Below are 109,732 nucleotides of genomic sequence, written 5' to 3' on the forward strand. Positions count from 1 at the left end.
CGTGCCCCTTGCAGGCCGCGAGGATCAGCTCGCGCACGCGCTGCGCGTCGGTGGTCAGCGGCATCGGCAGGCGGATCAGCACGCGGCCCTCGGCGTTGGCCAGCGTCATGTTGCGCACGGTCTTGGTGATGAACTCCGAGTTCGGCACGATCAACGTCGAGCGGTCGCCCAGCTGGATCTCGGTGGCGCGCACGTTGATGCGCCGCACGTCGCCCTCGGCCGTGCCCAGCACGACCCAGTCGCCCACCTTCACCGGCTGCTCGGCCAGCAGGATCAGCCCGGAGATGAAGTTCTGCACGATGGCCTGCAGGCCGAAGCCGATACCCACCGACAGCGCGCTCGCCACCCACGCGATGCGCTCGATGCCGATACCCAGCGCCGACAGCGAGAAGGCGATCACCAGGATGCCGCCTACGTAGCCCAGCAGCGTGGTGATGGAGCTCTGCATGCCCGGCTCGAACTTCGTGTTGGGCAGGTAGCTGCGCGCGAGCCAGCGCTTGAAGATCCGCAGCCCCACGAAGCCGATCACCGCCACCGCGATCGCGCTGAAGATCGCACCCGGCACCAGCTGGAACTCGCCCACCTTCACGCCGGTGCCGAACTTGCCGCTGCGCTGGAAAACCTCGCCCGGCCCCGTGCCCAGCGGCGCGGCCAGCGCCACCAGCATGTAGAAGAAGAGCGCCACGCGGCTGATCGCCGAAAGCACCGTGGCCGCCTGGTCCAGCGTCTGCGGCGCGAGGTTGAAGCTCTTCTGCAGCCGCTGCCCGAAGCCGGCGCGCGACGACACCGTGGCCATGAACACGTCGTCCGCGAACTTGAAGAGCACGTAGAAGGCCGCCGCGACGATGCCGCTCCAGGCCAGCTGCGATGCGAGGAAGCTGGCGAGCGCCACGTAGCCCACCGCCACCAGCACCCAGATCGCGATCATCAGCGCGCCGATCAGCGCCACCAGCATGCCGACCCACATCGGCCGCTCGGGCAGGCCGGCCTCGGCCGCGTCGGCGCGCAGCGGCTTCACCAGGTAGAGCACCGAGGCGACCAGTGCCGTCAGCACCAGCGCGGTGAGCACGTGCGTGGCCACCACCGCGGCGAAACTGGCGTCGATCAGCGCGTTGACCTCGGCCGGCGTCCACGCCAGCACCGCCACCAGCGCCACCAGCCAGGGCAGCGGTGCGAGCCGGGTGGCCATGGCGTCGGGGATGGGCGGCAGCCGCCACGAGGGCCGGCGCGTGGCCAGCAGCCCCCGGCCCAGCCCGATCACGAAGGCCATGAACACCAGCAGCTGCGCCGCCGACTGCAGCACCTTGCGCGCCTGCGGCTCCCAGGTGGCGAACTCCTTCAGCACCTCGACGAAGCCGTGCGCCGCCACCGCCACCAGCAGCACATGGCTGGCGACGATGCCGATCACCAGCAGCGAGCGCCGCAGCCGCCCTGCAGGCAGGTAGCGCGCGGCCAGCCAGGTGAGCAGCACCTCGGCACCCCAGATGCCGAACACCGTGAGCAGCAGCGCTCCGACCAGCGCGGCGATCACCGGCAGGCGGGTCTCGGGCTGCGTGGCGGCCAGCAGGCCATCGTTCACCGACGAGGCCATCGCCTTCAGGCGCTCCAGGTCGTCGGGCCACGCCTCGCGCAGGCTGCTCCAGAACTCGCCCGTCAGCGGCGAGGCCGCGCGCTCGGTGAGCTGCGCCTCGAACAGCGCCCGGCGCTGCGTCACCAGCTCGGTGCCGCGCTGCCGCACGTCGACGGACAGCAGCCGCGCGAGGCGGATGTCGGCATCCAGCGCATTGCGCTCCTTCGTGAGGCGGGCGCGCTGGCGGGTGATGTCGGGATCTTCGGTGGCGCCGGCGGCGGGCGGATTGCCGAGTTCGCCGAGCTTGGCGTTCAGGTCGGCCAGGTCGCCGGTGCGCGCTGCAACGAACTTGTCGGCCTGCACGCCGATGTCGTTGATCTGGGCGAGCAGCTTGCGCGCGTCGTCGTCCGTCTCGGCGGCGTTGCTGAGCTTGGTGAACTGCGCGCGCAGCTCGGCGATCGTGGGGGCGGGGGCTGCGGCAGCCGCGGCGGCACTGTTCCCGTTGTTTCCGTTGCCGATGTCCGGCTGCGCCTGGGCGCCACCGCAGATGAACAGGGCCGCGAGGAAGAAGCTCGCGAAGCGTTGGGTCCAACTCATGGCTGCATCATAGAAGCCGCCATTTCGTAAGGGCTGGTAAGAATCTCCGCGTCAGGCGGCTGGCGGAAAGAGATCGACCCTGTCGGTGATGATGCCGTCGGTGCCCAGCTCGAGCAGCCGCTGCGCGGCCCGGTCGTCGTTCACCGTGTAGCTCAGCGCGCGCATGCCGGCATCGTGCACCATCGAGACCACCGTGGCGTCCCACAGCGCGTGGTTGCAGACGATGGCGACGCAGCCCAGCTGCCTGGCGGCATCGAGCCAGCCGTCCCAGAGCTTGTCGAGCAGCAGGCCGCGTGGCAGCTCGGGCTGCACCGCCTGGGCGCCCTCGAGCGACTCGACCTGGAAGGATGTGAGCAGCGGCGGCACCGCCGCGCCCTGCCACAGCCGGGCCGCTTCGCGCGCCACCGCCTCGCCGGTTTCACGCTCGGTGCCCGGCGTGGGCTTGATCTCGATGTTGAGCAGATGGCCGTTGGCCAGGCAGAAGCGCGCCAGGTTCTCCAGCGTGGGCAGCGGCTCGCCCGCATAGGCCCGCGAGTGCCAGCCGCCCGCATCGAGCTGCGCCAGCGCGCTCCAGGGCTGCGTGCCGCCGATGCCGCGGCCGCTGGTGGTGCGGTCGAGCGCGGCGTCGTGCATCAGGAACACCACGCCGTCGGCGCTGAGCTTGGCGTCGCACTCGAACATGCGGTAGCCATGCGAGGCGCCAAGCCGGAAGGCGGCCAGCGTGTTCTCGGGCGCGAGCTTGCCGGCGCCGCGGTGGGCGACCCAGCGGGGGTAAGGCCAGGAATTCATGATCATTCTTTGAGTGAAGCCCCAGTTTCTTCGAGGAGCACCGCGGAACCGGCTTTGCCGGGCCGCCGGTGCCGCCCCCGACAGGGGGTTGGCGACGCGACACGAAGTGCGCGCAGCCTGGGGGCGAGATTAATCAGCGCGCTTGCCGGAGCCGGCGTCGAACCAGTGCAGCTTGTCTTCGCGCGCTGCGATCTTCACCGTGTCGCCGGCCACCGGCGGATGGTCGGCCTCGTCGGTGCGCATGATGATCTGCTCGTCGCCGATGCGGCCGTACACCAGCCGTTCGGCACCCAGCAGTTCGACCTGCTCGACCTGCACCGACCAGCCGCTCTCGTCGAGCTTCAGGTGCTCGGGGCGGATGCCCAGGAACTGGCCCGGGCGCACGCCCGGCGCGTGCTTGAGCAGGTTCATCGGCGGCGAGCCGATGAAGCTCGCGACGAAGGTGGTGGCGGGGCGCGAGTACACCTCCTCGGGCGTGGCGAACTGGTCCATCACGCCGCCGTTCATCACGATGATGCGCTGCGCCAGCGTCATGGCCTCGACCTGGTCGTGCGTGACGAACAGCGAGGTGATGCCGAGCTCGCGGTGCAGCTTCTGGATCTCGAGGCGGGTCTGGGCGCGCAGCTTGGCGTCGAGGTTCGACAGCGGTTCGTCGAACAGGAACACCTGCGGCTGGCGCACGATGGCGCGGCCCATGGCCACGCGCTGGCGCTGGCCGCCCGAGAGCTCGCGCGGCTTGCGCTCCAGCAGGTGGCCCAGCTCGAGGATCTTCGCGGCCTTGTCGACGCGCACCTTGATCTCGGCAGGCGGCACCTTCGCGATCTTCAGGCCGTAGGCCATGTTCGCGTACACGCTCATGTGCGGATAGAGCGCGTAGTTCTGGAACACCATGGCGATGTCGCGCTCGGAGGGCTCCAGGTTGTTCACCACCCTGTTGCCGATGGCGATCTCGCCGGCGGAGACTTCCTCCAGGCCGGCCACCATGCGCAGCAGCGTCGACTTGCCGCAGCCCGAGGGCCCGACGATGACGATGAACTCGTGGTCGGCGATCTCGGCGCTCACGCCGTGGATGACCTGGTTGGCCTTGGGCCCGTGGCCGTAGCGCTTGATGACGTTGCGTAGGGAGAGGGAAGCCATGTCTATTCGAGTTCTCCGATGTTTTTCAGGAACACCGCGCAGCCGGCTCTGCCGGGCCGCAGGTGTTGCCCCCGGAAGGGGGTTGGCGCAGCGGCACGAAGTGCGTGCAGCCTGGGAGCGAGCGTCATTTCTCAGTGTCCACGAGGCCCTTGACGAACCACTTCTGCATCAGAACCACCACCAGCGCCGGCGGCAGCATCGCGAGGATCGCGGTGGCCATCACCACGTTCCATTCGTTCTGGCCGTCGCCGCCGGCGATCAGCCGCTTGATGCCGACCACGATCGGGTACATGTCCTCGTTGGTCACCGCCAGCAGCGGCCAGAGGTACTGGTTCCAGCCGTAGATGAACTGGATCACGAAGAGCGCGGCGATGCTGGTCTTCGACAGCGGCAGCAGCACGTCGAAGAAGAAGCGCATCGGGCTCGCGCCGTCCATGCGCGAGGCCTCGGTGAGCTCCTCGGGCACCGTCAGGAAGAACTGCCGGAACAGGAAGGTGGCGGTGGCCGAGGCGATCAGCGGCACCGTGAGGCCCGCGTAGCTGTTGAGCATGCTCAGGTCCGACAGCACCTTGTAGGTGGGCAGGATGCGGACCTCCACCGGAAGCATCAGCGTGACGAAGATCGCCCAGAAGCAGATCTTCTTGAACGGAAAGCGGAAGTAGACGATGGCGAACGCCGACAGCAGCGAGATCGCGATCTTGCCGACGGCGATGACCAGCGCCGTCACCAGGCTCACCCACATCATGTGGGCGACCGGGGCGTTGGAGCCCGCACTGCTCGCGCGGCCGAAGAGCGCGCCCTTGTAGCTCTCGAGCATGTGCGAGCCGGGCAGCAGCGGCATCGGCCGCTGCACGATCTCCTGTGCGGTGTGGGTGGACGCCACGAACGCGAGGTAGATGGGGAAGGCGACGATCAGGACGCCCAGGATCATCACCACGTGGGCCAGGATGCCCTGGGTGCTTCTTCTTTCAACCATGTCAGTACTGCACCTTCTTCTCGACGTAGCGGAATTGCACGATGGTCAGCGCGATCACGATCACCATCAGCACCACCGACTGCGCGGCCGAGCCGCCCAGGTCCAGGGCCTTGAAGCCGTCGTGGTAGACCTTGTAGACGAGGATCTCCGTGTCCTTGCCCGGGCCGCCCTCGGTGGCGGCGTGCACGATGGCGAAGGTGTCGAAGAACGCGTAGACCACGTTCATCACCAGCAGGAAGAAGGTGGTGGGCGACAGCAGCGGGAACTGCACCGTCCAGAAGCGCCGCCACGGGCGCGCGCCGTCGATGGCGGCGGCCTCGATCAGCGACTTCGGGATGGACTGCAGCCCGGCCAGGAAGAACAGGAAGTTGTAGGAGATCTGCTTCCACACGGCGGCCATCACGATCAGCGTCATGGCGTGCTTCGAGTTGAGCAGGTGGTTCCAGTCGATGCCGATCTTGCCCAGCGCATAGGCGACCACGCCCAGCGACGGGGAGAACATGAAGACCCACAGCACGGCGGCTACCGCGGGCGCCACGGCGTACGGCAGGATCAGCATGGTCTTGTAGAACATGCCGCCGCGCACGATGCGGTCGGCGAACACCGCCAGCGTCAGCGACAGCGTCAGTCCGATGCTGGCCACCAGCACCGAGAAGATGGCGGTGGTCTTGAACGACTCGGCATAGGCCGGGTCCTCGAAGAGGTCCTTGAAGTTCTGCAGGCCGACGAAATCGACCGAGGTGCCGAAGGCGTCCTGCTGCTGGAGCGACTGCAGCAGGGCCTGCCCCGCCGGCCAGAAGAAAAACACGAATATCACCGCCATCTGCGGTGCGAGCAGCAGCCACGGCAGCCAGCCCGAACGAAAGAAAACGCGTTTTTCCATGAACCCTCTACGTAAAAAATCCCGCCGCGCCCGCTCTTTCGCAAGAGCCGACGGGGGCGGGCGATATTAGCCGGACACGGACGCCGTCCGGCGGCCGGGCGTCAGCTCTTGTTGGCCTTCTGGAAGCGTTCGAGCTGCTCGTTGCCTCGGGTCACGATGGCGTCGAGGGCTTCCTTGGCGGTCTTCTTGCCGTTCCAGACCTGTTCGAGCTCTTCGTCCTCGATGGCGCGGATCTGCACGTAGTTGCCCAGGCGGATGCCGCGGCTCTTGTCGGTGACCTTGCGGATCATCTGCGTCACGGCCACGTCGGTGCCGGGGTTCTGCTTGTAGAAGCCGGAATCCTCGGTGAGTTTGTACGAGGCCGTGGTCACGGGCAGGTAGCCCGTGCGCTTGTGGCTGGCGGACTGCACTTCAGGCGTGGAGATGAAGCTGAAGAACTTGGCCACGCCCTTGTATTCGGCCGGCTTCTTGCCCGACATGACCCACAGGCTGGCGCCGCCGATCACGGTGTTCTGCGGTGCGCCCGGCACGTCCGGGTAGTAGGGCAGGGGAGCCAGGCCGTAGGCGAACTTGGCGTTCTTGGCCACGTTGCCGTAGAAGCCCGAGGAGGTGTTGATCATGGCGCACTCGCCCGACACGAACGAAGCCTCGGGCACGTTGCCGCGGCCCTTGTAGACGAAGAGGCCCTGCTTGGCCATGCTCGCCAGGTTCTCGATGTGGCGCAGGTGCAGCGGCGAATTGACCTTCAGGCGCGCGTCCAGGCCCGACAGGCCGTTGTTCTTGGACGCGAACTCGACGTTGTGCCAGGCCGAGAAGCTCTCGACCTGCGTCCAGTTCTGCCATGCCGTGGTGAACGGGCACTTGTGGCCGCTGGCCTTGAGCTTGGCGGCGGCGGCGACCACTTCGGGCCAGGTGGCGGGCGCCTTGTCGGTGGGCAGGCCGGCGGCCTTGAAGGCGTCCTTGTTGAAATAGAAGATGGTGGTCGAGCTGTTGAACGGGAAGCTCAGCATCTGGCCGTTGGGGGCGGTGTAGTAGCCGGCCACGGCAGGGATGTAGGCGGCCGGGTCGAATTTCTCGCCCGCGTCCTTCATGACCTGGCCCACCGGGACGATCGCGCCCTTGCTGGCCATCATGGTGGCGGTGCCCACCTCGAACACCTGCAGGATGTGCGGGGCGTTGCCGGCGCGGAAGGCCGCGATGGAGGCCGTCATCGATTCGTCGTAGGTGCCCTTGAACGTCGGGACGACCTTGTATTCCTTCTGGCTCTCGTTGAACTGCTTCGCCAGGTCGTTGACCCACTCGTTGTTGACGGCAGTCATGGAATGCCACCACTGGATCTCGATCTGGGCGTGCGCCACGTTGAAAAGCGTGGTGGCGGCCAGCGCCGATGCCAGCGCGAGCGTCTTGAATCGCATGAAGACTCCTGAAGGGAAAAATGGAAAGCGCGGATGCTAGGGCATGTGCATGACACAGCCGCGTCACATTGGCGCACGGGGGGAGGGTTTCTTCCAATCGGGGAAACCCCTTTGGGGCCTTCGGCCGCTCCTTGCCTTCCCTCGCGGATTTGGCCCTGTTCGCATCAGGCCCGGCACGGGTCGCTGCCCTTCTTGCTGCGCCGCACCATGCTAGCATCGCCCTCCCTTTTTTCGGCCTAGCCTGTCGCCGTGGCCGGGGCTTCGAAGAGAACCTCCATGAGCAGCAAAACCTCCCTCGACAAAAGCAGGATCAAGTTCCTCTTGCTCGAAGGCATCCATCCCTCGGCCGTGGAGGTGCTGCGCGCCGCCGGCTACACCAACGTGGAGTCGCTGCCCGGTGCGCTGCCCGATGCCGAGCTGAAGGAAAAGATCGCCGACGTGCATTTCCTGGGCATCCGCTCGCGCACCCAGCTCACCGCCGAGGTGTTCGCTGCGGCGCACAAGCTGGTGGCGGCAGGCTGCTTCTGCATCGGCACCAACCAGGTCGACCTCGAAGCCGCCCGCGAGCATGGCGTGGCGGTGTTCAACGCACCGTACTCCAACACCCGGTCGGTGGCCGAACTGGTGCTTGCCGAAGCCATCCTGCTGCTGCGCGGCGTGCCCGAGAAGAGCGCGGTGGCTCACCGCGGCGGCTGGCTCAAGTCGGCCGACAACGCCTACGAGATCCGCGGCAAGACGCTGGGCATCGTGGGCTACGGCTCGATCGGCGCGCAGCTGTCGGTGCTGGCCGAGGCGCTGGGCATGCACGTGGCCTTCTACGACGTGGTCACCAAGCTGCCGCTGGGCAATGCGCGCCAGGTGCGCGACCTGCACCAGCTGCTGGCCCAGAGCGACATCGTCACGCTGCACGTGCCCGAGACCCAGGCCACCCAGTGGATGATCGGCGCGGCCGAGATCGCGGCGATGAAGCCCGGCGCCATCCTCATCAATGCCTCGCGCGGCACGGTGGTCGAGATCGAGCCGCTGGCCGAGGCCCTGAAGGCCCGCAAGCTGCTGGGCGCCGCCATCGACGTGTTCCCGGTGGAGCCGCGCAGCAACAAGGACGAGTTCCAGTCGCCCCTGCGCGGCCTGGACAACGTGATCCTCACGCCCCACATCGGCGGCTCGACCATGGAGGCGCAGGCCAACATCGGCCTGGAAGTGGCGGAAAAGCTGGTCAAGTACAGCGACAACGGCACCTCGACCTCGTCGGTCAACTTCCCCGAGGTGGCGCTGCCGGCGCACCCGGGCAAGCACCGCCTGCTGCACGTGCACCGCAACGTGCCGGGCGTGCTGTCGGAGATCAACAAGATCTTCTCGGACAACCACATCAACATCTCCTCGCAGTTCCTGCAGACCAACGAGAAGATCGGCTACGTGGTGATGGACATCGACGCCGCCTCGTCCGACCTGGCGCTGGAGAAGCTGGCGAAGGTCGGCGGCACGATCCGCAGCCGCGTGCTGTTCTGAGTTTTTCCGGAGATCCCCGGGGAGGGGCTCCCCGGAACCGGCGCCTACCACAAGGCCGAAGCAACCGCCACGCGGCAAGACCCCAGGCGCTGCAATAAAATCCACAGCCCGGCTATGGGCGCGCAGCGCCCGGCCGAGGCGCCCCACCCGATGAATGCTCCGACCGCGTTGAACGCGCTATTGGCACAGGCCGCAGAGCCGGTACGACTGCGCGAGATCCCCTACAACTACACCAGCTTCTCCGACCGAGAAATCGTGATTCGCCTGCTGGGCGAACGCGGCTGGGACCTGCTTCAGACCCTGCGCGCAGAGCGCCGCACCGGCCGATCGGCGCGCATGCTCTACGAGGTGCTGGGCGACATCTGGGTGGTCCAGCGCAACCCCTACCTCGTCGACGACCTGCTGGACAACCCGCGCCGCCGCGGCCAGCTGGTCGATGCCCTCAGGCACCGCCTGGCCGAGGTGCAGAAGCGCCGCACCCCCGACAGCGACCTGCCGCGCGACCAGCTCGTGGGCGAGCTCACCGCGCTCGTGGGCGAGGCCGTGGCCGCCTTCGACACCAAGTTCCGCGACGTCGCCGCCCTGCGCCGCAAGGCCACCCGCGTGCTGGGCCGCCTCACCGCCAAGGACAACATCAAGTTCGACGGCCTCTCGCGCGTGGCCCACGTCACCGACGCCACCGACTGGCGCGTGGAGTACCCCTTCGTCGTGCTGTGCCCCGACACCGAGGCCGAGATGGCGCTGCTGGTGAAGGGCTGCATCGAGCTGGGCCTGACCATCATCCCGCGCGGAGGCGGCACCGGCTACACCGGCGGCGCCATTCCGCTGACCTGGAACAGCGTCGTCATCAACACCGAGAAGCTCGAGGCGATGACCGAGGTCGAGCACGTCTCGCTGCCCGGCCTGGCCGATCCAGTGCCCACCATCTGGACCGAAGCCGGCGTGGTCACCCAGCGCGTGGCCGATGCGGCCGAGCGCGCGGGCTTCGTCTTCGCGGTCGACCCGACCTCCGCCGAGGCCTCGTGCGTGGGCGGCAACGTCGCCATGAACGCGGGCGGCAAGAAGGCCGTGCTGTGGGGCACGGCGCTCGACAACCTCGCCTCGTGGCGCATGGTCACGCCGCAGGCCGAATGGCTCGAGGTCACGCGCATCGGCCACAACCTCGGCAAGATCCACGACGTCGACAGCGCCGTGTTCGAGCTGCAGTACTACGCCGCCGACGGCAGGACGAAGCTGCGCAGCGAGCGCCTCGAAATCCCGGGCCGCACCTTCCGCAAGGAAGGCCTGGGCAAGGACGTGACCGACAAGTTCCTCTCGGGCCTGCCGGGCATCCAGAAGGAAGGCTGCGACGGTCTCATCACCAGCTGCCGCTGGGTGGTGCACCGCATGCCGGCGCACACGCGCACCGTGTGCCTGGAGTTCTTCGGCAACGCCAAGGACGCGGTGCCCAGCATCGTCGAGATCAAGGACTTCATGTTCGCCGAGCAGAAGCGCTCGGGCGTTCTGCTCGCCGGCCTGGAACACCTGGACGACCGCTACCTCAAGGCCGTGGGCTACGCCACCAAGTCGAAGACGCACGGCGGCCTGCCCAAGATGGTGCTGTTCGGCGACATCGCGGGCGACGACGCGAACGAAGTGGCGCGCGTCACCTCGGAAGTGGTGCGCATCGCCAACTCGCGCAGCGGCGAAGGCTTCATCGCCATCAGCCCGGAGGCTCGCAAGAAGTTCTGGCTCGACCGCAAGCGCACGGCCGCCATCAGCCGCCACACCAACGCCTTCAAGATCAATGAAGACGTGGTGATCCCGCTGCCGCGCATGGCCGAGTACAGCGACGGCATCGAGCGAATCAACATCGAGCTGTCGCTGCAGAACAAGCTCGCCCTCACCGACGAGCTCGAGGCCTTCCTCACGCGCGGCAACCTGCCGCTGGGCAAGACCGACGATGCGCACGAGATCCCCGCGGCCGAGCTGCTGGAAGACCGCGTCGCGCAGGCCGTGGCGCTGGTGCAGGAAACGCGCGCGCTGTGGGCCGGCTGGCTGAAGGACGTCGACACGCTGTTCCCGCAGCTGCAGGACCACTCGCTGCGCGCCAGCTGGAAGACCCAGCTGCGCCAGCCGCTGCAGGCCATCTTCACGGGTGCCGAGTTCGCGCCCATCCTGGCCGAGTGCGCCGCCATCCACAAGCGCGTGCTCAAGGGCCGCGTGTGGGTCGCGCTGCACATGCACGCGGGCGACGGCAACGTGCACACCAACATCCCCGTCAACAGCGACAACTACGACATGCTGCAGACCGCGCATGCCGCGGTGGTGCGCATCATGGCGCTGGCGCGCAGCCTCGACGGCGTGATCTCGGGCGAGCACGGCATCGGCATCACCAAGCTCGAGTTCCTGAGCGACGACGAGCTGCGTCCCTTCACCGAGTACAAGGCCAAGGTCGACCCCGAAGGCCGGTTCAACAAGGGCAAGCTGCTGCGCGCACCTGCCGGCACGCCGCAGACGCTGCATGCCGACCTGACCAACGCCTACACGCCGAGCTTCGGCCTCATGGGGCACGAGTCGCTCATCATGCAGCAGAGCGACATCGGCGCCATCGCCGACAGCGTGAAGGACTGCCTGCGCTGCGGCAAGTGCAAGCCGGTGTGCGCCACGCACGTGCCGCGCGCCAACCTGCTGTACAGCCCGCGCAACAAGATCCTCGCGACCTCGCTGCTGGTGGAGGCCTTCCTCTACGAAGAGCAGACCCGGCGCGGCGTGAGCATCAAGCACTGGGAGGAGTTCGAGGACGTGGCCGACCACTGCACCGTGTGCCACAAGTGCCTCACGCCCTGCCCGGTGAAGATCGACTTCGGCGACGTGTCGATGAACATGCGCAACCTGCTGCGCAAGATGGGCCAGAAGAGCTTCCGCCCGGGCAACGCGGCTGCGATGTTCTTCCTCAATGCGACCAATCCGCAGACCATCAAGGCGGTGCGCGCGGGCATGGTCGGCGTGGGCTTCAAGGCGCAGCGCCTGGCCAACGACCTGCTGCGCGGCCTCGCGAAGAAGCAGACCTCGGCGCCGCCGGCCTCGCTGGGGCCCGCGCCCGTCAAGGAGCAGGTGATCCACTTCATCAACAAGAAGATGCCGGGCAACCTGCCGAAGAAGACGGCGCGCGCGCTGCTCGACATCGAGGATGCGGACTACGTGCCGATCATCCGCAATCCGAAGGCGACCACCTCCGAAACCGAGGCGGTCTTCTACTTCCCGGGCTGCGGATCGGAGCGGCTGTTCTCGCAGGTGGGCCTGGCCACGCAGGCGATGCTCTGGCATGCGGGCGTGCAGACCGTGCTGCCGCCGGGCTACCTGTGCTGCGGCTATCCGCAGCGCGGCAGCGGGCAGTTCGACAAGGCCGAGAAGATGATCACGGACAACCGCGTGCTCTTCCACCGCGTGGCCAACACGCTCAACTACCTCGACATCAAGACGGTGGTGGTGAGCTGCGGCACCTGCTACGACCAGCTGCAGGGCTACCAGTTCGACAAGATCTTCCCGGGCTGCCGGATCGTCGACATCCACGAGTACCTGCTCGAGAAGGGCATCACGCTCGCCGATGCGGCCGGCGGCGGCTACCTCTACCACGACCCCTGCCACTCGCCGATGAAGCAGCAGGATCCGATGAAGACGGTGAAGGCGCTGGTGGGCGACAACGTGCTCAAGAACGACCGCTGCTGCGGCGAATCGGGCACGCTGGGCGTGTCGCGGCCCGACATCTCCACGCAGATCCGATTCCGCAAGGAACAGGAGCTGAAGAAGGGCGAAGCCGCACTGCGCGAAGCCGGCAAGGTCGGCGAGAAGGAGAACGTGAAGATCCTCACCAGCTGCCCGAGCTGCCTGCAGGGCCTCTCGCGCTACGGCAACGACCTGAACAACGGCCTGCTCGAAGCCGACTACATCGTGGTCGAGATGGCCAACAAGATCCTCGGCGAAGACTGGATGCCCGACTACGTCGAAGCCGCCAACCGCGGCGGCATCGAGCGGGTGCTGGTGTGACGGCGAAGGTGCAGGGCTGCGTGCTGTGCGAGGGTCCGGGCGGGCGCCTCGTGTTCGAGGGCGCGAAGCTTCGCGTGATCCATGCCGAGGAGGCTGGCTTCCCGGCCTTCTATCGCGTGGTGTGGCGCGAGCACGCGCCGGAGTTCTCCGACCTCGACGCGGCCGATCGCACGTTGTGCATGGAAGCCGTGACGGTGGTGGAGCAGTGCCTGCGCGAGCACCTCAAGCCGGCGAAGGTCAACCTCGCCGCGCTTGGCAACATGGTCGCGCACCTGCACTGGCACGTGATCGCGCGCTTTCCGAACGACAGCCACTTTCCGGGCTCGGTGTGGGCGCCCGTGCAGCGCGAGCGCGATGCGGCGCTGGAGGCGGACATCGTCGCGCGCCTGCCGGCCATCGAGGCTGCGATGATCGAGCGATTGGGCAACAGGAGCTTCTGATGGCAGGCTTGAAACCCGGCGCGCCGACGCCGCAGTCGATCACCGTGCATGGGCAGTCGCGCGTGCTCGAGGTCGGCTTCTCCGATGGCGCGACCTTCCGCATTCCCTTCGAGCTGATGCGCATCTATTCGCCGTCGGCAGAAGTGCAGGGCCACGGCCCCGGGCAGGAAGTGCTTCAGACGGGCAAGCGCGATGTCGAACTCGTCGAGCTCGAGGCAGTGGGCAACTACGCGGTACAGCCGACCTTCAGCGACGGCCACAACACGGGCATCTACTCGTGGGACCTGCTCTACGAACTGGGCGAGAAGCAGGCCGAGCTGTGGGCTGCCTATGAGCGCAGATTGGTCGAGGCGGGTGTCGATCGCGACGCGCCGATGATCGAGAAGGGCGGCCACGCCTGCGGCAGCCATTGAGGCCTTCGGGACGGCGCAAAAGTCCGCCGCTGCTATTGAAAAGATAGCCCTACGCCCAGAAAGGGCGGGGCTGAAAAAGCAACAAATGTCCGCCGTGGTCGCGGGGTCGTCGACTTGATGTGAAGGCTTCCGGCCTAACATCGGTCGCATGAGTACCACACACTTCGGCTTCGAAACAGTCGACGAAAGCGAGAAGGCCCGCCGCGTTCGCGGTGTCTTCGATTCGGTCGCATCGCGCTACGACATCATGAACGACCTGATGTCGGCAGGCCTGCACCGCGCCTGGAAGGCGTACACCGTCATGGTCGCGAACGTGGGCGAAGGCTCGCGCGTCCTCGACATCGCAGGCGGCACCGGCGACCTGGCACTGGCCTTCGCCAAGAAGGTCGGCGCCAGCGGCCAGGTGGTCCACACCGACATCAACGAGGCCATGCTGCGCACCGGCCGCGACCGCCTGCTCGACGCCGGCGTGGTGCTGCCCACCATGGTCTGCGACGCGGAGAAGCTGCCTTTCCCCGACAACCACTTCGACGTGGTCACCGTGGCCTTCGGCCTGCGCAACATGACGCACAAGGACGTCGCGCTCAAGGAGATGAACCGCGTGCTCAAGCCGCGCGGCAAGCTGCTGGTGCTCGAGTTCTCGAAGGTCGCGAAGCCGCTCGCGAAGGCCTACGACTGGTACTCCTTCAACGTGCTGCCGAGGCTCGGCAAGCTCGTGGCTGGCGACGATGCGAGCTATCGCTATCTCGCCGAATCCATCCGGATGCACCCCTCGCAGGAGGAGCTCAAGACCCTCATGAAAGAGGGCGGTTTCGGACATGTGGACTATCACAACATGACTGGGGGCATCGCTGCCCTCCATGTTGGAATCAAGTGTTGATAAAGCGGATCTTTCGCTCGAGAGGAGACGACGATATGAAGAGTTTGGGTTCTTTGTTCCTGGCAGCCGCACTGGTCCTGGGCAGCGTGCAGGCAGAGGCTGCACGCATGGGTGGCGGCAAGTCGATGGGGCGCCAGTCGTCCAACGTGACGCAGCGCGAGTCCGCATCGCCATCGGCACCTTCGCAGCAGAGCGCGACCAATGCTGCAGCTGCGAAACCCGCGACGCCTGCACCCGCTGCGGCCGCCGCGCCGAAGCGTCCCTGGGGTGCGATGCTGGGCGGTCTGGCCGCCGGCCTCGGCCTCGCATGGCTCGCGAGTTCGCTGGGCCTGGGCGCAGGCTTCGCCAACATCCTGCTGATCGGCCTGCTGGTGCTCGCCGGTGTGGTGGTGTGGCGCATGATCAAGTCGCGCTCGCAGCCCGCAGGCAACCGCCAGGGCGGCTTCGCCTTCCAGGGCGCGGGTGCCAGCCCGAGCAACGCGAGCTCTCCCGTGCAGTACAGCCCCGCCAACGTCGGCAACGATGCCTCGGCGCGTCCCTGGGAGCGCAACAACGCGGCCTTCGACGCCACGCCGCACGGCAGCAGCCTCTCGGCGGCCGGTGCAGCGGCAGGCAGCAGCATGATCGGCTCTGCGCTTGGCGGTTCGCAGTCGTGGGGCATCCCTGCCGGCTTCGACGTCGACGGCTTCCTCGCTGCGGCGAAGCGCAACTTCGTGACGCTGCAGGACGCATGGGACCGCGCCGACGTGTCGACGCTGCGTTCGATGATGACCGACGGCATGGTCGACGAGATCCGCGCGCAGCTGGCCGACCGCGCCAGCCACACGGGCGGCGCCTCCAACAAGACCGAAGTGGTGATGCTCGACGCCAAGCTGCTCGGCATCGAGGAGCTGCCCGACGCCTACATGGCCAGCGTGGAGTTCTCCGGCATGATCCGTGAAGACGCCTCGGCCGGCCCGGGCCCGTTCCGCGAAGTGTGGAACATGACCAAGCCCGTCAGCGGCCACAGCGGCTGGCTGGTGGCAGGCGTGCAGGCTCTTCAATAGTTCACCCCAGGCTCCGCGCACTTCGTGCCGCTTTTCCCGCCCCCTGATGGGGGCGGCACCAGCAGATGGGCAAAGCCGGTTCTGCGGTGTTTCTGGAAAAGGGCATGCAGTCCATGAGCCGCGGGGCGCTACAGTGACGGGATAATGGGGACATGGCCACACCATCGTCCCCATTCTCTTTTCTAGGCGACCTCTTCAACAGCATCGGAGAGCGCCTGCAGCCCCCGGACTGGGCGGTGCACGAGATACAGAACCGCGCGGTCCTGTTCCTCAACCACGTGCTGCAGCAGGAGCCCGAGGCCCAGCAGCGGCTGCTGCGCCAGCAGGGGCGGGTGGTGCGCTTCCAGTGGCGCTTCGTGACCATGGAATTGGTGGCCACCCCGGCCGGCCTGCTCGGCCTGGCCCCGGCCGGCTCGGTGCCCGAGCTGACGCTCACCGTCACCGACGAATCCCCCTTCGACATCGCACGCGCAGCGCTGCGCGGCGACAAGCCCGCCGTGCAGATCATCGGCGACGTGCAGCTGGCGGCCGAGGTCAACTGGCTGGTCGACCACGTGCGCTGGGACGTCGAGGACGACCTCGCCCGCGTGATCGGCGACGTGCCCGCGCACACGCTGGGCAATGCCGTGCGGCGAGTGGCGGACGCGCTGCGCAAGTTCGCCGGCAGCCGTAGCGGCGCCGGCAAGGCCGGCGGTTCGGCGGTCGGCCCGGCGGGCAACGCCGAATGAGGCGCTTCTACCGCGGCCTTTTCATCGTCTGGGTCGCGCTGCGCTACGGCCTCGACGAGCTGGTGCTCTCCAGCTTCCAGAAGCCCTGGGTGCGTGGGGTCACGCGCATTCTTTCCTTCGGGCGCAACCTCAATGCGCCGCGCGGCCAGCGGCTGCGCGAGGCACTCGAAAGCCTCGGTCCCATCTTCGTGAAGTTCGGCCAGGTGCTGTCGACGCGGCGCGACCTGCTGCCGCCCGACATCGCCGACGAGCTGGCCTTCCTGCAGGACCGCGTGCCGCCGTTCCCCTCGGCCGTGGCCATCGCGACCATCGAGCGCGCATTCCGCCGGCCGGTGAGCGACGTGTTCGTGCAGTTCGACGAGACGCCGATCGCCAGCGCCTCGATCGCGCAGGTGCACTTCGCGACCATCCGCACCAACGACGGCGAGGAGCGCGAGGTCGCGGTGAAGGTGCTGCGCCCCAGCATGCGCGGCGTCATCGAGAAAGACCTGGCGCTGATGGCCATGATGGCCGGCTGGCTCGAGAACCTCTCGGCCGACGGCAAGCGGCTGAAGCCGCGCGAGGTGGTGGCCGAGTTCGACAAGTACCTGCACGACGAACTCGACCTGGTGCGCGAGGCCGCCAACGCGGCCCAGCTGCGCCGCAACATGGCCGAGCTCGACCTCGTGCTGATCCCCGAGATGTTCTGGGACTTCTGCCACCCCGAGGTCATCGTGATGGAGCGCATGAAGGGCGTGCCCATCGCACAGATGGACCGCCTGCGCGCTGCCGGCGTCGACATTCCCAAGCTGGCGCGCGACGGCGTGACCATCTTCTTCACGCAGGTGTTCCGCGACGGCTTCTTCCACGCCGACATGCACCCCGGCAACATCCAGGTGAGCCTGGAGCCCGAGACCTTCGGGCGCTACATCTCGCTGGACTTCGGGATCATCGGCACGCTGACCGAGTCGGACAAGGAATACCTCGCGCAGAACTTCGTGGCCTTCTTCCGGCGCGACTACAAGCGCGTGGCCGAGCTGCACCTCGAGAGCGGCTGGGTGCCGGTCGGCACCCGCATCGACGAGCTGGAGGCGGCGATCCGCACCGTGTGCGAGCCGTACTTCGACCGGCCGCTGAAGGAGATCTCGCTGGGCATGGTGCTCATGCGCCTCTTCCAGACCTCGCGGCGCTTCCACGTCGAGATCCAGCCGCAGCTGGTGCTGCTGCAGAAGACGCTGCTCAACATCGAGGGCCTGGGCCGCAACATCGACCCTGAACTCGACCTCTGGGCCACGGCCAAGCCCTTCCTCGAGAAGTGGATGGTCGACCAGATCGGCCCCAAGAAGCTGCTGCAGCAGCTCAAGGCGGAGGCGCCCAGGTACGCCAAATTGCTGCCCCAGTTGCCTCGATTGCTGCACGATTTCCTGGAAAATCGCCCGGTCGACAACCGCCGCGAGCTGCTCGAACTGCTGGCCGAACAGAAGCGCACCAACCGGTTGCTGCAGACCATCGTCTACGGTGGCATAGGTTTTGTATTGGGGTTGCTCGCCATGCAATTGCTGGTGCGCGTGCGTCTGTTCTAGAGGAGTTTGTGCCGTGTTGTTGACGCTGGTCATCGTCTATCTGCTTGTCACCATCGCGATCGGCCTCTACGCGGCCAAGCGAGTGAAGAACACCACCGACTTCGCCATCGCCGGGCGGCACCTGCCGCTCTACATGATCGTCACGACCACCTTCGCGACCTGGTTCGGCTCCGAAACGGTGCTCGGCATCCCGGCCAAGTTCATCGAGGGCGGGCTCAACGGCGTGGTGGAAGACCCCTTCGGCGCCGGCACCTGCCTGATCCTGGTGGGCCTGTTCTTCGCCGGCAAGCTCTACCGCATGACGCTGCTGACCATCAGCGACTACTACCGCGAGCGCTACGGCCGCGGCGTCGAGGTGGCCTGCTCGCTCATCATCATGCTGAGCTACCTGGGCTGGGTGTCGGCGCAGGTCACGGCGCTGGGTCTGGTGTTCAACCTGCTGTCGGGCGGCGTGGTCAGCATCCCGGTGGGCATGGTGATCGGGGTGGTCTCGATCCTGGCGTACACGCTCTTCGGCGGCATGTGGTCGGTGGCCGTCACCGACTTCATCCAGATGATCATCCTGGTGGCCGGCCTGGCCGTGATCGCGATGTTCGCGGGCAACATGGCCGGCGGCGCCGACAAGGTGGTGGCCTTCGCGGTCAGCAAGGACCTCTTCAAGTTCTGGCCCGAGCCGAGCCTGCACGACATGGTGTTCTTCTTCGCCGCGGCCATCACGATGATGCTGGGCTCCATCCCGCAGCAGGACGTGTTCCAGCGGGTGATGTCGGCCAACAGCATCAAGGCGGCCCGGCGCGGCCCGGTGATCGGCGGGCTGGCGTACATCCTCTTCGCCTTCGTGCCGATGTTCCTGGTGGCCAGCGCGCTCCTCATCATGCCGGAGCAGACCTCCACGCTGCTGAAGGAAGACCCCCAGAAGGTGCTGCCCACGCTGGTGCTCGAGAAGATGCCCTTCGTGATGCAGGTGCTGTTCTTCGGCGCGCTGCTGTCGGCCATCAAGTCGACCGCCTCGGCCACGCTGCTGGCCCCCAGCGTCACCTTCACCGAGAACATCTGGCGCCAGTTCCGCCCGGCAGGCACCGACCGCCAGAACCTGATGACCATGCGCATCACGGTGCTGCTCTTCAGCGCCGCGGTGCTCGCCTACGCGATCCGCATGCAGGGCACGTCCATCTACGAGCAGGTGTCGGGCGCCTACCAGGTGCCGCTGGTGGGGGCCTTCGTGCCGCTGGTCTGCGGCCTCTACTGGCGCCGGGCCACCACGCAGGGGGCGGTGGCCTCGATCGTCCTGGGCATCGGCGTCTGGCTGCTCTTCCTGGGGGTTTCGTCCTGGGGTGCCGTGTTCCCGGCCCAATTGGCCGGCGTGCTGTGCTCCTTCGCGGGCATGGTGGCCGGCTCGCTGCTGCCGCAATGGTTGGCGAACACTCACACGCCGCACCGCCCACTGGCCACGGAACCGGCCTGAAGCCGGGGCTTGCCGCTCGGGCAGGGCGTCCCCTGGCGGGGGCGCCCCTATAATCGAGGGCTTTGCGAGCGGCCGCTGCGCCGCTTTTTTGACCTCATTTCCCCATGCCCATCTACGCCTACAAGTGCAGCGCCTGCGGCTTCGCCAAGGACGCTTTGCAGAAGATGTCCGACGCCCCCCTCACGGTGTGCCCGGCGTGCGGCGCGAGTGCGTTCGAAAAGCAGGTCACGGCCGCCGGCTTCCAGCTCAAGGGTTCCGGCTGGTACGTGACCGATTTCCGCGATGGCGGCGGCAAGAAGTCCGAGCCGGCCACGTCGTCCGCCTCCGGCGAATCTTCGTCCTCCTCCTCCTCCTCTTCTTCCACCACGACCGCCGCGCCGAGCCCCGCTCCGGCGCCCGCCGCACCGGCTCCCGCGCCGGCCGCGTCGAGCGGCGACTGAAGCCTTCCGACCGCCATGCTCGCCCTGCGCAAATGGTTGCTGTCCGGCCTGCTGGTCATCGTGCCGCTGGTCATCACGCTGGGCGTGCTGAACTGGATCATCGGCACGCTCGACCAGACGCTGTGGCTGCTGCCCGAGCAGTGGCAGACCTGGCTGAGCGACCACAAGGTACGGGGCCTGGGCGTGCTGCTCACGCTGGCGATCCTGCTGGTGGTGGGCGCCACGGCCAGCAACTTCGTCGGCAAGCGCCTGCTCGGCTGGGGCGATGCCGTGGTCCGTCGCATCCCGGTGGTGCGCTCGATCTACTCCAGCGTCAAGCAGGTGTCGGACACGCTGTTCTCCGAGAACGGCAATGCCTTCCGCACCGCGGTGCTGGTGCAATGGCCGCGCGAAGGCGTGTGGACCATCGCCTTCGTGACCGGCGCGCCCGGCAATGAGGTCGCCGCGCACCTTGGCGAGGGCGAGTTCCTCAGCGTCTACGTGCCGACAACGCCCAATCCCACGGGCGGCTACTTCGTGATGCTCAAGCGCAGCGACTGCATCGAACTGAAGATGAGCGTGGACGAAGCGCTCAAGTACATCGTCTCGATGGGGGTGGTCGTTCCAGGCGGCCCCGCTTCGGTGGCGGTGAAGTCTTCCAACTCATAAAAGAACGAACGCGCCCTCGAGGCGCCGGAATGGATTCCTATGGCCATGCGTACTCACTATTGCGGTCTCGTGACCGAAGCCCAGCTGGGCCAGACCGTCACCCTTTGCGGCTGGGTCAACCGTCGCCGCGACCACGGCGGCGTGATCTTCATCGACGTGCGTGACCGCGAAGGCTACGTGCAGGTGGTGTGCGACCCCGACCGCGCCTCCACCTTCGCCGTGGCCGAGAGCCTGCGCAACGAATACTGCGTGCAGATCACCGGCCTGGTGCGCGCTCGCCCCGAAGGCACGACCAACGATCAGCTCAAGAGCGGCAAGATCGAGGTGCTGTGCCACGAGCTGAAGGTGCTGAACCCCTCGGTCACGCCCCCCTTCCTGCTGGACGACGACAACCTGTCGGAAACCACGCGTCTCACGCACCGCGTGCTCGACCTGCGCCGCCCGGTCATGCAGCGCAACATGATGCTGCGCTACAAGGTGACGATGGAAACGCGCAAGTTCCTCGACGCCAACGGCTTCATCGACATCGAGACGCCGATGCTGGGCAAGTCCACGCCCGAGGGTGCGCGCGACTACCTCGTGCCCAGCCGCGTGCACGACGGCAGCTTCTTCGCGCTGCCGCAATCGCCCCAGCTCTTCAAGCAGCTGCTGATGGTGGCCGGCTACGACCGCTACTACCAGATCGTGAAGTGCTTCCGCGACGAGGACCTGCGCGCCGACCGCCAGCCCGAATTCACGCAGATCGACATCGAGACCTCCTTCCTCGCCGAGGAAGAGATCCGCGAGATGTTCGAAGGCATGATCCGCAACGTGTTCCGCAACGCCGCGGGCATCGAGCTGCCGGTGTTCCCGACCATGAGCTATGCGGACGCGATGTTCAAGTACGGCTCGGACAAGCCCGACCTGCGCGTGAAGCTCGAATTCACCGAACTCACCGAGCTGATGAAGCGCGTGGAATTCAAGGTGTTCTCCAACGCTGCCACCATGCCCGGCGGCCGTGTCGTGGCGCTGCGCGTGCCCGGCGGCGGTGCCGAGGGCGGCCTGTCGCGCGGCGAGATCGATGCCTACCAGGAGTTCGTCAAGATCTACGGCGCCAAGGGCCTGGCCTACATCAAGGTCAACGATGCCGCGGCCGGCCGCGAAGGCCTTCAGAGCCCGATCGTGAAGAACCTCGACGACAACGCCCTGGCCGAGATCATCGCCCGCACCGGCGCGCGCAACGGCGACATCCTGTTCTTCGGCGCCGACAAGGCGAAGGTCGTCAACGACGCCATCGGCGCGCTGCGCATCAAGATCGGCCACAGCGCCTTCGGCAAGAAGACGGGCCTGTTCGACGACCGCTGGGCGCCGCTGTGGGTGGTGGACTTCCCGATGTTCGAGTTCGACGAGGAAGGCCAGCGCTGGAGCGCCGTGCACCATCCGTTCACCGCGCCGAAGGACGGCCATGAGGACCTCATGGACACCGCGCCCGAGAAGTGCATCGCCAAGGCCTACGACATGGTGCTCAACGGCATCGAGATGGGCGGCGGCTCGGTGCGTATCCACCGCGAGGAAGTGCAGAGCAAGGTGTTCCGCGCGCTGAAGATCAGCGCCGAGGACGCGCAGCTGAAGTTCGGCTTCCTGCTGGACGCGCTCCAGTACGGCGCGCCGCCGCACGGCGGCATCGCCATCGGCCTGGACCGCCTGGTCATGCTGATGACCGGCGCCGAGTCGATCCGCGACGTGATCGCCTTCCCCAAGACCCAGCGCGCACAAGACCTGCTGACGCAGGCACCCAGCCCGGTCGACGAGAAGCAGCTGCGCGAGCTCCACATCAAGCTGCGCAACAATCCCCAGGCAGCAGCATGATGCTCGCCCCCAGGCTGCGCGCACTTCGTGTCCCTTCGCCAACCCCCTACCGGGGGCAACACCAGAGGCCCGGCAAAGCCGGTTCCTCGGTGTTTCGCGAAGAAGCCTGAGCACCTCCCATGGCGACCGACTCCCGGCCCTGGAAGATCCCGGAGTCGGTGCTGGTCGTGATCCACACGCCGGCGCTCGATGTGCTGCTGATCCGGCGTGCGGATGCCGAGACCGACTTCTGGCAGTCGGTCACCGGCAGCAAGGACGCGGCCGACGAGCCGCTCGCGCTCACCGCGGCGCGTGAGGTGGCCGAGGAAACCGGCATCCTGTGCGGCGAAGGCACGCTGATGGCCTCGCAGCTCGTCGACTGGCAGCTGCGCAACGTCTACGAGATCTACCCGCGCTGGCGCGCCCGCTATGCGCCGGGCGTGACCCACAACACCGAGCATCTGTTCGGCCTGCGCGTGCCGGAACGCGTCGTGCCCACGCTCGACCCGCGCGAGCACACCGACTGGCGCTGGCTGCCCTACCGCGAAGCGGCGCACGCCTGCTTTTCCCCGTCGAATGCCGAAGCCATTCTGTTGCTGCCAGAATTTGTGCGATGACGAACCAGCCGGCAGCTACAGCCACAGCGATAGCGGTTCAGCAGAACCTGCGGGTCGCGACCTACAACATCCACAAGGGTGTGCAGGGCATCGGGCCCGCGAGGCGGCTCGAGATCCACAACCTCGGCCACGCCATCGAGCAGCTCGACGCCGACATCGTCTGCCTGCAGGAAGTGCGCAAGATGAACCGGCAGGCAGCGGCCCGATTCGCCCGCTGGCCCGAACTGCCGCAGGCCGACTTCCTCGCGCCCGAGGGCTACACCGCCGTCTACGAGACCAACGCCGTCACGCGCCACGGCGAGCACGGCAATGCCTTGCTCACGCGCTGGCCGGTGCTGGGCACCAACCACCAGGACATTTCCGACCACCGCTTCGAGCAGCGCGGCCTGCTGCACGTGATGATCGAAGTGGAAGGGCGGCGGGTGCACGCCATCGTGGTGCACCTGGGCCTCATCAAGGGCAGCCGGGTGCGGCAGATCGCGCGGCTGCGCGAGTTCATCGACCGCGAGGTGCCGCCCGGCGAGGCGGTGGTGGTGGCCGGCGACTTCAACGACTGGGGCGCGCGCATGCGCTACGCCATGAACGCCATGGGCCTGCGCGACACCAGCGACCTGCGCGGTCCGCGCACGCTCACTTACCCTTCGCGCCTGCCGGTGACGCAGCTCGACTTCGTCTATGGGCGCGGCCTGGAGCCGGTGTCCTGCGTGGTGCCGCGCGGTCCCATCTGGGCCAGAATGTCCGACCACCTGCCGCTGGTGGCCGATTTTTCGCTCCTTGTTTGATAGCATCGCTCCAAGAAGGGATGGGCCTTGCGGCCCTGAATGTCTGGAGCCATTCACTGGTACGATCCCCGCCATGCTGAGGAAAACCGACGTCGAACCGCTGCCCGATCGAAAAGACGACGACGAGGGTACGCCCGTCTCCGTCAAGATCCGCGAGCGCATCACAGCGGCGCGCAAGCGCTTCAATGCCAACGACAACATCTCGGAGTTCATCGAGCCCGGCGAGCTCGAGAAGCTGCTCGACGAGGTCGAGGTCAAGATGAAGGACGTGCTCCAGAGCCTGGTGATCGACGTCGAGAACGACCACAACACCGACAACACCGCGCGCCGCGTCGCCAAGATGTATGTCAACGAGGTGTTCCGCGGCCGCTACGTGGCGGCGCCCTCGCTCACCGAATTCCCCAACGCCGAGCACCTGAACGAGCTGATGATCGTCGGCCCGATCACCGTGCGCAGCGCCTGCTCGCACCACTTCTGCCCGATCATCGGCAAGCTGTGGATCGGCGTGATGCCCAACGAGCACACCAACGTGATCGGCCTGTCGAAGTACGCGCGCCTGGCCGAGTGGGTCATGGGCCGTCCCCAGATCCAGGAAGAGGCCGTGGTGCAGCTGGCCGACCTGATCCAGGAGAAGACCCAGCCCGACGGCCTCGCGCTGGTCATGGAAGCCGAGCACTTCTGCATGGCCTGGCGCGGCGTCAAGGAAATGGACAGCAAGATGATCAATTCCGTGATGCGCGGCGTGTTCCTGAAAGATCCGAGCCTGCGCCGCGAATTCCTGTCCCTCCTGCCCCGAAAGGACTGAGCCATGCTGGTCCGACTCCTCTACGCCAGCCGCGCCGTCGACACCAGCCCCGAGGCCATCGAGTCGATCCTGACGCAATCGCGCTCCCACAACACCGCCTGCGGCATCACCGGCATCCTCTGCTACGGTGCGGGCACCTTCCTGCAGGCCATCGAAGGCGGCCGCATGGCCATCTCCGAGCTCTACGGCCACATCCAGCGCGATCCGCGCCACAAGGACGTGGTGCTGCTGCACTACGAAGAGATCTCCGAGCGCCGCTTCGGCGGCTGGACGATGGGGCAGGTCAACCTGTCGAAGCTCAACGCATCGACGCTGCTGAAGTACTCCGAGAAGCCCGAGCTCAACCCCTATGCGGTGTCGGGCAAGGTCTCGCTGGCGCTGCTGGAAGAGCTGATGGCCACCGCAGCCATCGTCGGCCGCCACTGAAAGTGGTGGCCCCCACGCTCGGCACTTCGTGTCCTCGCTGCCCCCCGAGGGGGCCGCTCGCGCCTTGGGGCGGCCCGGCGGCGCCCGGTCTTGCATAGCTCGAGGTGCCACTCTCCGCATTCGCCCTGATCCTGCTCGCCGGGATCATCCACGCCAGCTGGAACATCGCCGCCAAGAAGGCGAACGGCGACGCGCGCTTCAGCTTCCAGGCGAGCGTGTTCAACATGGTCATCTGGGCGCCGGTGGGCATCGTGCTGGGCTGGAACGTGGTGCCTGGGTGGGGGCGGGCGGAGTGGGGCTTCGTCGTGCTCAGCGGTGTGCTGCACGTCTTCTATTTCATCGTGCTGCTGCGCGGCTACCGCAAGTCGGACCTCACGGTGGTCTACCCGCTGGCGCGCGGCTCGGGGCCGCTGCTTTCGTCGCTGGTGGCGGTGCTATTCCTGGGCGAGAAGATCAGCCTCGTCGGCGTGGCCGGCATCCTGGGCGTGGTGGCTGGCGTGTTCCTCATCGCCGGCGGCCCGCGCCTGTGGCAGAAGGCGCACGACCCGGCGCAGCGCGCGCGGGTGCACAAGGGCATGCGCTACGGCGTGCTGACCGGCGCCTTCATCGCGGCCTACACGGTGGCCGACAGCTACGCGGTCAAGTTCCTTGCGATGTCGCCGATCCTGCTCGACTACATGGGCAACCTCGTGCGCATCGTCCTGCTGATGCCCGCCGCGCTGCAGGACCGCGCGACCACCGTGCGCATGTGGCGCGAGCAGTGGAAATACGCGCTGCTGGTGGCGGCGATCAGCCCCGTGTCGTACGTGCTCGTGCTCTACGCGGTGCAGCAGGCGCCGATCTCGCACGTGGCGCCAGCGCGCGAGGTGTCGATGCTCTTCGCTGCACTGATCGGCGGCCACCTGCTGCGCGAGGGCGACCGGCTGCTTCGATTGATGGGCGCGACGCTCATCGCCGCCGGCGTGGTGGCGCTCGCGATGGGCTGAGGCCGTGCTGCTGTTCGGCTGCGACTTCTCCAGCGCGCCGACGGCACGCAAGCCCATCGTCGTCGCCACCGGCGAGCTGGGCGGCGCCGACTGCGTCGTGCTCCACGGTCTGCAGCGCTTCTCGACGCTCGACGCATGGGGCGATTGGCTGCGCGCCACGCCGGCGTGGACCGGCGGCTTCGACTTTCCGTTCAGCCTGCCGCGCGAGCTCGTGGAGCACCTGCGGTGGCCGCTGCAGTGGGAGCCGCTGATGGCCCACTACGCCGGCCTGAGCCGCGCCGAGATCCGCGAGACCTTCGCCGCCTTCTGCGCAGGGCGGCCGGTGGGCGGCAAGTTCGCGCACCGTGCGGCCGACGGGCCCGCAGGGTCCAGCCCCTCGATGAAATGGGTCAATCCGCCGGTGGCCTACATGCTCCATGCGGGCGTGCCGCGCCTGCTGGCCGCCGGTGCGCGCATTCCCGGCCTGCATGCCGGCAACGGTGCCGAACGCATCGCGCTGGAGGCCTACCCCGGCCTGCTGGCGCGTGAACTCATCGGCCGCCGCAGCTACAAGAGCGACGACCTCGCGAAGCAGACACCCGAGCGTCGCGCGGCGCGGGTCGATCTGCTGGCTGCGCTCGAAGCGGGTTCGCCCCGCCTCGGACTGAAGCTGGCCGTCACCGCGCCGCAGCGCGCGGAACTGCTGGCGGATGCGCGCGGCGACGACATCGACGCGGTGCTGTGTCTTCTGCAGGCCGCCTGGGGCCAGCAGCGCGCCCTGAGCCCCGGCCCGGGCCATGGGCTGCCGGAGGACATCGATCCGCTTGAAGGATGGATCGTCAGCGCCTGAGCCTCGTTGTCCTACAGCGCTTCGGGCTCCAGTCGGCATTCGCCGCCATCGGGCGGCCCTTAGATTGGCTCCAGTGGGTCATCCCGGCCCACTTTTCAGCATCACTCATCAGGAAGGAAGCGACATGAACAAGGACCAAGTGGCAGGCCGCGTCGAGGAAGCCAAGGGCAAGCTGAAGGAAGTCGCCGGCAAGGTCGTCGGCAACGAGAAACTCCAGGGCGAGGGCCTGGCGGACCAGGCCGCCGGCAAGGTGCAGAAGACCTACGGCGACGTGAAGGAAAAGACCAAGGACGCAATCAAGTCGGGCGCCGACAAGCTGTGATCCGAGCCGCGAAGGCTGCGTGCGCGCGTCGCATCCAGGCCTTCGCATGCGCTCTTTCCGTTCCGAGAAGCGACAGGAGGATTCCCATGAACACATCGAACATCCAACGCACGGGCCGTGCCCCGTACGCCAAGACCCTGACCGCCGTGCTGCTGGCCGGCGCCGCGCTGGCCCTGGCCGGCTGCGACAAGGCCGACAACCGCACCGCCGGCGAGAAGCTCGACGGCGCGATCGCCAAGACCGAGCAGGCAGCCGACACGGCAGCCGCCAAGACGGGCGAAGCCCTCAAGGACGCCAAGGCCAAGGTCGAGTCGTCCAACACCACCGCCGAGGTGAAGGAGGGCGCCTCCAACGCCAAGGAAGCGCTCAAGGAAGCAGGCGCCGCCGTGAGCGCGACGATGGACGATGCCGCCATCACGGCCTCCGTCTCGGCCGGCCTTGCCAAGGACCCGGACCTGAGCGCCATCAAGATCGACGTCGACACCAAGGCCGGCGCCGTGAGCCTGAAGGGCCCCGCTCCCACGGCTGCTGCCAAGGCACGCGCCGAGGAGATCGCCAAGGGCGTGCAGGGCGTGACCTCGGTGAGCAACCAGCTCGAGGTGAAGGGCTGATCCTTCCCTTCTTTCCTCGCCAACGAAAAAGCCCGGCAGTGCCGGGCTTTTTTCTTTTTCATGAGCGGAAAGTCTTCCGCTTGAGGCTCGACCGAGCCGCCTCAGTGGCCGAGCCAGTCCTTCAGCTCGTCGGCGTGCTCTTCCTCGTCGGCCAGGATGCCTTCGAGCATGCGGCGGGTGGTCGGGTCCTTGTCGCCGATGAGCGAGATCATCTGGCGATACGACTCCACCGCGACGCGCTCGGCGATCAGGTTGGCGCGCACCATCGACTGCAGGTCGGTCGACTCGTCGTACTGGGCGTGGCTGCGCTCCAGGAGGTGGCCGGGGGCGAAGTCGGGTTCGCCGCCCAGTTGCACGATGCGCTCGGCGATCAGGTCGGCGTGGGCCGATTCCTCGTTGGCGTGCACCAGGAACTCGTCGGCGATGGCGGGCGACTCGACGCCGTTCGCGGTGAAGTAGTGGCGCTTGTATCGCAGCACGCAGACCAGCTCGGTGGCCAGGGCGTCGTTCAGCAGCTTCACCACGTCGTCGCGCCAAGGACCGTAGCTCGGGGTCACGGCACCGTCGTCCAGGCTGCTGCGGGCCGCATCCAGGCCGGCCTGGTCGAGCGCCAGGTGCTGGCGGCCGCCTTCCTTGGCGGAAGCCGAACGGGAAGAAACGTCGTTTTTCATGGAGTGTCCTTTCGTGGGGGGCGGGGTGAACTTGGGCTCTTGCTCATCAGCGTGGTGATGAGGTCGGCCACGTCGGATGTCTTCAGTACCGCCGCGAGCACCGCCGTCGCGGAGAGCAGGCGCCACGGCCTGACCAGCACCAGTAGCGAGCCGGTGGCGGCAGCCACGGCCATCACTTTGACCGGCTCCTTTCGCGCGTAGTGTTCGAGCATCGGCCGCGCCAGCTGGCCGACCGCATGCGCGGGATGCCTGCGCCACCAGCGCTCCAGCACGCTGCGGCCCACGGCGATCCAGACGTTCTGCGGCTTTCTCCTGCCGCGGCCTGCACCGGCTCCTCGCTGCCCGCCCGGTTCTGCGTCTGCGGAGCCTTGCGGGTGGCCGGCGTGCAGGCCATCCGGATCGGCCGCTGCATGCGCGTCGTGGTGCGCGTACTCCAGGTCGTCGTCATGAAGACGGGGACCATCCGTGCGATAGCGCCCGTCGTCGTCGTCTTCGACGCCGCCGTTGAGCTGGCGCACCAGCGCCCTTCGGGAGAGGGCCAGCCGCTCCTTCGGGGTGAGGTGCTGCCGGAGTTCGCGGTAGTCGTCAGCGGTCATGGCGTGCTCCGGCTTCGCGAAGGGCTTGCAGGTCGGCGTCGAGCTGCGATCGCAGGTCCTCGAAGGCGTAGGTCACGGTGGGGCGCATCGCGTACCATATGCAGAAGGCCGCGATCACCACGGCCACGCCCGGCACGGCCACCAGCACCCAGTGGAAGCTGCCATGCATCACGCCGAGCAGCACCGCCACGCCGATCAGCCCCAGGGCCAGGGTGACGGTGGCGACGGCGAGCACCGCCGCGATGATGCGTCCGGCAATGCCGCGACCCGCCTGGGAGGACTCCTCCCTGACGAGCGCGGCGTAGTTGGCGAGATGTTCAGCGACGAGATCCGGATGCCCGAGCACCGTGGAAAAGATGGGATGGAGCATGGTGCCGGAATCGATCGATGACAGACGCCTTCAGGTTGATCAGTAGTCGTCCCGGCTGCGGCGGCTTGCCAGCACGATCAGCGCGGTGATGGCTGCACCGGCGGCAGCGGCCAGGAGCACCGAGCGCACGGGCTGGTCCGAGATGTATCGGCCGGTGACGTCGGCGGCCTGCTCCAGGCGGCGCTGTGCGCGGGCGCTGGTGGTGGAGGCGGCATCGAGGCCGCGCTGCACCGCCTGCTGCACGCGGGCAGCCAGCTGTTCGACGGCCGGCTCCGAATCGCGCCGCAGGTCACGGACCTTCTCGCCCGCCGCATTCACCGCGTTCTGTGCGTAGGCGCGGGTCGTCTCGACCGCGTCACGTGCGGTCTGGCGCGCTTCGTCGGCGAGTTGCGAGGGGGTCTTCGTCGTCGTGTTCATGTGAAAGTCCTTTCCGGAAAAGTGAAATGCGCAAGCCTGTTGATCGTAACGACGCTACTTGCGTCGTAGCAAGCCGGCAAGGAAGCTCGCGAGCGCGAGGATCACGAAGATCACGAAGAGGATCTTGGCGATGCCCACGGCGCTCGCCGCGATGCCGCCGAACCCGAAGAGGGCAGCGATCAGGGCGATGACCAGAAACACCACGGCGTAATGCAGCATGTGGAACTCCTTCGAGACTTGGCTCGTGTCTTGAAAACATCGCATCGGCAGTCCCGGAAGGGAAGTACCGATGCCATGGATGCAACCTTAAGTGGAGGCTCGTTGCAGACCTGTCAGCGGCCGGGGTTGGGGTGCGTAGGAGATGGCCGAGTGGTCTTGCGGCGGCGTGTGAAGGAATGCCCGCGGCCTCGTGGCAGGCCGGGGCCCTTCGTCGTCTCAGGCCGCCTTGACGATCGGCAGCATGGCGCTCAGCCGGGTGCCCTTGCCCGGTGCCGAAGACACCGTGAGCCGCCCGCGCGCGGCTTCCACGCGGTGCCGCATGCCCGCGAGGCCGTGGGTGGAAGGGCGCACGCGCTGGGTGTCGAAGCCCTTGCCGTTGTCGGCCACCTCCACCACCACGTGGTTGTCGTAGTTCTTCAGGACGATGGTGGCTTCGGTGGCCTCGGCGTACTTGCCGATATTGGTGAGGCTCTCCTGCACCATCCGGTAGATGGTGAGCTGGTGCGACTCGTCCATGGTCACCGGCTCGAGCACCATTTCCACCTGCAGGCCCGAGCGCTCGCCGAACTCGCGCCCCAGGATCTCCAGCGACGCGACCAGCCCCAGGTTGGACAGCGACGAGGGCCGCAGGTCCTCGATGATCCGGCGCTTGAGCGCGATGCCGCTGTTGAGCAGCTCGGTCAGATGCTGCAGCCGCTGGATCGCGTCGGGCGCGTCCGCCAGCCGCGACTTTAGCCGGGCCACGTCGAGCTTGGCGGCGGTGAGCAGCGAGCCCAGCTCGTCGTGCAGTTCGCGCGCGAGGAAGCCGCGCTCGGTCTCGCGCACGTCCTGCAGGTGGGTGGCCAGTTCGGCCAGCGATGCGGTGCGCTCGCGCACCTCGTCCTCCAGGGCGTTGCGCTCGCGCTGCAGTGCCAGCTGCTGGCGCTCGCCGATGGAGCGCAGCACATGCGTCTGGCGCAGGTACAGGAAGAAGGCCAGCAGCGCGGCCAGCGCCACGATGGACGTGCCGATGCGCGCCAGCTTCAGCGACTGCAGCACCTGCGCCTGGCTCTGCTGCAAGGTGCCGTTGCTGAGCTTCACCAGGTCGCCCGCGGCGGCGCGGATGGCTTCCATCTCCTCCTTGCCCACGTCGGTGGTGATGACGAACTTCCAGGCGTCTTCCTTGCCGTCCTGGCGCAGGCGCACGCTCATGTCCATCTCGGCGATCTTGCGCAGCACGTGCTTCGACAGCTCCGTCAGCCGGGCAAGCTCGGCCGGCCGGTCGGCGTAGAGGCGGCGCAGGGTGCCCAGGTGGCCGTCGACCTGCTTGACCGCGTCGTCGTAGGGCTTTCGGTAGCTCGCCTCGCCGGTCAGCAGGTAGCCTCTCTGTCCGGTTTCGGCGTCAAGCATGTTCTGCAGGAGCTGGTTGAGCGTGCCGCGCACCTGCTGCGCTTCGTCGATGTCGGCGAGCGCGCGGGTGGACTGCCGGTAACCGGCCTCGTTGATACCGACGAGGGCCAGGGCGGCCAGCGCCGCGAGCAGCAGGCTCACGGCCATTTTTGGTGGGGCTAACCAGTGCATGAAACTTTCAAGGCTGCTTGTGGCGCAAGTTCGTGAATAATTGACAACAATCAGGGACCTGGCATGTTGCGACCCTCGCCTGCGCAACACAACGACGAAAGTAACAGATGATCAAAATCGGAATTGTGGACGACCACGCCATCGTGCGATCGGGCCTCCGGCAGTTCTTCTCCGAGCACGTGGACCTGCGCGTGGCGGGCGAGGCTGCCAGCGGCCGTGAAGCCATCGAACTGGTGCGCACCACGGAGCTGGACGTGCTGGTCATGGACCTTTCGATGCCCGGACAGAGCGGTATCGATGCGCTCGCCATGATCCGCGCCAAGGCGCCGGACGTCGGCATCCTGATCCTGAGCGGCTACCCCGAGGAGCACTACGCGATGAACCTGATCCGTCAGGGCGCGAGCGGCTACCTCAACAAGGAATGCGATCCCATCGAGATCGTCAACGCAATCCGCACCATCGCCCTGGGCCGGCGCTACATCACCCCCGCGGTGGCCGAACTGCTGGCCCGCCAGCTCGACCGCAAGGACGACGCCGCGCCGCACGAGCAGCTCTCCGAGCGCGAATTCCAGGTGTTCCTCAAGCTCGCCAAGGGCGAGACGGCCGGCGACATCGCCAAGACGCTGTCGCTGTCGGTCAAGACCGTGAGCACCTACCGCACGCGCCTGATGGAGAAGATGAACCTCTCCTCCAACAGCGACCTCACCTACTACGCGCTGAAGAACAAGCTCATCGATTGAGATCGGCCGTGGGGCGGGGAAGGGGGCCGGGGCGATTTCCTCTTCCGGTCTTTCCTGCGCTCCTTCTTCCAGTCTTTCTTCGTCCACGTCGTCTTTTCTTTCCTCAGCCCGCTTCGGACGAGGAGTGCGCAACCCGGTTGCGTGCCTGCAGAAGGCAGAACTCCACCAGGGCCTCGATCTCGTTCGACTTGTCGAACACCGCGTCGACCCCGAATTCCGCGCAGCGCCTGCGGATGTCGGGCGTCGCATAGTTGCTGAGCACGACCACCTTCTGATCCGGCCTGCGGGCCTGGCAGGCCTGCAGCACGCCCAGACCGCTGCCCTGCTTGAGGAAGAGGTCGACGACGAGCAGGTCCCATTCGCCGTCGTGGCCGAGCAGCCATGCGCGCGCACCGCTCTCTGTTTCCGCGAATCCGACAACGGTACTGCAGGTGAGTTCTTCCAGCGTGCCAATGAGGTTTTCACGGATCGTGAGGTTGTCTTCGACAACATAAGTCTGCAATCTTGAATCCATGCCCAACCACTCTTCCTCTGAGGATGGCAGACGCATAAGCGCGCCTCCGTCGGCGTCAAGTGCCTGCGGAAGGACTTTGCTGCTTCTCCCATCCGCATCATGCAAGCTTCGGCGGTGGGAGGCTGTAGGTGGGTTCCGACGCATGGGACGCTCGGCCAGCTCAGTAGGCAATACCTCACGAGGTCTGCGGTCGGCGGCCGACCGCGGCGGGGCTTCCACATGGGTTACAAGAGCCCCATGGCAACGACGAACGCACCGATGAAAGGGGGCCGCCTGCGCGGCCTGCCGCTCTGGCAGAAGCTGCTGGCGAGCCTGGTGCTGCTGTTCGCGGTGCTGGCCGTGGTGCTCGCCTTCTTCCCCTGGGACGTGCTTCGCGAGCCGGTCAACCGCTACGTCAGCGAGAAGACCGGGCGCAAGTTCGAGATCACCCGACGGCTGGACGTGGGGCTCGGATGGCGGCAGGCCACCGTCAGGCTCGACGGCATCGAGTTCGCCAATCCCTCGTGGGCGCGTGATCCCTATCTGGTGAAGGCGGAGCGGGCCGACTTCGACATCCGCCTCTGGCCGCTGATCTCGCGCAGCATCATCATTCCCAGGCTGGCGCTTTCCTCCCCGACTGTGGGCCTGCAAATGGAGGCTGACGGCCGCCGCACCTGGTCGCTGGGCAAAGAAGGCAAGGACAGCTCCGAAGGCGGCACCGTACCGACCATCGGACAGGTGCAGATCGACAGCGGCGCGGTCGATTTCCTCGCCAAGCACCTGGGTGTCGACCTGCACGCCGACCTGAACTACGACAGCAGCCGCGGCGAGATGCCCCTCGACTACCGCATCAAGGGCCGCTACAAGGGACAGCCGCTGACAGCCAGCGGGCGAACCGGCAACGTGCTGCAGATCGAGGCCTCGAACGCGCCGCCGTTTCCGCTGGAGATTCGGGCTGCCGCCGGTCAGACGCAGTTGAAGGCGGCCGGCACCGTCGCCCGCCTGTCCGACCTGGACGGCATCGACGCGAAGTTCGAGATCAAGGGCCAGACGCTGGGCGCGCTGTTCCCGCTGCTGGGCATCGCGCTGCCGCAGACCTCGCCTTACGCCCTCAGCGGCAAGCTCGACAAGAGCGGCAAGCTCTGGAAGGCCAGCGGGCTGCAGGGGCGCCTGGGCCTGTCCGACATCGCGGGCGACATGCGTTTCGACCAGTCGGGCAAGCTGCCGCACCTGGCGGGCGACCTTCGCTCCAAGGTGATGGACATGGACGACCTCGGCCCGCTGATCGGCCTGCCGCCCACGGCGCGCACCGCCGCCACGGTGGAGGGCGTCGCGCCGCCGCCCACCGTTACTCAGGTCAGGCGGCCCGGCGGCAAGGTGCTGCCCACGGCACCGCTGGACTTCGAGCGCCTGCGCGCCATGAATGCCGACGTGAAGTACACGGCCGATCGCATCCGCAACGTGCGAGACGTGCCGCTGGAGCGCGGCAGCGTGCAGGTGAAGCTGAACGAGGGCGTGCTCACTCTCGATCCGCTCGACCTGGGCGTGGCCGGCGGCACGCTGGCCGGCGCGATCCGCATCGACGGCTCGAAGAACCCCGCCGACATCCGCGCCTCGCTCGACGCCCGCGCTATGCAGCTCGCGCGCCTCTTCCCGAAGCTGGAGACCACCGGCAACAGCGTGGGGCGGCTGGACGGGCGCATCAATCTCTCGGGTTCGGGCAGCACCGTCGCCAACTGGCTGGGAGGCGTCTCGGGCGACGTGGCGGTCATCTCGGGGCGCGGGCAGTTCGGCAACCTGCTGCCGGTGTTCGCGACCCTGGTGGGCGGCGACATCATCAAGTTCATCCTGCGCGGCGACCGCAACGTGGAGTTGCGCTGCGCGGCGCTGGCCTTCGACGTCAACAAGGGCCTGATGACCGGCCGCACCCTGGTGGTGGACACCACCAACGCCGTCTTCATCGCCACAGGCCAGGCCAACCTGGCGACGGAGGGGCTGGATTTCGTGATCCGTCCGGAGCCCAAGAGCAAGAACATCCTCTCGATCCGCACCCCGCTGGTGGTGAGCGGCACATTCGGCGATCCCAAGGGCGGACTGGAAGTCGGGCCGCTGGCCGGACGCGGGCTGGCTGCGCTGGCGCTGGGGGCGGTCAATCCGCTGCTCGCGCTGGCCGCGACCATCGAGACGGGGCCCGGCGAGGATTCGGACTGCAAGGGCGTGATCGCGCAGGCGAACAAGCCCACGGCAGGCGCCGCCGCGACCGGCGCAGCCCGCGCGAAGGGCGCGAAGCAGAAGAACTAGGCGGAAGGCGGAGCCGTGCGCTGCGCACAGACGCTGCAGTGCGGGTCGCGCGCCACGCGCAGCGTGTCGAAGGAGGTGCTGCGCCCGTCGAACATCAGCAGCCTCCCCGCCAGCGACGGGCCGATGCCGGCCAGCAGCTTCAGCGCCTCGCTGGCCTGGAGCGTACCGATGGTGCCCACCACCGGGCCGAACACGCCGAGCACCGCGCAGCGGGTTTCCTCGAAGCTCGCCTCCGGCGGAAACAGGCAGGCGTAGCAGGGCGAGGCTGCGTCGCGGGTGTCGTAGACGCTCAGCTGGCCGTCGAAGCGGATCGCCGCCCCGGCCACCAGCGGCCTGGCATGCGCCACGCAGGCGCGGTTGACGGCCTGCCGGGTCGCGAAGTTGTCGCAGCAATCGACCACCACGTCGGCCTCGGCCACGAGGCGAGACAGCAGCGCCTCGTCCGCGCGCAGCGCATGGGTTTCGATGGAGATCTCGGGGTTGATGTCGCGCATGGCCTGCGCCGCGGATTCGACCTTTGGCAGGCCGACGCGTGCATGGGTATGGGCGACCTGCCGCTGCAGGTTGGTGAGGTCGACCTCGTCGTCGTCGACCAGCACGATGTGGCCCACGCCCGCCGCCGCGAGGTAAAGGGCGACCGGCGAACCCAGCCCGCCGGCGCCTATGACCAGGACGCGCCCGGCACTGACGCGGGCCTGCCCGTCGATGCCGAACTCTTCGAGGAGGATGTGGCGCGAATAGCGCAGCAGCTGGTGATCATTCATGCTCGCCCCCAGGGCCGGCCCGCTCGGTGCGGCCGCCCACCCCCTGCCGGGGTCGATACCGGCGGCCCGGCGAGGCCGGTGCCGCGGTACTCCTGAACTGAACCGACTTGCCCGGCTCAGTTCTCCTTCTTCTCTTCCTTGTTGTCGACGATGACCTGCGTCTTGCTCACGAGCACCGGCTGGCCCTTCAGGCGGTTGAGCGCCTGCACGAGCGGGAAGTCCTTGTCGGAGCCGAATTCGGGCACCTTGCGGTCCTGCGGCGGCTTCTTGGCCTCTTCCTCGAGGCGCTTGCGGGCCTCGTCGCGGGCCTTCTCGCGTTCCGGGTCCTTGACTTCGGGACCCTGGCCGCTGGCCAGGTGCTTCTCGAGGTCGGCCTCGCGCATGCGCAGGGCGGCGAAGGGGCTGCCCTCGGCGCTTTCGTCGACCAGCACGTTCGGCACGATGCCCTTGGCCTGGATCGAGGTGCCGCTGGGCGTGTAGTAGCGCGCAGTGGTGATCTTCAGGCCGGTGTCGGGGCCGAGCGGGCGGACCGTCTGCACCGAGCCCTTGCCGAAGGTCTGGCTGCCCATGATGGTGGCGCGCTTGTGGTCCTGCAGTGCGCCGGCGACGATCTCGCTGGCCGATGCCGAGCCTTCGTTCACGAGCACCACCAGCGGCACCGTCTTGAGCGCGGCCGGCAGGCTGCGCAGCGGGTCGCTGCCCGAGCGGCGCTGGTAGAACTCCGGCGCAGCCTTGTAGACCGCCTTGCTCTCGGCCAGCTGGCCGTCGGTGGTCACCACGGTGACGTTCTCGGGCAGGAAGGCCGACGACACTGCCACGGCCGCGTCGAGCAGGCCGCCCGGGTCGTTGCGCAGGTCGAGCACCAGACCCTTGAGGTTCGGGTCTTCCTTGTACATCTCGTCGATCTTCTTGACGAAGTCGTCGACGGTGCGTTCCTGGAACTGCGACAGGCGGATCCAGCCGTAGCCCGGCTCGATGATCTTGCCGCGGACCGACTGCGTGCGGATTTCCTCGCGCGTGATGGTCACGGGGAAGGTGCGGCTCTCGTCCTTGCGGAAGATGGTCAGCAGCACCTTGGTGTTGGCTTCGCCGCGCATGCGCTTGACCGCCTCGTTCAGCGACAGGCCGCGCACGGCGGTGTCGTCGATCTTGGTGATCAGGTCGTTGGGCTTGAGGCCCGCGCGGAAGGCGGGGGAGCCCTCGATGGGCGAGACGACCTTGATGAGGCCGTCTTCCTGGGAAATCTCGATGCCCACGCCGACGAATCGGCCGGTGGTGCCTTCCCTGAATTCCTTAAAGGACTTCTTGTCGAAGTACTGGGAGTGGGGGTCGAGCCCGGCGACCATGCCGGAGATGGCGTCGGAGATGAGCTTCTTCTCGTCGACCGGCTCCACGTAGTCGCTCTTGACCATTCCGAAGACGGCGGCGAGCTGCTGCAATTCCTCGAGCGGCAGGGGCGCGAGCGAGCCGCGCGCGACGGTCTGCAGCGAGACGGTGGTCAGGACGCCTGCAACGGCGCCGGCGGCGACCCAGCCGGTGATCTTGAGTTTCTGGCCCATCATGAGTGGTTGTCCTTGTCGGCGGCTGTCAGTCCAATATACACAGCTTGGAAGCAAATTGTTTGCCGGGGTTCCACGGGTGGAGCGCCGGACGGGGCTTTTTCTGGGCGCTCCTGGCGGGCCTCGTCAGCCCTTGCCCTGCGATGCCACCGCGGCGGCAGCCTTCTCGGCGGCCGCGGCATCGCCGAGGTAGTAGTGGCGCAGGGGCTTGAGGTCGTCGTCGAGCTCGTACACCAGCGGGATGCCGTTGGGGATGTTCAGCCCGACGATGTCGTCGTCGGAGATGCCGTCGAGGTACTTCACCAGCGCGCGGATCGAGTTGCCGTGGGCCGCGACCACCAGCCGGCGGCCGGTGCGGATGGCCGGCGCCATCGATTCGTTCCAGAAGGGCAGCACGCGCGCCACCGTGTCCTTCAGGCACTCGGTCAGCGGGATCTGCTCGGGCGAGAGCTTGGCGTAGCGCACGTCGCCGCGCTCGCTGCGCGGATCGTCGGCTTCCAGCGGCGGGGGGGGCGTGTTGTAGCTGCGGCGCCAGATCAGCACCTGCTCGTCGCCGTATTTCTTGGCGGTCTCGGCCTTGTTCAGGCCCTGCAGGCCGCCGTAGTGGCGCTCGTTCAGGCGCCAGGAATGCACCACGGGCAGCCAGGTGCGGTCGAGTTCGTCGAGGGTGTGCCAGAGGGTGCGGGTGGCGCGCTTGAGGACGCTCGTGTAGGCGACGTCGAAGTCGTAGCCCTCGGCCTTGAGCAGCCGGCCGGCCTGCTTGGCCTGTTCGACGCCGGTTTCGGTCAGGTCGACGTCGGTCCATCCGGTGAAGCGGTTTTCGAGATTCCAGGTCGATTCGCCGTGACGGATCAATACCAGTTTGTGCATGTGGGAGGCCTTTGGCTGCGCTTGCGAAACCCCGCATTCTAAAATCCCCGGTTTGCCATTCAAGGAACCCCCGTGAAATTGATCGAATTCGTCACCGCGAACTGGATGCTGATCCTGATCGCGCTCAGCTCGGGCGCCATGCTGGCCTGGCCGCTGGTGCGGGGGGCGGGCGGCGGAACACTCACGGCACAGGGCGCCGTGCAGCTCATCAACCGCGAGCGCGCGGTGCTGGTCGACGTGCGCGAGCCCGAGGAGTTCGCCACCGGCCACATGATCGGCGCCAAGAACGTTCCCCTGAACCAGCTCGAGGAAAAGCTCGCCGGCGCGGTCAAGAACAAGAACGTGCCGCTGTTGCTGGTGTGCGCCACCGGTGCCCGCGCCCAGCGTGCGGTGGCCGTGGCCAAGAAGCTGGGCTACGAACAGGCCCAAGCGGTGTCCGGCGGGCTGAAAGCCTGGAAAGACGCTAACCTGCCTGTCGAAAAAGCCTGAATATCGACTCGTCCCAAGGCTTTGCGCACTTCGTGGCGCTGTGCCAACCCCCTGCCGGGGGCAACGTATGCGTTCCGGCCAAGCCGGTTCCGCGGCGTTCCCCCAAGGGCCGGTGGGCGAGTTGAATAAATGAAACTTTCCCCAAGGTAGAGCGCATGCAAGCCGTCAAGATGTACACCACCGCCGTTTGCCCTTACTGCATCCGCGCGAAACAGATCCTGAAATCCAAGGGCGTCGAGCAGATCGAGGAGATCCGCATCGACACCGACCCCCAGGCCCGCAACACCATGATGGAGATCACCCAGCGCCGCACGGTGCCCCAGATCTTCATCGGCGACACCCACGTGGGCGGCTGCGACGACCTGATGGCGCTCGACAGCCGCGGCGGCCTGGTTACGCTGCTGCAGGGCGCCTGAATCCGGCCCTGCCCCGGAGCCGTCTTCCGGCCGGGCCATAATCGCCAGTTCACTCATCTGCAGCCCGCTGCGGGAGCCCCTCCCCGGCGGGCATTGTTTTGATCCTCGAAAGTTCAGCCATGGCCGACCAGCAAGCCCAAGATCCCGTGTTTCAGATCCAGCGCGTCTACCTCAAGGACCTGTCGCTCGAGCAGCCCAATTCGCCCGCGATCCTGCTGGAGCAGGAGCAGCCCACCGTCGACATCCAGCTCGGCGTGGACGCCCAGCCCGTGGCCGAAGGCATCTTCGAGATCACCGTGGCCGCCACCGTGCAGACCAAGATCGGCGACAAGACCGTGTTCCTGGTCGAGGCCAAGCAGGCCGGCATCTTCGAGATCCGCAACCTGCCCGAAGAGCAGATGGGCGCCATCCTCGGCATCGCCTGCCCGCAGATCGTCTACCCGTACCTGCGCGGCAACGTGGCCGACGTGATCCAGCGCGGCGGCTTCCCGCCCGTGCACCTGGCCGAAATCAACTTCCAGGCCATGTACGAGCAGCAGCAGGCACAGGCCGCCGGCCAGGCCGCGCCCTCGCTGGCACAGTAATCGCGGCACTGCAGCCGTAGCAGCCACCAACGCCGATGAAGATCTGCGTTCATGGCGCCGGCGCCTGGGGCACGGCGGTCGCCGTCAATGCGGCGGCCCGCCACGAAGTCACGCTCTGGGCGCGCGATGCCGCCCAGGCCGACGCCATGTCGGCCGCGCGAGAGAACTCCCGCTACCTTCCCGGGCTGGCCCTGCCGGCCTCGCTGGCCGTGCGCGCCGGCGACATCGGCCAGGCGCAGGCCGGCGCCGACCTCGTCATCGTGGCAACCCCCATGGCGGCCCTGCGTGCGCAGCTCGTTGCGCTGCGCGGCACCAGCGCCGCGGTGGCGTGGCTGTGCAAGGGCGTCGAGCCCGCGCTCGGCACGTCGTCCCCCGCATCCTTCGGCCTGCTGGCCCACGAGATCTGGGCCCAGGTTGCTCCTGAATTGAGAGCGGGCGTGCTCAGCGGCCCCAGCTTCGCGCAGGAGGTCGCCGAAGGGCGGCCGACCGCGCTGGTGGCCGCCAGCCCGCACGCCGCCGTGCGCGACATGCTGGTCGAGGCCTTCCACGGCCCCGCGCTGCGCGTCTACGCCAACGAGGACATCGTCGGCGTGGAGGTGGGCGGCGCGGTCAAGAACGTGCTGGCCATCGCCACCGGGCTGTGCGACGGCCTCGCGCTCGGGCTCAACGCCCGCGCGGCGCTCATCACCCGCGGCCTTGCCGAAATGACGCGCTTCGGCCTCGCGCTGGGCGCGCGCGCCGAGACCTTCATGGGCCTTTCGGGCCTGGGCGACCTGGTCCTTACTTCCACCGGCGACCTGTCGCGCAACCGCAAGGTCGGCCTGCTGCTCGCGCAGGGCCGCACGCTGGCGCAGGCCGTCGATTCGCTCGGCCACGTGGCCGAGGGCGTCTACTGCGCCCGCACCGTGGTGCAGCGCGCCCGGGGCCTCGGCATCGAGATGCCCATCGCCGAAGGCGTGGTCGCGCTGCTCGACGGCCGCGTGAGCCCGCAGGACGCCGTGGCGGCCCTCGTCGGCCGCGAGCCGGTGCCCGAATCGGTGCAGCTCCAGCAATCGGGCGCCGCCGCTTCCCCTCGTCAATCCTCCTGAGAAAAACGCAGAGACAAAGAGAGCCATGAGCCTTCGCTTTGATTTTTCAGCGTCGGCCGTGGCCGCGCTGGCCCTGTCAGATGCCACCCGCGCATTGCAGGAAGACGTCGCCGACGGCGACCTCACCGCCTCGCTGGTCGATCCGGCCCGCAGCGCCCGCGCCCGCGTGCTTGCGCGCGAAGCCGCCGTCGTGTGCGGCGCCCCGTGGGTCGAGGCCACGCTGAGGCAGCTCGATCCGCAGGTGCGCATCCAGTGGCTGTGCGCCGAGGGCGAGCGCTGCGAGGCCGGCCAGACCGTGCTCGAGATCGAAGGCTCGGCCCGCGCGCTGCTGACGGCGGAGCGCACCTCGCTCAACTTCCTGCAGCTGCTGAGCGCCGTCGCCACCAAGACCGCCCTCTACGCCGACACCGTGCGCGGCACCCGCGCGCGCATCGTCGACACCCGCAAGACCATTCCCGGCCTGCGGCTTGCGCAGAAATACGCCGTGCGCACCGGCGGCGGCCTGAACCACCGCATCGGCCTGTACGACGCGGTGCTCATCAAGGAAAACCACATCGCCGCAGCCGGCGGCGTGGCGGCCGCCCTGCGTGCGGTGGCGCCTGCCGCCGCGAAGGCGGAGTTCGTCGAGGTCGAGGTCGAGACGCTGGCCCAGCTGCGCGAGGCGCTCGACGCCGGGGCGCGCATGGTGCTGCTCGACAACATGGACCTGCCCACGCTGCGAGAGGCCGTGCGCATCAACGACGAGGCCGGCGAAGACCGCAAGGCCGTGCTCGAGATCTCCGGCGGCGTCACGCTGGACGGCCTGCGCGCCCTGGCCGAAACCGGCGTCGACCGGATCTCCGTCGGTGCCCTGACCAAGGACGTCAAGGCGATCGACTACTCGATGCGTTTCCAGGAAGGCTGATCCGCCCATGTCGTCCACGGTCATCGACGTCGACTACGAGCAGCCCGCCGAAACCAGGGCCGGCGCCGTCTGCGACACCCGCCACGCCTGGGCGCGCGTGCCGCCCGAGCCATCGCCCGACGAGCGCATTGCGCTGAAGGAGCGCATCCGCCGCCTGCTGCGCGAGCGCAATGCGGTGATGGTGTCGCACTTCTACGTGCACCCCGATCTGCAGGACCTTGCCGAGGAAACCGGGGGCATCGTGAGCGATTCGCTCGAAATGGCGCGCTTCGGCCGCGACCACGCCGCGCAGACGCTGGTGGTGTCGGGCGTGCGCTTCATGGGCGAGACCTCGAAGATCCTCTCGCCCGACAAGCGCGTGCTGATGCCCGACCTCGACGCGAACTGCTCGCTCGACCTGGGCTGCCCGGTCGACCAGTTCAGCGCCTTCTGCGACCAGCATCCCGACCGCACCGTGGTCGTCTATGCCAACACCAGCGCGGCCGTGAAGGCGCGCGCCGACTGGCTGGTCACCTCCAGCTGCGCACTCGACGTGGTGAACGCGCTGCATGCGGCGGGGCAGAAGATCCTCTGGGGGCCCGATCGCCACCTGGGCGACTACATCCGCCGCCAGACCGGCGCCGACATGGTCAGCTGGAACGGCGCCTGCATCGTGCACGACGAGTTCAAGGCGCTGGAGCTCGAGCTGCTCATGAAGGAGCACCCGAAGGCCAAGGTGCTGGTGCACCCCGAGTCGCCCTCGGACGTGATCGCGCTGGCCGACGCGGTGGGTTCCACCTCGGCCATCCTGAACGCGGCGCAGCGCATGGACGCCAGGGAGTTCATCGTCGCCACCGACAGCGGCATGCTGCACAAGCTGCGCACGCTGAACCCCGGCAAGGTCTTCATCGAGGCGCCGACGGCCGGCAACGGCGGCACCTGCAAGAGCTGCGCGCATTGCCCGTGGATGGCGATGAACGGGCTGGTGGAGCTTGCGAATGCCCTGGAGACGGGCGCGGGGGAAATCCACGTCGATCCGGCGCTGGGGCTGCGGGCGCGGGTGCCGATCGATCGGATGCTGGCGTTCACGGCCGGGCTGAAGAACGGGCAGGCGCCGGGGAGCCTGGTGGCGGGCATCGGCGCGGCCTGACCCCGCTTCGCTCCTTCCCCCGTTGGGGGAAGGTTGGGATGGGGGCGGGCAGAGCGCTCGATGGTGGCGCCGCGTGCCCCCACCCCGGCCCTCCCCCAGCGGGGGAGGGAGAAAAACCTAGAAATCGACGGTACAGCTGTCCCCCAGCGCCTCCCGCCACACCTTCACGCGCGCAAGCGAGGCCCGCAGGTCCGGCAGCGCATCGGCGATGAACACGCAAAGGTTCTCCAGCGTCGGCGGGTGCAGCCCCGCCACGTCGTCCAGCAGGTGATGGTCGAGCTGCTCGCGCACATCCTCCAGCCGGCGGCGCAGCAGCCCCAGGTCGATCACCATCCCCGTCACCGGGTCGCGCTCGCCCGTGAGCCACACCTCCGCGTGGTAGGTATGTCCGTGGATACGGCGGCTGCCTTCCACTTCGATCTCGCGCTTGAGCGTGTGGGCGGCGTCGAAGAAAAAGCGTTGGCTGATGGTGAATCGCATTGTCGAAAGAGAAACTCGGGGAGAAAAAGCGGCGCCCGCCTCAGCGGATGCCGGTGATCTTGTGCGTCTGCACGCTGAGCCGCCACACGGGCTGCTTCATGCATTCCGCGATGCACAGCTCGGTGTTCGCGACGCGGTCGGGTCCGTCCATGGGCTGCAGGAAGCGGTGCGTGAACTCGCCGGTGCGCGCCATGGCGTCGAGGTCGATGCCCTGCTGCGGCCACACCAGCTTGAGCTCCTGGCCGCGCCGCTGCACCCATTGCGCGCCGGCCTTGGGGCTGATGCACAGCCAGTCGATGCCCTCAGGCGCATCGACCGTGCCGTTGCTCTCGACCGCGATGCGGAAGCGGCGCGCGTGCAGCGCGTCGACCAGCGCAGCGTCCACCTGCAGCAGCGGCTCGCCGCCTGTCAGCACCACCAGCCGGTGGTCGGCGTCGGCAGCGGGCCATTGGGCGGCGATGGTGTCGGCGAGCAGGTCGGCGGTCCTGAACTTGCCGCCCAGCGTGCCGTCGGTGCCGACGAAGTCGGTGTCGCAGAAACGGCAGACGGCGCTGGCGCGGTCTTCCTCGCGGCCGCTCCAGAGGTTGCAGCCCGCGAAGCGGCAGAACACCGCGGGCATGCCGGCCTGTCCGCCTTCGCCCTGCAGCGTGTAGAAGATTTCCTTGACGCTGTAGGTCATGGGGCGGCCGTTTCGATCTCGAGGTTGTCGATCAGGCGCGTGGTGCCCAGGCGCGCGGCGGCCAGCGCCACCAGCGCGTCGCCGGCGGCGGGCGCCTGCAGGTCGCGGCGGCGGCGCAGCACCAGGTAGTCGGGCTGCCAGCCGCGCGCGGCCAGCGTCTGCATGGCGCGCGCCTCGATGGCGCCCAGGTCGCGCTCGCCCGAGCGCACCGCCTCGGCCATCGCCTTCAGCGCCTTCGACAGCTGCACGGCCTCGGCGCGCTCGCTCTCGCTCAGGTAGCCGTTGCGCGACGAGAGCGCGAGGCCATCGTCGGCGCGGAAGGTCTCGCCGCCCACGATCTCGATCGGCAGCGCGAACTGCCGGACCATGTGGCGGATCATCATCAGCTGCTGGTAGTCCTTCTTGCCGAACACCGCCACGCGCGGCTGCACGCACTGGAAGAGCTTCATCACCACCGTGCACACGCCGACGAAGAAGCCGGGGCGGAAGTGGCCTTCGAGGATGTCGGCCAGCGCCGGGTCGGGGTGCACCTTGCAGGTCTGGGGCTCGGGATAGAGCGCCTTCTCGTCGGGCGCGAACAGCACGTCGCAGCCGGCCGAGCGCAGCTTCTCGCAGTCGCTCTCCCAGGTGCGCGGGTAGGTGTCGAAATCTTCGTGCGGCAAGAACTGCAGGCGGTTCACGAAGATGCTGGCCACGGTCACGTCGCCGAGCGGCTTCGCCTGCCTCACCAGGGCCAGGTGGCCGTCGTGCAGGTTGCCCATGGTGGGGACGAAGGCGGGGCGCCTGAAGGCGGCCAGGTGGCTGCGCAGGTCGTCGATGGTGTGCGCGATGTACATGGGTTGGTTTCCTTTTCCTTGTCTGCCTACCAGGCGTGGAGGCGGTCGTCGGGGAAGCTGCCGTCCTTGACGGCCTGCACGTAGGCCTTGAGCGCGGGCAGCACGCCCGGCGCGTCGGCCATGAAGTTGCGCACGAACTTCGGCATCTTCCCGAGGTTGATGCCCAGCATGTCGTGCAGCACGAGCACCTGTCCGGCGGTGGCCTTGCCCGCACCGATGCCGATGGTGGCGCAGTGCTTCAACTCGCCGGTGAGCTCGGCGGCCAGCGCGGCCGGCACCATCTCGAGCACCAGCATCGCGGCGCCCGCGTCCTGCAGCTCGTGGGCCTGCTCCTTCAGCAGCGCGCCGGCCGTGTCGCCCTTGCCCTGCACGCGGTAGCCGCCGAGCGCGTGCACCGTCTGTGGCGTGAGGCCGAGGTGGGCGCACACCGGAATGCCGCGCTCGACCAGGAAGCGCACCGTGTCGGCGGTCCAGCCGCCGCCTTCGAGCTTGACCATGTGCGCGCCGGCCTGCATCAGCACGGTGGCGCTGCGCAGCGCCTGTTCGCGCGACTCCTGGTAGCTGCCGAAGGGCAGGTCGGCGATGAGCCAGGCCGTGCCCTGCACGCGGCGCAGGCCGCGCGAGACGCCGTCGGTGTGATAGCGCATGGCCTCCAGGCTCACGCCCACCGTGCTGTTCAGGCCCTGGCAGACCATGCCGAGCGAATCGCCGACCAGCAGGCAGTCGACGCCGGCCGCGTCGGCCATGGCGGCGAAGGTGGCGTCGTAGGCCGTCAGCATTGCGATCTTCTCGCCGCGCGCATGCATGTCGGCCAGGCGCGGCAGGCTCACGGGCTTGCGCGACGCGGGCGGGGAAGCCGGCGGCAGCGTGCCGTAGGGCGAGGCCGGCGGTGCTTCAGTGGCGGCGGTGGTGGGCGTGGTGTGCGACATGGTTGGGTTTCTCCCTGCGGGCGTCGGTGGCCGGGCATCCTTGAGTGAAGAAAAACGAACGGTGAGGGTTATCGGTCTGCCGGAGGCACCAGCACCGTGGGTGCGGTGGGCTCGGCGAGCGAGGGGTAGTCGCGGCTGAAATGCAGGCCGCGGCTTTCGTGGCGGGCCTGCGCGGAACGCACGATCAGCTCGGCCACCTGCACCAGGTTGCGCAGCTCGAGCAGGTCGCGTGTGACGTGGAAGTTCGCGTAGAACTCCTGGATCTCGGCCTGCAGCAGCGCGATGCGATGGCTCGCGCGCTCCAGGCGCTTGTTGGTGCGCACGATGCCGACGTAGTCCCACATGAAGCGGCGCAGCTCGTCCCAGTTGTGGGAGATCACCACGGCTTCGTCGGCGTCGGTGACGCGGCTGTCGTCCCAGGCGGGCAGTTCGGCGAGCTCGCGCGCGGGCGCCGAGGCGATGGCCCCGGCCGCGGCGCGCGCGAACACCATGCATTCGACCAGCGAGTTGCTGGCCAGCCGGTTCGCTCCGTGCAGGCCGGTGCAGGCGGTCTCGCCGATGGCGTAGAGGCCCGGGATGTCGGTGCGCCCGCTCAGGTCGCTGAGCACGCCGCCGCAGGTGTAGTGCGCGGCCGGCACCACCGGAATCGGCTCGCGCGTGATGTCGATGCCCAGTTCCAGGCAGCGCGCCAGGATATTGGGGAAGTGTTCCTTGAGGAACGCGGCCGGCTGGTGCGAGATGTCGAGGTAGACGCAGTCCAGGCCGTGCTTCTTCATCTCGAAGTCGATGGCGCGGGCCACCACGTCGCGCGGCGCGAGCTCGGCGCGCTCGTCGTGCTTCGGCATGAAGCGCGTTCCATCGGGCAACTTCAGCAGGCCGCCTTCGCCGCGCACCGCCTCGCTGATGAGGAAGGACTTCGCGTGCGGGTGGTACAGGCAGGTCGGATGGAACTGGATGAACTCCATGTTCGACACCCGGCAGCCCGCGCGCCACGCGGCGGCGATGCCGTCGCCGGTGGCGGTGTCGGGATTGGTCGTGTAGAGGTACACCTTGCCCGCGCCGCCCGTGGCCAGGATGGTGTGCGGCGCGCGGAAGGCAAGCACCTCGTCGGTCTGGTCGTCGAGCGCGTAGAGGCCTAGGCAGGCGGGGTCGTCGAGCCCGACCTTCGGCCCGGTGATGAGGTCGACCAGCGTGTGGTGCTCGAAGAGCGAGATGTTCGGCGTGCGCCGCACACGCTCGATCAGCACCTGCTGCACCGCCGCGCCGGTGGCGTCGGTCACGTGCACGATGCGCCGCTGGCTGTGGCCGCCTTCGCGCGTCAGGTGCAGGCCGCCGCCAGCCTCCTCGGACTCTTCGGAGAAAGGCACGCCCAGTTCGCGCAGCCAGCCGATGGCCTCGGGCGCGTGCTCCACCACGAAGCGCGTGGCCTCGGGGTCGCACAGGCCGGCGCCGGCAATCAGCGTGTCTTCGACGTGCGCATCGAAGCTGTCGCCCGAGGCCAGCACCGCCGCGATGCCGCCCTGCGCCCAGGCGCTGGAGCCGTCGTTCAGCGCGCGCTTGGTCAGCACTGCCACGCGGTGCGTGGGCGCCAGGTGCAGCGCGGCGGAGAGGCCGGCCAGTCCGCTGCCGACGATGAGGACGTCGAAGTCGCGCACGGGATGGATCAGGAAGGTGAGTACGCCAGCCGGACGTAGATGGGAGCGAAGGCTTCCGCCTGCGTGATCTCGATCAGCGTCTCCTTCGCGAGCTCCAGCATCGCGATGAAGGTGACGATCAGCACCGGCACGCCGCGCGACACGTCGAAGAGCTTCTCGAACTCCACGAAGCGCTGCCCCTGCAGGTGGCGCAGCACGATGCTCATGTGCTCGCGCACGTTGAGCTCCTCGCGCGAGATCTTGTGGTGCTGCACGAGCTTGGCGCGCTTCATGATGTCGGCCCACGCGTCGCGAAGCTCGATCACGTCCACGTCGGGAAAGCGCGGCTTCAGCGACTGCTCGATGTAGACCTGCGCCTTCCAGAAGTCGCGCCCGTACTGCGGCATGGCGCTGATGGCGGCGGCCTGCAGCTTGGTCTGCTCGTACTCGAGCAGGCGGCGCACGAGTTCGGCGCGCGGGTCTTCGGCCTCTTCGCCGTCGGCCACCTTCTTGGGCGGCAGCAGCATGCGCGACTTGATCTCGATCAGCATCGCGGCCATCAGCAGGTACTCGGCCGCGAGCTCGAGGTTGCTCTGGCGGATCTCGTCGACGTAGCTCAGGTACTGCCGCGTGAGCCCCGCCATCGGGATGTCGAGGATGTTGAAGTTCTGCTTGCGGATCAGGTAGAGCAGCAGGTCGAGGGGGCCCTCGAAGGCCTCCAGGAACACCTGCAGCGCCTCGGGCGGGATGTACAGGTCCTTCGGCATCGCGAAGAGCGGCTCTCCGTAGAGCCTCGCGAGCGCGACCTGGTCGACCACCTCGGGCATGTCGACCACCAGGGTGCCGTTGTCCTCGTCGCTGTTCATCGTGCCGGCGCTACCGTTTCAATAGCGGCCGACGCAATGCGGACGGGGATTTGCTGCCAATTCGGCATCGGCTGATAGGTTACTTGGTGCGGGTCTGGTAAACGTAGGGCTGCTGGGGCACGCGGGCTTCGCTGTACTCCTGCAGCAGGCTGCGGTCGAGGTGCTTGTCCCACAGCAGGGCGCGGCCGGCGCGCTGTTCGGCCTCCAGCGTCGGCTTCTTTTCCTTCATCTCCTCGATGAAGTTAGTGATCTCGGAGGTGTAGTGGGGGCGGCGGAAGATGGACATAGACTGGACCTTTGTTGGCGCGAATTTTACCGGGGACGGCATGAAGCAAATTCGAGGATGGCGGATCGGCATGGCAATCGGGTGCCTGGCGGCAGCAATCGGGCTCGCCGCGTGCGACTCGAAGAACATCAGCGAGCTGGAGGAAGGCGTCTCCACCGAGGCCGACGTGCGGGCCCGTTTCGGCCAGCCCGAGAACATCTGGGACGGCGCGGGCGGCGCCCGCGTGTTCGAGTACAACCGCCAGCCCGCGGGCCAGAAGAACTACATGATCACCATCGGCACCGACGGAAAGATGAGCGCCCTGCGCCAGGTGCTCACGCCCGAGAACTTCGCGAAGGTGCACCCCGGCATGATGATGGAAGACCTGCGCAAGATGCTGGGCAAGCCCGCGAAGGTCACGCCCTACGCGCTGCGGCGCGAGACCGAATGGGAATGGCGCTGGGTGCAGCCGCCGAATTCGCCGATGGTCTTCACCGCCACGCTCGACGACGACCAGCGCGTGGTGCGCAGCGGCTCCTCGCCCGACAGGGGCACCGAGGCGCCCTAGCGACCCGTCCGATCGCGCCTCGCCATCGAGGATCAGGCCGCCTGCGCGTGCAGGAGGTCTTCGGCCGACGGTTCCCGCGGCCACAGCGCGAGCCCGCCCGACAGGCTCCAGGCCTGTGAATGTCCCAGCCTGCGCAGCGCCCTGGCGGCCTGCGCGCTGCGGTTGCCGCTGCGACAGAAGAACACCACCGGCGTCTCCTCGGGCAGCGCGAGCCAGCCTGGCAGGGCATCGGGCAGCCTCGACAGCGGCACCGCCTGCGTTTGGGCCGCCGCATCCAGCACCGGAGCGTGGCCGACGCGCCGCTCGTAGGGCTCGCGCACGTCGACCACCACCAGGCCGGGGTGCGCCTGCTGCAGGGCAGCCAGGGCCTCGGGCTTCAGGTCGACGGCGGGGCCTGCGGTGCAGGTGTCGACACGGGCGCCGCAGGCCATGGTCTGGTACGCCGTGAGCGCCAGGCCGCGCTCCAGCGTTTCCTTGGCGCTTGCGAAGCCGGCCGCATCGAGGGCGCCGCAGAGAAGCTGCCTGAGCAGCGGCTGGGCCGCGCATTCGGTGTCCAGCGTGGCGGCGAAGCGGTCGTCGTAGTCGTGGCCCGGCAGCATCAGCGTATCGGGCCGCAGCGCCTGCTGCAGCTTCAGCAGCGAGGGGCCGTAGGCCAGCGGCTCGCTCTGTGCGAAGTCGCTGCGGCCGAGCGCGCCGGGCATCACGGTGTCGCCGACGAAGGCCAGGCGCAGGCCGCCGGCGTCGTGCAGCAGGTAGGCGGTGGAGTCGGCGGTGTGGCCGGGCAGCGCCAGCCGCGTGAGCCGCTGGCTGCCGAGCTCGATCTGCTGCGCGCCCTGCGGCCATCCGAGCGCGTCCACGGGGCCGGCCTCGCGTTGCGATGGGGGCACTGCGGCGAGCAGCTCGGGCCGCGACGAGGCATGGTCGCCGTGGCTGTGCGTGTCGAGCACGGCGGCCAGCGTGTAGCGGTGGCAGCCGAGCCATTGCGTGAGCTGGCCGGTGAGTTCGGGCAGCGGATCGACCACCACGCAGCGGCGGCTGGCGGCGTCGGCCAGCAGGTAGCAGCAGGCGCCGTCTACCACGAAGCGGGTCAGCCGGTCGGGCGGCAGCGCGTGGCTCTGCGGCGCGGTGCCCAGGCAGCTCTCGCGCAGCGATTCGCCGCATGCCGCGATGCGGGCGCAGGCCTCGTCGATGAAGGCGTCGTCCGCGGCCGGGCCGAAGGAAAGCCGCACCGCCGAGGCGGTGCGCCACGCCGGCAGTCCCATGGCTTCCAGCACGTAGCTCGGCCGGGCCTTCGACGCGCCGCAGGCCGAGCCACCGCTCATGCGCACGTCGGCGGCATCGAACAGGTCCAGCAGCAGCTTCGAGCTCAGTCCGGGCACCGAGAAGTTCAGGGTGGTCGGCAGGGCCAGCTCGGGCGGTGCGTTGAACACCAGCCCCGGAAACGCGTCCTGCAACGCGGCGGCGAGGCGGTCGCGATAGGAAGCGAGCGTGCAGTGGTCCTGGAAGGTCCGGCCCTCTTCGAGCGCCTCCAGCACGGCGCCCAGCGCCGCGATGCCCGACATGTTCTCGGTGCCCGAGCGCAGCGAGTCTTCCTGGCCGCCGCCGGCCATCAGCGGCGTGAAGGGAGCGCCCTGGCGCACGTACAGCATGCCGATGCCCTTGGGCGCGTAGAGCTTGTGGCCGGAGAAGGGGGCGTAGTCGATGGGCCGTTCGCCCAGCCACAGCGGCAGCTTGCCGAGGGCCTGGACGCTGTCGACCATCCACAGCGCCGGGCTGTTCGCCAGCGCAGCGGCGATGCCGTCGAGGTCGCTCACCACCCCGGTCTCGTTGTTGGCGGCCATCGTGCAGACCATGCCGGCGCGCGGCGCGTGCGCGCGCAGCCAGCCCAGGTCGTGGCGGCCGTCGAGGCCCACGGGAATGGCCAGCACCTGCAGGTCCAGGCCCAGCAGCGTGTTCCAGTGCCTGAGCGCCTCGGGCACGGCCTTGTGCTCCGTCGCGCCGTACAGCAGCAGCTCGGCGGCCGCATCGCCGGCCTGGCGTCGGGCGCGCAGCGCGCTCAGGGCCGAGAGCACGGCGGTCTGGATGCCTTCGGTCGCACCGCTGAGGAACAGCAGCTGCCCCGAGGGCGCGCCGATTGCCCGGCGGGCGCGGGCGCGCACGGCGTCCATCAGCGCCCGGGCCTTCAGGCCGGTGGTGTGGATGCTGCTCGGGTTGCCGAAGTCGCCGGCCATGGCGGCGAGCGCTGCGGCGCGTGCCTGGGGCAGAACGGGGGTGGTGGCGTTGGCGTCCAGATAGATTTCCATGACGACGATTCTGCAAACCATCGGCAGGAAAAGGCTTGCGTTCCAGGCTCCATATCTTCAGTATTTGAGAATCCTGTTCTCAAAAATATGAAGAAGATAAAAATAGATTCCATGGATCGAAAGATCCTCGAACTGCTGCAGCAGAGCGCCGAATGGCAGGTCGCAGAACTGGCCGCACGGGTCGGCCTTTCGCAGACGCCATGCTGGCGGCGCATCCAGCGCCTGAAGGAGGCCGGCGTGATCACCCGCAGCGTGACGCTGGTCGACCCGCAGAAGGTGAACGTCGGCGTCACCGTCTTCGTCGCCGTGCGCACCCGCACGCATTCGCAGGCGTGGTTCGACCACTTCAAGGCGGTGGTCGACGTGATTCCCGAGGTGGTCGAGTTCTACCGGATGAGCGGCGACATCGACTACCTGCTGCGCGTGGTCGTGCCCGACATCGCCGCCTACGACAAGGTCTACAAGCGCCTGACCGCCGACACCGACCTGTCGGACGTGAGCTCCAGCTTCGCGATGGAGGAGATCAAGTTCACCACCGCGCTGCCGCTCTCGTACGTCGAGTGAGTGTGTTGCCGGGCCCGGGTGCGAACTTTCAGTCAACTTATCCGGAAGGAGGCTTGCAGATACATTTTTGACATTCGTTGACATTTCGTCACCGACATTACCGGGGCCGTCGATGCACATCCTGCTTGTCGCGAGCGCGTTCAACAGCCTGACGCAACGGGTTCTGGCCGAACTGCAGGACCGCGGGCACACCGTCGGCGTGACGCTGGCCCTCGGCAACGACGGCGCGCTGCGCGAGGCAGTGCGCGTGCATGCGCCGCAGCTCATCCTGGCGCCGATGCTGACCACCGCGATCCCCGAGGACATCTGGCGCGCCCACACCTGCCTGATCGTGCATCCCGGCCCGCCGGGCGACCGGGGGCCGTCGTCGCTGGACTGGACGCTGCAGGGCGGCGCCGAGAGCTGGGGCGTGACCGTGCTCGAGGCCGTGGCCGAGATGGACGCGGGCGATGTCTGGGCGTGGTCGCCGCTGAGGCTGCCGCCGCTGGCCGGCAAGAGCGATCTCTACCGCGGCGAGGTGGCCGACGCGGCACTCGACGCGGTGCTGCTCGCCGTCGAGCGCTTCGCCTCGGGCAGGCACAAGCCGCAGAAGCAGGAGGCCGAGGCGCTCGCCGCCGGCTGGCGGCCCTTCATGAAGCAGGAGCAGCGGCGCATCGACTGGGCCTGCGACACCACCGAGACGGTACTGCGCAAGCTTCGCGCGGCCGATTCGCAGCCCGGCGTGCTCGACGAACTGCAGGGCGCGCGCTGGTACCTGCACGGCGGCCATCCCGAGGACGAACTGCGCGGCCGGCCCGGCGAGCTGATCGCCACCCGCGCCGGCGCCATCTGCCGCGCCACCGTCGACGGGGCGGTGTGGATCCTGCAGCTGCGGCCCTGGCGCGAGACCGGCTCGCGCCTGCCGAGCTACAAGCTGCCGGCCGTCGAGGCGCTCGGCGATCTGCTGCCCTTCGAGGTGCCCGAGGTGCCGGCGCCGCTGCAGCTGCCGGCGGGGCGCCGCACCTGGTTCGACATCCGCTACGTGGAGCAGGGGGCGGTCGGCGTTCTGAACTTCAGCTTCCCGGGTGGCGCGATGAGCACCGCGCAGTGCCGGCGGTTGCTGGAGGCGTATCGCTTTGCCTGCACCCGGACGACCTCGGTGCTGGTGCTGGGCGGCATGCGCGACTTCTTCTCCAACGGCATCCATCTCAACGTGATCGAGGCGGCCGAAGATCCGTCGGAGGAGTCGTGGGCCAACATCCATGCGATGAACGATCTCGTCGAGGCGGTGCTCACCACCACCGACCGGCTCACCGTGTCGGCGCTCGGCGGCAACGCCGCTGCCGGCGGCGTGATGCTCGCGCTGGCGGCCGACGAGGTCTGGTGCCGCGACGGCGCCGTGCTCAACCCGCACTACCGGCTGATGGGGCTGCACGGCTCGGAATACTGGACCTACATCCTCCCGCGCCGCGTGGGCGAGAGCGAGGCGCTGCGTCTCACGCAGTCGGCGCTGCCGGTGAGCGCCACGCGCGCCGTCGAGCTCGGCATGGCGGAGCGCGTCCTGCAGGCCGCACCCGAGGAGCTGGGGGTCGAAGTGGCCCGGCTGGCGGCGGAGCTGGCCGCATCGCCGGAGCTGGCCGATCGCGTCGCGCGGAAGAAGGCGATGCGCGGGCAGGACGAGTCGATCAAGCCGCTGCAGCGCTACCGCGACGAGGAGCTGGTCCACATGCGCCGCAACTTCTTCGACGCGCGCGAGCCGCATGCAGGGCTCAGGTCGGCGTTCGTGCGAAAGGAGAAGGCGTCGAACACGCCGCCGCACATTGCCCGGCTGGGCCTGGCGGACTGAATCTACCGAGAGCCTTGCCGGCTCACTGGCTGTCGGGAATCACCGCATCGGCCGCCGCGCCCACGGCCTTGCCCGTGATGCGCGCGGTGCCGATGGCCGCATCCGCCGCGAGCCCGACCGCGCCGGCGCCGACGCTCACCGCCGTGCTGGCCACCGTCACCACCGCGCAGCCGCCCAGCAGGGCCGGTAGCGACGCAAGCAGGAGGAGGCGGCGCAGCAGTGGTCGGCGCAGCAGTGCGGTCATGGCGGTTCCTTTTTCCCGAATCCGCTCAGCGGACCCGCATGCCCGGCGTCGCACCCGGCCAGGGTTCGAGCACGTGGATGCCCGGGTGTGCCTTCTCGTCCCCGTGGCTGGCGGCCAGCACCATGCCTTCGCTCACGCCGAACTTCATCTTCCGCGGCGCGAGGTTGGCGACCAGCACCGTGAGCTTGCCCACCAGCTGCTCGGGCTGGTAGGCCGAGGCGATGCCGCTGAACACGTTGCGGGTCTTGCCTTCACCCGCGTCCAGCGTCAGGCGCAGCAGCTTGGTGGAGCCCTCGACCTTCTCGCAGGCCACGATCTTCGCGATGCGCAGGTCGATCTTCGCGAAGTCGTCGATGGTGATCGTGGGCGCGATGGCCTCGCCGCCCGGCAGCTCCGCGGCCTCCTGTGCCGCGGCAGGGGCTGCTGCGGCGGCGGGCTCGGGCGCGTCGAAGAGCTTGTCCACCAGCTTGGCGTCGGCGCGCTGCATCAGGTGCTTGTACTCGCCGATGGCGTGGCCCACGGGCAGCGGCTGCGCGGCGTCGGCCCACGACAGCGGCTGGATCTTCAGGAAGGCCTCGACGTTCACGGCCAGCGCCGGCAGCACCGGCTTCAGGTACAGCGTGAGCAGGCGGAAGGCCTCGATGCACACGGTGCACACGTCGTGCAGGCGCGCCTCGGCGCCTTCCTTCTTGGCCAGCTCCCAGGGCTTGTTCTGGTCGACGTATTCATTGACCTTGTCGGCCAGCGCCATCACCTCGCGCAGCGCGCGTGCGTAGTCGCGGCCGTCGTAGAGCGAATGCAGCTGCGCCGACGCGTCGCGCAGCGTGAACAGCAGCGCATCGCCGTCGGCCGAGACCTCGCCCAGCTTGCCGCCGAAGCGCTTGCCGATGAAGCCCGCGGCGCGGCTGGCGATGTTGATGTACTTGCCCACGAGGTCGCTGTTGACGCGAGCGACGAAGTCCTCGGGGTTGAAGTCGATGTCTTCATTTCGGCCGTTGAGCTTGGCGGCGATGTAGTAGCGCAGCCATTCGGGATCGAGCCCGATCGACAGATACTTGAGCGGGTCGATGCCGGTGCCGCGGCTCTTGCTCATCTTCTCGCCGCTCACCGTGAGGTGGCCGTGCACGTACACCGCGTCGGGCGCCTTGCGGCCGCTGAAGTGCAGCATCGCGGGCCAGAACAGCGTGTGGAAGGTGATGATGTCCTTGCCGATGAAATGCACCTGCTCCAGGTCGGGGTCGGCCATGTACTCGGTGTACGAGATGCCGTCGCCGCCCAGCTCGATGCAGCGCTTGTCCAGCAGGTTCTTCAGCGAGGCCAGGTAGCCCACGGGGGCGTCGAGCCACACGTAGAAGTACTTGCCCGGCGCATCGGGGATCTCGATGCCGAAGTAGGGCGCGTCGCGGCTGATGTCCCAGTCGCCGAGGCCGCCCTTGCCCTCGTCGTCCTTGTAGAGCCACTCGCGGATCTTGTTCTGCACCTCGGGCTGCACGTGGCCGGGGGCGGCGGTCCATTCCTTCAGGTAGGCCTCGCAGCGCGGGTCCGACAGCTTGAAGAAGAAGTGCTCGGAGCTGCGCAGCTCTGGCTTGGCGCCCGAGAGGGCCGAGTAGGGATTGATCAGCTCGGTGGGCGCGTACACGGCGCCGCACACCTCGCAGTTGTCGCCGTACTGGTCCTTCGAATGGCAGTTGGGGCACTCGCCCTTGATGAAGCGGTCGGCCAGGAACATGCCCTTTTCAGGGTCGTAGAACTGCTCGACGCTCTTGGTGCTGATGAGGCCGTTGGCGCGCAGGTCGCGGTAGATGTCCTGGGCGAGCTGGTGGTTCTCGGGCGCGTCGGTCGAGTGCCAGTTGTCGAAGGAGATGTAGTAGCCGTCGAGGTAGGGCTTGCGGCCCGCCGCGATCTCCGCCACGAAGGCCTGCGGCGTCACGCCGGCCTTGTCGGCCGCGATGGTGATGGCCGCGCCGTGGGCGTCGTCGGCGCACACGAAGTTGACGTCGGCACCGTTCATTCGCTGGTTCCGCACCCAGATGTCGGCCTGGATGTACTCCATCATGTGGCCGATGTGGAACTTGCCGTTGGCGTACGGCAGGGCGGTGGTGACGAAGAGCTTGCGCGGGGCGGACATCGGGGAGGGCGCTTTCGGGAGTGGCTGACGGGGGGAACCGGGCATTTTAGGTCGCGCGGCTTCCGGGTGCCTTCGGTGGCAGCATCGACCCCATGCCCCACGCCATCGACCTCGTCGACTACATCGCCGGATTCGCCGGCTCGCCCCTGGCGCCATGGCGCGCCTCGCTGCCCTGGGAACTGCCGCCGCGCGCCCCCGAGATCGTGCGGCGGCTGCTGGCCGGGCTGCCCGCCGGCGACTACGCCATCGAGGGCGAGATCGCCATCCACCGCGACGCCCGGGTCGAGCCGGGCGCGGTGCTCAAGGGGCCGCTGATCCTCGGCGCGGGCTGCTTCGTGGCGGCGGGCGCCTACCTGCGCGGCGGCAACTGGATCGACGCCCGCTGCAGCATCGGGCCTGGCGTGGAGCTGAAGTCGTCCTTCGTCTTCGCCGGCACCGCGCTCGCGCACTTCAACTTCGTCGGCGACTCGGTGGTGGGCGCGGGCGTGAACCTGGAAGCCGGCAGCATCGTCTGCAACCACCGCAACGAGCGGGCGGACAAGCAGATCCTCGCTCGCAGCGGCGAGGGCGGAGCGCTGCAGGGCACGGGCTGCGAGAAGTTCGGTGCGCTGATCGGGGATGGGGCGCGCATCGGGGCCAATGCGGTGATCGCGCCCGGGGCGCTGCTGCGCCCCGCCACCGTGGTCGGTCGCGCTTCGCTGCTCGACCAGGAGGCGCCGGACGCCGCGCGCTGAGCAGACGAACCCGCCCGGCGTGCGTGGCATCATCCGCCCTCCAAAAACAGGGAGGAACCCATGCACAGCAGCAAGTCATTCGTTTTCAAGGCGATCGTGGGCGCGGCATTCGCTGCCGCAGCAAGCGGCAGCGCCTTGGCCGCAGCACCGTCTTTCGCCGATTGCTTCAGGCTCAAGCCCGGCGTGGCCTACACGCTGAGCGACCGCTCGAAGGTCCGGATCGTCAAGGGCCAGTTCGCGGGCAAGGCCGCGATCGGCGTGGTGAGCATCGACGAGGGCGTCAAGAGCGTGAAGTACTTCGACGAGACCGGCCGCCAGCGGCTGGGTTCAGAGCAGTACGGCATCGCGGGCCTGGGCGGCGACGCCAGCAAGGTCGTCATCAAGGAAATCTTCGCCGCGCCGTTCCCCGAGGTCCCGGCCGATGCCAGGCCGGGCGGCACCTTCAAGCTGACGGGCAAGGGCACCAGGACGACGAAGGAGGCCAGCGAGGCCTTCGACTTCGGCAGGAGGTACCAGTCCGAGCATGTCTTCGTCGGCTTCGAGAACCTGGAGCTGAAGCCGAACTACAACCCCCGGACCTTCGAGAACGTCTGCCACCTGAGCTCGCGCGGGTCGGACAACTCGGTCGACTCCTGGTATGCGCCGGAGTACGGCGTCATCAAGATGCAGGTGAAGACCTCCAAGGGCGAGCCGCTCTTCAGCTACGAACTCGACGGCCTGGAAGAGCGTTGAGCCGCCGGCGGGAGGCCGACCGGGAATAAGGCCTTGGTTACGCCGCGGCGCCCCGCCGTGGGATGATTCCCGCCGGAGATCGCCCGGCGGGCGTGCCGCATCCGATGGCAAGCGATGTGCACGTGGCCGGGCGGCGGTTTCCGCAAGCATTCCTGCAATCGACCTGAGCGCCCAACCATGACCACTCCCATTCCCGCAACCCTGATCCCCGGCGACGGCATCGGCCCCGAGATCGTCGAAGCCACGCTGGCCGCGCTCGACGCATTGAAGGCGCCCTTCGCCTGGGACACGCAGATCGCCGGCCTGGGCGGCGTCAAGGCTTCGGGCGATCCGCTGCCGCAGGCCACGCTCGACAGCATCCGCAAGACCCGGCTGGCCCTGAAGGGGCCGCTGGAGACGCCCTCGGGCGGTGGCTACCGCTCGTCGAACGTGCGGCTGCGCGAGGAATTCCAGCTGTATGCGAACCTGCGACCCGCGCGCACCATCATCCCGGGCGGCCGCTTCGACAAGATCGACCTGGTGGTGGTGCGCGAGAACCTCGAGGGCCTCTACATCGGCCACGAGCACTACGTGCCCATCGACGGCGACCCGCATGCCGTGGCCATGGCCACCGGCATCAACACCCGCCAGGGCAGCCGCCGGCTGCTCGAGTACGCCTTCGAGACCGCCATCGCCACCGGCCGCAAAAAGGTCACGCTGGTGCACAAGGCCAACATCATGAAGGCGCTCACGGGCATCTTCCTGGAGACCGGGCTGGACCTCTACGAGAAGAAGTACAAGGGCAGGTTCGAGCTCGACACGGTCATCATCGATGCCTGCGCGATGAAGCTGGTGCTCAACCCCTGGCAGTTCGACATGCTGGTCACCACCAACCTGTTCGGCGACATCCTGTCCGACCTGGTGGCCGGCCTGGTCGGCGGCCTGGGCATGGCGCCCGGCGCCAACATCGGCACCGACGCGGCGATCTTCGAGGCCGTGCACGGCTCCGCGCCCGACATCGCCGGCAAGGGCATCGCCAACCCGACCGCCTTGCTGCTGGCCGCCGCGCTGATGCTCGACCACGTGAAGCTGCCCGAACTGGCCACGCGCCTGCGCACCGCCATCGACGAGACCCTGAACATCGACAAGGTGCGCACCGGCGACCTGGGCGGCACGGCGGGCACCGAGGCGTTCACCAAGGCGCTGGTCAGCCGCATCAAGGGCGCCTGAGCCGCGCCGTCCTCGTTGTTCTTTCCGAGCTTCCATGTCATCGACAGCACTTCCAGTCCTTTCCCTGGTCGAAACCCGCGTGCTCGGCGTGCTCGCCGAAAAGCAGCGCACCGTGCCCGACAGCTATCCGCTCACGCTCAACTCGCTGGTGTCGGGCTGCAACCAGAAGACCAGCCGCAACCCGGTGCTCGAACTCACCGAGTCGCAGGTGCAGGCCGCCATCGACAGCCTGCGCGGCTACAGCCTCGTGGCCGAGACCAGCGGCGGGCGCGCCTTCCGCTACGAGCACAACATCGACCGCGTGCTGCGCATTCCGTCGCAGTCGGTGATCCTGCTCACCGTGCTGATGCTGCGCGGCCCGCAGACCGCAGGCGAACTGCGCATCGCCTGCGACCGCATGCACAACTTCGCCGACATCTCCTCGGTCGAGGGCTTCCTCGACGAACTCGCCGAGCGCCCGGCCGGCGCGCTGGTGGTGAAGCTGCCGCGCCTGCCCGGCGCGCGCGAGAGCCGCTGGGCGCATCTGCTGAGCGGTCCGCCGCCCGAGGAAAGCATGCGAGGCGCCGGCGCGGCGCCGGATGCTGCCCAGGCGGCGCACGACGTGTCGCTGGGCGAGGTCGCGGCGCTCAAGGCCAACGTGGCGCGTCTCGAGGCCGAGGTGGCGTCGCTGAAGGCGCTGCTGGGGCGGGTGTGCGCGGAGCTGGGGATTTCGGAGGCGGGGTGACCGTCCAGTGCATTCACCATTCGGCTGACGTCTTGCGTCGATGAAGATCCCGCTGCCCTTTCTGCTCAAGGCCGCGGCGCTATTGGTCGCGCTGGGTCTCGTGTTCACCGTGGTGCCTCTGTTGATCGCCGCAGTGCTTCCGCGAGGCAATCGCGTGGCGGATCGCCTTCGGTTGTTTTCCAGCTACGTGCCCGAAGCGGTGATGTTCTTCATCGCCCACTTCCAAATACTTCTGGCCATGGTCGTCATCGTCATCGTCGTCGGCCTCGCCATCGCGCTGCTCCACGCGTGAAACACGTCTGCCCGCACTGCAAGGCTCCCGGCATCAAAAGTCTCGCCAAGCGCTGGTCCGGCCGTGCGACCCCGGCCGAATGCTCGGTCTGCGGCGGTCTTTCGCATGTGCTGGCAAGCACCAACAGCGGCATCTGGATAGCCGGTATCGTGATCTTCATGGGCTCGTTGATCGGCGCGCTGGTGCTGCATTCGGGGCTTCTGTTCGCGAGCGGGGTGGTGCTCGTGGTGGCCTTCAACGTGCTGGCCTGGAGGCGCGCGAAGCTGTATCCGATCTCCCGGGAAAGCGCGGGCAATGCGGCAAGGGCTGGCTGGTTCGTTGCCGGCGCCTGCGCGTTCATCGCGCTTTTCCGTTAGCACTGACGTCGGGAGAGATGGCAAGGCAGCGTTCGCGCAACAGCATCCTCTGCTCACCTCATTTCACACGGGCTTCACGCAGCCCGCCCATCCGGTGCCTAACTTCGGCCTCCATTGCGAAAACCACTGGAGCCCCGAATGGACAACGGACACACCATCGCCTGGCGCGACCACACGCCCTTCGACGACATCACGCGCCGTGCGCTCGCATGGCTCGCCGCGCTGGCCGGCATTGCGAGCCTGTATGCCTTCTTCTGGTGGGCTGCTTCGGCCACCGGCTTCTTCCTCTTCGACGGCTGGCGCCACACCTGGCAGAGCCTGGGCACGGCGATCATCTTCCGTGACCTCGATACCGTCTACTACCTGCTGAGCTGGGTCTTCTCCGTTCTGGGCGGCCTCTACGGCTGGATAGCGCTCGTCGGCTTTGCCTTCACGCATCGGCGCGGCTGGGAGGCTGTCGCACCCTGGATCAGGATCGGCTGCGCCGTCGGCGTGGCGGCAGGGCTGGCCTTCGAGCCCGGGCGCCCGCTCGCGCTGGCGCCGATCGTCTGCGCGGTGGCTCTGCTGTTGCGCTCGATGATGCCGGTGCCGTCCGCGGGGGCAGAGCCCGGCTCCCGGACATCGGCATGTCCAGACTGATCTTCGGCGGGTCCATCGCGACCGGCGTGCGCAAGCGCCGGGCGTCGCACCTGCCGCTACGCCGCGTTCCAGCCGAAGAAGCGCAGCACCTCGTCGCGCTGCTTCATCGTGTCGGCGCGCCCCAGCGCCATCAGCTCGCGCGTATAGCCCGATTCGAACAGCAGGTAGCTCGCGAGCGCGCCGCCCTTCACGTCGGCGGCGACCTTCGAACCGCCCAGCAGATGCCGCACCGCGCCGGGCAGGGCGTCCACGTGGCGCGCCGCGATCACGTCGAGGCGCTCCGAGGGGGAGATCACCAGCAGGTCGAGCGGGCGCAGCGTGCTCGCCGCGCGCGCCTCCTCTGGAATGAGCCCGAGCGTGTGGTTGATGCGGCGCAGGCGTTCGATGTCCACCGCCAGCGCGTCGAGGAAGATGCTTGACAGCGCATGGCCTGCGATCTGCGCCATGGTCGGATAGCCGCTGTGGGTGTTGGGCGCGGTGGCGTCGCGAGGCTCGTGCATGCGGCCCGCGCCGATCACCACGATGCGCTGCGCGCCGAGGTGGATGGCCGCCGCGATCGGCGCCGACTGCCGCATCGAGCCGTCGCCGAAGTACTCGGTATGGCCCTGCATCGGCAGGGCCGTGGCCGGGAATACGAAGGGAATGGCCGACGAAGCCAGCAGGTGCGCATGCGTGATGCGGTCGCGCACCGACAGGCGCTGCGAACGCACCCATGGCTCCATGGGAACCGCCGCCTCGAAGAAGGTGACGTGCTCGCCCGAGCTGTAGCTCGACGCGGTCACGGCCAGGGCCTGCAGGTGGCCTTCCTGCATGAGCTGCGGCAGGCGCTCGAGCAGCACCATGCGCTGCAGCAGTTCGGAAAGCGGCGTGTTGTCGAGCAGCGACTTCGGCTTGATGCGCATCCAGTTGGCCGCGAAGCGCCCGAAGCCCAGCAGCATGCGCCAGCGCGTGCCGCTGCCGATCACCGAGAGCGAATCGGCGCGGTACACCTGCTCGGCGCGAAACCGGCTCCAGACGTCGGCGATGTGGCCGACCACGTAGTCGAAGTCGTCGCAGCCGCAAGCCAGCGCCGCCGCGTTGATGGCACCGGCCGAGGTGCCGGTGATGACCTGGAAGGGGTTGGCGGTGCCGGTGATTGCCGTGCCGGCCGCTCGGCGGATCGCGGCGATGGCTTCCAGCACGCCGACCTGGTAGGCGGCCCGGGCGCCGCCCCCGGTGAGCAGAAGGCCGGTGACGGGGCTGGTGTCGGGCATTTTGTTCGTTGTCGGGCTATTGGAAGGGCTCGGGGTGCCGGCTTGGCGAGCGCCTTAGACTACCGGCCATTCAGGAGTTTGATCAATGGCACTCACCCCAGAAGGGCTCATGGAGGCGCTCAAGGCCGTCCAGGACCCTAACACCGGCAAGCCTTTCGTGGCGACCCGCTCGCTCAAGAACCTCCAGGTCTCGGAGGGCGACGTCTCGTTCGACCTCGAACTCGGCTACCCGGCCAAGAGCCAGCACGCGGCCATCCGCAGGGAGCTGGTGGCAGCCGCCAAGGCGCTGCCGGGCGTGGAGAACGTGTCGGTGAACATCGTCACCAAGGTCATCAGCCATGCCGTGCAGCGCGGCGTGCAGCTGATGCCCAACGTCAGGAACATCATCGCGGTGGCCTCGGGCAAGGGCGGCGTGGGCAAGAGCACCACCGCCGCCAACCTGGCGCTGGCGCTGGCATCAGAAGGCGCCACCGTCGGCCTGCTCGACGCCGACATCTACGGCCCCAGCCAGCCCATGATGATGGGCATCGAAGGCCGCCCCGACAGCGCCGACGGCAAGACCATGGAGCCCATGGAGCGCCACGGCGTGCAGGTCATGTCGATCGGCTTCCTGGTCGACCAGGACCAGGCCATGATCTGGCGCGGCCCCATGGCCACGCAGGCGCTGGAGCAGCTGCTGCGCCAGACCAACTGGAAGGACCTCGACTACCTCGTCGTCGACATGCCCCCGGGCACCGGCGACATCCAGCTCACGCTGAGCCAGCGCGTGCCGATGACGGGCGCGGTGATCGTCACCACGCCGCAGGACATCGCGCTGCTCGACGCGAAGAAGGGCATCAAGATGTTCGAGAAGGTCGGCGTGCCGATCCTTGGCATCGTCGAGAACATGGCTGTGCACGTGTGCTCGAACTGCGGCCATGCCGAGCACATCTTCGGCGCCGATGGCGGCAAGAAGATGGCGGCCGAATACCAGATGGACTACCTGGGCGCGCTGCCGCTGGACATCAACATCCGCCTGCAGGCCGACAGCGGCGCGCCCACCGTGGTGTCCTCCCCTGACAGCGAGGCCGCCGGCATCTACAAGGCGGTCGCACGCCGCGTGGCGGTGGGCATCGCCGAGAAGGCAAAGGACTTCTCCGCGAAGTTCCCGACGATCTCGATCAGCAAGAACACCTGAAGAACGGCCTTTCCCGATGAACCTGCTCGCCTCGATGCGCTACCTGGTGGCGCTGAACGAGCACAAGCACTTCGGCCGCGCGGCCCAGGCCTGCCACATCACGCAGCCGGCGCTGTCGAATGCGCTGCGCGCGCTGGAGACCGAGTTCGGCGTCGTCATCGTCAAGCGGGCCCGCGTGTACGTGGGCCTCACGCACGAGGGAGAGCGTGTGCTGGCCACGGCGCAGCGCATGCTGCGCGACAACGAGGTGCTGCTGCAGGAGCTGCGCAGCGACGCGGACAACCCGCACGGCAGCCTGCGCATGGCGGCCGTGCCCACCGCGATCCCGATGCTCTCGCGCTTTGCGGCGATGCTGCAGGAGCGGCACCCGGGCATCGTGCCGGCCGTGCTCTCGATGAGCTCGCAGGACCTGGAGACGGGCCTGGAGAACCTCTCCATCGACCTCGCGCTGGGCTACACCGAGCGCATGCATCTTCCGGGCATCAAGCTCGCCGCGTGGCCGCAGAGCGTGGAGCACTACTTCCTGCTGCGCCGCGCGAAGAAGCCTTCGTCCGACCAGCTGCGCATCGGCCAGCCGATGTCGTGGGCCGAAGCGGGCAAGCTGCCGCTGTGCCTGCTGACCTCCGACATGCACAACCGCGCCATCGTCGACCAGGCGCTGCGCGAGGCGGGCGCTCCGGTAAATCCGGCCATCGAGACCAACTCGGTGCTCGCACTCGCACTCGCAGTGAGCGCGGGCAAGGTCTGCAGCGTGCTGCCCGGCGGCATGGTGGATGCCGTGCGCACCCACCGCGAATTGGAGGCGCTGCCGCTGGTGGGGCCGGACGTGCGCACGCCCATCGGCTTCATGACGCAGGACGGCGTTCGTGCCTCGCGGGCCCTCGAAGCTGCGCTGGCGTTCATGCAGGCGACCGAGTGGCAAGCGCATCTGCAGGCGCACGAGGGCTCGCTGGGCGATTGATCGCGGCAGGGCCCCGAGGGCCAGCCAGGGCCCTTCTCATTTAGTTATTGAATCAGGCCATGCCCTGATCGAATTTGACGGCGCTCAAACCGTTCGCAGACACTCCGCGCCCCGGATTAGCAAAAACTTACACATCCGGCGAACAAGGAGAAATATGGCAGGTTCATCTGCAGGCGTTCTCGATGGAGAACGCGTGGTCGGAGGAGGGGCGCAGACGCAACCCGGCTTCCTCGAAAAAGAACGCATCATCGCGGGCCCCGGCTTCAACCGCTGGCTCGTTCCACCGGCCGCACTGGCCATCCACCTGTGCATCGGCATGGCCTACGGCTTCTCGGTGTTCTGGCTGCCGTTGTCGAAGGCGCTGGGCACCGCCGGCACCGGCGCCCAGGCCTGCGCCAAGGACATGAGCTTCTTCGCCGAGCTCTTCGCCACCACCTGCGACTGGCGCGTGGCCACCCTCGGCTGGATGTACACCCTGTTCTTCGTCTTCCTCGGCTGCTCGGCGGCCCTGTGGGGCGGCTGGCTCGAACGCGCGGGCCCGCGCAAGGCCGGCGTGGTGTCGGCGCTGTGCTGGTGCGGCGGCATGCTGCTGTCGGCACTGGGCATCCACCTGCACCAGTTCTGGCTGATGATCCTCGGCTCGGGCGTGATCGGCGGCATCGGACTGGGACTGGGCTACATCTCGCCGGTGAGCACGCTGATCAAGTGGTTCCCGGACCGCCGCGGCATGGCCACCGGCATGGCCATCATGGGCTTCGGCGGCGGCGCGATGATCGGCTCCCCGCTGGCGGTCGATCTGATGAAGCGTTTCTCCACCGCCACCGACGTGGGCGTGATGCAGACCTTCGTGGTCATGGCCATCGGCTACTTCGTCTTCATGATGGCCGGCGCGCTGGGCTACCGCGTGCCGCCATCGGGCTGGAAGCCCGAAGGCTGGACGCCACCGCCGGCGCAGACGAGCAACGCCATGATCACGCAGCGCCACGTGCACGTGAAGAAGGTCTGGGGCATTCCGCAGTTCTGGCTCGTGTGGCTGGTGCTGTGCATGAACGTGAGCGCGGGCATCGGCGTGATCGGCATGGCCTCGCCCATGCTGCAGGAAGTGTTCGGTGGCGCGCTGATCGACCTGCCGGCCAGGTACGGCGAGCTCGACAAGACCCAGCTCGCAGCCATCGCGGCGGTGGCAGGCGGCTTCACCGCGCTGCTGTCGCTCTTCAACATCGGCGGGCGCTTCGTGTGGGCGAGCATGTCGGACAAGCTGGGCCGCAAGCTCACCTACACGGTGTTCTTCGTGCTCGGCGGCATCCTGTACGCGAGCATTCCTTCTTCGGCCGGCGCGGGCAGCAAGCTGCTCTTCGTGGGCGCGTGCTGCGTGATCGTGTCGATGTACGGCGGCGGCTTCGCCACCGTGCCGGCCTATCTGGCCGACCTGTTCGGCACGCAGTTCGTGGGCGCCATCCATGGCCGCCTGCTGACGGCATGGGCCACGGCCGGCATCCTCGGTCCGGTGGTGGTGAACTACATGCGCGAGTACCAGCTGGGCCTGGGCCTGCCGCGCGAGCAGGTCTACAACCAGACCATGTACATCCTCGTGGGCATGCTGGTGATCGGCTTCATCGCGAACCTGCTGGTGCGCCCGGTGGCCGACAAGCACTTCATGAGCGACGAGGAGCTGGCCGTTGAGAAGAAGCTGGCGCACGAGAAGGCCTCGGCCGCCGAAGTGGGCAGCGGATCGGGCCGCGCCGACACGGTGAGCCCGGCGGTCGTTGCGCTGGCCTGGCTGGCGGTGGGCATTCCGCTGGCCTGGGGCGTCTACAAGACGCTGGTGAGCGCCGCCAAGTTCTTCAACTGACGGCCGGCGGCGGCAGGCGGCGGCGCCAGCGGTGCGCCCCGGCTGCAAGCCGCTGCAGGCGGACAATGGCGCCCAGCATTGGTTTACGCTTGGCGCCCACATGAAATCCAAAGTCCAGTTCCGCCTGCGCGTCTACCGGGACGACGCCATCGCCATCGGCCCCGGCAAGATCGCGGTGCTCGAAGCCGTGGCCGAGACCGGCTCGATCTCGGCGGCCGCCCGGCTGCTGGGCATGTCCTACCGCCGGGCCTGGATGCTGATCGACGAGATGAACCAGTCGCTGGCATCGCCGGCCGTGAATACGGCGGCAGGCGGCTCGCGCGGTGGCGGCACGGCGCTCACGCCGGTCGGCGAAGAGATCGTCAAGCACTACCGGGCCATCGAGAACGCCGCGCGCCTTGCCGCTGCGGCCGACATCCGGGCGCTGACGCGGCTGTTGGCGCCATGAGCTCCGAAGCCCATGCCGACGTGGTCTGCCGCCCGGTCGGCGTCGTGCGAAGCCGCTTCACCGAATCCACCGGCATGCCGATCCAGACCGCCGGTGCGCCCGATGAAACGGGGCGCGTCGAGGTCTTTGCCGAATTCGCGCCGGGCCTGCGCGACATCGAGGGCTTCGACTACCTGATCCTGGTCACGCACCTGCACCAGTGCGCGCACGAGCGGCTCGAGGTGGTGCCCTTCCTGGAGCAGGGCAATGCGTCGCACGGCGTCTTCGCCACCCGCGCGCCGGCCCGGCCGAACCGGCTGGGCCTGTCGATCGTTCGGCTCACGTCGGTGCAAGGCACGACGCTGCACTTCAGCGGCAACGACATGATGGACGGTACGCCCGTGCTCGACATCAAGCCCTACGTGCCGAAGTTCGACGCGAGGGAGACCACGCGCGTCGGCTGGTTCGGCGACAGGCTCGATCAGCTGCCGCGCACCCGCTCCGACGGCAGGATGGGCTGAGCGCCCGGATCTTCGTCGTTGTCCGGGCCCGGTGGCCGCTCGTGCCAGCCTTGCCAGCATGACCACACGCTCTGCGACAGCACCTCGCGCGCCTCTGGCGGCGCCTCTCGGATGCTGCCCACGCTGATGAAGCCTGCCAGGTACTCGCCCGGCAGCACGCCCACCTGACGCGCCAGCGTCTCGTCGAAGCAGCGCTCACCGCTCAGGACGATGGCGCCGTAACCCAGCTGGTGCGCGGCGCTCAGCAGGTTTCCCAGTGCGGCGCCTGCACCCAGCCATTGCTCGCGCGCCGGGATCTTGCTGCGCTCTTGCGGCGACACGACGAAGCCCAGCAACAACGGTGGTCGCGTGGCGTGCTCGCGCGCGCGCCGGAGGTCGGCTGGGCTGGCCAGCGGATCGCGCCGGAGCTTTTCCTGCTCGAAGCACCATGCCAGAGCCTCCCGGTTCTGGTGGCGGAACTCGATGACGCGCCACGGATGCAGGCCGCCGTGGTCGGGCGCACGCAGGCCGGCCTGGATGATCGCGTCGAGTTCGTCCGGATTCGGGCCGGGCTGCTCCAGCCGGCGCGGCGATACAGACCTGCGCGTCAGCAGGACCTCGAGAATGCGCTCCGCGCCTGTCATGTGCCGCCACATGGTGTCATTGCTCCTTGATGGCCGGTGCGCCGGCGTCGGCCCATGCCGCTTCGCGGCGCAGCACCTCGCCGATGTCGCCCGCATCGGTGGCGCCCACGAAGAACGACTGGCTCGCGCCGTCCGCGCCCGTGATGGACAGCACGAAGCCGGCGGCGTCCATGGTGCGTTCGATGCGCCATTCCCGTACCTGTGTCACGCGATGGCGAAGCTCCAGCCGGCCCGAGATCGAACGGACGACGGCGTCGTGGGCGGAAGTGCGCATGGGCTGTGGTCTCCTACGCTGTATCCCGCAGTATATGAAGACTCATCGGATTACGCATCCTCGTGGGAACCTGAGGCGTCTCCGTGTAACAATCGCGCCGTATTTCCATGAACACGACGAATTCGCTCATCGCCTCGACCGACTGGTTCCCGCTGGTGCTGTCGCTCAAGGTCGCCGCCGTGGCGACCGTGCTGGCGCTGATCGTGGGCGTGGCGCTGGGCTGGGTGTTCGCGCGCAAGAAATTCTTCGGCAGCAACGTCCTCGAAGCCGTATTCATGCTGCCGCTGGTGCTGCCGCCCACGGTGATCGGCTACGCCATCCTCGTTGCGGCCGGCCGCCGCAGCCCGCTGGGCGCCTGGCTGCGCGAGCACTTCGACTACACCATCATCTTCAGCTGGCATGGCGCCGTGGTCGCCTCGGCCGTGGTGGCGCTGCCGCTGGTGCTCAAGTCGGCCAGCGCGGCCTTCGCGGGCGTGGACCGCTCGCTCGAAGCCGCGGCCAGCACGCTGCGGCAGTCGCCGTTCTCGGTGTTCCTGCGCGTCACGCTGCCGCTAGCATGGCCCGGCATCCTGGCCGGCACGCTGCTCGCCTTCGCACGCGCCATGGGCGAGTTCGGCGCCTCGCTGATGGTGGCCGGCTCCATTCCGAAGCAGACCCAGACGCTGTCGATGGCCATCTACGACGCGGTGCAGGCCGGGCACGACGACCTCGCGCTGCTGCTGGTCGTCGTGACCTCGTTGCTGTCGATCACCGTGCTGGTGCTGTCGAACCGCTTCTTTTCGCTGAAATGAGCACACCCCCAGGCTTCGCGCACTTCGTGTCGCTACGCCAACCCCCTTGCAGGGGGCAACACCTGCGGCCTGGCAGAGCCGGTTCCGCGGTGTTGCCCGAAGGGGAAGGGGTCTCTTTTCAATCCTCGGCTCTCTATCAATTCCTGGAGATCATCATGCGTCCGTTGCGTCTTTTGTCCTTCGTCGTTGCCTTGGGCTTGCCGCTGGCTGTCGCCGCGCAGCAGATCACCGTGTCCGCCGCCGCGAGCCTGACCGACGCGTTCAAGGAGATCGGACCGAAGTTCGAGGCCGCCAAGGCGGGCGCGTCGGTGCGCTTCAACTTCGCGGCCTCGGGCGTGCTGCTGCAGCAGATCGGGCAGGGCGCGCCGGTGGACGTGTTCGCCAGCGCCGACCAGGAAACGATGAACCGCGGCGTCGAGCAGAAGGCCATCGATGCCGCCACGCGCAAGGACTTCGTGACCAACAGCCTGGTGCTCATCGAGCCCGCCAGGGAAGGCGTGGGCCTGAAATCGCTGCAGGACCTGAGCGGTGCCAATGTCAAGAAGATCGCCGTCGGCAAGGTCGCGACCGTGCCGGTCGGCCGCTACACCAGGCAGGTGCTCGACGGCGCCAACCTCTGGACCACGCTCGAGCCCAAGTTCGTGCAGGCCGACAGCGTGCGTCAGGTGCTCGACTACGTGAGCCGCGGCGAGGCCGAGGCCGGCTTCGTCTATCGCACTGACGCGGCCATCGCCGGCGACAAGGTCAGGATCGCTTTCACGCCCACCGGCCACACGCCCGTGACCTATCCGATCGCCGTGGTCGCCGAGAGCAGGCAGAAGGCGCTGGCCGGCGACTTCATCGCCTTCCTGGCGACGCCCGCCGCGCAGGAAGTGCTCGCGCGCTACGGATTCGGCAAGCCATGATCGACGTCGATCTGAAGCTCACGGTGGCCGACGGCCGCCGGCGCTTCGATCTCGCGGTGCGTTTCGCGACGGACGTGCCCTTCGCCGCGCTCTACGGCCCGTCGGGCGCGGGCAAGTCGCTCACCCTGCAGGCCATCGCCGGCCTGCTGCATCCCAGTTCGGGCCACGTGAGGCTCGACGGCCGCACGCTGTACGACTCGGCGCAGGGCATCGACGTGCCCGCGCCGGCGCGGCGCATCGGCTACCTCTTCCAGGACTACGCGCTGTTCCCGCACCTGAGCGTGCGCGAGAACGTGGCTTTCGGCCTGACCGCATGGCACCGCCCCAAGCCCGCCGCGAAGGATGCCGAGCGCGTCCACGCACTGCTCGAGAACTTCGGCCTCGCCGCCCTGGCCGAGAGCCGTCCGCAGACCCTCTCGGGCGGCCAGCGGCAGCGCGTGGCGCTCGCCCGCGCCCTGGCCTGCGAACCCCAGGTGCTGCTGCTCGACGAGCCCTTCGCCGCCCTCAACCCCATGCTGCGCGCCGAACTGCGCGAGGAACTCGCCCAGGTGCGCAGGCAGTGGGGCATTCCGGTGCTGATGATCACGCACGACATCGAGGACGTCCTCGCGCTGGCCGACGTGGCCTTCGTCTACAGCGAAGGCCGGGTGGTGCGCGAGATCGACCTGCACAACGCCGAGAGCCGCGATTTCGCGCTGCACGAGGCGGCCGGTGCCCGCCTCGTGGAAGACACGCCGCTGCGGCGCAAGTTGAGGGGGCTGCTGATGCGGGACACGCGGGGAGCCTGAGGCGGCCCGTTCATTTCCTTTTTGAATCGCCGCATGTCCCGATTCAATTTGACGCTCCGCCGGCCCGCGGCGAACACTCGCTCGCATGAGCAGCGAGCAGAAGATCGAGTTTTACAAGGGCCCGGCGGGCGGCTGGGGCGCATTGCGCAGCGTGACGAACGCGCTGCTGCGGCAGGACATTCCGATCAAGGGCGCGAAGACGCTGCTGTCGGCCAACCAGCCTGACGGTTTCGACTGCCCGGGCTGCGCCTGGCCCGACCGCAACCACGCCTCCACCTTCGAGTTCTGCGAGAACGGCGTGAAGGCCGTGGCCGCCGAGGCCACTGCGCGCCGCGCCGGCCCGGAGCTGTTCGCGAAGCACACGGTGGCCGAGCTGGCCGAGCAGAGCGACTTCTGGCTCGAGGACCAGGGCCGGCTCACCCACCCCATGGCCTACGACGCGGCGAGCGACAAGTACGTGCCGGTCGAGTGGGACGACGCCTTCGCGCGCATCGCCCGCCACCTGAACGCGCTGCCCGACCCCGACCAGGCCATCTTCTACACCTCGGGCCGGGCCAGCAACGAAGCAGCCTTCCTGTACCAGCTCTTCGTGCGCGAGTACGGCACCAACAATTTTCCCGACTGCTCCAACATGTGCCACGAGCCCAGCGGCAGCGGCATGCGCCCGCAGCTCGGCGTGGGCAAGGGCACGGTCACCCTCGACGACTTCGAGAAGGCCGATGCGATCTTCATCTTCGGCCAGAACCCCGGCACCAACCACCCGCGCATGCTCGGCGAGCTGCGCGCGGCATCGAAGCGCGGTGCGCGCATCGTGAGCTTCAACCCGCTGCGCGAGCGCGGCCTGGAGCGCTTCGCCGACCCCCAGGACAAGCTGGAGATGGCGACCCTGGGCTCCACGCCCATCAGCACGCACTACTTCCAGCTGCGCGTGGGCGGCGACTTCGCCGCCATCAAGGGGATGATGAAGCACGTCCTCGAGCGCGAGGACGAGGCCGCGGCACGCGGCGAGCCCTCGGTGCTCGACCATGCATTCATCGCCGAGCACACCACCGGCTTCGAGGCGCTGGCGGCCGACCTGCGCGCCGAGCAGTGGGACGTGCTGGTGCGCGAATCGGGCCTGAGCGAGGAACAGATCCGCGCCGCGGCCGACGTGTACCTGGGCGCGAAGAGCGTCATCGCCTGCTGGGGCATGGGCATCACCCAGCACCAGCATTCGGTGGCCACGATCCAGATGATCGGCAACCTGCTGATGATGCGCGGCAACATGGGCCGCGAAGGCGCGGGCGCCTGCCCGGTGCGCGGCCACAGCAACGTGCAGGGCGACCGCACCATGGGCATCTGGGAGAAGCCGCCCGCCGCGCTGCTCGACCGCCTGCAGCAGGTGTTCGGATTCGAGCCGCCGCGACGCAACGGCGTCGACACGGTCGAGGCCATCCAGTCGATGCTCGACGGCAAGGGCAAGGTGTTCTTCGCGCTCGGCGGCAACTTCGCTGCCGCCACGCCCGACACCTACCAGACCTGGAAGGCGCTGAAGCAGTGCGAGCTCACGGTGCACGTGACCACCAAGCTCAACCGCAGCCATGTGATCCACGGGCGCGAGGCGCTGATCCTGCCGTGCCTGGGCCGCACCGAGATCGACATGCAGGCCGGCGGCCAGCAGGGCGTGACGGTGGAAGACTCGATGAGCATGGTGCACATCTCGATGGGCATCAACCCGCCCGCGTCGGAGCACCTGCTGTCCGAGCCGGCCATCGTGGCGCGGCTCGCGGCGGCCACGCTGGGCGCGCGCAGCAAGACGCCGTGGCTCTGGCTCATCGAGGACTATTCGCGCATCCGCGACAAGATCGAAGCCGTGTTCGACGACTTCAAGGACTTCAACGTCCGCGTGGCGCACCCCGGCGGCTTCCGCCTGCGCAACACCGCGAGCGAGCGGGTGTGGAACACCGCCTCGAGGAAGGCCGTGTTCTTCACGCACGCTGTGCCGCTGGACACGCCTTCGCACCGCGCCCGCGCGCGCTTCGCCAAGAACGGCGCCAAGAAGGGCGACACCATCGTCTTCACGCTGCTGACCACGCGTTCGCACGACCAGTACAACACCACCATCTACGGCATGGACGACCGCTATCGCGGCGTCTTCGGCCAGCGCCGCGTGGTCTTCATCCACAAGGAGGACATCCGCGCCCTGGGCATGAAGGACGGCGACTGGGTCGACATCCAGACCGTGTGGAACGACGGCCAGGAGCGCCGCGCCGACCGCTTCAAGCTGGTGGCCTACGACATCCCGCGCGGCAACCTCGCGGCCTACTACCCCGAGACCAATCCGCTGGTGCCGTTGTCGGCCGTGGCGGAAAACGCTGGCACGCCGACTTCCAAGTCCATTCCCGTGGTGCTGGTGCCGCACGAGCTGCCGATCGAGAAGCTGGCGGAGGACGAGGCCGGCGGCGTGGTGGCCGCGTGAGCGCCTGCCCGGCCGCTCCGAAGAGGGCTCGCATCGCAGCACGCCGGGGCGGAGGCACGCCGTGAGCGCCCTGCTGCAGGACAGCCTGTCGGTCGCCATCCTGCGCATGCTCGCGCAGGAGCCCGAAGGCACCGGCGTCTCGCTGCCGCGGCTGGGCAAGCGGCTCGGCCAGGGTGCCAGCGTGCTGATGCGCCGGCTCACGATGATGGGCGATGCCGCCATCGGCGGCGTGCGCGGCCCGGGCTGGGTGCGGGTGGTGCAGCACGACGACCGCTGGGTCGCGCACCTGCTCGAAGCCGGGCGGGCGCAGGTGAGAACACTGCCTCCCGAAGACGAAAGCCGCGACTGAGCCGACAATGGCTCGCCCAGCCGGAGCCCCCATGTCGAAGCCAGATCACGACGATTCCGAAGACACCCTGCCGCCGCTGTCGCGGCACGCCGTGCGCGTGTTCGGCGAGCGCGGCGTCGCGCCGGAAGGCGAACTGCGCGACGACACGCTCGCGGCCGAGGTGCCGGTGGCGCTCGTGTTCAACGGCGTCTCGCACGCGGTGATGATGGCCACCCCGCAGGACATGGAAGCCTTCGCGCTCGGCTTCGCGCTGAGCGAGGGCATCCTCGACACCGCCGCCGACTGCCGCGGCATCGACGTGCGCACCGTCGATGCGACCGAAGCCGGCCTGCCCGAAGGCATGCCCGGCATCGAGGTGCAGCTCGAGATATCCACGCGCAGCTTCGAGCGCCTGAAGGACCGCCGCCGCAGCCTCGCGGGCCGCACCGGCTGCGGCGTGTGCGGCGTCGAGAGCTTCGCGGGGCTCGACCTCTCTCCGCAGCCCGTGCCCCGGCGCGACTGGATCGAACGCATCGACCTCGCGACCGTGCTGCGCGCCTTCGCCGCCATGCCGCCGCGCCAGGTCTTCAACGCCGAAGCCGGTGCGATCCATGCTGCCGCATGGGCCACCGTCGACGGCGAACTCACCGATCTCATGGAAGACGTCGGCCGCCACAACGCGCTCGACAAGCTCATCGGCAGCCTCGCGCAGGCGGACCGCCTGCAGGAGCCGGGCTTCGTGCTGATGTCCAGCCGCGGCAGCCACGAACTCGTGCGCAAGTGCGCGCGCGTGGGCATCGCGGCGATGGCGACCATCTCCGCGCCCACTGCCATGGGCGTGCGCATGGCCGAGTTGTGCGGCCTGCGGTTCTGGGGGCTGTGCCGCGCGCCGCGGGGCGTGCTCTATGCCGACGGGCTCGGCGGCGCGGCTCTTTCGAGCGCCAGCACCGCGTCGGCCACGGCCTCGATGCCCTGATCCGAGAGATCGCCCGCCGTTACGCGCTGGCGTTGCGCCCAGGCGCGGAAATGCAGCTCCTGCGACTTCTGGTAATGCGGGTCGTAGTGCAGCGACATCAGCTCCGAGAACAGATGCGGCAGGTCAGCCTCGTGCGCCCACTGCTGCCAGCGAGAGACCGTCTCCTTGCCCTGCAATTCCTTGAGCGCGCCGAGCCTGTCGGCCAGCGCGTCGCGGTCGTCGCCAAGGTAGGCGTAGTCGCGCAGCAGATAGGCCAGCCGTGCCTCGGGCGTAGCCGACACCTCGATGCACGGCGCGGCGCGCATCCGTGCCACCAGCGGCAATGGCAGCGACAGGCGGCCGATGCGGATGCTCTCGCCCTCCACGTACAGCGGACGCGAGAGGTCGAGGGTTTCGAGCACCGCCGCGATGCGCGTCTCGAAGTGCTTCTGCGAGGGCTGCGCCACGCCCGGCAGCGAACCGAGCAGCGATCCCTTGTGGCAGGCGAAATCTTCCAGGTCGAGCACCTGCGCACCGCGCGCGGCCAGCGCGTGCAGCACGCGCGTCTTGGCGCTGCCGGTGGCGCCGCAGATCACGCGCAGGTCGAGCCTGGGCGTCAGCATGTCGATCTGCGAGATCACGTGCCGGCGGAAGCTCTTGTAGCCGCCCGCGAGCTGCTGCGCGTCCCAGCCGACCAGGCGCAGCCAGGTGACCATCGAGCCGCTGCGCATGCCGCCGCGCCAGCAGTAGACCAGCGGCTTCCAGTTCTCGGGCCGGTCGGCCAGCGTCTCGCGCAGGTGCCGCGCGATGTTGGCCGCCACCATCGCGCCGCCGATGCGCCGCGCCTCGAATGCTCCCGTCTGCACGTAGACGGTGCCGACGATGTGGCGCTCCTCGTCGTTCAGCACCGGGCAGTTGATGGCGCCGGGAATGTGGTCGAGCGCGAACTCGGCCGGCGAGCGGGCGTCGATCAGCGTGTCGAAGGCGTGGCGGTCGGCCACCCGCACGGGCTGGCGATGACTCATGGCAGAAGGAACCTCATGCCCCCGATTGTCGGCGACCGGGGCGCTCAGGCGTAGGCCGGCCCGAGTCCCTTTCGCAAGCGAGCGCTCGCAAAGTCGACGAGCGTGACCAGCACGAACATCGCGATCAGCACCGTCATCGCCTGCTGCTGCTGGAAGATCGACAGGTGGAAGTACAGCAGCTGCCCCAGTCCGCCGCCGCCCACGAAGCCCAGCACGGCCGCCATGCGGATGTTCATTTCCCAGCGGTAGAGCGTGTAGGCCACCCACTGCGGCAGCACGATGGGCAGGCTGGCGTAGCTGAAGGCGGCGACGGGGCCGGCGCCCGAGAGCGTCAGCGCGTGCTCGGGCTCCCGCGGGGCGTTCTCGAGCGCCTCGGCGAACAGGCGCCCCAGCACGCCCGTGGTGTGCAGCGACAGCGCCAGCGCGCCCGCGAACGGCCCGATGCCGGCGGCCAGCACCATCAGCGCGGCCCAGACCAGTTCGGGCACGCTGCGCAGGAAGTTGAGGGCAAATCGCGCCACATGGCGAGGCATCCAGCCGGCGCGACCGGAGGCAGGCAAGGCCAGCACCGCGCCCGCAAGCGCCGCCAGCACGGTACCGAGGGCCGACACCGCCAGCGTCTGCAATGCCCCATGCCCGACCTTGGCGAGAAAGTCCGGCGACATGTCGGGCGGGAAGAACTCGGCGACGAACCTGCCCATGAGCTTGAGCGATTCCGCCGAGCCCAGTGCCCGGTAGTCGATGCCGAGGTAGACGAAGCTCGCCACCACGGCCGCGCCGATCAGCAGCAGCGCGATGCGGCATCGCCAGCACGGCGGCGGGCGCGGAGGCAGCCTCTTCGCCGTCATGCCAGCAGCCTCCGCAGCGCGCTGCTCAGCAGATCGGCCAGCAGCACCAGCGCCAGGAACACCAGCAGGATGCTGCTGGCCTCGCCGCCATTGAGCATCTTCATCGACTGGTCCATCAACTGCCCCAGTCCGCCCGCGCCGACGAAGCCCATCACCACCGACGCGCGCACCGCGCATTCCCAGCGGTAGACGGTGTAGGAGGCCAGCTCCTGCGCCGTGTTCGGCAGCAGGCCGTAGCACAGCGCAGCCAGCCGCCCGCTGCCGCCTTCGAGCAGCGCGCGGGCCGGGCGCGTGTCGGCCGATTCGAGAATCTCCGCGTAGACCTTGCCCAGCATGCCGCCGTAGGTGATGGCCAGCGCCAGCACGCCCGAGGCCGGGCCGAGCCCCAGTGCGCGCACGAACAGCAGCGCCCAGACGATCTCCGGAATCGCCCGCAGCACCATCAGCAGCCAGCGCGCCGCCTGCCGCACGATGCCGGCCTGCACCCGGCCCGGCCCCGGCCCGATGCGCGAGACGGACAGCGCGCGGGTCGTCACGAAGCCGAGCGGCGCACCGATCAGCAACGCGAGCGCGGTGCCGGCCGTGGCCATGGCCAGCGTCTCCAGCGTGGCCTTGAGCAGCAGGGCGAGAAAGGCCGGCGAGCCGTCGGGCGGGAAGAAACCCGCCAGGAAGCCGCCGATGACCGCCAGATTGCCGTCGGTGAAGAGCGCCCACGGCTTGAATTCGGACAGCGCCAGCATCGGCCACGCGATGACGAGCGCGGCGGCGCAGGCGGCCAGCCGCCGCGCGGCGTGCGGGTCGCGCATGGACGGGGAAGCGATGTTCATGCTCAAGGGCAGTCGGGCCGATGGAAGGCCGTCTCCACCGCCGCCGCTGTCGTCGCACCCGCCGGCAGCGGCCGTTGCGTCGCGATGCCGCCTTCGCTCGCGTAGAGCGCATCGAGCATCTCTGGCGTGACCTGCGATGCCGGCAGGTCGAACATCACCGTCCCGGCGCGCATGCCGACGATGCGCGGAAACCAGCGCAGTGCGAGGTCCACCGCGTGCAGCGATGCCATCAGCGTCGCGCCGGTCGATTCGCTCTGCGCGACGAGCTGGCCGATGGCCGCGTCGGCCAGCGTGGGGTCGAGTGCGGACACCGGCTCGTCGGCCAGCAGCAGGGCGGGGCGCTGGTAGAGCACGCGTGCGATGCCCACGCGCTGCAGCTGGCCGCCGGAGAGCCTGTCGCAGCGCTCGAACAGGCGGTCTTCCAGCGCAAGGCGCGAGAGCACCTCGTGCGCACCGGCGATGTCCGAGGGATGCAGCAGCGAGCCCAGCGCGCGCAGCATCGACCATTCGCCGAGCCGCCCTGCGAGCACGGCAGTGACCACGCGCAGCCTCGGCGCGATGGGCGGCGACTGGTGCACGGTGCCGATGCGGGCGCGCAGCTTCTTCAGCGCCGCCGCGGGCAGCTGCCACGGCCTGGCGCCGAGCGCCTGCACCTCGCCTTCGCCTGGCCGCAGCGCCGCGCCGAGCACGCGCAGCAGCGTGGTCTTGCCTGCCCCCGAAGGGCCGATGACGGCGATGCGTTCGCCATCGCGCGCGGACAGCGTCACGCCGGCCAGCGCACGCTGGCCGTTGGGATGGACGACGCCCGCGCCTTCCAGCGAAAAACTCATCCGCGCAGGCTCACTTGATCAGGCCAGCCGACTTGCCCGCCGTCTCGATCCCGTCGTAGTTCGACGACTTGGTCGGGATGAACTTGCTCGCGCGCTGCAGCGCCATGATTTCCTTGTGCGCCGGATTGGCCGGGTCGAGCTTGAGGAAGGCGTCGGTCAGCTTCTTCGTGACCGCGGGATCGAGGCCGGGGCGCACGGTCCAGTTGTAGTCGTAGTAGGTCGGCGTGGTGGCCAGCACGCGCACCTTGGCGGCGTTGGGGTTCTTGGCCTCGACCAGCTTGTCCCACACCGAGGCGTTGAGCACGCCGGCCTCGGCGCGCGAGGCAGCCACGAAGGCCACGGTGGCGTCGTGCGCGCCCGAGAACGCGACGGTCTTGAAGTCCTTCTCGGGGTTGATGCCCGCCTGCAGAAGGAAGTAGCGCGGCATCAGGCTGCCCGAGGTGGAGGAGGGCGCGCCGAAGGCGAAGGTCTTGCCCTTCAGGTCGGCCAGCGTCTTGGCGGTGCTGTCCACCGGCACGATGAACTTGCTGGTGAACACCTCGTCCTCCGCGCGCTGCACGATGGGCACCGCGCCGCCGTTGGTGCGGATGCGCGCCTGCACGTAGGTGAAGCCGCCGAGCCAGGCCAGGTCGATCTTGTTGGTGGCCAGGCCCTCGACCACGGCGGCGTAGTCGGTCACGGGCGTGAACTGCACGTCCATGCCCGTTTCCTTCTTGAGGTAGTCGCCCAGCGGCGTGAACTTGCGCTGCAGCTCGGTGGGCGCCTCGTCGGGAATGGCCGACACGCGCAGCACGCCCTGCGCGAAGGCGCCGAGGCTCGCGGCGGAGAAGGTCAGGCCAAGGGCCAGTCGGGTGAGAGTCTTTTTCATGGATGCGCCTCTGGGACGTGCGGGATAGGAAGGGACGGGATTGTAGAAAGCGGGCCCGATTCGATAATCGCGACATGAACCCGACTCTCATGAACCCGCTCGCGCCGCTGCGCCTCACGAGTTTTTCGCATGGAGGCGGCTGCGGCTGCAAGATCGCGCCCGGCGTGCTGTCGCAGATCCTGAAGAACCAGGCCGGCGGGCTGATCCCGCCCGAGCTCATGGTGGGCATCGAGACCGCCGACGACGCAGCCGTCTACCGGCTCAACGACCAGCAGGCGCTGATCGCGACCACCGACTTCTTCATGCCCATCGTCGACGACCCGTACGAGTTCGGCCGCATCGCCGCGACCAACGCGATCAGCGACGTGTACGCGATGGGCGGGCGCCCGATCATGGCGCTGGCGCTCGTCGCCATGCCGATCAATCAGCTGCCGGTGGAAGTCATCGCCGAGATCGTGCGCGGCGGACAGGACGTGTGCCGCGCGGCCGGCATCCCCATTGCGGGCGGCCATACCATCGATTCGGTCGAGCCCATCTACGGCCTCGTCGCCATGGGCCTGGTGCACCCCGAGCGCGTACGCCGCAACGCCGACGCGAAGGCCGGCGACGTGCTCGTGCTGGGCAAGCCGCTGGGCGTAGGCGTGCTCTCCGCCGCGCTCAAGAAGGAACAGCTCTCCGAGACCGGCTACCGCCAGCTCATCGAGAACACGACGAAGCTCAACACCCCCGGCATCGCGCTGTCGGCTCTCGACGGCGTGCATGCGCTCACGGACGTCACCGGCTTCGGCCTGGCCGGCCACGCGCTCGAGCTGGCGCGCGGCGCGAAGCTCAGGGCCGTCATCGAGTGGTCGAGGGTGCCGCTGCTCGAGAACGTGGTGGTGATGGCTGCCGAAGGCATGGTCACCGGCGCATCCGGCCGCAACTGGGCCGGATACGGCGCCGACGTGAAACTCGTCCCCGGCCTGCACGCCACCACGCAGAACCTGCTGAGCGATCCGCAGACCTCGGGCGGCCTGCTCGTGAGCTGCGCGCCCGATGCGGTCGATGCGGTGCTGAAGGTCTTCCGCGACGAGGGCTTCGCGCGCGCCGCCGTCATCGGCCGCGTGGAAGCCGGCGAGCCGTCGCTGCACGTGGTGCCCTGAAGAAGCAGTTCTACGCCGACTCGTCGAGTGGGCAGTCGCCGTCGCGAGCGGTCCGAGCTTGCGCCGAGAAGCGCAGACGTACATGGGTACGTCGAGCATCGCAGGTGCAAGATCGGATCGCGCAGCAGGCGAATGCCCGCTCGACGGCGGAGGGAGGAAGGAGTCGAACCTTCCCGGCGACGGCTGGCGCCACCAACCGGGTTTGAAGCCCGGCCGCCCCACCAGGGGCGATCTCCCTCCATGATCCGATTCGTCGTTCAAGGCCTTGCCCCGAACAACGACGTATCCGGCCGCAGCAGGTGCGTGTCTTTCACGCGCCGCGTGTAGCCCACACGATCGAAGAATTCCAGCAGCTGGATCGCGCGCTTGCGCCCCAGCCCGGTTGCGTCCCTGAAGCTCGCGGCCTCCAGGCCAGCGGGTCCGTCCAGGCAATCGCGCGCGATCGCCGCAAGGCGCTCCACGGTCGCCAATGGATAGTACAGGTCCTTCACCACCTGGAAGGTCTCGCCGCGGCGCGCGAGGCTTGCGAGCGTCTGCCGCACCATCGCTTCGCTCGCCGCGCAGTCCTTGGCCAGGTCGCGCACCCACGGCGGATCGAAGCCGCCGTCGGCCAGCCGGGGCAGCAGCTTCTGCGCGAGCTTCTGCTCGGCCTCGTTGAGGCGCGCGGCATGGTCGGGCAGATGCAGCCAGGTGCCGCTGCGCACCAGCGTGCCGCGCGCGACCAGTTCGTCGAGCGCGTGGCGCCAGAGCGCGTCGTCCGTGCGCGGGCCGGCAAGGCGCTTGAGGCGGCGCGCATCGGGGCCGACTTCGTCCGGCGCGGTGCGATGGAAATCCGCGAGGCGCTCGGCGATCTGTTCCTCGAGCACGCCCAGGTGCGACCGAGCGATGGCCGTGTGGCCGATGCGCACCGCGTCGGCCGGCAGCGGAAGAGCCTCTTCGTCGGCCAGCGAGAGCGCACGCGCCGCCTGTGCGGTGTCGATGCCCAGCGGCGCGTTGTGCAGCAGCGCGGCCACGCGGGCAGCCCGTTCGTCGATGGCCCACGCCGCCAGCGTGCGCAGCCGCTCGGGCGTGCGGCGATAGCGCACCGGCGCGAACGGATCGAGCACGCGCACGCCCGCCACCGTGCGCGTGGCCGAGGCATCGCGCAGCACGCCGCGGTCGCCGTGCCATGCGCCTGCAGGCTCGCGTAGCACCAACTGGGCAAGGGCGGTCTCTCCGGGCGCGAGGGCATCGCGGTCGAGCAGCGCGACCGACGCCATCACGTCGCTCGCGCCCAGGTGCGCATGCACCGTCGCGCCCGAGCGCAGCGGCCTCGCCTCGTCGGGCCACAGCGTGAGCAGGATGTCGATGCGCGCCGAGGCGAGCGCAGCCGACGGCGTGCAGACCCACTCGCCGCGATGCACCTCGTCCTTGCCGACGCCGGCCAGTGCGAGCGCACAGCGCTGCCCCGCGTGCGCCGACTCGGCCTGCTGGTTCTGCGCATGGATGCCGCGCACGCGCACCGTGCGGCTGCCCGGCGCGATGCGCAGCTCGTCGCCGATGCGCACGGTGCCGCTGAAGACCGTGCCGGTGACGACGGTGCCCACGCCGGAGAGGCTGAACGACCGGTCCACCGCAAGGCGGAAGGCCAGGCCTTCCTCGCGTGAATGTTCCTGACGGGCGACCTCCAGCAACCGCTCGCGCAGCGCGTCGATGCCCTCGCCCGTGGTGGCCGACACCGCCAGCATGGGCGCCCCGGCCAGCGGCGTGGGCGCGAGCAGGGCGGAGATGCCGGCCCGCACCTCGGCCAGACGCGATTCGCGAACGGACTCGTCGATGCGGTCGATCTTGGTGATGGCCACCGTCGCCTCGCGCACGCCGAGCAGCGCCACCACCGCGAAGTGCTCGCGCGTCTGCGGCATCACGCCGTCGTCGGCCGCCACCACCAGCAGCGCGTGGTCGATGCCGGTCGCGCCGGCGAGCATGGTGTGCAGCAGCCGCTCGTGGCCCGGCACGTCGACGAAGCCCAGCGACACCCCGTCGGGCGAGTGCAGGTACGCATAGCCGAGCTCGATGGAAATGCCACGCCGTTTTTCCTCGGGCAGCCGGTCGGTGTCGACGCCGGTGAGCGCGCGAACCAGCGTGGTCTTGCCGTGGTCGATGTGGCCTGCGGTGCCGATGATCATCGTGGGTATGCCGTCACATGAAGTTGCGGGTGTGCAGTTCGGCGAGGCGCTGAGCCTCGTCGTGCCCGAAGCCCAGCCGCGAGAGCCGCGCCCGGCGCCCGGCCGCCATGTCGCGCTGCAGCTGCTGCACGGCCGCGTGCCCGCGCGCGACAGCAGCGGGCGAGAGTTCGCCGGCCGCCAGCAGCACCAGTGAGTCGAACACCTCCTCGTTGAGGCCCGCCGTGCCGGCCAGCGTGTCGTAGCGCAGCTCGATGGCGTTGCGCAGCCGCACCTGGTAGTCGGGCTGCACCGAGAGCCGGTATTCGAGGTGCGCCATGCCGAAGGCGACATGGCGCGCCTCGTCGCGCGCCGCGAGCCGCGCGATCTGCCGGGTCACCGGGTCGGGCGCGTGCGCATGCAGGAAATTGAGCAGGTTCACGAAGCTGCCTTCGCCGAGCACCGCCAGCAGGAAGGTGGCAATGGAGAAATCGGGCGCATCGAACAGCGTGCGCAGCGAGGCCTGCCCGCCCGCCGTCGACAGCGCGGGCCGGTGGCCGCGCAGCGTGGCGCGGCGCGTGAACACCTCCACATGCCGCGCCTCGTCCGCGCACTGCAGCGCCAGCAGCTGCAGCACCTCGCGGAAGTGCGGGTGGATCTGCCCGAGGTGGCGCGCCGGCACCAGCAGCGCGGCGTTCTCGTTCTCGATCAGGTACGTCATCACCTGCACCACGGCGGCTTCGACGGCGTCCGGCAGCTCGAAGGGTGCGTCCCAGTCGATGGCGGTGGCCGGGTCCCACTGGGCTGCGGCCGCCTGCCGATAGAGCTCGCCGGCCGTGGCGGCCCAGAGCTCGTCGCGGCGGTGCAGCGCGAAGAAGAAGGGCGGGCTGCCGGCTTCCACCGTGGCGCCGCGCGCGGCCAGGCCCCAGCCGGGCGGGGCGTCCGGGGCCGGGGCATCGCCGGCGTCGCCTGTCGATTGAGCGCCCAGCCAGCGGCCCTCGGCATGCGGGCCGCGCGTGATGGCCGCTTCATCCTGCCCGGCATCGAAGCGCAGCGCATGACCCTGGCTGCGGCACCAGGCCTCCAGGTGCATGCGCCAGTCCGGCGAGCGCCCGCGCACGCGCAGCTCGCCGCCCACCGGCCGTTCGGCCAGCGCGCGGCGAATGAGCAGCAGGGCGCCCTGGTCGAGGCCCAGCGACTCAATATCGATAGTCGGGGTTGGTGATGCGGCCATCGCCGTCGTAGAAGGCTTCGTCGTCCACCGCGCGTTCGAGCAGCGCATAGCCGCTGGTGCGGCCGGCGCGCCATTCGCGCAATCCTTCGAGTTCGAGCAGCGGGCGCACCTGCGGGTCGTCCCAGCGCATCGTCATCAGCAGCGAGACGAAGCGGTCGACCAGCCCGGCCGGTGCGCCGGGGCTGGTGGTGAAGTTGCAGTGGTCGTAGGCGCCGGTGCGCGCCAACACGCGCGTGGCGCCCGGCGGCAGCGTGCCGTCGAGGCCGAAGGCCAGGTGGTTGCCGTCGATCAGGCAGCAGGCGTCGATCTCGCCGGCCATCAGCGCGAGCGCCGCATCGCGCTCGCCGCCGATGTGGTCGCCGTGCTTGCCGCCGAGCACGTCGAAGTAGCGGGCCTCGAAGTCGCGCTGCTTCACCAGGCCTTCGCTGCGCAGGTGGTCGAGCGGAATCAGCGTGGCCTGCGGCGAATCGAGCGCGCCGAACCCGATGGTCCTGCCGCGCAGGTCGGCCAGCGACTGCACCGGGCTGTCGGCGCGCACGACGATGGCGGAGCGCAGGTCGCAATCGGTGTCGCGCATGGCCACGGCTTGCACCTTCAGGCCCCGGCTGCGCGCGATGCGCTCGGCGCGCACCCAGGCCAGGGGCGAGTTCCAGGCGAGGTGCAGCGTGCCGTCGAACTGCGCCTCGACCTGGCTTTCGTAGTTCGAATACAGCACGTAGTCGAAGGCCAGGCCGTTCTTCGCGAAGAAGGCCTTGAAGCCCTCCCAGATGGTGACGACCTTGGGCGCGTAAGCCACCGCGCCCATGATCAGCGTGGGTTCAGGCATGGAATCGATCCTTCCTCAGAACAGCGGCAGGCCGGTGACGGCCTTGCCGATGAAGTCGTAGAGCACGTCGGAGGTCGGCGCCATCACGCTCGACGCGCGGGCGTCGCGGAACAGCCGCTCGATGCCCGCCTCCTTGCGGAAGGCCGCGCCGCCGCACACGCGCATCGCGATGTCGGTGACTTCGAGCGCGGTCTCGGCAGCGGCGGCCTTCACTTCGAGCACGCGCAGCATGGTGTCGGCGCGGCCCGCGCCGATGGCTTCGATGGTGTCGGCCAGCAGCGCCTGCGCCATGTCGGCCTTGATGCGCCCCTTCGCAAGGTAGGCGCGGATGGTGGGCAGGTCGGCCAGCGATGAGCCGAGGTGCACGTGACGCGTCTGGCCCACGTGGCCGATGGCGCCTTGCAGCGCACCTTCCATCAGGCCGGTCGAGCAGGCCGCGCTGAGCACCGAGAACCACGGCAGCACCACGCCCATCATGGTGTCGAAGCCCTTGCCGTCCTCGCCGAGCCTGGCGCTCGCGGGAACGCGCACGTTGCTCGCGGTGATCGGCGTGGAGGCGTTGCCGCGCAGCCCCAGCCCGTCGAAGCGGCCGGGCTGGCTCAACCCGTCGGATTTCGCGTCGACCAGCCACAGCGTGCTGGCGCCTTCGGCCGCGAGCGGCTTGCTCGACCACACGTAGCTGTCGGCCTCGAAGGCGGAGGTGACCCAGCTCTTGCGGGCGTCGAGCACCACGCTGCTGCCGTCCGCGCGCGCGGTGCCGGTGGGCGCCCAGAAGTGGCTGCGCGAATCGGCCTCGGAAAAGGCCAGCGTGCTCAGGTGCGTGCCCCTGGCGACGGCGCGGCGCGTGTCCTCGGGGCCGAACTGTTCGAGCACAACCGTGGCGCAGTAGTGCATGCACACGATCATCGCGGTGGAGGGGCAGGTCTGCGCGATGCGCGAGACCACCTGCGCGGCCTCCTTCAGGCCCAGGCCCTGTCCGCCGACCGACGCGGCCGAGACCAGCCCGAGCAGGCCGGACTCGCCCAGCGCCGAGATCGTCTCTCGTGGAAAACGTCCCTCGGCGTCGGTGCGCTGGGCCAGGGGCTTCAGCGTTTGCGTTTCGATACCGGCGAGCACTTCGAGGGGACTCATCGCTTTCTCCAGACAGGTGGTTGAGGGAAAGGGGGCGCTACAGCAGCCGCTCGCGCAGGGTGGCGAGCTGGCCCGTGAAGGGCATGCTGTCTTCGAGGCAGCGCAGGTCGAGCAGCAGGCGGTCTTCGGCGATGCGTCCGATCACCGGCAGCGGCAGGCCGCGCAGCGCGGTGGCGAGGGCGTCGAGCGCGGTGCCGATGCCCTTTTTCGAGGTGCCGGCCGGCGCAAGCGCGAGGCCCGCGGAGGGCAGGCGCTCCACCGGCAGCGAGCCGGAGCCGATCTGCCCGAGCAGCGGCACCACCTCGACCGTGAAGCGCGGCGACACGGCCGCCTGCACAGGCTCGCGCAACGCCTCGGCCATCTCGCGGATCGCATCGGCGGGCCGGGTGAGCAGCCGCAGCGTCGGCAGGTCCTGCGCGAGGCGCTCGGGCCGCAGGTAGAGCGACAGCGTGGCCTCGAGCGCGGCCAGCGGCAGCTTGCTCATGCGCAGCGCGCGCTTCATCGGGAACTTGCGGATGCGGCCCACGGCTTCCTTGCTGCCCACGATGAGGCCGGCCTGCGGTCCGCCGAGCAGCTTGTCGCCCGAGAAGGTGACCACGTCGCAGCCGGCCGCGAGCATCTCCTGCGGCAGCGGCTCGCGCGGCAGGCCGTAGCGCGCGAGGTCGACCAGCGAGCCGCTGCCCAGGTCGGTGGCCAGCGGCACGCCGCGCGCATGCGCGATGCCGGCGAGCGTGGCCTCGTCGACGGCCGAGGTGAAGCCCTGCACCGCGTAGTTGCTGGTGTGCACTTTCATCACGAGCGCGGTGCGATCGTTGATGGCGCGCTCGTAGTCCTGCGGATGCGTGCGGTTGGTGGTGCCGACCTCGACCATGCGCGCACCCGCGCTGGCCATCACGTCGGGCATGCGGAAGGCGCCGCCGATCTCCACCAGCTCCCCGCGCGAGACGATCACCTCGCGTTCGCGCGCCAGCGCCGCGATGGTGAGCAGCACCGCGGCGGCGTTGTTGTTGACCACCGTGGCGGCCTCGGCGCCGGTGATGGTGCACAGCAGCTCTTCGACCAGCGAGTCGCGGTCGCCTCGGCTGCCGGTGGCGAGGTCGTACTCGAGGTTGTTGGGCGACGTCATCACCGCCAGCAGCCGCTGCAGCGCCGCATCGGCCAGCAAGGCGCGGCCCAGGTTGGTGTGGATGACGGTGCCCGTGAGGTTCAGCACCGCCTTCATGCGCGGCGCGAGGCGCGACTGGATGCGCGCGGCGAGCGCGTCGCCGAGCGCATCGGGCCGCACGTCGGCAGCGGCGAGCTTGCCTGCGACGGCTTGTGCGCGAAGCCCTTCGAGCAGCGCGCGCGCCTCTTTCACCACGAGCGTGTGGCCGTGCTCGGCCAGCAATGCGCCCGGCACGGCGAGGCGCAGCAGTTGATCGACAGAAGGCAGATCCTGGGGCCTTGCCGTCGAGCCGTGGACCACGGACTCTTCGGGCATCGCCATCAGCCGCCTCCGCCGTCGTCTGGTATTTCGGGGTCGCTGAACAGCAGCATCAGGTTGTGGCCGCTGCGCTGGTGGCCGCCTTCGGACACGAGCAGATCCAGCGTGACGCTCGCCAGGTCGTCTGCGACGGGTTCGACCTCGGGGTCCTTCTCCATCACGACCTGCTTGAGGTAGTGTCCGCAGCTGTCGCAGCACTCGGCCTTCACCGCGCCTTCGCGCGCGCCGGTGGCCGGAAGTTCCACGCCGGGCTGCGGCGCCAGCGACTCGAAGTGGATGCCCTTGGTGCTCTCGCAGTGCGTGCACTTGATGCGCACGTAGTGCCACTCGGTGCCGCACAGCGAGCAATGCAGGTAGCGAAAGCCCGCCTCGTCGGCGCCGATGCGCGTGATGCTCGCTGTGGGTGCGCTGCCGCAGCAGGGGCATTCGTTGCCGGGGTCGGTGCGGCCGTAGATGTTCTCGCCTGCGCTCTCGGCCACCTGCAGCACCAGGTGCGTCCAGTAGGCCTGCAGCCCGGCGGCGATCAGCGGCGCCGCGGCGAGGTCGAGTCCGAACATGATGCGGCGCGAGAGCCGGTCGGCCTGCGCGTCGATCCATGCGCCGTCGGCGGCCGCCACGCGGTCGAGCGTGTCGCGTGCGGGGCCTTCGGGCAGCCTTGCGCGAAAGAGTGCGAGCAGCCGGCGCAGTTCATTCAGCCATACCGGATCGCGCGTCCAGCCGAACGCGGGCATCGGCGGCTTGAGCACCTTCGCGGCGGCCTCGAGCGCTTCGGATCCGGGCAGATCGACAGGCGGGTAGTCCTGCAGCACCTGGTGCTGCGCCTGGGCGAGGTCGGCGATGAAGATCAGGTACTCGCGCATCGGATGCGATGCCGCGAGCTGCCGCAGCCTGAGCTGGCGGTCGGAGAAGGCGAGGGAGCGCACCGGCAGGCGCAGGAACGGCATCTGCCGCCCGGCCTGCATGGCGATCTGCTCCGGCTCGAGGACGCGGGTGGTCCGGATCGGCGGTGGATTGCCGTTGGAACTGCTCATCCGGACGACTCTACAGCCATTCGCACGATTTGCGATACGCGATCGCCCCGAGTCCCCGCAGGGCGGCCCGGGTTTGTTCGCAGGATGCCGCTGAACCGCCGTTGCCGAGCCGGAGGTATCGCCCCCGGAAGGGGGAAGGCGCGCGCCACACGAAGTGCGCGCAGCCTGGAGAGAACCAGTTCATTCCCCCCGGGTCATCTTGCGGTGCCACAGCGGATGGTTGAGCTTGGCCCAGCCTTCGGTGACCGTGCCGCGCGTCATCGCGCGCAGCGTGCCCTTGACCCAGATGGCCGCGTAGATGTGCGTGATGACCGAGAGGATCAGCACCACGGCCGAGGCCGCGTGCACCACCACCGCGATGCGCCGCAGGAGGATCGGGAAGAAGCCCACGAACCACGGACTCCAGAACATGAAGCCCGTCACCAGCAACAGCAGCAGGCTGATGCCGAAGGCCCAGAACACCAGCTTCTGGCCGGCGTTGTACTTGCCCACCGGCGGCATGCTCGACTTGTCGCCCTTGAGCATCTTCGGCGCATTGGCGATCCAATCGCGGTCGCCCTTGTCGAGGATGTTCTCGCGCCACATCGTGAAGAACAGGAACACGAAGCCCAGCACCATCAGCAGCCCCATGAAGGGATGCAGGATGCGCGTCCAGGGCCCGCCGCCGAAGAGCGCGCTCAGGAAGAACAGGCTCGGATGGAAGAAGGCCAGGCCCGAGAGCGCCGCGGCGAAGAACATGATCGCCACGAACCAGTGGTTCATGCGCGTGGCGTCGCGGTAGCGGCGAAGGTAGTAGCGTGTCATCGCGTTCTTCTCCTCATGCGCGGGGTGCGGTGGGCGGCGTCGAAGAGGCCGAGGCCGGCGGCTGCTCGATCACCACCACGTCGTCGGGCCTGCCGTCGCGGTCGGCGTCGGGATGGTCGTCCTTGGGCTCGATGGGGCCGGTCTTCATGTAGTGGAAGAAGCTGCCCACCACGGCGCCGATCATGGCGACCACGGCGAGCGGCTTGGCGACGCCCTTCCACAGCGACACCAGCGGGCTGATGTGCGGGTCCTTCGGCAGGTCGGCGTACAGCTGCGGCCGGTCGGCGTGCTGCAGCACGTACATCACGTGCGTGCCGCCCACGCCCGCCGGGTCGTAGACGCCGGCGTTGGCGAAGCCGCGCTCCTTCAGGTCGACGATGCGCTCCGAGGCGTACTCGTGCATGTCCTCCTTGGTGCCGAAGTGCAGCGCGCCGGTGGGGCAGGCCTTCACGCAGGCCGGCTCCAGGCCCACGCCCACGCGGTCGGAGCACAGCGAGCACTTGTAGGCCTTGTTGTCGACCTTGCTGATGCGCGGCACGTCGAAGGGACAGCCGGTGACGCAGTTGCCGCAGCCCACGCAATGCTCGCTGATGAAGTCGACGATGCCGTTGGCGTACTTGACGATGGCGCCCGGCGAGGGGCACGACTTCAGGCAGCCGGGGTCTTCGCAGTGCATGCAGCCGTCCTTGCGGATCAGCCATTCGAGCTTGCCGGCTTCGGGCTCGACCTCGGAGAACTTCATCACCGTCCAGGAGGCGGGCGTGAGGTCGACCGGGTTGTCGTAGGTGCCGTGCGTGGTGCCGACTTCGTCGCGCAGGTCGTTCCACTGCATGCATGCGACCTGGCAGGCCTTGCAGCCGATGCAGGCCGACACGTCGATCAGCTTCGCGACCGGCTGGATCTGCGGCCGATGGCGGATCTCGGGCGACGGCGTGGTCGTGGCCGAGCGGGCGGCGATGTCGAGGGTTTGAAGAGATGACATCGTTCAGGCCTTCTCGATGTTTACGGTGAAGGACTTGTACTCCGGCGTCTGCGTGTTCGCGTCGCCCACGAACGGCGTCAGCGTGTTCACCAGATAGCCGGGCTTGGCGATGCCCACGAAGCCCCAGTGGTTCGGCAGTCCCACGGTATGGACCGTGCGCCCGTCCACCTGCAGTCCCACGATGCGCTTGGTGACCACGGCCACGGCCTTGATGTAGCCGCGCTTGCTCGACACCTTGACCATGTCGCCGTGGCCGATGCCCTTCTCCTTCGCGAGCTCTTCGCCGATCTCGACGAACTGCTGCGGCTGGATGATGGCCGAGGTGCGCACGTTCTTGGTCCAGTAGTGGAAGTGCTCGGTGAGCCGGTAGCTGGTCGCCACGTACGGGAAGTCCTTCGGCACGCCGAGCCTCTCGAGGTCGCCCTTGAAGATGCGTGCCGCGGGGTTGGCGCGCGCCTTCTCGTTGTTCGGGTGCATCAGGTTGTTGACCAGCGGCGACTCGAACGGCTCGTAGTGCTCGGGCAGCGGTCCTTCGGCCATGCCGGTGGGCGCGAACAGGCGCGCCACGCCCTCGGCGGTCATGATGAAGGGGCGCACCGCGTCGGCTTCCGTCGGGTTGGCGTCGGGCCGGATGTCGGGAATGTCCGAACCTGCCCACTGCTTGCCGTTCCACGCGATCAGGCCGCGCCTGGCGATCCATGGCTTGCCGGTGGCGGGGTCGGTGGACGCGCCGTTGTAGAGGATGCGCCGGTTCGCCGGCCAGGCCCACGCCCAGTTCTGCACCATGCCGATGCCGTACGGGTCGGCGTTGTCGCGCCGCGCCATCTGGTTGCCGGCCTGCGTCCATGCGCCCGAGTAGATCCAGCAGCCGCTGGCGGTGCTGCCGTCGTCGCGCAGCAGGCCGAAGCCCGAGAGCTGTTCGCCGGCCTTGGCCAGCGGCGGCTTGGTCGGGTCCTTCGGATCGGTCAGGTCGGCGAGCGCGCGGCCGTTGTATTCCATCGCCAGTTCCTGCGCGGAGGGCGAGTGCGGAATCTTGTAGGGCCAGGTGAGCTTGACGATCGGATCGGGGAAGGCGCCGCCGTCCTTGGCGTAGGCGGCGCGCAGCCGGTTGAAGATGCCGGCGACGATCTCGATGTCGCCCTTGGCCTCGCCCGGCGGCTCCGCGCCCTTCCAGTGCCACTGCAGCCAGCGGCTGGAGTTGGTGAGCGAGCCGTCCTCCTCCGCGAAGCAGGTGGAAGGCAGGCGGAACACCGTGGTCTGGATGTCGGCGCTCTTGACGTCGTTGAACTCGCCGAAGTTGCGCCAGAACTCGCTGGTCTCGGTCTGCAGCGGATCGATGGTGACCAGGAACTTGAGCTTCGAGAGCCCGTCGACGATCTTCTTCTTGTCGGGGAAGGAGCCCACCGGGTTGAAGCCCTGGCAGATGTAGCCGTTGAGCTTGCCCTGGTTCATGAGCTCGAAGGCCTGCAGCACGTCGTAGAGCCTGTCGATCTTAGGCAGGTAGTGGAAGGCCCACTCGTTTTCCGCCGTGGCCGCGTCGCCCCACCACGACTTCTGCATGCTGACGAAGAACTTCGGGTAGTTCTGCCAGTAGCTCATCTGGTTGGGACGCAGGGGCTTGAGCGCGCGGGTCTTGTAGTAGTCCTCCAGCGTCTGCTCGCTGTCACGCGCCAGCGACATGTAGCCCGGCAGCGAGTTCGACAGCAGCCCCAGGTCGGTCAGGCCCTGGATGTTGCTGTGGCCGCGCAGCGCGTTCATGCCGCCGCCCGGCACGCCGATGTTGCCCAGCAGCAGCTGCACGATGGCGCCGGTGCGGATCATCTGCGAGCCCTGGCTGTGCTGCGTCCAGCCCAGCGCGTACATGATGGTCATGGTGCGCTGGGAGGTGCTGGTGCTCGCGATGTACTCGCAGACCTTCAGGAACTTGTCCTTCGGCGTGCCGGTGATGCGGCTCACCATGTCGGGCGTGTAGCGCGAATAGTGCCGCTTCATCACCTGCAGCACGCAGTTCGGGTCCTGCATGCTCATGTCGACCTTGGCCATGCCCTGCTCGTCGAGCGCGTAGCCCCACGACTTGGGGTCGTAGTTGCGCTTCTCGGCGTTGTAGCCGCTGAACAGGCCGTCCTCGAACTTGTAGTCGGGGCCGACGATGAAGGTCGCGTTGGTGTAGTTGCGGACGTACTCGGTCTGGATCCTGTCGTTGCTCAGCAGGTAGTTGATGACCCCCGCCAGGAAGGCGATGTCCGACCCCGCGCGGATCGGCGCGTAGTAGTCGGCCATGGCGGCCGAGCGCGTGAAGCGCGGGTCGACCACCACCAGGCGGGCCTTGTTCTGTTTCTTGGCTTCGATGACCCACTTGAAGCCGCACGGATGCGCCTCCGCGGCGTTGCCGCCCATGATCAGCACGACATCCGCGTTCTGGATGTCCTGCCAGTGGTTGGTCATCGCGCCTCTGCCGAACGTCGGGGCCAGACTGGCCACCGTAGGTCCGTGTCAGACGCGTGCCTGGTTGTCGAACACCAGCATTCCGGTCGAGCGGAATGCCTTGTGCGTGATGTATCCGGTTTCGTTGGACGAGGCCGAGGCGCAGAGCATGCCGGAGCTGGTCCAGCGGTTTACGGTCTTGCCGTCGGCGTTGGTGGTCTGGAAGTTGGCGTCGCGGTCGGCCTTCAGCAGCTTGGCGATGCGGTCGAGCGCCTCGTCCCAGCCGATGCGCTTCCACTCCGTGGCGCCGGGTTCGCGCACCTCGGGGTACTTCAGGCGCATGGGGCTGTGCACGAAGTCGAGCAGGCCGGCGCCCTTGGGGCACAGCGTGCCGCGGTTGACGGGGTGGTCGGCATCGCCCTCGATGTGGAGGATGTCGGACACCACGTTCTTCGCCTTGTCGCCAAGGCTGTACATGATGAGGCCGCAGCCCACCGAGCAGTACGGGCAGGTGTTGCGTGTCTCGGTGGTGCGCGCGAGCTTGAAGTTGCGGGCCTCGGCCAGCGCGGCGGTCGGCGAGAAGCCGAGCGCGGCGATGCTGGAGCCGACCAGCCCCGCGCTGCTGACGCGGAAGAATTGCCGGCGGTTCATGTCCATGACGGAACCTCCTGCGGCGGTGAAGTGGGGGGTCGTTTCATCGTGGTCTTCTTTTCTTCTTGCGGGTAACTCGAACGAAAGCTGGCAAGCCGCGCTACTTCGGCGCCGAACCGTCGCCAGCGCTGGGCGCGGGCGCCGCGCCGCCGGACGAGCCGGCGCCGCCCGGGCCGCTCATGCCGCCGACGGCTGCGCCGCCTTCGGACGGCCCGTTGTGGGACGTGGTGGACTCGACCTTGTCGCCGGACTCGGCAGGCGTGATGCCGGTGGGGCTGGCGCCGGTCGTGCCGGCGCTGGCCTTGGGGGCGGGGGGTTTGGGATCGCAGGCGCTCAAGAGCACGCCGAGGGCCAGGCACAGACCCAGGGTTCGCAGGCGCTGAGATTGCAACATCGACACTCCTTCGGGGAAAGGATCGCCAGATAGTGGAATGTTTTTATTTGCCCCGCCGCCGCCGCCAAAGAATGTCTGATCGGAGCGAAGGGGTGTTTGAGTCGCATCATGCGGCAGGGCCGGTGTGCGGGCAAGTAGGCCAAAACCGGCAATAACCCTCGAATCCGGCTGCGAGCGAGCCTCTCGGCTATCGTCGCGGCCATGAATGCCTCCCTTCGCCTGGGTTGGCGCACGCTCTGGCGCGACCTGCGTGCCGGCGAGCTGCGCCTGTTGATCGTCGCCGTGCTCCTGGCCGTGGCCGCGCTCACGGCCGTCGGCTTCTTCGCCGACCGGCTGCAGGGCGGGCTCAAGCGCGACGCGCGGCAGCTGCTGGGCGGCGACGCGGTGATCGTCAGCGACAACCCGACGCCCGAGGCCTTCGTGGCGCAGGCCAAGTCGCTGGGGCTGCAGGGCTCCTCCACCTACGGCTTCCCGACCATGGCGCGCGCCGAGGACGCGCAGGGCGGCGCCAGCAAGCTGGTGGCGCTGAAGGCGGTGACCACGGGCTACCCGCTGCGCGGCAGCCTGCAGACCTCCACCACCATCGATGGCGCGGGTGCCGTCACGCGCGACATCCCGCCGCCGGGCGAGACCTGGGTCGATGCCTCGCTGCTCGACTCGCTGGGCCTGAAGGTCGGCGACACGTTGCTGCTGGGCGACACCGGCCTGCGCGTAGGCCGCGTCATCACGCTGGAGCCCGATCGCGGCGCCGGCTTCATGAGCTTTTCGCCGCGCGTGATGCTCAACCAGGCCGACGTGGCCCGCACCGGGCTCGTGCAGCCGGCCAGCCGCGTGGGCTACCGATATGCCGTGGCCGGCAGCGACGCCGCGGTCAAGCGCTTCACCGACTGGGCCGACGCCACCATCAAGAAGGGCGAACTTCGCGGCGTTCGGCTCGATTCCTTCGAAAGCGGCCGGCCCGAGATGCGCCAGACGCTCGATCGCGCCGAGAAATTCCTGAGCCTCGTCGCGCTGCTGGCTGCGCTGCTGTCGGCCGTGGCGGTGGCGCTGGCCGCGCGCGGCTTCGCGGCCAGCCACCTCGACGACTGCGCGATGCTGCGCGTGCTCGGCCAGAGCCAGCGCACCATCGCGGTGGCCTATGCCTTCGAGTTCGCGGTGATCGGCATCGTGGCCAGCGCGCTGGGCGTGGCCATCGGCTTCGCGGTGCACTACGTGTTCGTGCTGCTGCTGGCGGGGCTGGTCGAGACCGCGCTGCCCGCGGCCACGCTGTGGCCCGTGGCCTTCGGGCTCGGCATGGGGCTCACGCTGCTCTTCGCCTTCGGCCTGCCGCCGGTGCTGCAGCTGGCGCGCGTCCCGCCGCTTCGCGTGATCCGGCGCGACGTGGGCGGGCTCAAGCCCGCGTCGCTCGCGGTGCTGGGCGTCGGCATCGCGGGCTTCGCGGCCCTGCTGATGGCGGCCAGCAGCGACATCAAGCTGGGGCTCATCGCCGTCGGCGGCTTCGCGGGGGCGGTGGCGGTGTTCGCGCTCTTGAGCTGGCTGGCAGTGAAGGTGCTGCGCCGCAGCGTCAACGAAACGACCGCGCCGCGCTGGCTGGTGCTGGCGACGCGGCAGATCTCGGCGCGGCCGGCCTATGCGGTGGTACAGGTCAGCGCGCTCTCGGTGGGGCTGCTGGCGCTGGTGCTGCTGGTGCTGCTTCGCACCGACCTCGTCGCGAGCTGGCGCCAGGCCACGCCGCCCGACGCGCCGAACCGCTTCGTCATCAACGTCATGCCCGACCAGAGCGAGGCTTTCCAGAAGTCGCTGCGCGATGCAGGCGTGAGCAAGTTCGACTGGTACCCGATGATCCGCGGGCGGCTCGTGGCCATCAACGACAAGCCGGTCTCGCCCGACGACTACACCGAGGACCGTGCCAAGCGACTGGTCGACCGCGAATTCAATCTCAGCAACAGCCTGGAGGCGCCGCCGCACAACAGCATCACCGCGGGCAAGTGGACACCCGGCGCGTCCGGCGAGGTGAGCGTGGAAGAGGGCCTGGCCGAGACGCTGGGCCTGAAGATGGGCGACGTGCTGCGCTTCGACATCGGCGGCATGCAGAACGATGCGCGCATCACCTCGCTGCGCAAGGTCGACTGGGGCTCGATGCACGCCAACTTCTTCGTGATGTACACGGTGGCCTCGCTGGCCGACGTGCCCACCACCTACATGGGCGCCTTCCGCGCGCCCGAGACGCGCGGCTTCGACAACGCGCTGGTGCGCAGCTATCCGAACGTGACCAACGTCGACATGAGCGCCACCATCAACCAGGTGCAGCGCGTGCTCGACCAGGTGATCCGCGCGGTCGAGTTCCTGTTCGGCTTCACGCTCGCGGCCGGTCTCGTGGTGCTCTTTGCCGCGGTGACGGCCACCCGCGAGGAACGCGCGCGCGAGTTCGCGGTGATGCGCGCGGTGGGCGCGCGTGCCAGCCTGCTGCGGCAGGTACAGCGCGCCGAGCTCGCGGGCGTGGGCCTGCTCGCGGGTTTCCTCGCGAGCATCGTGGCTGCGCTCATCGGCTGGGGGCTCGCGCGCTTCGTGTTCGAGTTCACCTGGACCGCCTCGCCGCTGGTGCCGGTCGCCGGCGCGCTGGCCGGGGCGGTGCTGGCGCTCGGCGCCGGATGGTGGGGCCTGCGCGAGGTGCTGCGCCGGCCGGTGGTCGACACCTTGCGGCGCGCGGCCGAGTAATTTTTTTCTTTTCTTCGTGGCGATGCGAAGCAAGACAGGGCCGGGGATGCAATACATTCCCCGGCCCCGTATCCATTTCAAGAAGAGAGAAATTCCCGCATGCGCCTGGCGTCATTCCAGATCACCAACTTTCGCTCGATCAACGACAGCGGCCTCATCGACTCCACGCAGATCACCACGATCCTCGGCCGGAATGACAGCGGCAAATCGAACCTGCTGCGCGCGCTGCACAGCCTGAACCCTGCCGAAGGCATCGCCGAACTCAGCCCCATCAAGGACTTCCCGCGCCATCGCCGCCTGGAAGAGTGCACGGGCGACACGCCCGTCGTGTTCACGCGCTGGAGCCTCGACGAGAGCGAGCAGGCCGAACTGGCCGCGATCCTGCCGCGCGCGGCGGGCGTGCGCCACGTCACCGCCAGCCGCGGCTATGCCGCCGTCCGCACGGCCGGGTTCGAAGGACTCGGTGCCCTGTCGCTGGACGTGAGCGAGATCAAGGGCAAGGTGCGCAAGATCGTGCCGGCGGTCAAGGCCGCGGCCGAGAAGGTCGCAGAAGAGGCGAAGGCCGCGCTGGACCAGGAAGCCGACCTCTTCGACGCCGCGATGATCATGAGCCCCGACTACATCAGGTGGTCGGCCGGCGCGGTCAAGGCGGCGCAGGCCCTGCGCAAGGCGTTGGCCGTGGCCGGCGCCGAGCTCAGCGACAAGCAGGAGCAGATGCTCGGCGAGCTGGAAGACATGGCCCTCGCCATCGCCAACGACGCGCCCGCGCTGGAGCGCGCGCGGGAATGGGTCGTCGGCAAGCTGCCGCGCTTCGTCTACGTCGACGAATACCCGGCGCTGCCCGGGCGCCAGAACATCGCCGAATACCTGGGGCGCGAGGGCTGGGGCCAGCTCACGCCCGAGCAGCAGAGCTTTGGCAGGCTGTGCAAGGTCGCGGGGCTCGACCTGCGGCAGCTGCAGGCCCTGCTCGAGAAGAACGACCAGGCCACGCGCAACCAGCTCGTCAACCGCGCCGGCTCGGTGGTGACCGCCGAGATCCGCCGCCTCTGGAAGGACCGTGCGCTGAAGGTGCGCTTCAACCTCGACGGCCAGTACCTCGACACGCTGGTGTCCGACCCGAACGCCGCCTACGAAGTCGAGGTGAACCTGGAGGAGCGCAGCCGCGGCTTCCAGTGGTTCTTCTCGTTCTACGTCGCCTTCTTCGCCGACACCCGCGGCGGCCGGGCCGAGGACGCCGTGCTGCTGCTGGACGAACCCGGCCTGCACCTGCACCCCCATTCGCAGGCCGACCTGCTGGCGCACCTCGAAAAGGACTTCGCCGGCAACCAGGTCATCTACACCACGCATTCGCCGTTCATGGTGCCCGCCCACCGCCTCGACGCCGTGCGCACCGCGAGCCTGAGCGAAACGGCGGGCACCACGGTGAGCAACGCTGCCGAGGGCGACGAGCGCACACTGTTCCCGCTGAAGGCCGCGCTGGCGCTGAGCCGGATGGCGAGCGAGCCGGTGACGCAGGACGCTGCGAAGCCGCTGGCTGCGACGCAGGAACCGGTGAAGCCCGCGCCCGCCAGGCCTGCGAAGTCGGCAAAGTCCGCCGAGACGGCCAAGCCGGAGCCGTGAAGCCAGAACTCGCCAAGCCCGTTGTCGTGGAAAGCGCGAAGCCGGTGGAAGCGGCACTTGTCGCGGTGGCCGCGCCTGCGCCCGCGATGGCTGATGCGGCGGAGGCTGCCGCTCCCGCGAAGATCGATGCAGCCAAGCCCGAAGCGGTAGAGCCGGTCGTCGTGGAAAGCGCCAAGCCGGCACAAGCAGCACCTGTCGCAGTCGCTGCGCCGGCCGTTACGCCTGCGACGCCCGAATCGACGAAGCCGCCGGTCGCCGAGAGCACCAAGCCAGTCGAGCCCGTCGCGGCGGCGCCGGTCGCCGTGGCTGCCATGTCCGCGGAAACCCCCGTGGCGCAAAGCGTCGAGGAGCCGGTCGCCGCCATCGGTCAGCAAGCGGAGCAGCCGGCAGAAGTCGCCTGACGGGCAGGCCTTTCAACTCATGCGGCGCCAACCATGCGCCGCATGTGCAGGCTTTTCCTCGGTTCATGGCGCCATCGCTTCCTCCCTGAACATGTGCTCCCCCGCGAAGTCCACGAACGCCCGCACCTTCGGCGACAGCTGACGGCTCGACGGCCACAGCGCCGTGAACTGGCCCTGGCGCACGAGGTGCGTGGCCAGCACGCGCTGCAGTTCGCCGCGGCACAGCGAGTCGCGCGCGAGGAAGTCGGGCATGTAGGCCACGCCGAGGCCGGCGACTGCCGCGCCGAGCATGGCTTCCATGTTGTTGCACAGCAGGCCGGGCGGCAGCTGCGCGGGCAGGCCGGGCAGGTCCCAGTCCTCGATCTTTCCGCCGGTGGCGAACTTGTAGCGAAGGCAGGCGTGCCGCGCGAGGTCGGCCGGCGTCTGCGGCACGCCGTGGCGCTCGAGATAGGCCGGCGAGGCGACGAGCACGAAGCGGAACGGGCCGAGCCGGCGCGCCACCAGTTGCGAGTCGACCAGCTCGCCGCTGCGGATCGCCACGTCGACGCCCTCGGCGATCACGTCGACCAGCCGGTCGTTGAAGTCGAGGTCGAGCTCGATCTCGGGGTAGCGCTGCCTGAAGGCAGGCAGGATCGGCAGCAGGAAGCGGTAGCCGATGGTCGGCAGGCTCACGCGCAAGCGGCCGCGCGGCGCGGCCACGGCGTCCTGCATCATGGACCGCGCGTCGTCCAGCTCGTCGAGGATTCGGCGGCAGCGCTCGTGGAAGAGGGCGCCTTCCTGCGTCAGCCGCATGTGGCGCGTGGTGCGGTTGAAAAGGCGCACGCCGAGCTGCTCCTCGAGCCGCGCGACGTTCTTGCCCACGGCCGAGGCCGATATGCCCAGGAGCCGGCCGGCCCTGGCAAAGCTCGACAGGTCGGCCGCCCGCACGAAGGATTCGAGTCCGCTGAAGCTGTCCATGGATTGGCAACCTTTGGTTGGGAGTGTGTGGAGCAATGAGGCGATTCTCAGTGCATTGATTCCTTTCTATCTTCGTGCCTTCCTTTTCACCTTCCGCGAAAGCACGTTCCGATGTCCGCTTCTTCTTCCTCCAGGAACTGGCTCCTGGCCGCCGTCTGCCTCGCGGCGCTGGGCATGCCGCTGAGCTTCACAGGCCCGGCGGTGGTGTTGCCCGCCGTGCGCGATGCGCTGGGCGGCAGCCCGGTGCAGCTCAACTGGGTGACCAACGCCTTCATGCTGAGCTTCGGCGCCACGCTGATGGCCGCCGGGGCGCTGGCCGATGCATACGGGCGCAAGCGCGTTTTCCTGCTGGGGCTCGCGGTGGTGGCGCTCAGCGCCTCGCTGCTGACCCTGGCGCCGGGCATCGTGGCCTTCGACCTGGCGCGCGCGCTGCAGGGGCTGGGCTCGGCCGCAGCCTTTGCGGCAGGCACGGCCGCGCTGGCACAGGTGTTCGACGGCGCGGCGCGCACGCGGGCCTTCAGCCTGATCGGCACCTCGTTCGGCGTGGGGCTGTCCTGCGGCTCGATCGTGTCGGGCTGGCTCGCGGAGCGCTTCGGGTGGCAGGCGGTGATGCTGAGCCCCGGCGCGGTGAGCCTCGCGGCGCTGTGCATCGCTTCGCTGGCGATGCGCGAATCGCGCAACCCGCAGGCGATGGGGCTCGACGTGCCGGGCACGCTGAGCTTCACCGCCGCGCTGAGCCTGCTGACGCTGGGCGTGCTGCAGGCGCCAGACAGCGGCTGGGGCAGCCCCTGGGTGCTCGGTGCGCTCGCGGGCTCGGCGGCGATGGGCGCGGTCTTCGTCGCCATCGAAAGGCGCGTGCCGCATCCGATGCTCGACCTGTCGCTGTTCCGCTTTCCGCGCTTCGTCGGGGTGCAGCTGCTTGCGGCCGCGCCGGCCTACGGCTTCGTCGTGCTGCTGGTGCTGCTGCCGATCCGCTTCGTGGGACTCGAAGGGCGCAGCGCGATCGAGGCGGGCGCCTTCATGTTCGCGCTCTCGGGGCCGATCCTCGTGGTTCCGACGCTGGCGGCATCGCTGGCGCACCGGTTCTCGGCCGGCGCGATCTCGGCCGTCGGACTGCTGGTGTGCGCTGCAGGCCTCTTCTGGCTCAGCCGCTGCGCGCCGGGCACGCCGCTCGCCGGGATGGCGTGGCCGCTGCTGCTGATCGGCGCCGGCATCGGGCTGCCCTGGGGCCTGATGGACGGGCTGGCCGTGAGCGTGGTGCCGCGCGAGCGCGCAGGCATGGCCTCGGGCATCTTCAACACGGTGCGGGTGGCGGGGGAGGGCATCGCGCTGGCACTCGTCGGAGCGGGCCTGACCGCGCTGGTGACGGCGCATCTGGGGCAAGTCGCCGGCGCATCGCAGGCGGCGCAGCGCGTGACCACCGGCAACCTCGCGCAGGCGCTGGCGCTGCTGCCCGGCATGGACCGCGCGGCCTTGCTGCACGCGTATGGCGCGGCGTTCGGCACGCTGCTGTGCGTGCTGGCGGGGGTGACGGTGCTGACGGCGCTCGTCGTGTTCGCTTTCCTGCGCGGCGAGACGCACGCCGAGGCCGGCGCCGTGGCGCTGGAGTCGACGGCCTGCTGAATCAGGCTGCTTCGGCGGCCTCGAAGATGTCGCGCAGCCACTGCGTGAACACGCGCACGCGCGAGGACAGTTGCCGGTTCTGCGCGTAGAGCACCGAGACGGGCATCGGCGGCGGCGCGAACTCGGGCAACAGCACCTTCAGCCGCCCCTGCGCCAGTTCGCCCACCACGCGGTAGCGCGGCACCTGCACCAGGCCCAGTCCCGCGACGGCCGAGCCGGTGTACAGGTCGGCACCGGTCACCGAGACGATGCCGCCGAGCTGCACGCTCGTCACCCGCCCGTCGACGGTGAATTCGAGCGGCAGGGCCTTGCCCGTGGCGCTGGAAACGTAGTGGATGGCGCGGTGCAAGGCCAGCTCCTCCAGGCTGCGGGGCTCGCCGTGCGCCTCCAGATAGGCGGGGCTCGCGACCGTGACCTGCGGCAGCAGCGCCACGCGCCGCCCGATCATCGAGGAGTCCTGCAGCGTGCCGGCGCGCAGCACGCAATCGACGCCTTCGCGCACCAGGTCGACGAGGCGGTCGTCCTCGCCGATGTGCAGTTCGAGCTCGGGGTAGCGCGCCAGGAAGCCCGGCAGCGCCGGCACCACGAAATGCCGCGCCAGCGTGCCCTGCAGGTTCACGCGCAGCAGTCCCTTGGGCGCGGCGTCGCGGAACAGGCCCTCGGCTTCCTCCACGTCGGCCAGCAGCCGCACGCAGCGGCGGTAGTAGGCCTCGCCGTCCTGCGTGAGGCGCACGGTGCGGGTGGTGCGCTCCAGCAGCCGGGTGCCGATGCGCTGCTCCACGCGCTTGATCAGGTTGGTGACGGTCGCGCGGGGAATCCCCAGGTCTTCGGACGCCTGCGTGAAGCTCTGGCGCTCTGCGATGCGCACGAAGGCCTGCATTTCCTGGAAGCGGTCCATGGGCGGCTTGCGGTCTATTGTTGAAGTAAATGGAATATTAATGGCGATCAGGTGCTGATTATCTTCTGGGCGGAACGATCGAAGATTCGCCTCACCAACCAACCTCCACCGCAAAGGACACCAGCCATGACCCGCCCTTCCACCCACAAGGTCGCCATCGTCACCGGCGCATCGCGCGGCATCGGCGCCGCTGTCGCGCAGCGCCTCGCCAGGGACGGCTTCGCCGTCGCCGTCAACTACGCATCGAGCCCTGCGCAGGCCTACGCCCTCGTCGCCGAGCTGACGGCCGCTGGCGGCAGAGCCATCGCCGTCAAGGCCGACGTGGCCCGCGGCGACGAAGTGCGCGCCATGTTCGACGTCGTCGAGGCGCAACTCGGCAAGGTCGACGTCCTGGTCAACAACGCCGGCGTGCTCAAGACCCTGCCGCTGGCCGAGCACAGCGACGCGCAGTACGACCAGAGCTTCGACATCAACGTGCGCGGCACCTTCAACACGCTGCGCGAGGCCGCCGCCCGCCTGAACGAGGGCGGGCGCATCGTCAACTTCTCCAGCACCACGCTCGCGCTGAACATGCCCGGCTACGCGATCTACAACGCCACCAAGGCGGCGGTCGAGGCCTTCACGCACGTGTTCGCCAAGGAACTGCGCGGCCGCAGCATCACGGTGAACGCCGTGGCGCCGGGCCCGATCGCCACCTCGCTCTTCCTCGACGGCAAGACCGAGGAGCAGGTCCAGGCCTTCGCGAAGATGCCGCCGCTGCAGCGCCTGGGCCAGCCCGAGGACATCGCATCGGTGGTGTCCTTCCTTGCCGGGCCCGACGCGGGCTGGGTCAACGGCCAGATCCTGCGCGCCAACGGCGGACTCGCCTGAGCGGCGGGCTCCAAGCGAAACAATCCCGAAGGAGAAACACGCCATGAAGAAGCAGATCGTCCTCGTCACCGGTGCCGGCAGCGGGATCGGAAAGCTCACAGCACTGTCGCTCGCCGAGGCGGGCCACGTCGTCTACGCATCGATGCGCGACATCGCCGGACGCAACAACGCCCGCGCCGCCGAACTGCGCGCGCTGGCCGCGCAGAAGAAGCTGCAGCTGCACCCGCTCGAACTCGACGTGCTCTCGCAGGAGTCGGCCGATGCCGCCGCAGCGACCATCGTGCGCGAGCAGGGCCATCTCGACGTGGTGATGCACAACGCCGGCCATCTCGTGGTCGGGCCCACGGAGGCCTTCACGCCGCAAGAGATCGCGAAGGTGTTCGACACCAACGTGCTCGGTGCGCAGCGCGTGAACCGTGCGGTGCTGCCGTACCTGCGGGCGCAGGAATCGGGCCTGATGCTGTGGATCAGCAGCACGACCACCAAGGGAGGCTTTCCGCCGTTCATGGGGCCGTACGGCGCGGCGAAGGCTGCGATGGATTCGCTGGCCGTCACGCTGGCCTACGAGATCGCGCGCTTCGGCATCGAGACTTCCATCGTCGTGCCGGGCGCCTTCACCAAGGGCACCGACCACTTCCCGAGCGCGGGCAGGCCAGCCGATGCCGCCATCGCCGCAGCCTATGCCCGCTACGACGGACTCATGGACCAGATCGGCGCGCGCCTCTCGGCGCTGATGCCCGACGGCGCCGACCCGCAAGCCGTGGCCGACGAGATCGTGCGCATCGTGGGCATGCCCGTCGGCACGCGGCCGATGCGGTCGGTGGTCGACTTCGTCGGCGACGGTGCGGCGGAGGTCTTCGAGGTGTCGGAGCGCGTGCGCATCGAGTTCGCCAAGCGCATCGGCATGGCCGACCTGCTGGAGGCCAAGGTGCGCCGCTGAACAAGGCGTCACGAAGAGCAGGGCGGTCTTCCTGTCCAATAGCGGCATGGAAAACCCGTCCCACGACCTCATTGCCGAACGCGTGACCGAACTCGAGATCAAGTCGAGCTACGCCGAAGACCTGCTCGACCAGCTCAACATGACGATCTACCGCCAACAGCAGCAGATCGACCGGCTGATCCTGCAGGTCACTCAACTGAAGGAGCAGATGCAGAGCTCAGGCCAGGACGGCGCCGCGCGCAACCCGCGCGACGAACTCCCACCGCACTATTGATACTCCCCCAGGCTTCGCGCACTTCGTGTCGCTGCGCCAACCCCCTCGCCGGGGGCAACACCGATGGCCCGGCAAAGCCGGTTCCGTGGTGTTCCTGGAATCAGCGGTCAGCCATGCGCATGCCAGAGCACGGCGAAGAAGTGGCAGGTGCTGCCGGCAAGCACGAACAGGTGCCACACCGAATGGGCGAAGCGCACCTTGTTGTCGAACAGGAACACCACCGCACCGGCCGTGTAGAAGAGCCCGCCGGCCACCAGCCAGCCCAGGCCTGCGGCCGACATGCGCTCGTACAGCGGCACGGCGGCCATCAGCGCCATCCAGCCCATCGCCACGTACAGGCCGGTGGACCACAGCGGATGCTTCAGCCGGTTGAACAGCTTGGCGCCCACGCCCAGCGCCGCGGCCGCGCAGATCGCGCCGAACAGCGTCCAGCCCAGCGGGCCGCGCAGCACGCCGAACAGGAAGGGCATGTAGCTGCCCGCGATGAAGAGGTAGATGGCCGCGTGGTCCAGCCGGTTGAACCAGGCCTTGGCGCGGCCGATCGGCAGCGCGTGGTAGAGCGTTGAGATCAGGTACAGCACGATGGCCGTGCCCGCGAAGAGGCTGGCACCGACCACGGCCGCGGCCTGGCCCTTCTGTGCGGCGCTGTAGACCAGGATCGGCAGCGAGGCGATCGCGAGCGCAAGGCCCAGGCCATGGCTGAGGGCGTTGAAGAGCTCCTCCATCGCCGTCTGGTCGCGTGCGGTGAGGACGGCGGTCTTGCTGCGTTGCGGGGGCGGGGAAGAGGGTGGCGAAAAGGTCATCGTCTGTCCGTGCGCAATGAGTGTGTGGGGGCGGGAGCCGAGAGTGCCTGCCTACTTGACCTGCTGCTTGCCCAGCTTGCGCGCCAGCGTGCGCCGGTGCATGCCGAGCCTGCGCGCGGTCTCCGAGATGTTGAAGCCGGTCTCGGCCAGCGTCTCGTGGATGCGCTCCCATTCGAGCGTCTTGATCGAGGTGGAGCGGTTGGTCAACTCCACCTCGGTGGTGCCGACGGCGCGGCCGAAGGCGGCCTCGATGTCGTCGGTGTTCGAGGGCTTGGCCAGGTAGTGGCAGGCGCCGAGCTTGATGGCTTCCACCGCGGTGGCGATGCTCGCGAAGCCCGTGAGCACCACGATCAGCATCTTCGGGTTGTGCCGGTGCAGCATCTGCACGCAGGCCAGGCCCGAGGCCTCGCCGTTGAGCTTGAGGTCGACCACCGCGTAGCCGGGCGTGGCGGTGGCCAGCAGCGCCTCGACCTCGGCCAGGTTGCTCGCGTGCGCCACCGCATAGCCGCGGCGCTCGAACGAGCGGCCGAGCGCGCGCGCGAAGGCGCCGTCGTCCTCGACGATCAGCAGCTGGCGCTGCGCTTCAGCTCCGGTTTCGCTCATTGCCTTCCATTCCGATGGTCCTGCCGGCGGCCGCGAGGGCTTCCTCGTCGTCCGCGTCGTCGTCCACTTCCGTCTCTTCTTCCTCGAGCACGATGGCCGCGAGCGGCAGCGTGATCTTCACGACGGCGCCGCCCTCGGGCCGGTTGGCCGCCGCGACGCGGCCGCCCACGGTGCGCGCCACGTTCACCACCAGGAACAGCCCCAGCCCGCCGCCAGCGCGGCCCTTGCTCGACTGGTAGGGCTTGCCGAACTCCTTGAGGATGGCCGGCAGGAAGCCGGGGCCTGCGTCGGTGACAGTGATCGTCAGCGCGTCGGCGTCGTGCGCCGCCTCGAGGCGCAGCCAGTGGGGCGACGCCTCCAGCGCATTGTCGAGCACGTTGCAGATCATCTGCTTGAGGGCCGAGTCGGAAACCATGGGCAGGTCGCGGCCGAAGCGGTTGTCGTACTCGAAATCCTCCACCGGGCGGGTGGTGCGCCATTCCTCGACCAGGTCGTCGAGGAAGGTGCTGACGGTGGTTTCCTCCGAAGACTCGCCGCGCGCCTCGCCGGCCGACAGCAGGATGCCGCTCACGATGCTCTTGCAGCGCTGGATCTGCAGTTCCATCTCGGCCACTTCGGTCAGCAGCTCGGGGTCGGAACTGAAATGCGGCAGCCGGCGCCAGTCGCCGAGGATCACCGCGAGCGTGGCAAGCGGCGTGCCCAGCTCGTGCGCCGCGCCCGAGGCCAGCAGGCCCATGCGCACGATGTGCTCTTCCTCCGAGGCGCGCTGCCGCAGGTCGGCCAGACGCGCGTCGCGCGCGCGCAGGTTGCGGCTGATGCGGGTGATGAAGATGACCAGCAGCGCCGCATTGAGCGCGAAGCACACCAGCATGCCCTGGATGTACGGGCTCCACAGGCCCCGGTCATGGTCCAGTGGCAGCGCGAGCGGGCGCGAGAACAGCGCCAGCCCGGCGAAGCAGATGCTGGTGATGACCACCATGGTCCAGGTCGACCATGCCTTCAGCAGCACCGCGCCGAGCGTCACCTGCAGCAGGAAGAGGAACACGAAGGGGTTGGTCGCGCCGCCGCTCAGGTAGAGCTGCGCAGTGAGCGTGGCCACGTCCACCAGCAGCGCGACGAACAGCTCGCCGTTGGTCACGCGCCGATGGCTGCGCGAGCGCAGCAGGCTCACCATGTTGAAGAGGGCGAGGCAGGCCAGCACCTGCAGCATGTGGTCCAGCGGCAGCCGGATCTCGAAGCCGTAGTGCACCACCAGGATGGTGGCGACCTGCCCGACCACGGCGAACCAGCGCAGCTGGATCAGCTGCTGCATGTTCTGGTGGCCGATGGCGTTGTCGAGGCTCGCGACGCCGGCGCGGGGCGGGTGCAGTTCGCCCGCGACCGCGGCGGCTTCAGCCGTCGCGGCGGGCATCTTGGTCGGCGGGGCGGGCGTCGGCATGGGCCGCATTTTCGCTGCGCCGCACGAACCAGGCCGCGATCAGCACCATCAGGGCCAGGCCATACCAGGTCAGGGCATAGACGAGGTGGCTGTTGGGAAATGAAATGACCGTCAGGCCGCCGGCGGGCCAGGCGGGGGTGTCGGCGGCCGGGGCGCCGGACTTTGCAGGCACGGCTTCCGCATCGACGAAGTACGGCGCCACGTCGGCCAGGCCGCGCGCGGCGGCGATGGCCTGCACGTCGCGCGAGAACCAGCGGTCGCCGGTCGGATCGTTCTTGCGCAGGAAGCCGCCCTTGGGCTCGGTCAGGCGCAGCAGGCCGTCCACGGTGGTCTCGCCCTTGGGCTCGGTCGCGGTACGCGCCGCGCGTTTCTGCGCCTCGGGAGGCACGAAGCCGCGGTTGACCAGCACGATGCTGCCGTCGGCGCTGCTGCGAAGCGGGGTCAGCACCCAGAAGCCGGCGCCGAGCTTGGTGCTGGCCTGCACCAGCGTCTCTTTGTCGTGAAGGAAGGTGCCGGCAAGGCGGACATGCCGGTATTCGTCGTTGGCCGCGTTGACCGTGGGCCATTCGGTCCGCCCGGGGGCCGCGCTGGCCGGGGCGTGCACGCGCTGTTCGACGCGTGCGATGAGATCCAGCTTCCAGGCCCTGCGCTCGACCTGCCAGGTGCCGAGCGCGACGAAGCCGGCGAAGGCGAGGGCGGCGCAGACCGCCAGCGCCACCCGTGCGGCGGTGGAGCGCTGGCGGACGGCCTGCTCCGCCATCAGGGCATGTTCTTCATGTCGTGCACCGAGTGCGGCATCATGTTGGTGTTCATGTGGTACATGACCCACAGCGAACCGGCCAGCGTGATGACCACGAGCACGAGCGTGAAGATCAGCGCCAGCATGTTCCAGCCGCCTTCGGACTTCGCGTCCATGTGCAGGAAGTAAACCATGTGCACCACGATCTGCACCACGGCGAAGGCCAGGATGACGAGGGCGGTGGTGCCGGGCTTGTCGAAGACCTTGCCCATCACGAGCCAGAACGGAATGGCGGTGAGGATCACGGCCAGCACGAAGCCGGTCATGTAGCCCTTGAAGGTGCTGTGGCTCACCGGGCCGTCATCGTGACCGTGCCCGTGATCGTCGTGGCCATGTGCGCCGTGGCCGGCGGTTTCGGTGTGCGCGCTCATTGCAGCGATCCCATCAGATACACGAAGGTGAAGACGCCGATCCAGACCACGTCCAGGAAGTGCCAGAACATCGACAGGCACATCAGGCGGCGGCGGTTGGCGGCGGTGAAGCCGTGCTTGGGCAGCTGGATCATCAGCACGATGAGCCAGATGATGCCGAAGGTCACGTGCAGGCCGTGGGTGCCCACCAGCGCGAAGAACGACGACAGGAAGGCGCTGCGCTGCGGGCCCGCGCCTTCGTGGATCAGGTGCGCGAATTCATATAGCTCCAGGCCGATGAAGCCCGCGCCCAGCAGGCCGGTGATGGCCAGCCAGAGCAGCACGCCGCCCATGCGGCGCTGCTGCATCTGCAGCATGGCGAAGCCATAGGTGATGGACGACAGCAGCAGCAGCGAGGTGTTGATCGCCACCAGCGGCAGGTCGAACAGGTCGGCGCCCGAGGGGCCGGCCGCATAGCTGCGGCCCAGCACGCCGTACACCGCGAACAGGCAGGCGAAGATGAGGCAGTCGCTCATCAGGTAGAGCCAGAAGCCCAGCAGCGTGCCGTTCTCGGGGTGATGGTCTTCGTTGCGGACGTTGAACACCTCGAAGGTGGGCACGCTCGCGGCGTTGCCCACGGTGTTCGTGTGGCTGGAGTGGAGGGCGGTACTGTTAGACATTGGCAGCCAGCAGGCGCGTGCGCGCTTCTTCGGTACGGACGACTTCTTCCGCGGGGATGTAGTAGTCGCGCTTGTAGTTGAAGGTGTGGATGATCGTGGCGGCGAGCATGGCGACGAAGCCGATGCCGGCCAGCAGCCACATCTGCCAGATCAGCGCGAAGCCGCACACCGCGCTCAGGCCCGCGATGATGAAGCCGGCGGCCGTGTTCTTGGGCATGTGGATCGGGCTGAAGCCTTCCAGCGGACGCTGGTAGCCGCGGGCCTTCATGTCGGACCAGGCGTCGTTGTCGTGCACGCGCGGCGTGAACGCGAAGTTGTAGGCCGGCGGCGGCGACGAGGTCGCCCATTCCAGCGTGCGGCCGTTCCACGGGTCACCGGTGGTGTCGCGCAACTGGTCGCGGCGGATGAAGCTCACCACCAGCTGGATCAGGAACGAGGCGATGCCCAGGGCGATCAGCACGGCGCCGAAGGCGGCGATCTGGAACCAGATCTGCAGCGACATGTCCTGGAAGTGGTTCATGCGGCGGGTGACGCCCATCAGGCCCAGGATGTACAGCGGCATGAAGGCGAACCAGAAGCCGACGATCCAGAACCAGAACGAGCACTTGCCCCAGAACGGGTCGAGCTTGTAGCCGAAGGCCTTCGGGAACCAGTAGGTGATGCCCGCCAGCATGCCGAACAGCACGCCGCCGATGATCACGTTGTGGAAGTGTGCGATCAGGAACAGGCTGTTGTGCAGCACGAAGTCGGCCGGGGGAACGGCCAGCAGCACGCCGGTCATGCCGCCGATCACGAAGGTGATCATGAAGCCGATGGTCCACATCATGGGCAGCTCGAAGCGGATGCGGCCGCGGTACATGGTGAACAGCCAGTTGAAGATCTTCGCGCCCGTCGGGATCGAGATGATCATCGTCGTGATGCCGAAGAACGAGTTCACGCTGGCGCCGGAGCCCATGGTGAAGAAGTGGTGCAGCCAGACGAGGTACGACAGGATGGTGATCACGACCGTGGCGTACACCATCGAGGCGTAGCCGAAGAGGCGCTTGCCCGAGAAGGTGGAGACCACTTCCGAGAAGATGCCGAAGGCCGGCAGGATCAGGATGTACACCTCGGGGTGGCCCCAGATCCAGATCAGGTTCACGTACATCATGGCGTTGCCGCCGAGGTCGTTCGTGAAGAAGTTGGTGCCTGCGTAGCGGTCGAGAGACAGCAGGGCCAGCACGGCGGTCAGCACCGGGAAGGCGGCGACGATCAGCACGTTGGTGCACAGGGCGGTCCAGGTGAAGACGGGCATCTTCATCATGGTCATGCCGGGCGCGCGCATCTTCACGATGGTGGCCAGCAGGTTCACGCCGGACAGCAATGTGCCCACCCCCGCTATCTGCAACGACCATATGTAGTAGTCGACCCCCACGTCGGGGCTGAAGAGGATGCCCGACAGCGGCGGATAGGCCAGCCAGCCCGTCTTGGCGAACTCGCCGACGAACAGCGACGCCATCACCAGGCCGGCGCCGAAGGTGGTCATCCAGAAGCTGAAGTTGTTCAGGAACGGGAAGGCCACGTCGCGCGCGCCAATCTGCAGCGGCACCACGAAGTTCATGAGGCCCGTGACCAGCGGCATCGCCACGAAGAAGATCATGATCACGCCGTGGGCGGTGAAGATCTGGTCGTAGTGGTGCGGCGGCAGGAAGCCCGCGTTGTCGCCGAAGGCGATGGCCTGCTGGGCGCGCATCATGAGCGCGTCGGCGAAGCCGCGAAGCAGCATCACCAGGCCCAGGATGATGTACATGATGCCGATCTTCTTGTGGTCGATGCTGGTGATCCAGTCGCGCCACAGGGTGCCCCACAGCTTGAAGTAGGTCAGTGCGCCCAGGACGGCCAGGCCGCCCAGCACC

110 protein-coding genes and 1 tRNA gene (2 of these 111 only partly in view) are annotated in these 109,732 nt (G+C 68.5%); 57 read left to right on the plus strand and 54 right to left on the minus strand.

Going from position 1 to position 109,732, the window contains the following annotated elements:
- The 6 genes from G369_RS36230 to ugpB form a co-directional block, all read right to left on the minus strand.
- Positions 1–2,167: the 5' portion of a DUF3772 domain-containing protein gene (locus G369_RS36230; RefSeq protein ID WP_019656563.1), read on the minus strand. The gene continues 227 nt to the left of window position 1, outside the view; the window shows 2,167 of its 2,394 coding nt (coding positions 1–2,167); the start codon lies at positions 2,165–2,167; its stop codon lies beyond the left edge, outside the window.
- Between the two features lie 51 nt (positions 2,168–2,218).
- Positions 2,219–2,962: a glycerophosphodiester phosphodiesterase gene (gene ugpQ, locus G369_RS0123860; RefSeq protein WP_019656564.1), complete on the minus strand. Its 744-nt coding sequence runs from the start codon at positions 2,960–2,962 to the stop codon at positions 2,219–2,221.
- Between the two features lie 123 nt (positions 2,963–3,085).
- A complete protein-coding gene (ugpC, locus tag G369_RS0123865; protein WP_019656565.1) occupies positions 3,086–4,093 on the minus strand; it encodes a sn-glycerol-3-phosphate ABC transporter ATP-binding protein UgpC in 1,008 nt (335 codons plus the stop codon).
- 124 nt (positions 4,094–4,217) lie between these two features.
- Positions 4,218–5,069: a sn-glycerol-3-phosphate ABC transporter permease UgpE gene (ugpE, locus tag G369_RS0123870; RefSeq protein ID WP_019656566.1), complete on the minus strand. Its 852-nt coding sequence runs from the start codon at positions 5,067–5,069 to the stop codon at positions 4,218–4,220.
- Position 5,070: 1 nt separating this feature from the next.
- Positions 5,071–5,952, minus strand: coding sequence for a sn-glycerol-3-phosphate ABC transporter permease UgpA (gene ugpA / locus G369_RS0123875; RefSeq protein WP_019656567.1), 882 nt, complete (start codon positions 5,950–5,952; stop codon positions 5,071–5,073).
- A 101-nt stretch (positions 5,953–6,053) separates the two neighbouring features.
- The gene (gene ugpB, locus G369_RS0123880) at positions 6,054–7,367 is read right to left on the minus strand and encodes a sn-glycerol-3-phosphate ABC transporter substrate-binding protein UgpB (RefSeq protein ID WP_019656568.1); all 1,314 of its coding nucleotides are present in this window, start codon (positions 7,365–7,367) and stop codon (positions 6,054–6,056) included.
- A gap of 276 nt (positions 7,368–7,643) precedes the next feature.
- Here ugpB and serA point away from each other — a divergent pair, with 276 nt between their 5' ends.
- From serA to G369_RS0123980, 20 genes are all read left to right on the plus strand, one after another.
- Entirely contained in the window at positions 7,644–8,876 is a 1,233-nt protein-coding gene (gene serA, locus G369_RS0123885) for a phosphoglycerate dehydrogenase (protein ID WP_019656569.1), read from the plus strand.
- A gap of 150 nt (positions 8,877–9,026) precedes the next feature.
- A complete protein-coding gene (locus tag G369_RS0123890; protein ID WP_026346579.1) occupies positions 9,027–12,905 on the plus strand; it encodes a DUF3683 domain-containing protein in 3,879 nt (1,292 codons plus the stop codon).
- Positions 12,902–13,345, plus strand: coding sequence for an HIT family protein (locus G369_RS0123895; protein WP_019656571.1), 444 nt, complete (start codon positions 12,902–12,904; stop codon positions 13,343–13,345). Before G369_RS0123890 ends, G369_RS0123895 begins: the two co-directional genes overlap by 4 nt.
- Positions 13,345–13,758, plus strand: coding sequence for a gamma-butyrobetaine hydroxylase family protein (locus G369_RS0123900; RefSeq protein ID WP_019656572.1), 414 nt, complete (start codon positions 13,345–13,347; stop codon positions 13,756–13,758). Before G369_RS0123895 ends, G369_RS0123900 begins: the two co-directional genes overlap by 1 nt.
- A 148-nt stretch (positions 13,759–13,906) precedes the next feature.
- Complete coding sequence (gene ubiE / locus G369_RS0123905) at positions 13,907–14,638, plus strand: bifunctional demethylmenaquinone methyltransferase/2-methoxy-6-polyprenyl-1,4-benzoquinol methylase UbiE (RefSeq protein ID WP_019656573.1); 732 nt, start codon at positions 13,907–13,909, stop codon at positions 14,636–14,638.
- 35 nt (positions 14,639–14,673) lie between these two features.
- Entirely contained in the window at positions 14,674–15,684 is a 1,011-nt protein-coding gene (locus G369_RS0123910) for a Tim44 domain-containing protein (protein WP_019656574.1), read from the plus strand.
- Positions 15,685–15,836: 152 nt separating this feature from the next.
- Positions 15,837–16,412: a ubiquinone biosynthesis accessory factor UbiJ gene (locus G369_RS0123915; protein ID WP_019656575.1), complete on the plus strand. Its 576-nt coding sequence runs from the start codon at positions 15,837–15,839 to the stop codon at positions 16,410–16,412.
- Complete coding sequence (ubiB, locus tag G369_RS0123920; RefSeq protein ID WP_019656576.1) at positions 16,409–17,974, plus strand: ubiquinone biosynthesis regulatory protein kinase UbiB; 1,566 nt, start codon at positions 16,409–16,411, stop codon at positions 17,972–17,974. The genes G369_RS0123915 and ubiB overlap by 4 nt, the downstream gene beginning before the upstream one ends.
- A gap of 13 nt (positions 17,975–17,987) precedes the next feature.
- On the plus strand, positions 17,988–19,439 hold the full coding sequence (locus tag G369_RS0123925) for a high affinity choline transporter 1 (protein ID WP_019656577.1): 1,452 nt from the start codon (positions 17,988–17,990) through the stop codon (positions 19,437–19,439).
- A 104-nt stretch (positions 19,440–19,543) separates the two neighbouring features.
- Entirely contained in the window at positions 19,544–19,879 is a 336-nt protein-coding gene (locus G369_RS37755; protein WP_019656578.1) for an FmdB family zinc ribbon protein, read from the plus strand.
- A gap of 15 nt (positions 19,880–19,894) precedes the next feature.
- Positions 19,895–20,527 (plus strand): DUF502 domain-containing protein, encoded by a 633-nt coding sequence (locus G369_RS0123935; protein WP_019656579.1) that lies wholly within the window; start codon positions 19,895–19,897, stop codon positions 20,525–20,527.
- Positions 20,528–20,566: 39 nt separating this feature from the next.
- Positions 20,567–22,375: an aspartate--tRNA ligase gene (gene aspS, locus G369_RS0123940; RefSeq protein WP_019656580.1), complete on the plus strand. Its 1,809-nt coding sequence runs from the start codon at positions 20,567–20,569 to the stop codon at positions 22,373–22,375.
- 119 nt (positions 22,376–22,494) lie between these two features.
- Complete coding sequence (gene nudB / locus G369_RS0123945; RefSeq protein WP_019656581.1) at positions 22,495–22,971, plus strand: dihydroneopterin triphosphate diphosphatase; 477 nt, start codon at positions 22,495–22,497, stop codon at positions 22,969–22,971.
- Positions 22,968–23,753, plus strand: a complete 786-nt coding sequence (locus G369_RS0123950) for an endonuclease/exonuclease/phosphatase family protein (protein WP_019656582.1) — start codon at positions 22,968–22,970, stop codon at positions 23,751–23,753. Before nudB ends, G369_RS0123950 begins: the two co-directional genes overlap by 4 nt.
- A gap of 73 nt (positions 23,754–23,826) precedes the next feature.
- Positions 23,827–24,558, plus strand: coding sequence for a GTP cyclohydrolase I (folE, locus tag G369_RS0123955; RefSeq protein ID WP_019656583.1), 732 nt, complete (start codon positions 23,827–23,829; stop codon positions 24,556–24,558).
- A gap of 3 nt (positions 24,559–24,561) precedes the next feature.
- On the plus strand, positions 24,562–24,984 hold the full coding sequence (locus tag G369_RS0123960) for a BLUF domain-containing protein (protein WP_019656584.1): 423 nt from the start codon (positions 24,562–24,564) through the stop codon (positions 24,982–24,984).
- Between the two features lie 104 nt (positions 24,985–25,088).
- Positions 25,089–25,970, plus strand: a complete 882-nt coding sequence (locus tag G369_RS0123965; RefSeq protein WP_019656585.1) for an EamA family transporter — start codon at positions 25,089–25,091, stop codon at positions 25,968–25,970.
- Between the two features lie 4 nt (positions 25,971–25,974).
- On the plus strand, positions 25,975–26,799 hold the full coding sequence (locus G369_RS0123970) for a DUF429 domain-containing protein (RefSeq protein ID WP_019656586.1): 825 nt from the start codon (positions 25,975–25,977) through the stop codon (positions 26,797–26,799).
- Positions 26,800–26,923: 124 nt separating this feature from the next.
- Complete coding sequence (locus G369_RS0123975; protein WP_019656587.1) at positions 26,924–27,121, plus strand: CsbD family protein; 198 nt, start codon at positions 26,924–26,926, stop codon at positions 27,119–27,121.
- Positions 27,122–27,207: 86 nt separating this feature from the next.
- Entirely contained in the window at positions 27,208–27,732 is a 525-nt protein-coding gene (locus G369_RS0123980) for a BON domain-containing protein (protein WP_019656588.1), read from the plus strand.
- Positions 27,733–27,833: 101 nt separating this feature from the next.
- Here the strand turns inward: G369_RS0123980 and G369_RS0123985 are convergent, their stop codons facing one another.
- The 6 genes from G369_RS0123985 to G369_RS0124010 all read right to left on the minus strand — a co-directional run bounded on the left by G369_RS0123985 (position 27,834) and on the right by G369_RS0124010 (position 31,541).
- Positions 27,834–28,403: a ferritin-like domain-containing protein gene (locus G369_RS0123985; RefSeq protein WP_019656589.1), complete on the minus strand. Its 570-nt coding sequence runs from the start codon at positions 28,401–28,403 to the stop codon at positions 27,834–27,836.
- Entirely contained in the window at positions 28,400–28,999 is a 600-nt protein-coding gene (locus G369_RS0123990; RefSeq protein ID WP_019656590.1) for a hypothetical protein, read from the minus strand. Before G369_RS0123990 ends, G369_RS0123985 begins: the two co-directional genes overlap by 4 nt.
- Positions 28,989–29,369 carry a phage holin family protein gene (locus G369_RS0123995; RefSeq protein WP_019656591.1) on the minus strand — a complete coding sequence of 127 codons (381 nt, stop codon included), beginning with the start codon at positions 29,367–29,369 and terminating at the stop codon, positions 28,989–28,991. Before G369_RS0123995 ends, G369_RS0123990 begins: the two co-directional genes overlap by 11 nt.
- Positions 29,370–29,408: 39 nt before the next feature.
- On the minus strand, positions 29,409–29,786 hold the full coding sequence (locus tag G369_RS0124000) for a hypothetical protein (protein WP_019656592.1): 378 nt from the start codon (positions 29,784–29,786) through the stop codon (positions 29,409–29,411).
- A 54-nt stretch (positions 29,787–29,840) separates the two neighbouring features.
- The gene (locus G369_RS37760; protein WP_019656593.1) at positions 29,841–30,005 is read right to left on the minus strand and encodes a DUF1328 domain-containing protein; all 165 of its coding nucleotides are present in this window, start codon (positions 30,003–30,005) and stop codon (positions 29,841–29,843) included.
- A 216-nt stretch (positions 30,006–30,221) separates the two neighbouring features.
- Positions 30,222–31,541, minus strand: coding sequence for a CHASE3 domain-containing protein (locus G369_RS0124010; protein WP_020723234.1), 1,320 nt, complete (start codon positions 31,539–31,541; stop codon positions 30,222–30,224).
- A 131-nt stretch (positions 31,542–31,672) separates the two neighbouring features.
- On the opposite strand from G369_RS0124010, the gene G369_RS0124015 reads away from it, so the two are divergent.
- Positions 31,673–32,305, plus strand: a complete 633-nt coding sequence (locus G369_RS0124015) for a response regulator (protein WP_019656595.1) — start codon at positions 31,673–31,675, stop codon at positions 32,303–32,305.
- Positions 32,306–32,408: 103 nt separating this feature from the next.
- Here G369_RS0124015 and G369_RS0124020 read toward each other — a convergent pair whose 3' ends face one another.
- Positions 32,409–32,819 carry a response regulator gene (locus G369_RS0124020; RefSeq protein WP_026346581.1) on the minus strand — a complete coding sequence of 137 codons (411 nt, stop codon included), beginning with the start codon at positions 32,817–32,819 and terminating at the stop codon, positions 32,409–32,411.
- Positions 32,820–33,056: 237 nt separating this feature from the next.
- Between G369_RS0124020 and G369_RS0124025 the strand changes: the two genes are divergently transcribed.
- Complete coding sequence (locus tag G369_RS0124025; protein ID WP_019656597.1) at positions 33,057–35,099, plus strand: AsmA family protein; 2,043 nt, start codon at positions 33,057–33,059, stop codon at positions 35,097–35,099.
- Here G369_RS0124025 and G369_RS0124030 read toward each other — a convergent pair.
- From G369_RS0124030 to gpmA, 3 genes are all read right to left on the minus strand, one after another.
- Positions 35,096–35,863, minus strand: a complete 768-nt coding sequence (locus G369_RS0124030) for a HesA/MoeB/ThiF family protein (protein ID WP_019656598.1) — start codon at positions 35,861–35,863, stop codon at positions 35,096–35,098. The genes G369_RS0124025 and G369_RS0124030 overlap by 4 nt on opposite strands.
- A 116-nt stretch (positions 35,864–35,979) precedes the next feature.
- Positions 35,980–37,422, minus strand: a complete 1,443-nt coding sequence (locus G369_RS0124035) for a S41 family peptidase (protein ID WP_026346582.1) — start codon at positions 37,420–37,422, stop codon at positions 35,980–35,982.
- A gap of 126 nt (positions 37,423–37,548) precedes the next feature.
- Positions 37,549–38,292 (minus strand): 2,3-diphosphoglycerate-dependent phosphoglycerate mutase, encoded by a 744-nt coding sequence (gene gpmA / locus G369_RS0124040; protein WP_019656600.1) that lies wholly within the window; start codon positions 38,290–38,292, stop codon positions 37,549–37,551.
- Positions 38,293–38,397: 105 nt separating this feature from the next.
- Here gpmA and G369_RS0124045 point away from each other — a divergent pair, with 105 nt between their 5' ends.
- The 6 genes from G369_RS0124045 (at position 38,398) to nadA (ending at position 42,902) form a co-directional block, all read left to right on the plus strand.
- Positions 38,398–38,781, plus strand: a complete 384-nt coding sequence (locus G369_RS0124045; protein WP_221404345.1) for a rhodanese-like domain-containing protein — start codon at positions 38,398–38,400, stop codon at positions 38,779–38,781.
- Between the two features lie 155 nt (positions 38,782–38,936).
- Positions 38,937–39,197: a glutaredoxin 3 gene (gene grxC, locus G369_RS0124050; RefSeq protein WP_019656602.1), complete on the plus strand. Its 261-nt coding sequence runs from the start codon at positions 38,937–38,939 to the stop codon at positions 39,195–39,197.
- Between the two features lie 119 nt (positions 39,198–39,316).
- Positions 39,317–39,781, plus strand: coding sequence for a protein-export chaperone SecB (gene secB / locus G369_RS0124055; RefSeq protein ID WP_019656603.1), 465 nt, complete (start codon positions 39,317–39,319; stop codon positions 39,779–39,781).
- Positions 39,782–39,816: 35 nt separating this feature from the next.
- Positions 39,817–40,869: an NAD(P)H-dependent glycerol-3-phosphate dehydrogenase gene (locus tag G369_RS0124060; RefSeq protein WP_019656604.1), complete on the plus strand. Its 1,053-nt coding sequence runs from the start codon at positions 39,817–39,819 to the stop codon at positions 40,867–40,869.
- A gap of 25 nt (positions 40,870–40,894) precedes the next feature.
- Positions 40,895–41,773: a carboxylating nicotinate-nucleotide diphosphorylase gene (nadC, locus tag G369_RS0124065; protein ID WP_019656605.1), complete on the plus strand. Its 879-nt coding sequence runs from the start codon at positions 40,895–40,897 to the stop codon at positions 41,771–41,773.
- 7 nt (positions 41,774–41,780) lie between these two features.
- On the plus strand, positions 41,781–42,902 hold the full coding sequence (gene nadA, locus G369_RS0124070) for a quinolinate synthase NadA (RefSeq protein WP_019656606.1): 1,122 nt from the start codon (positions 41,781–41,783) through the stop codon (positions 42,900–42,902).
- Positions 42,903–43,019: 117 nt separating this feature from the next.
- On the opposite strand, the gene G369_RS0124075 is transcribed toward nadA, so the two are convergent.
- From G369_RS0124075 to G369_RS0124105, 7 genes are all read right to left on the minus strand, one after another.
- The gene (locus tag G369_RS0124075) at positions 43,020–43,382 is read right to left on the minus strand and encodes a 6-pyruvoyl trahydropterin synthase family protein (protein WP_019656607.1); all 363 of its coding nucleotides are present in this window, start codon (positions 43,380–43,382) and stop codon (positions 43,020–43,022) included.
- 40 nt (positions 43,383–43,422) lie between these two features.
- On the minus strand, positions 43,423–44,061 hold the full coding sequence (gene queE, locus G369_RS0124080) for a 7-carboxy-7-deazaguanine synthase (protein WP_019656608.1): 639 nt from the start codon (positions 44,059–44,061) through the stop codon (positions 43,423–43,425).
- Entirely contained in the window at positions 44,058–44,897 is an 840-nt protein-coding gene (gene panC, locus G369_RS0124085; RefSeq protein WP_019656609.1) for a pantoate--beta-alanine ligase, read from the minus strand. The genes queE and panC overlap by 4 nt, the downstream gene beginning before the upstream one ends.
- 26 nt (positions 44,898–44,923) lie before the next feature.
- Positions 44,924–45,826, minus strand: a complete 903-nt coding sequence (gene panB, locus G369_RS0124090) for a 3-methyl-2-oxobutanoate hydroxymethyltransferase (protein WP_019656610.1) — start codon at positions 45,824–45,826, stop codon at positions 44,924–44,926.
- A gap of 68 nt (positions 45,827–45,894) precedes the next feature.
- A complete protein-coding gene (gene nadB, locus G369_RS0124095) occupies positions 45,895–47,481 on the minus strand; it encodes an L-aspartate oxidase (RefSeq protein ID WP_019656611.1) in 1,587 nt (528 codons plus the stop codon).
- An 8-nt stretch (positions 47,482–47,489) separates the two neighbouring features.
- On the minus strand, positions 47,490–48,326 hold the full coding sequence (locus G369_RS0124100) for a segregation and condensation protein A (RefSeq protein WP_019656612.1): 837 nt from the start codon (positions 48,324–48,326) through the stop codon (positions 47,490–47,492).
- A 79-nt stretch (positions 48,327–48,405) separates the two neighbouring features.
- A complete protein-coding gene (locus G369_RS0124105; protein WP_019656613.1) occupies positions 48,406–48,612 on the minus strand; it encodes a DUF3460 family protein in 207 nt (68 codons plus the stop codon).
- 70 nt (positions 48,613–48,682) lie between these two features.
- On the opposite strand from G369_RS0124105, the gene G369_RS0124110 reads away from it, so the two are divergent.
- Complete coding sequence (locus tag G369_RS0124110) at positions 48,683–49,159, plus strand: hypothetical protein (RefSeq protein WP_019656614.1); 477 nt, start codon at positions 48,683–48,685, stop codon at positions 49,157–49,159.
- A gap of 32 nt (positions 49,160–49,191) precedes the next feature.
- Here G369_RS0124110 and G369_RS0124115 read toward each other — a convergent pair whose 3' ends face one another.
- Positions 49,192–51,462 (minus strand): aminotransferase class V-fold PLP-dependent enzyme, encoded by a 2,271-nt coding sequence (locus G369_RS0124115; protein ID WP_019656615.1) that lies wholly within the window; start codon positions 51,460–51,462, stop codon positions 49,192–49,194.
- A gap of 102 nt (positions 51,463–51,564) precedes the next feature.
- Here G369_RS0124115 and G369_RS0124120 point away from each other — a divergent pair, with 102 nt between their 5' ends.
- Both G369_RS0124120 and G369_RS0124125 read left to right on the plus strand, forming a co-directional pair.
- On the plus strand, positions 51,565–52,026 hold the full coding sequence (locus tag G369_RS0124120) for an Lrp/AsnC family transcriptional regulator (RefSeq protein WP_207902251.1): 462 nt from the start codon (positions 51,565–51,567) through the stop codon (positions 52,024–52,026).
- A gap of 112 nt (positions 52,027–52,138) precedes the next feature.
- Entirely contained in the window at positions 52,139–53,851 is a 1,713-nt protein-coding gene (locus G369_RS0124125; RefSeq protein ID WP_019656617.1) for an enoyl-CoA hydratase-related protein, read from the plus strand.
- Between the two features lie 22 nt (positions 53,852–53,873).
- Here G369_RS0124125 and G369_RS0124130 read toward each other — a convergent pair whose 3' ends face one another.
- Together G369_RS0124130 and metG are read right to left on the minus strand one after the other, a co-directional pair.
- The gene (locus G369_RS0124130; RefSeq protein WP_019656618.1) at positions 53,874–54,095 is read right to left on the minus strand and encodes a hypothetical protein; all 222 of its coding nucleotides are present in this window, start codon (positions 54,093–54,095) and stop codon (positions 53,874–53,876) included.
- Positions 54,096–54,120: 25 nt separating this feature from the next.
- Entirely contained in the window at positions 54,121–56,223 is a 2,103-nt protein-coding gene (metG, locus tag G369_RS0124135) for a methionine--tRNA ligase (protein ID WP_019656619.1), read from the minus strand.
- Between the two features lie 92 nt (positions 56,224–56,315).
- Here metG and G369_RS0124140 point away from each other — a divergent pair, with 92 nt between their 5' ends.
- The 7 genes from G369_RS0124140 (at position 56,316) to G369_RS0124170 (ending at position 60,909) form a co-directional block, all read left to right on the plus strand.
- Positions 56,316–56,957, plus strand: a complete 642-nt coding sequence (locus G369_RS0124140; protein WP_019656620.1) for an LbetaH domain-containing protein — start codon at positions 56,316–56,318, stop codon at positions 56,955–56,957.
- A gap of 60 nt (positions 56,958–57,017) precedes the next feature.
- Entirely contained in the window at positions 57,018–57,689 is a 672-nt protein-coding gene (locus G369_RS36235; protein ID WP_019656621.1) for a hypothetical protein, read from the plus strand.
- 177 nt (positions 57,690–57,866) lie between these two features.
- The gene (locus tag G369_RS0124150; protein WP_019656622.1) at positions 57,867–58,898 is read left to right on the plus strand and encodes an isocitrate/isopropylmalate dehydrogenase family protein; all 1,032 of its coding nucleotides are present in this window, start codon (positions 57,867–57,869) and stop codon (positions 58,896–58,898) included.
- A 34-nt stretch (positions 58,899–58,932) separates the two neighbouring features.
- Positions 58,933–59,622, plus strand: a complete 690-nt coding sequence (locus tag G369_RS0124155) for a YceH family protein (RefSeq protein WP_019656623.1) — start codon at positions 58,933–58,935, stop codon at positions 59,620–59,622.
- A 40-nt stretch (positions 59,623–59,662) separates the two neighbouring features.
- A complete protein-coding gene (locus G369_RS0124160; RefSeq protein WP_019656624.1) occupies positions 59,663–59,914 on the plus strand; it encodes a hypothetical protein in 252 nt (83 codons plus the stop codon).
- Positions 59,911–60,270: a hypothetical protein gene (locus G369_RS36240; protein ID WP_038115644.1), complete on the plus strand. Its 360-nt coding sequence runs from the start codon at positions 59,911–59,913 to the stop codon at positions 60,268–60,270. Before G369_RS0124160 ends, G369_RS36240 begins: the two co-directional genes overlap by 4 nt.
- Positions 60,271–60,408: 138 nt before the next feature.
- Entirely contained in the window at positions 60,409–60,909 is a 501-nt protein-coding gene (locus G369_RS0124170; RefSeq protein WP_019656626.1) for a hypothetical protein, read from the plus strand.
- Between the two features lie 56 nt (positions 60,910–60,965).
- Here the strand turns inward: G369_RS0124170 and G369_RS0124175 are convergent, their stop codons facing one another.
- A complete protein-coding gene (locus tag G369_RS0124175; RefSeq protein WP_019656627.1) occupies positions 60,966–62,162 on the minus strand; it encodes a patatin-like phospholipase family protein in 1,197 nt (398 codons plus the stop codon).
- An 85-nt stretch (positions 62,163–62,247) separates the two neighbouring features.
- Here G369_RS0124175 and apbC point away from each other — a divergent pair, with 85 nt between their 5' ends.
- From apbC to tsaA, 5 genes are all read left to right on the plus strand, one after another.
- The gene (apbC, locus tag G369_RS0124180) at positions 62,248–63,339 is read left to right on the plus strand and encodes an iron-sulfur cluster carrier protein ApbC (protein WP_019656628.1); all 1,092 of its coding nucleotides are present in this window, start codon (positions 62,248–62,250) and stop codon (positions 63,337–63,339) included.
- A gap of 16 nt (positions 63,340–63,355) precedes the next feature.
- Entirely contained in the window at positions 63,356–64,300 is a 945-nt protein-coding gene (locus tag G369_RS0124185) for a LysR family transcriptional regulator (RefSeq protein WP_019656629.1), read from the plus strand.
- A gap of 154 nt (positions 64,301–64,454) precedes the next feature.
- Positions 64,455–66,152, plus strand: a complete 1,698-nt coding sequence (locus tag G369_RS0124190) for an OFA family MFS transporter (protein WP_019656630.1) — start codon at positions 64,455–64,457, stop codon at positions 66,150–66,152.
- Between the two features lie 100 nt (positions 66,153–66,252).
- A complete protein-coding gene (locus tag G369_RS0124195; protein WP_019656631.1) occupies positions 66,253–66,600 on the plus strand; it encodes a winged helix-turn-helix domain-containing protein in 348 nt (115 codons plus the stop codon).
- Complete coding sequence (gene tsaA / locus G369_RS0124200) at positions 66,597–67,100, plus strand: tRNA (N6-threonylcarbamoyladenosine(37)-N6)-methyltransferase TrmO (protein ID WP_019656632.1); 504 nt, start codon at positions 66,597–66,599, stop codon at positions 67,098–67,100. The genes G369_RS0124195 and tsaA overlap by 4 nt, the downstream gene beginning before the upstream one ends.
- On the opposite strand, the gene G369_RS36245 is transcribed toward tsaA, so the two are convergent.
- Positions 67,061–67,735, minus strand: a complete 675-nt coding sequence (locus tag G369_RS36245) for a nitroreductase family protein (RefSeq protein ID WP_019656633.1) — start codon at positions 67,733–67,735, stop codon at positions 67,061–67,063. The genes tsaA and G369_RS36245 overlap by 40 nt on opposite strands.
- A 4-nt stretch (positions 67,736–67,739) precedes the next feature.
- Entirely contained in the window at positions 67,740–67,997 is a 258-nt protein-coding gene (locus G369_RS0124210) for a hypothetical protein (protein ID WP_019656634.1), read from the minus strand.
- Between the two features lie 107 nt (positions 67,998–68,104).
- Here G369_RS0124210 and modB point away from each other — a divergent pair, with 107 nt between their 5' ends.
- From modB to fdhD, 6 genes are all read left to right on the plus strand, one after another.
- A complete protein-coding gene (gene modB, locus G369_RS0124215) occupies positions 68,105–68,788 on the plus strand; it encodes a molybdate ABC transporter permease subunit (RefSeq protein WP_019656635.1) in 684 nt (227 codons plus the stop codon).
- Positions 68,789–68,943: 155 nt separating this feature from the next.
- Positions 68,944–69,693 (plus strand): molybdate ABC transporter substrate-binding protein, encoded by a 750-nt coding sequence (gene modA, locus G369_RS0124220; RefSeq protein ID WP_019656636.1) that lies wholly within the window; start codon positions 68,944–68,946, stop codon positions 69,691–69,693.
- Positions 69,690–70,481 (plus strand): ABC transporter ATP-binding protein, encoded by a 792-nt coding sequence (locus G369_RS0124225; protein WP_019656637.1) that lies wholly within the window; start codon positions 69,690–69,692, stop codon positions 70,479–70,481. Before modA ends, G369_RS0124225 begins: the two co-directional genes overlap by 4 nt.
- 85 nt (positions 70,482–70,566) lie before the next feature.
- Positions 70,567–72,939 (plus strand): FdhF/YdeP family oxidoreductase, encoded by a 2,373-nt coding sequence (locus G369_RS0124230; RefSeq protein ID WP_019656638.1) that lies wholly within the window; start codon positions 70,567–70,569, stop codon positions 72,937–72,939.
- 61 nt (positions 72,940–73,000) lie between these two features.
- On the plus strand, positions 73,001–73,288 hold the full coding sequence (locus G369_RS36250; protein ID WP_019656639.1) for a hypothetical protein: 288 nt from the start codon (positions 73,001–73,003) through the stop codon (positions 73,286–73,288).
- Between the two features lie 31 nt (positions 73,289–73,319).
- Positions 73,320–74,243, plus strand: coding sequence for a formate dehydrogenase accessory sulfurtransferase FdhD (gene fdhD, locus G369_RS36255; protein ID WP_019656640.1), 924 nt, complete (start codon positions 73,320–73,322; stop codon positions 74,241–74,243).
- Here the strand turns inward: fdhD and mnmH are convergent.
- The 5 genes from mnmH to G369_RS0124265 are packed head-to-tail and all read right to left on the minus strand — an operon-like array spanning position 74,171 to position 78,620.
- On the minus strand, positions 74,171–75,247 hold the full coding sequence (gene mnmH, locus G369_RS0124245; RefSeq protein ID WP_019656641.1) for a tRNA 2-selenouridine(34) synthase MnmH: 1,077 nt from the start codon (positions 75,245–75,247) through the stop codon (positions 74,171–74,173). The two genes, fdhD and mnmH, sit on opposite strands and share 73 nt — an antisense overlap.
- A 44-nt stretch (positions 75,248–75,291) precedes the next feature.
- On the minus strand, positions 75,292–76,095 hold the full coding sequence (gene phnE / locus G369_RS0124250; RefSeq protein WP_019656642.1) for a phosphonate ABC transporter, permease protein PhnE: 804 nt from the start codon (positions 76,093–76,095) through the stop codon (positions 75,292–75,294).
- Positions 76,092–76,922: a PhnE/PtxC family ABC transporter permease gene (locus G369_RS0124255; RefSeq protein WP_019656643.1), complete on the minus strand. Its 831-nt coding sequence runs from the start codon at positions 76,920–76,922 to the stop codon at positions 76,092–76,094. The genes phnE and G369_RS0124255 overlap by 4 nt, the downstream gene beginning before the upstream one ends.
- 2 nt (positions 76,923–76,924) lie before the next feature.
- Positions 76,925–77,752: a phosphonate ABC transporter ATP-binding protein gene (locus G369_RS0124260; protein ID WP_019656644.1), complete on the minus strand. Its 828-nt coding sequence runs from the start codon at positions 77,750–77,752 to the stop codon at positions 76,925–76,927.
- Positions 77,753–77,762: 10 nt separating this feature from the next.
- A complete protein-coding gene (locus tag G369_RS0124265; protein ID WP_019656645.1) occupies positions 77,763–78,620 on the minus strand; it encodes a putative selenate ABC transporter substrate-binding protein in 858 nt (285 codons plus the stop codon).
- A 74-nt stretch (positions 78,621–78,694) separates the two neighbouring features.
- Between G369_RS0124265 and selD the strand changes: the two genes are divergently transcribed.
- Positions 78,695–79,762 (plus strand): selenide, water dikinase SelD, encoded by a 1,068-nt coding sequence (selD, locus tag G369_RS0124270; protein WP_019656646.1) that lies wholly within the window; start codon positions 78,695–78,697, stop codon positions 79,760–79,762.
- Positions 79,763–79,909: 147 nt separating this feature from the next.
- Here the strand turns inward: selD and G369_RS0124275 are convergent.
- The 11 genes from G369_RS0124275 to G369_RS0124330 form a co-directional block, all read right to left on the minus strand.
- A tRNA-Sec gene (locus G369_RS0124275) sits at positions 79,910–80,002 on the minus strand.
- A gap of 17 nt (positions 80,003–80,019) precedes the next feature.
- Complete coding sequence (selB, locus tag G369_RS0124280; protein WP_019656647.1) at positions 80,020–81,927, minus strand: selenocysteine-specific translation elongation factor; 1,908 nt, start codon at positions 81,925–81,927, stop codon at positions 80,020–80,022.
- 13 nt (positions 81,928–81,940) lie between these two features.
- Positions 81,941–83,137 carry a diiron oxygenase gene (locus tag G369_RS0124285; protein ID WP_020723236.1) on the minus strand — a complete coding sequence of 399 codons (1,197 nt, stop codon included), beginning with the start codon at positions 83,135–83,137 and terminating at the stop codon, positions 81,941–81,943.
- Positions 83,103–83,963 (minus strand): phosphate/phosphite/phosphonate ABC transporter substrate-binding protein, encoded by an 861-nt coding sequence (locus G369_RS0124290; protein ID WP_019656649.1) that lies wholly within the window; start codon positions 83,961–83,963, stop codon positions 83,103–83,105. Before G369_RS0124290 ends, G369_RS0124285 begins: the two co-directional genes overlap by 35 nt.
- A 15-nt stretch (positions 83,964–83,978) precedes the next feature.
- Positions 83,979–85,094, minus strand: coding sequence for an acyl-CoA dehydrogenase family protein (locus G369_RS0124295; protein ID WP_019656650.1), 1,116 nt, complete (start codon positions 85,092–85,094; stop codon positions 83,979–83,981).
- Positions 85,095–85,131: 37 nt separating this feature from the next.
- Positions 85,132–86,580: an L-seryl-tRNA(Sec) selenium transferase gene (gene selA / locus G369_RS0124300; protein ID WP_019656651.1), complete on the minus strand. Its 1,449-nt coding sequence runs from the start codon at positions 86,578–86,580 to the stop codon at positions 85,132–85,134.
- Entirely contained in the window at positions 86,580–87,608 is a 1,029-nt protein-coding gene (gene fdhE / locus G369_RS0124305; RefSeq protein ID WP_019656652.1) for a formate dehydrogenase accessory protein FdhE, read from the minus strand. The genes selA and fdhE overlap by 1 nt, the downstream gene beginning before the upstream one ends.
- Before the next feature lie 180 nt (positions 87,609–87,788).
- Positions 87,789–88,412, minus strand: coding sequence for a formate dehydrogenase subunit gamma (locus tag G369_RS0124310; protein ID WP_019656653.1), 624 nt, complete (start codon positions 88,410–88,412; stop codon positions 87,789–87,791).
- Positions 88,413–88,425: 13 nt separating this feature from the next.
- Positions 88,426–89,394, minus strand: a complete 969-nt coding sequence (fdxH, locus tag G369_RS0124315) for a formate dehydrogenase subunit beta (RefSeq protein ID WP_019656654.1) — start codon at positions 89,392–89,394, stop codon at positions 88,426–88,428.
- A 3-nt stretch (positions 89,395–89,397) separates the two neighbouring features.
- Entirely contained in the window at positions 89,398–92,475 is a 3,078-nt protein-coding gene (gene fdnG, locus G369_RS0124320) for a formate dehydrogenase-N subunit alpha (protein ID WP_145760880.1), read from the minus strand.
- Positions 92,476–92,569: 94 nt separating this feature from the next.
- Positions 92,570–92,863: a hypothetical protein gene (locus G369_RS0124330; protein WP_019656657.1), complete on the minus strand. Its 294-nt coding sequence runs from the start codon at positions 92,861–92,863 to the stop codon at positions 92,570–92,572.
- A 201-nt stretch (positions 92,864–93,064) separates the two neighbouring features.
- On the opposite strand from G369_RS0124330, the gene G369_RS0124335 reads away from it, so the two are divergent.
- The 3 genes from G369_RS0124335 to G369_RS36260 all read left to right on the plus strand — a co-directional run bounded on the left by G369_RS0124335 (position 93,065) and on the right by G369_RS36260 (position 97,602).
- Positions 93,065–95,581, plus strand: coding sequence for an ABC transporter permease (locus tag G369_RS0124335; RefSeq protein ID WP_019656658.1), 2,517 nt, complete (start codon positions 93,065–93,067; stop codon positions 95,579–95,581).
- Positions 95,582–95,680: 99 nt separating this feature from the next.
- Positions 95,681–97,201, plus strand: a complete 1,521-nt coding sequence (locus G369_RS0124340) for an AAA family ATPase (RefSeq protein WP_019656659.1) — start codon at positions 95,681–95,683, stop codon at positions 97,199–97,201.
- Positions 97,198–97,602, plus strand: coding sequence for a hypothetical protein (locus G369_RS36260; RefSeq protein WP_019656660.1), 405 nt, complete (start codon positions 97,198–97,200; stop codon positions 97,600–97,602). Before G369_RS0124340 ends, G369_RS36260 begins: the two co-directional genes overlap by 4 nt.
- 63 nt (positions 97,603–97,665) lie before the next feature.
- On the opposite strand, the gene G369_RS0124350 is transcribed toward G369_RS36260, so the two are convergent.
- Positions 97,666–98,559 (minus strand): LysR family transcriptional regulator, encoded by an 894-nt coding sequence (locus tag G369_RS0124350; protein ID WP_019656661.1) that lies wholly within the window; start codon positions 98,557–98,559, stop codon positions 97,666–97,668.
- Between the two features lie 111 nt (positions 98,560–98,670).
- On the opposite strand from G369_RS0124350, the gene G369_RS0124355 reads away from it, so the two are divergent.
- Positions 98,671–100,182, plus strand: coding sequence for an MFS transporter (locus tag G369_RS0124355; RefSeq protein ID WP_019656662.1), 1,512 nt, complete (start codon positions 98,671–98,673; stop codon positions 100,180–100,182).
- A 1-nt stretch (position 100,183) separates the two neighbouring features.
- On the opposite strand, the gene G369_RS0124360 is transcribed toward G369_RS0124355, so the two are convergent.
- The gene (locus G369_RS0124360; RefSeq protein ID WP_019656663.1) at positions 100,184–101,080 is read right to left on the minus strand and encodes a LysR family transcriptional regulator; all 897 of its coding nucleotides are present in this window, start codon (positions 101,078–101,080) and stop codon (positions 100,184–100,186) included.
- 126 nt (positions 101,081–101,206) lie between these two features.
- On the opposite strand from G369_RS0124360, the gene G369_RS0124365 reads away from it, so the two are divergent.
- Genes G369_RS0124365 through G369_RS0124375 form a run of 3 tightly spaced genes read left to right on the plus strand, consistent with a single transcriptional unit; the run spans position 101,207 to position 103,164 of the window.
- Positions 101,207–101,950, plus strand: a complete 744-nt coding sequence (locus tag G369_RS0124365) for an SDR family oxidoreductase (RefSeq protein WP_019656664.1) — start codon at positions 101,207–101,209, stop codon at positions 101,948–101,950.
- Positions 101,951–101,993: 43 nt separating this feature from the next.
- On the plus strand, positions 101,994–102,890 hold the full coding sequence (locus G369_RS0124370; RefSeq protein ID WP_019656665.1) for an SDR family oxidoreductase: 897 nt from the start codon (positions 101,994–101,996) through the stop codon (positions 102,888–102,890).
- Between the two features lie 46 nt (positions 102,891–102,936).
- Positions 102,937–103,164, plus strand: coding sequence for a SlyX family protein (locus G369_RS0124375; RefSeq protein WP_019656666.1), 228 nt, complete (start codon positions 102,937–102,939; stop codon positions 103,162–103,164).
- Between the two features lie 107 nt (positions 103,165–103,271).
- Here G369_RS0124375 and trhA read toward each other — a convergent pair whose 3' ends face one another.
- The 7 genes from trhA to cyoB all read right to left on the minus strand — a co-directional run.
- On the minus strand, positions 103,272–103,889 hold the full coding sequence (trhA, locus tag G369_RS0124380) for a PAQR family membrane homeostasis protein TrhA (RefSeq protein WP_038115711.1): 618 nt from the start codon (positions 103,887–103,889) through the stop codon (positions 103,272–103,274).
- Between the two features lie 129 nt (positions 103,890–104,018).
- The gene (locus tag G369_RS0124385; protein ID WP_019656668.1) at positions 104,019–104,570 is read right to left on the minus strand and encodes a response regulator transcription factor; all 552 of its coding nucleotides are present in this window, start codon (positions 104,568–104,570) and stop codon (positions 104,019–104,021) included.
- The gene (locus tag G369_RS0124390; protein WP_019656669.1) at positions 104,551–106,008 is read right to left on the minus strand and encodes an ATP-binding protein; all 1,458 of its coding nucleotides are present in this window, start codon (positions 106,006–106,008) and stop codon (positions 104,551–104,553) included. Before G369_RS0124390 ends, G369_RS0124385 begins: the two co-directional genes overlap by 20 nt.
- Positions 105,962–106,768 carry an SURF1 family protein gene (locus tag G369_RS0124395; RefSeq protein WP_019656670.1) on the minus strand — a complete coding sequence of 269 codons (807 nt, stop codon included), beginning with the start codon at positions 106,766–106,768 and terminating at the stop codon, positions 105,962–105,964. Before G369_RS0124395 ends, G369_RS0124390 begins: the two co-directional genes overlap by 47 nt.
- Positions 106,768–107,178 (minus strand): cytochrome o ubiquinol oxidase subunit IV, encoded by a 411-nt coding sequence (gene cyoD, locus G369_RS0124400; protein ID WP_019656671.1) that lies wholly within the window; start codon positions 107,176–107,178, stop codon positions 106,768–106,770. The genes G369_RS0124395 and cyoD overlap by 1 nt, the downstream gene beginning before the upstream one ends.
- Positions 107,175–107,837 (minus strand): cytochrome o ubiquinol oxidase subunit III, encoded by a 663-nt coding sequence (gene cyoC / locus G369_RS0124405; protein ID WP_019656672.1) that lies wholly within the window; start codon positions 107,835–107,837, stop codon positions 107,175–107,177. The genes cyoD and cyoC overlap by 4 nt, the downstream gene beginning before the upstream one ends.
- A protein-coding gene (cyoB, locus tag G369_RS0124410) for a cytochrome o ubiquinol oxidase subunit I (RefSeq protein ID WP_019656673.1) crosses the window boundary here: on the minus strand, positions 107,830–109,732 show its 3' portion. It continues 101 nt past the right edge of the window; 1,903 of the gene's 2,004 nt are visible here — the last part of the coding sequence; its start codon lies beyond the right edge, outside the window; it ends in the stop codon at positions 107,830–107,832. Before cyoB ends, cyoC begins: the two co-directional genes overlap by 8 nt.

Origin of the sequence: Variovorax atrisoli 110B, from assembly GCF_000382045.1 — a bacterium.
Classification (GTDB): domain Bacteria; phylum Pseudomonadota; class Gammaproteobacteria; order Burkholderiales; family Burkholderiaceae_C; genus Variovorax; species Variovorax atrisoli.

Coding starts and splice junctions, on each gene's coding strand:
- selA (WP_019656651.1), bottom strand. CDS start 86,580: ATGGCGATGCCCGAAGAGTCCGTGGTCCACGGCTCGACGGCAAGGCCC.
- cyoC (WP_019656672.1), bottom strand. CDS start 107,837: ATGTCTAACAGTACCGCCCTCCACTCCAGCCACACGAACACCGTGGGC.
- ubiE (WP_019656573.1), top strand. CDS start 13,907: ATGAGTACCACACACTTCGGCTTCGAAACAGTCGACGAAAGCGAGAAG.
- G369_RS0124255 (WP_019656643.1), bottom strand. CDS start 76,922: ATGAACATCGCTTCCCCGTCCATGCGCGACCCGCACGCCGCGCGGCGG.
- ugpQ (WP_019656564.1), bottom strand. CDS start 2,962: ATGATCATGAATTCCTGGCCTTACCCCCGCTGGGTCGCCCACCGCGGC.
- G369_RS0123985 (WP_019656589.1), bottom strand. CDS start 28,403: ATGAAAAACGACGTTTCTTCCCGTTCGGCTTCCGCCAAGGAAGGCGGC.
- G369_RS36235 (WP_019656621.1), top strand. CDS start 57,018: ATGCACAGCAGCAAGTCATTCGTTTTCAAGGCGATCGTGGGCGCGGCA.
- G369_RS0124045 (WP_221404345.1), top strand. CDS start 38,398: ATGCTGATCCTGATCGCGCTCAGCTCGGGCGCCATGCTGGCCTGGCCG.
- selB (WP_019656647.1), bottom strand. CDS start 81,927: ATGATCATCGGCACCGCAGGCCACATCGACCACGGCAAGACCACGCTG.
- aspS (WP_019656580.1), top strand. CDS start 20,567: ATGGCCATGCGTACTCACTATTGCGGTCTCGTGACCGAAGCCCAGCTG.
- G369_RS37760 (WP_019656593.1), bottom strand. CDS start 30,005: ATGCTGCATTACGCCGTGGTGTTTCTGGTCATCGCCCTGATCGCTGCC.
- G369_RS0124115 (WP_019656615.1), bottom strand. CDS start 51,462: ATGGAAATCTATCTGGACGCCAACGCCACCACCCCCGTTCTGCCCCAG.
- G369_RS0124025 (WP_019656597.1), top strand. CDS start 33,057: ATGGCAACGACGAACGCACCGATGAAAGGGGGCCGCCTGCGCGGCCTG.
- panC (WP_019656609.1), bottom strand. CDS start 44,897: ATGTACATCGCGCACACCATCGACGACCTGCGCAGCCACCTGGCCGCC.
- G369_RS0123950 (WP_019656582.1), top strand. CDS start 22,968: ATGACGAACCAGCCGGCAGCTACAGCCACAGCGATAGCGGTTCAGCAG.
- G369_RS0124160 (WP_019656624.1), top strand. CDS start 59,663: ATGAAGATCCCGCTGCCCTTTCTGCTCAAGGCCGCGGCGCTATTGGTC.
- gpmA (WP_019656600.1), bottom strand. CDS start 38,292: ATGCACAAACTGGTATTGATCCGTCACGGCGAATCGACCTGGAATCTC.
- G369_RS0123935 (WP_019656579.1), top strand. CDS start 19,895: ATGCTCGCCCTGCGCAAATGGTTGCTGTCCGGCCTGCTGGTCATCGTG.
- folE (WP_019656583.1), top strand. CDS start 23,827: ATGCTGAGGAAAACCGACGTCGAACCGCTGCCCGATCGAAAAGACGAC.
- G369_RS0124015 (WP_019656595.1), top strand. CDS start 31,673: ATGATCAAAATCGGAATTGTGGACGACCACGCCATCGTGCGATCGGGC.
- nadA (WP_019656606.1), top strand. CDS start 41,781: ATGTCGTCCACGGTCATCGACGTCGACTACGAGCAGCCCGCCGAAACC.
- G369_RS0124075 (WP_019656607.1), bottom strand. CDS start 43,382: ATGCGATTCACCATCAGCCAACGCTTTTTCTTCGACGCCGCCCACACG.
- G369_RS0124385 (WP_019656668.1), bottom strand. CDS start 104,570: ATGAGCGAAACCGGAGCTGAAGCGCAGCGCCAGCTGCTGATCGTCGAG.
- G369_RS0124060 (WP_019656604.1), top strand. CDS start 39,817: ATGAAGATCTGCGTTCATGGCGCCGGCGCCTGGGGCACGGCGGTCGCC.
- G369_RS0124030 (WP_019656598.1), bottom strand. CDS start 35,863: ATGAATGATCACCAGCTGCTGCGCTATTCGCGCCACATCCTCCTCGAA.
- G369_RS0124370 (WP_019656665.1), top strand. CDS start 101,994: ATGAAGAAGCAGATCGTCCTCGTCACCGGTGCCGGCAGCGGGATCGGA.
- ugpC (WP_019656565.1), bottom strand. CDS start 4,093: ATGGCTTCCCTCTCCCTACGCAACGTCATCAAGCGCTACGGCCACGGG.
- G369_RS0123915 (WP_019656575.1), top strand. CDS start 15,837: ATGGCCACACCATCGTCCCCATTCTCTTTTCTAGGCGACCTCTTCAAC.
- trhA (WP_038115711.1), bottom strand. CDS start 103,889: ATGGAGGAGCTCTTCAACGCCCTCAGCCATGGCCTGGGCCTTGCGCTC.
- G369_RS0124260 (WP_019656644.1), bottom strand. CDS start 77,752: ATGAGTTTTTCGCTGGAAGGCGCGGGCGTCGTCCATCCCAACGGCCAG.
- G369_RS0124110 (WP_019656614.1), top strand. CDS start 48,683: ATGGCAATCGGGTGCCTGGCGGCAGCAATCGGGCTCGCCGCGTGCGAC.
- G369_RS0124365 (WP_019656664.1), top strand. CDS start 101,207: ATGACCCGCCCTTCCACCCACAAGGTCGCCATCGTCACCGGCGCATCG.
- G369_RS0124335 (WP_019656658.1), top strand. CDS start 93,065: ATGAATGCCTCCCTTCGCCTGGGTTGGCGCACGCTCTGGCGCGACCTG.
- G369_RS0123990 (WP_019656590.1), bottom strand. CDS start 28,999: ATGACCGCTGACGACTACCGCGAACTCCGGCAGCACCTCACCCCGAAG.
- G369_RS0124185 (WP_019656629.1), top strand. CDS start 63,356: ATGAACCTGCTCGCCTCGATGCGCTACCTGGTGGCGCTGAACGAGCAC.
- G369_RS0124020 (WP_026346581.1), bottom strand. CDS start 32,819: ATGGATTCAAGATTGCAGACTTATGTTGTCGAAGACAACCTCACGATC.
- fdhE (WP_019656652.1), bottom strand. CDS start 87,608: ATGAGCAGTTCCAACGGCAATCCACCGCCGATCCGGACCACCCGCGTC.
- G369_RS0124285 (WP_020723236.1), bottom strand. CDS start 83,137: ATGGCCGCATCACCAACCCCGACTATCGATATTGAGTCGCTGGGCCTC.
- G369_RS0124150 (WP_019656622.1), top strand. CDS start 57,867: ATGACCACTCCCATTCCCGCAACCCTGATCCCCGGCGACGGCATCGGC.
- tsaA (WP_019656632.1), top strand. CDS start 66,597: ATGAGCTCCGAAGCCCATGCCGACGTGGTCTGCCGCCCGGTCGGCGTC.
- G369_RS0124010 (WP_020723234.1), bottom strand. CDS start 31,541: ATGGCCGTGAGCCTGCTGCTCGCGGCGCTGGCCGCCCTGGCCCTCGTC.
- G369_RS0124330 (WP_019656657.1), bottom strand. CDS start 92,863: ATGTTGCAATCTCAGCGCCTGCGAACCCTGGGTCTGTGCCTGGCCCTC.
- G369_RS37755 (WP_019656578.1), top strand. CDS start 19,544: ATGCCCATCTACGCCTACAAGTGCAGCGCCTGCGGCTTCGCCAAGGAC.
- G369_RS0124000 (WP_019656592.1), bottom strand. CDS start 29,786: ATGAACACGACGACGAAGACCCCCTCGCAACTCGCCGACGAAGCGCGC.
- G369_RS0124125 (WP_019656617.1), top strand. CDS start 52,139: ATGCACATCCTGCTTGTCGCGAGCGCGTTCAACAGCCTGACGCAACGG.
- fdhD (WP_019656640.1), top strand. CDS start 73,320: ATGTCGAAGCCAGATCACGACGATTCCGAAGACACCCTGCCGCCGCTG.
- G369_RS0123995 (WP_019656591.1), bottom strand. CDS start 29,369: ATGCTCCATCCCATCTTTTCCACGGTGCTCGGGCATCCGGATCTCGTC.
- G369_RS0123975 (WP_019656587.1), top strand. CDS start 26,924: ATGAACAAGGACCAAGTGGCAGGCCGCGTCGAGGAAGCCAAGGGCAAG.
- G369_RS0124350 (WP_019656661.1), bottom strand. CDS start 98,559: ATGGACAGCTTCAGCGGACTCGAATCCTTCGTGCGGGCGGCCGACCTG.
- G369_RS0124310 (WP_019656653.1), bottom strand. CDS start 88,412: ATGACACGCTACTACCTTCGCCGCTACCGCGACGCCACGCGCATGAAC.
- G369_RS0124395 (WP_019656670.1), bottom strand. CDS start 106,768: ATGGCGGAGCAGGCCGTCCGCCAGCGCTCCACCGCCGCACGGGTGGCG.
- G369_RS0123960 (WP_019656584.1), top strand. CDS start 24,562: ATGCTGGTCCGACTCCTCTACGCCAGCCGCGCCGTCGACACCAGCCCC.
- G369_RS0124100 (WP_019656612.1), bottom strand. CDS start 48,326: ATGAACAGCGACGAGGACAACGGCACCCTGGTGGTCGACATGCCCGAG.
- G369_RS0124035 (WP_026346582.1), bottom strand. CDS start 37,422: ATGGGCCAGAAACTCAAGATCACCGGCTGGGTCGCCGCCGGCGCCGTT.
- G369_RS0124155 (WP_019656623.1), top strand. CDS start 58,933: ATGTCATCGACAGCACTTCCAGTCCTTTCCCTGGTCGAAACCCGCGTG.
- G369_RS0124390 (WP_019656669.1), bottom strand. CDS start 106,008: ATGCCGACGCCCGCCCCGCCGACCAAGATGCCCGCCGCGACGGCTGAA.
- ugpB (WP_019656568.1), bottom strand. CDS start 7,367: ATGCGATTCAAGACGCTCGCGCTGGCATCGGCGCTGGCCGCCACCACG.
- serA (WP_019656569.1), top strand. CDS start 7,644: ATGAGCAGCAAAACCTCCCTCGACAAAAGCAGGATCAAGTTCCTCTTG.
- queE (WP_019656608.1), bottom strand. CDS start 44,061: ATGACCTACAGCGTCAAGGAAATCTTCTACACGCTGCAGGGCGAAGGC.
- phnE (WP_019656642.1), bottom strand. CDS start 76,095: ATGACGGCGAAGAGGCTGCCTCCGCGCCCGCCGCCGTGCTGGCGATGC.
- G369_RS0124105 (WP_019656613.1), bottom strand. CDS start 48,612: ATGTCCATCTTCCGCCGCCCCCACTACACCTCCGAGATCACTAACTTC.
- G369_RS0124265 (WP_019656645.1), bottom strand. CDS start 78,620: ATGAAAAAGACTCTCACCCGACTGGCCCTTGGCCTGACCTTCTCCGCC.
- panB (WP_019656610.1), bottom strand. CDS start 45,826: ATGTCGCACACCACGCCCACCACCGCCGCCACTGAAGCACCGCCGGCC.
- grxC (WP_019656602.1), top strand. CDS start 38,937: ATGCAAGCCGTCAAGATGTACACCACCGCCGTTTGCCCTTACTGCATC.
- modB (WP_019656635.1), top strand. CDS start 68,105: ATGAACACGACGAATTCGCTCATCGCCTCGACCGACTGGTTCCCGCTG.
- G369_RS0124190 (WP_019656630.1), top strand. CDS start 64,455: ATGGCAGGTTCATCTGCAGGCGTTCTCGATGGAGAACGCGTGGTCGGA.
- ugpA (WP_019656567.1), bottom strand. CDS start 5,952: ATGGAAAAACGCGTTTTCTTTCGTTCGGGCTGGCTGCCGTGGCTGCTG.
- G369_RS0124175 (WP_019656627.1), bottom strand. CDS start 62,162: ATGCCCGACACCAGCCCCGTCACCGGCCTTCTGCTCACCGGGGGCGGC.
- fdxH (WP_019656654.1), bottom strand. CDS start 89,394: ATGTCATCTCTTCAAACCCTCGACATCGCCGCCCGCTCGGCCACGACC.
- G369_RS0124195 (WP_019656631.1), top strand. CDS start 66,253: ATGAAATCCAAAGTCCAGTTCCGCCTGCGCGTCTACCGGGACGACGCC.
- G369_RS0123890 (WP_026346579.1), top strand. CDS start 9,027: ATGAATGCTCCGACCGCGTTGAACGCGCTATTGGCACAGGCCGCAGAG.
- nadC (WP_019656605.1), top strand. CDS start 40,895: ATGAGCCTTCGCTTTGATTTTTCAGCGTCGGCCGTGGCCGCGCTGGCC.
- G369_RS0124225 (WP_019656637.1), top strand. CDS start 69,690: ATGATCGACGTCGATCTGAAGCTCACGGTGGCCGACGGCCGCCGGCGC.
- G369_RS0124375 (WP_019656666.1), top strand. CDS start 102,937: ATGGAAAACCCGTCCCACGACCTCATTGCCGAACGCGTGACCGAACTC.
- ugpE (WP_019656566.1), bottom strand. CDS start 5,069: ATGGTTGAAAGAAGAAGCACCCAGGGCATCCTGGCCCACGTGGTGATG.
- G369_RS0124140 (WP_019656620.1), top strand. CDS start 56,316: ATGCCCCACGCCATCGACCTCGTCGACTACATCGCCGGATTCGCCGGC.
- G369_RS0124355 (WP_019656662.1), top strand. CDS start 98,671: ATGTCCGCTTCTTCTTCCTCCAGGAACTGGCTCCTGGCCGCCGTCTGC.
- G369_RS0124230 (WP_019656638.1), top strand. CDS start 70,567: ATGAGCAGCGAGCAGAAGATCGAGTTTTACAAGGGCCCGGCGGGCGGC.
- G369_RS0124290 (WP_019656649.1), bottom strand. CDS start 83,963: ATGCCTGAACCCACGCTGATCATGGGCGCGGTGGCTTACGCGCCCAAG.
- apbC (WP_019656628.1), top strand. CDS start 62,248: ATGGCACTCACCCCAGAAGGGCTCATGGAGGCGCTCAAGGCCGTCCAG.
- G369_RS0123910 (WP_019656574.1), top strand. CDS start 14,674: ATGAAGAGTTTGGGTTCTTTGTTCCTGGCAGCCGCACTGGTCCTGGGC.
- secB (WP_019656603.1), top strand. CDS start 39,317: ATGGCCGACCAGCAAGCCCAAGATCCCGTGTTTCAGATCCAGCGCGTC.
- G369_RS0124340 (WP_019656659.1), top strand. CDS start 95,681: ATGCGCCTGGCGTCATTCCAGATCACCAACTTTCGCTCGATCAACGAC.
- G369_RS0124210 (WP_019656634.1), bottom strand. CDS start 67,997: ATGCGCACTTCCGCCCACGACGCCGTCGTCCGTTCGATCTCGGGCCGG.
- G369_RS0124130 (WP_019656618.1), bottom strand. CDS start 54,095: ATGACCGCACTGCTGCGCCGACCACTGCTGCGCCGCCTCCTCCTGCTT.
- selD (WP_019656646.1), top strand. CDS start 78,695: ATGAACCCGACTCTCATGAACCCGCTCGCGCCGCTGCGCCTCACGAGT.
- metG (WP_019656619.1), bottom strand. CDS start 56,223: ATGTCCGCCCCGCGCAAGCTCTTCGTCACCACCGCCCTGCCGTACGCC.
- modA (WP_019656636.1), top strand. CDS start 68,944: ATGCGTCCGTTGCGTCTTTTGTCCTTCGTCGTTGCCTTGGGCTTGCCG.
- G369_RS0124295 (WP_019656650.1), bottom strand. CDS start 85,094: ATGAGTCCCCTCGAAGTGCTCGCCGGTATCGAAACGCAAACGCTGAAG.
- nudB (WP_019656581.1), top strand. CDS start 22,495: ATGGCGACCGACTCCCGGCCCTGGAAGATCCCGGAGTCGGTGCTGGTC.
- G369_RS0123900 (WP_019656572.1), top strand. CDS start 13,345: ATGGCAGGCTTGAAACCCGGCGCGCCGACGCCGCAGTCGATCACCGTG.
- cyoD (WP_019656671.1), bottom strand. CDS start 107,178: ATGAGCGCGCACACCGAAACCGCCGGCCACGGCGCACATGGCCACGAC.
- ubiB (WP_019656576.1), top strand. CDS start 16,409: ATGAGGCGCTTCTACCGCGGCCTTTTCATCGTCTGGGTCGCGCTGCGC.
- G369_RS36245 (WP_019656633.1), bottom strand. CDS start 67,735: ATGTGGCGGCACATGACAGGCGCGGAGCGCATTCTCGAGGTCCTGCTG.
- mnmH (WP_019656641.1), bottom strand. CDS start 75,247: ATGAGTCATCGCCAGCCCGTGCGGGTGGCCGACCGCCACGCCTTCGAC.
- G369_RS0124360 (WP_019656663.1), bottom strand. CDS start 101,080: ATGGACCGCTTCCAGGAAATGCAGGCCTTCGTGCGCATCGCAGAGCGC.
- G369_RS0124170 (WP_019656626.1), top strand. CDS start 60,409: ATGGACAACGGACACACCATCGCCTGGCGCGACCACACGCCCTTCGAC.
- G369_RS0123980 (WP_019656588.1), top strand. CDS start 27,208: ATGAACACATCGAACATCCAACGCACGGGCCGTGCCCCGTACGCCAAG.